The sequence below is a fragment of the Streptomyces sp. NPDC024017 genome (genome assembly GCF_040638895.1).
Taxonomy (GTDB): Bacteria; Actinomycetota; Actinomycetes; order Streptomycetales; family Streptomycetaceae; genus Streptomyces.
Genome location: NZ_JBEZYZ010000013.1, coordinates 225,726 through 315,209, shown reverse-complemented (window position 1 = coordinate 315,209; position 89,484 = coordinate 225,726). Strand labels below are relative to the sequence as shown.

At 71.6% G+C, this 89,484-nt stretch carries 88 protein-coding genes, 1 rRNA gene and 2 riboswitches; of the genes, 56 read left to right on the top strand and 33 right to left on the bottom strand.

Annotated features, from left to right (window positions below; translation table 11 throughout):
* The 11 genes from rrf to AB0G20_RS32175 form a co-directional block, all read left to right on the top strand.
* A 5S ribosomal RNA gene (gene rrf, locus AB0G20_RS32225) occupies positions 1 to 95 on the top strand; the annotation flags it as partial.
* 109 nt (positions 96 to 204) lie between these two features.
* Complete coding sequence (locus AB0G20_RS32220) at positions 205 to 813, top strand: CDP-alcohol phosphatidyltransferase family protein (protein WP_361308504.1); 609 nt, start codon at positions 205 to 207, stop codon at positions 811 to 813.
* A gap of 112 nt (positions 814 to 925) precedes the next feature.
* The gene (locus AB0G20_RS32215; RefSeq protein ID WP_361308502.1) at positions 926 to 3,421 is read left to right on the top strand and encodes a mannose-1-phosphate guanyltransferase; all 2,496 of its coding nucleotides are present in this window, start codon (positions 926 to 928) and stop codon (positions 3,419 to 3,421) included.
* Between the two features lie 98 nt (positions 3,422 to 3,519).
* On the top strand, positions 3,520 to 4,434 hold the full coding sequence (locus AB0G20_RS32210; protein ID WP_361308500.1) for a DUF881 domain-containing protein: 915 nt from the start codon (positions 3,520 to 3,522) through the stop codon (positions 4,432 to 4,434).
* Positions 4,431 to 4,763: a small basic family protein gene (locus AB0G20_RS32205; protein WP_003988855.1), complete on the top strand. Its 333-nt coding sequence runs from the start codon at positions 4,431 to 4,433 to the stop codon at positions 4,761 to 4,763. The genes AB0G20_RS32210 and AB0G20_RS32205 overlap by 4 nt, the downstream gene beginning before the upstream one ends.
* Before the next feature lie 101 nt (positions 4,764 to 4,864).
* Positions 4,865 to 5,677: a DUF881 domain-containing protein gene (locus AB0G20_RS32200; protein ID WP_361308536.1), complete on the top strand. Its 813-nt coding sequence runs from the start codon at positions 4,865 to 4,867 to the stop codon at positions 5,675 to 5,677.
* A gap of 61 nt (positions 5,678 to 5,738) precedes the next feature.
* Complete coding sequence (locus AB0G20_RS32195) at positions 5,739 to 6,692, top strand: FHA domain-containing protein (protein WP_361308498.1); 954 nt, start codon at positions 5,739 to 5,741, stop codon at positions 6,690 to 6,692.
* Between the two features lie 52 nt (positions 6,693 to 6,744).
* Positions 6,745 to 7,482: a MerR family transcriptional regulator gene (locus tag AB0G20_RS32190; RefSeq protein ID WP_361308496.1), complete on the top strand. Its 738-nt coding sequence runs from the start codon at positions 6,745 to 6,747 to the stop codon at positions 7,480 to 7,482.
* Positions 7,483 to 7,567: 85 nt separating this feature from the next.
* Entirely contained in the window at positions 7,568 to 8,041 is a 474-nt protein-coding gene (locus tag AB0G20_RS32185; protein ID WP_026253112.1) for a bifunctional nuclease family protein, read from the top strand.
* A 295-nt stretch (positions 8,042 to 8,336) separates the two neighbouring features.
* A complete protein-coding gene (locus AB0G20_RS32180) occupies positions 8,337 to 9,020 on the top strand; it encodes a MerR family transcriptional regulator (protein ID WP_361308494.1) in 684 nt (227 codons plus the stop codon).
* Between the two features lie 134 nt (positions 9,021 to 9,154).
* Entirely contained in the window at positions 9,155 to 10,609 is a 1,455-nt protein-coding gene (locus tag AB0G20_RS32175) for a DNA polymerase IV (protein WP_361308492.1), read from the top strand.
* Here the strand turns inward: AB0G20_RS32175 and AB0G20_RS32170 are convergent.
* Positions 10,528 to 10,902, bottom strand: a complete 375-nt coding sequence (locus tag AB0G20_RS32170; RefSeq protein ID WP_361308490.1) for a PRC-barrel domain-containing protein — start codon at positions 10,900 to 10,902, stop codon at positions 10,528 to 10,530. The genes AB0G20_RS32175 and AB0G20_RS32170 overlap by 82 nt on opposite strands.
* Before the next feature lie 112 nt (positions 10,903 to 11,014).
* Positions 11,015 to 11,110: riboswitch (glycine riboswitch) on the top strand.
* Positions 11,111 to 11,285: 175 nt separating this feature from the next.
* On the opposite strand from AB0G20_RS32170, the gene gcvP reads away from it, so the two are divergent.
* Complete coding sequence (gcvP, locus tag AB0G20_RS32165; protein ID WP_361308488.1) at positions 11,286 to 14,171, top strand: aminomethyl-transferring glycine dehydrogenase; 2,886 nt, start codon at positions 11,286 to 11,288, stop codon at positions 14,169 to 14,171.
* A gap of 48 nt (positions 14,172 to 14,219) precedes the next feature.
* Here the strand turns inward: gcvP and AB0G20_RS32160 are convergent, their stop codons facing one another.
* Entirely contained in the window at positions 14,220 to 14,639 is a 420-nt protein-coding gene (locus tag AB0G20_RS32160; RefSeq protein ID WP_361308486.1) for a TOBE domain-containing protein, read from the bottom strand.
* 76 nt (positions 14,640 to 14,715) lie between these two features.
* On the bottom strand, positions 14,716 to 15,111 hold the full coding sequence (locus AB0G20_RS32155; RefSeq protein WP_031143201.1) for a helix-turn-helix transcriptional regulator: 396 nt from the start codon (positions 15,109 to 15,111) through the stop codon (positions 14,716 to 14,718).
* A gap of 126 nt (positions 15,112 to 15,237) precedes the next feature.
* Here AB0G20_RS32155 and AB0G20_RS32150 point away from each other — a divergent pair, with 126 nt between their 5' ends.
* Entirely contained in the window at positions 15,238 to 15,837 is a 600-nt protein-coding gene (locus AB0G20_RS32150; protein WP_361308484.1) for a DUF1707 domain-containing protein, read from the top strand.
* Between the two features lies 1 nt (position 15,838).
* On the opposite strand, the gene AB0G20_RS32145 is transcribed toward AB0G20_RS32150, so the two are convergent.
* The gene (locus AB0G20_RS32145) at positions 15,839 to 17,818 is read right to left on the bottom strand and encodes an amino acid transporter (protein WP_361308482.1); all 1,980 of its coding nucleotides are present in this window, start codon (positions 17,816 to 17,818) and stop codon (positions 15,839 to 15,841) included.
* A gap of 424 nt (positions 17,819 to 18,242) precedes the next feature.
* On the opposite strand from AB0G20_RS32145, the gene AB0G20_RS32140 reads away from it, so the two are divergent.
* The 4 genes from AB0G20_RS32140 to AB0G20_RS32125 are packed head-to-tail and all read left to right on the top strand — an operon-like array spanning position 18,243 to position 22,483.
* Entirely contained in the window at positions 18,243 to 19,535 is a 1,293-nt protein-coding gene (locus tag AB0G20_RS32140; RefSeq protein WP_361308534.1) for an extracellular solute-binding protein, read from the top strand.
* Positions 19,536 to 19,541: 6 nt separating this feature from the next.
* Positions 19,542 to 20,540, top strand: coding sequence for a sugar ABC transporter permease (locus AB0G20_RS32135; RefSeq protein WP_361308480.1), 999 nt, complete (start codon positions 19,542 to 19,544; stop codon positions 20,538 to 20,540).
* Positions 20,537 to 21,379 (top strand): carbohydrate ABC transporter permease, encoded by an 843-nt coding sequence (locus tag AB0G20_RS32130; protein ID WP_361308478.1) that lies wholly within the window; start codon positions 20,537 to 20,539, stop codon positions 21,377 to 21,379. Before AB0G20_RS32135 ends, AB0G20_RS32130 begins: the two co-directional genes overlap by 4 nt.
* 54 nt (positions 21,380 to 21,433) lie before the next feature.
* The gene (locus AB0G20_RS32125) at positions 21,434 to 22,483 is read left to right on the top strand and encodes an endo-1,4-beta-xylanase (RefSeq protein ID WP_361308476.1); all 1,050 of its coding nucleotides are present in this window, start codon (positions 21,434 to 21,436) and stop codon (positions 22,481 to 22,483) included.
* Between the two features lie 61 nt (positions 22,484 to 22,544).
* On the opposite strand, the gene AB0G20_RS32120 is transcribed toward AB0G20_RS32125, so the two are convergent.
* The 3 genes from AB0G20_RS32120 to AB0G20_RS32110 form a co-directional block, all read right to left on the bottom strand.
* Positions 22,545 to 23,570 carry a LacI family DNA-binding transcriptional regulator gene (locus tag AB0G20_RS32120; RefSeq protein WP_361308474.1) on the bottom strand — a complete coding sequence of 342 codons (1,026 nt, stop codon included), beginning with the start codon at positions 23,568 to 23,570 and terminating at the stop codon, positions 22,545 to 22,547.
* A gap of 211 nt (positions 23,571 to 23,781) precedes the next feature.
* Entirely contained in the window at positions 23,782 to 23,985 is a 204-nt protein-coding gene (locus AB0G20_RS32115) for a DUF5999 family protein (RefSeq protein WP_361308472.1), read from the bottom strand.
* 423 nt (positions 23,986 to 24,408) lie between these two features.
* Positions 24,409 to 24,993, bottom strand: coding sequence for a hypothetical protein (locus AB0G20_RS32110; protein ID WP_361308470.1), 585 nt, complete (start codon positions 24,991 to 24,993; stop codon positions 24,409 to 24,411).
* A 544-nt stretch (positions 24,994 to 25,537) separates the two neighbouring features.
* On the opposite strand from AB0G20_RS32110, the gene AB0G20_RS32105 reads away from it, so the two are divergent.
* Together AB0G20_RS32105 and AB0G20_RS32100 are read left to right on the top strand one after the other, a co-directional pair.
* Complete coding sequence (locus tag AB0G20_RS32105) at positions 25,538 to 27,055, top strand: glutamate-cysteine ligase family protein (protein ID WP_361308468.1); 1,518 nt, start codon at positions 25,538 to 25,540, stop codon at positions 27,053 to 27,055.
* Between the two features lie 67 nt (positions 27,056 to 27,122).
* Positions 27,123 to 27,923, top strand: coding sequence for a type II CAAX endopeptidase family protein (locus tag AB0G20_RS32100; protein ID WP_361308532.1), 801 nt, complete (start codon positions 27,123 to 27,125; stop codon positions 27,921 to 27,923).
* 50 nt (positions 27,924 to 27,973) lie between these two features.
* Here AB0G20_RS32100 and AB0G20_RS32095 read toward each other — a convergent pair whose 3' ends face one another.
* On the bottom strand, positions 27,974 to 28,792 hold the full coding sequence (locus tag AB0G20_RS32095) for a PhzF family phenazine biosynthesis protein (protein ID WP_361308466.1): 819 nt from the start codon (positions 28,790 to 28,792) through the stop codon (positions 27,974 to 27,976).
* A 165-nt stretch (positions 28,793 to 28,957) separates the two neighbouring features.
* Between AB0G20_RS32095 and AB0G20_RS32090 the strand changes: the two genes are divergently transcribed.
* A complete protein-coding gene (locus tag AB0G20_RS32090) occupies positions 28,958 to 29,593 on the top strand; it encodes a PadR family transcriptional regulator (protein ID WP_361308464.1) in 636 nt (211 codons plus the stop codon).
* A gap of 60 nt (positions 29,594 to 29,653) precedes the next feature.
* On the opposite strand, the gene AB0G20_RS32085 is transcribed toward AB0G20_RS32090, so the two are convergent.
* Positions 29,654 to 30,082, bottom strand: coding sequence for an SRPBCC family protein (locus AB0G20_RS32085; protein WP_361308462.1), 429 nt, complete (start codon positions 30,080 to 30,082; stop codon positions 29,654 to 29,656).
* A 185-nt stretch (positions 30,083 to 30,267) separates the two neighbouring features.
* On the opposite strand from AB0G20_RS32085, the gene AB0G20_RS32080 reads away from it, so the two are divergent.
* The 3 genes from AB0G20_RS32080 to AB0G20_RS32070 all read left to right on the top strand — a co-directional run bounded on the left by AB0G20_RS32080 (position 30,268) and on the right by AB0G20_RS32070 (position 33,132).
* Positions 30,268 to 30,852 (top strand): Clp protease N-terminal domain-containing protein, encoded by a 585-nt coding sequence (locus tag AB0G20_RS32080; protein WP_361308460.1) that lies wholly within the window; start codon positions 30,268 to 30,270, stop codon positions 30,850 to 30,852.
* 101 nt (positions 30,853 to 30,953) lie between these two features.
* Entirely contained in the window at positions 30,954 to 31,958 is a 1,005-nt protein-coding gene (locus AB0G20_RS32075; RefSeq protein WP_361308530.1) for an EamA family transporter, read from the top strand.
* A gap of 223 nt (positions 31,959 to 32,181) precedes the next feature.
* Positions 32,182 to 33,132, top strand: a complete 951-nt coding sequence (locus tag AB0G20_RS32070) for an EamA family transporter (protein WP_361308458.1) — start codon at positions 32,182 to 32,184, stop codon at positions 33,130 to 33,132.
* 17 nt (positions 33,133 to 33,149) lie between these two features.
* On the opposite strand, the gene AB0G20_RS32065 is transcribed toward AB0G20_RS32070, so the two are convergent.
* A complete protein-coding gene (locus AB0G20_RS32065; protein WP_361308456.1) occupies positions 33,150 to 33,782 on the bottom strand; it encodes an FMN-binding negative transcriptional regulator in 633 nt (210 codons plus the stop codon).
* Positions 33,782 to 34,468 (bottom strand): pyridoxamine 5'-phosphate oxidase family protein, encoded by a 687-nt coding sequence (locus AB0G20_RS32060; protein ID WP_361308454.1) that lies wholly within the window; start codon positions 34,466 to 34,468, stop codon positions 33,782 to 33,784. Before AB0G20_RS32060 ends, AB0G20_RS32065 begins: the two co-directional genes overlap by 1 nt.
* A 35-nt stretch (positions 34,469 to 34,503) precedes the next feature.
* On the opposite strand from AB0G20_RS32060, the gene AB0G20_RS32055 reads away from it, so the two are divergent.
* Positions 34,504 to 35,835: an aminotransferase class I/II-fold pyridoxal phosphate-dependent enzyme gene (locus AB0G20_RS32055; protein WP_361308452.1), complete on the top strand. Its 1,332-nt coding sequence runs from the start codon at positions 34,504 to 34,506 to the stop codon at positions 35,833 to 35,835.
* Positions 35,836 to 36,271: 436 nt separating this feature from the next.
* Here the strand turns inward: AB0G20_RS32055 and AB0G20_RS32050 are convergent, their stop codons facing one another.
* A complete protein-coding gene (locus AB0G20_RS32050; protein WP_361308450.1) occupies positions 36,272 to 37,225 on the bottom strand; it encodes a DMT family transporter in 954 nt (317 codons plus the stop codon).
* A gap of 75 nt (positions 37,226 to 37,300) precedes the next feature.
* Between AB0G20_RS32050 and AB0G20_RS32045 the strand changes: the two genes are divergently transcribed.
* Positions 37,301 to 38,203, top strand: coding sequence for a LysR family transcriptional regulator (locus AB0G20_RS32045; protein WP_361308448.1), 903 nt, complete (start codon positions 37,301 to 37,303; stop codon positions 38,201 to 38,203).
* A 15-nt stretch (positions 38,204 to 38,218) separates the two neighbouring features.
* On the opposite strand, the gene AB0G20_RS32040 is transcribed toward AB0G20_RS32045, so the two are convergent.
* Complete coding sequence (locus AB0G20_RS32040; protein WP_361308446.1) at positions 38,219 to 38,689, bottom strand: pyridoxamine 5'-phosphate oxidase family protein; 471 nt, start codon at positions 38,687 to 38,689, stop codon at positions 38,219 to 38,221.
* A gap of 132 nt (positions 38,690 to 38,821) precedes the next feature.
* On the opposite strand from AB0G20_RS32040, the gene AB0G20_RS32035 reads away from it, so the two are divergent.
* Complete coding sequence (locus AB0G20_RS32035) at positions 38,822 to 39,472, top strand: cysteine hydrolase (protein WP_361308444.1); 651 nt, start codon at positions 38,822 to 38,824, stop codon at positions 39,470 to 39,472.
* Here the strand turns inward: AB0G20_RS32035 and AB0G20_RS32030 are convergent.
* Positions 39,459 to 39,947 carry a Rieske (2Fe-2S) protein gene (locus AB0G20_RS32030; protein ID WP_361308441.1) on the bottom strand — a complete coding sequence of 163 codons (489 nt, stop codon included), beginning with the start codon at positions 39,945 to 39,947 and terminating at the stop codon, positions 39,459 to 39,461. The genes AB0G20_RS32035 and AB0G20_RS32030 overlap by 14 nt on opposite strands.
* A 196-nt stretch (positions 39,948 to 40,143) precedes the next feature.
* Between AB0G20_RS32030 and AB0G20_RS32025 the strand changes: the two genes are divergently transcribed.
* Together AB0G20_RS32025 and AB0G20_RS32020 are read left to right on the top strand one after the other, a co-directional pair.
* Positions 40,144 to 40,899 (top strand): HipA family kinase, encoded by a 756-nt coding sequence (locus AB0G20_RS32025; protein ID WP_361308439.1) that lies wholly within the window; start codon positions 40,144 to 40,146, stop codon positions 40,897 to 40,899.
* Complete coding sequence (locus AB0G20_RS32020; RefSeq protein ID WP_361308437.1) at positions 40,896 to 41,309, top strand: DUF3037 domain-containing protein; 414 nt, start codon at positions 40,896 to 40,898, stop codon at positions 41,307 to 41,309. Before AB0G20_RS32025 ends, AB0G20_RS32020 begins: the two co-directional genes overlap by 4 nt.
* 19 nt (positions 41,310 to 41,328) lie before the next feature.
* On the opposite strand, the gene AB0G20_RS32015 is transcribed toward AB0G20_RS32020, so the two are convergent.
* A complete protein-coding gene (locus AB0G20_RS32015; RefSeq protein WP_361308435.1) occupies positions 41,329 to 41,808 on the bottom strand; it encodes an excalibur calcium-binding protein in 480 nt (159 codons plus the stop codon).
* Between the two features lie 230 nt (positions 41,809 to 42,038).
* Between AB0G20_RS32015 and fabG the strand changes: the two genes are divergently transcribed.
* The 5 genes from fabG (at position 42,039) to AB0G20_RS31990 (ending at position 46,755) form a co-directional block, all read left to right on the top strand.
* Positions 42,039 to 42,800 carry a 3-oxoacyl-ACP reductase FabG gene (gene fabG / locus AB0G20_RS32010; protein ID WP_361308433.1) on the top strand — a complete coding sequence of 254 codons (762 nt, stop codon included), beginning with the start codon at positions 42,039 to 42,041 and terminating at the stop codon, positions 42,798 to 42,800.
* Positions 42,801 to 42,810: 10 nt separating this feature from the next.
* Positions 42,811 to 43,569 (top strand): SDR family oxidoreductase, encoded by a 759-nt coding sequence (locus AB0G20_RS32005; protein ID WP_033307414.1) that lies wholly within the window; start codon positions 42,811 to 42,813, stop codon positions 43,567 to 43,569.
* A 198-nt stretch (positions 43,570 to 43,767) separates the two neighbouring features.
* Positions 43,768 to 45,354, top strand: coding sequence for an ABC transporter substrate-binding protein (locus tag AB0G20_RS32000; RefSeq protein ID WP_361308430.1), 1,587 nt, complete (start codon positions 43,768 to 43,770; stop codon positions 45,352 to 45,354).
* A gap of 93 nt (positions 45,355 to 45,447) precedes the next feature.
* Positions 45,448 to 46,131 (top strand): uracil-DNA glycosylase, encoded by a 684-nt coding sequence (locus tag AB0G20_RS31995; protein ID WP_361308428.1) that lies wholly within the window; start codon positions 45,448 to 45,450, stop codon positions 46,129 to 46,131.
* Between the two features lie 123 nt (positions 46,132 to 46,254).
* Positions 46,255 to 46,755, top strand: a complete 501-nt coding sequence (locus AB0G20_RS31990) for a hypothetical protein (RefSeq protein ID WP_361308426.1) — start codon at positions 46,255 to 46,257, stop codon at positions 46,753 to 46,755.
* A gap of 9 nt (positions 46,756 to 46,764) precedes the next feature.
* Here the strand turns inward: AB0G20_RS31990 and AB0G20_RS31985 are convergent, their stop codons facing one another.
* From AB0G20_RS31985 to AB0G20_RS31975, 3 genes are all read right to left on the bottom strand, one after another.
* Positions 46,765 to 47,283, bottom strand: coding sequence for a hypothetical protein (locus tag AB0G20_RS31985; protein ID WP_361308424.1), 519 nt, complete (start codon positions 47,281 to 47,283; stop codon positions 46,765 to 46,767).
* 112 nt (positions 47,284 to 47,395) lie between these two features.
* Positions 47,396 to 47,908, bottom strand: coding sequence for a DinB family protein (locus AB0G20_RS31980; RefSeq protein WP_361308422.1), 513 nt, complete (start codon positions 47,906 to 47,908; stop codon positions 47,396 to 47,398).
* Between the two features lie 43 nt (positions 47,909 to 47,951).
* Positions 47,952 to 48,542 carry a TetR/AcrR family transcriptional regulator gene (locus AB0G20_RS31975; RefSeq protein WP_361308420.1) on the bottom strand — a complete coding sequence of 197 codons (591 nt, stop codon included), beginning with the start codon at positions 48,540 to 48,542 and terminating at the stop codon, positions 47,952 to 47,954.
* An 82-nt stretch (positions 48,543 to 48,624) separates the two neighbouring features.
* On the opposite strand from AB0G20_RS31975, the gene AB0G20_RS31970 reads away from it, so the two are divergent.
* The gene (locus tag AB0G20_RS31970) at positions 48,625 to 49,809 is read left to right on the top strand and encodes an FAD-dependent monooxygenase (protein ID WP_361308418.1); all 1,185 of its coding nucleotides are present in this window, start codon (positions 48,625 to 48,627) and stop codon (positions 49,807 to 49,809) included.
* Between the two features lie 13 nt (positions 49,810 to 49,822).
* Positions 49,823 to 50,728, top strand: a complete 906-nt coding sequence (locus tag AB0G20_RS31965) for a Gfo/Idh/MocA family oxidoreductase (protein WP_361308416.1) — start codon at positions 49,823 to 49,825, stop codon at positions 50,726 to 50,728.
* On the opposite strand, the gene lnt is transcribed toward AB0G20_RS31965, so the two are convergent.
* Together lnt and AB0G20_RS31955 are read right to left on the bottom strand one after the other, a co-directional pair.
* Positions 50,652 to 52,217, bottom strand: a complete 1,566-nt coding sequence (gene lnt / locus AB0G20_RS31960) for an apolipoprotein N-acyltransferase (protein ID WP_361308414.1) — start codon at positions 52,215 to 52,217, stop codon at positions 50,652 to 50,654. The two genes, AB0G20_RS31965 and lnt, sit on opposite strands and share 77 nt — an antisense overlap.
* 131 nt (positions 52,218 to 52,348) lie before the next feature.
* Positions 52,349 to 52,609, bottom strand: coding sequence for a nuclear transport factor 2 family protein (locus AB0G20_RS31955; RefSeq protein ID WP_361308412.1), 261 nt, complete (start codon positions 52,607 to 52,609; stop codon positions 52,349 to 52,351).
* 78 nt (positions 52,610 to 52,687) lie between these two features.
* Here AB0G20_RS31955 and AB0G20_RS31950 point away from each other — a divergent pair, with 78 nt between their 5' ends.
* Complete coding sequence (locus tag AB0G20_RS31950; protein WP_361308410.1) at positions 52,688 to 53,290, top strand: DUF4291 domain-containing protein; 603 nt, start codon at positions 52,688 to 52,690, stop codon at positions 53,288 to 53,290.
* A 40-nt stretch (positions 53,291 to 53,330) separates the two neighbouring features.
* Here the strand turns inward: AB0G20_RS31950 and AB0G20_RS31945 are convergent, their stop codons facing one another.
* The 3 genes from AB0G20_RS31945 to AB0G20_RS31935 form a co-directional block, all read right to left on the bottom strand.
* Complete coding sequence (locus AB0G20_RS31945) at positions 53,331 to 53,510, bottom strand: hypothetical protein (RefSeq protein ID WP_361308408.1); 180 nt, start codon at positions 53,508 to 53,510, stop codon at positions 53,331 to 53,333.
* A gap of 98 nt (positions 53,511 to 53,608) precedes the next feature.
* On the bottom strand, positions 53,609 to 54,484 hold the full coding sequence (locus AB0G20_RS31940) for an undecaprenyl-diphosphate phosphatase (protein ID WP_361308406.1): 876 nt from the start codon (positions 54,482 to 54,484) through the stop codon (positions 53,609 to 53,611).
* Positions 54,485 to 54,643: 159 nt separating this feature from the next.
* The gene (locus AB0G20_RS31935; protein ID WP_361308404.1) at positions 54,644 to 55,114 is read right to left on the bottom strand and encodes a helix-turn-helix domain-containing protein; all 471 of its coding nucleotides are present in this window, start codon (positions 55,112 to 55,114) and stop codon (positions 54,644 to 54,646) included.
* Between the two features lie 93 nt (positions 55,115 to 55,207).
* Between AB0G20_RS31935 and AB0G20_RS31930 the strand changes: the two genes are divergently transcribed.
* On the top strand, positions 55,208 to 56,377 hold the full coding sequence (locus AB0G20_RS31930; RefSeq protein ID WP_361308402.1) for a thiolase family protein: 1,170 nt from the start codon (positions 55,208 to 55,210) through the stop codon (positions 56,375 to 56,377).
* A gap of 22 nt (positions 56,378 to 56,399) precedes the next feature.
* Here AB0G20_RS31930 and AB0G20_RS31925 read toward each other — a convergent pair whose 3' ends face one another.
* On the bottom strand, positions 56,400 to 57,191 hold the full coding sequence (locus tag AB0G20_RS31925) for a TVP38/TMEM64 family protein (protein WP_361308400.1): 792 nt from the start codon (positions 57,189 to 57,191) through the stop codon (positions 56,400 to 56,402).
* 340 nt (positions 57,192 to 57,531) lie between these two features.
* Between AB0G20_RS31925 and tuf the strand changes: the two genes are divergently transcribed.
* Both tuf and AB0G20_RS31915 read left to right on the top strand, forming a co-directional pair.
* A complete protein-coding gene (gene tuf / locus AB0G20_RS31920; protein WP_361308398.1) occupies positions 57,532 to 58,701 on the top strand; it encodes an elongation factor Tu in 1,170 nt (389 codons plus the stop codon).
* 86 nt (positions 58,702 to 58,787) lie between these two features.
* Complete coding sequence (locus tag AB0G20_RS31915) at positions 58,788 to 59,633, top strand: fused MFS/spermidine synthase (RefSeq protein ID WP_361308396.1); 846 nt, start codon at positions 58,788 to 58,790, stop codon at positions 59,631 to 59,633.
* Here AB0G20_RS31915 and AB0G20_RS31910 read toward each other — a convergent pair.
* Positions 59,595 to 60,899 (bottom strand): MFS transporter, encoded by a 1,305-nt coding sequence (locus AB0G20_RS31910; RefSeq protein ID WP_361308394.1) that lies wholly within the window; start codon positions 60,897 to 60,899, stop codon positions 59,595 to 59,597. The genes AB0G20_RS31915 and AB0G20_RS31910 overlap by 39 nt on opposite strands.
* A 149-nt stretch (positions 60,900 to 61,048) precedes the next feature.
* On the opposite strand from AB0G20_RS31910, the gene AB0G20_RS31905 reads away from it, so the two are divergent.
* On the top strand, positions 61,049 to 61,378 hold the full coding sequence (locus tag AB0G20_RS31905) for a hypothetical protein (protein ID WP_361308392.1): 330 nt from the start codon (positions 61,049 to 61,051) through the stop codon (positions 61,376 to 61,378).
* A 70-nt stretch (positions 61,379 to 61,448) separates the two neighbouring features.
* Here the strand turns inward: AB0G20_RS31905 and AB0G20_RS31900 are convergent, their stop codons facing one another.
* Positions 61,449 to 62,462: a hypothetical protein gene (locus AB0G20_RS31900; protein WP_361308390.1), complete on the bottom strand. Its 1,014-nt coding sequence runs from the start codon at positions 62,460 to 62,462 to the stop codon at positions 61,449 to 61,451.
* 175 nt (positions 62,463 to 62,637) lie between these two features.
* Here AB0G20_RS31900 and AB0G20_RS31895 point away from each other — a divergent pair, with 175 nt between their 5' ends.
* A complete protein-coding gene (locus AB0G20_RS31895) occupies positions 62,638 to 63,075 on the top strand; it encodes a DUF4442 domain-containing protein (protein ID WP_361308528.1) in 438 nt (145 codons plus the stop codon).
* A 51-nt stretch (positions 63,076 to 63,126) separates the two neighbouring features.
* Here AB0G20_RS31895 and galU read toward each other — a convergent pair whose 3' ends face one another.
* Complete coding sequence (gene galU, locus AB0G20_RS31890; RefSeq protein ID WP_361308388.1) at positions 63,127 to 64,074, bottom strand: UTP--glucose-1-phosphate uridylyltransferase GalU; 948 nt, start codon at positions 64,072 to 64,074, stop codon at positions 63,127 to 63,129.
* A gap of 351 nt (positions 64,075 to 64,425) precedes the next feature.
* On the opposite strand from galU, the gene AB0G20_RS31885 reads away from it, so the two are divergent.
* From AB0G20_RS31885 to AB0G20_RS31875, 3 genes are all read left to right on the top strand, one after another.
* A complete protein-coding gene (locus AB0G20_RS31885) occupies positions 64,426 to 66,264 on the top strand; it encodes a ricin-type beta-trefoil lectin domain protein (protein ID WP_361308386.1) in 1,839 nt (612 codons plus the stop codon).
* An 859-nt stretch (positions 66,265 to 67,123) separates the two neighbouring features.
* Entirely contained in the window at positions 67,124 to 69,508 is a 2,385-nt protein-coding gene (locus tag AB0G20_RS31880) for a phosphoketolase family protein (protein WP_361308384.1), read from the top strand.
* A 71-nt stretch (positions 69,509 to 69,579) separates the two neighbouring features.
* Positions 69,580 to 70,203, top strand: a complete 624-nt coding sequence (locus tag AB0G20_RS31875) for a DedA family protein (protein ID WP_361308382.1) — start codon at positions 69,580 to 69,582, stop codon at positions 70,201 to 70,203.
* Between the two features lie 53 nt (positions 70,204 to 70,256).
* On the opposite strand, the gene AB0G20_RS31870 is transcribed toward AB0G20_RS31875, so the two are convergent.
* Complete coding sequence (locus tag AB0G20_RS31870) at positions 70,257 to 70,784, bottom strand: gamma carbonic anhydrase family protein (protein WP_361308380.1); 528 nt, start codon at positions 70,782 to 70,784, stop codon at positions 70,257 to 70,259.
* Positions 70,785 to 70,894: 110 nt separating this feature from the next.
* Between AB0G20_RS31870 and AB0G20_RS31865 the strand changes: the two genes are divergently transcribed.
* Positions 70,895 to 71,695: an acyltransferase gene (locus AB0G20_RS31865; protein ID WP_361308378.1), complete on the top strand. Its 801-nt coding sequence runs from the start codon at positions 70,895 to 70,897 to the stop codon at positions 71,693 to 71,695.
* Between the two features lie 197 nt (positions 71,696 to 71,892).
* Here AB0G20_RS31865 and AB0G20_RS31860 read toward each other — a convergent pair whose 3' ends face one another.
* Positions 71,893 to 72,750 (bottom strand): DMT family transporter, encoded by an 858-nt coding sequence (locus AB0G20_RS31860; protein WP_361308376.1) that lies wholly within the window; start codon positions 72,748 to 72,750, stop codon positions 71,893 to 71,895.
* A gap of 97 nt (positions 72,751 to 72,847) precedes the next feature.
* Between AB0G20_RS31860 and AB0G20_RS31855 the strand changes: the two genes are divergently transcribed.
* The gene (locus tag AB0G20_RS31855; protein ID WP_361308374.1) at positions 72,848 to 73,420 is read left to right on the top strand and encodes an XRE family transcriptional regulator; all 573 of its coding nucleotides are present in this window, start codon (positions 72,848 to 72,850) and stop codon (positions 73,418 to 73,420) included.
* Positions 73,421 to 73,463: 43 nt separating this feature from the next.
* Positions 73,464 to 74,021 (top strand): YbaK/EbsC family protein, encoded by a 558-nt coding sequence (locus AB0G20_RS31850; protein ID WP_361308372.1) that lies wholly within the window; start codon positions 73,464 to 73,466, stop codon positions 74,019 to 74,021.
* A gap of 1 nt (position 74,022) precedes the next feature.
* Here AB0G20_RS31850 and AB0G20_RS31845 read toward each other — a convergent pair whose 3' ends face one another.
* Positions 74,023 to 75,117: a cation diffusion facilitator family transporter gene (locus AB0G20_RS31845; protein WP_361308370.1), complete on the bottom strand. Its 1,095-nt coding sequence runs from the start codon at positions 75,115 to 75,117 to the stop codon at positions 74,023 to 74,025.
* A 63-nt stretch (positions 75,118 to 75,180) separates the two neighbouring features.
* On the opposite strand from AB0G20_RS31845, the gene AB0G20_RS31840 reads away from it, so the two are divergent.
* Positions 75,181 to 75,540 (top strand): metalloregulator ArsR/SmtB family transcription factor, encoded by a 360-nt coding sequence (locus tag AB0G20_RS31840; protein ID WP_361308368.1) that lies wholly within the window; start codon positions 75,181 to 75,183, stop codon positions 75,538 to 75,540.
* A gap of 11 nt (positions 75,541 to 75,551) precedes the next feature.
* Here the strand turns inward: AB0G20_RS31840 and AB0G20_RS31835 are convergent, their stop codons facing one another.
* A complete protein-coding gene (locus AB0G20_RS31835; protein WP_361308366.1) occupies positions 75,552 to 76,775 on the bottom strand; it encodes a 4-hydroxybenzoate 3-monooxygenase in 1,224 nt (407 codons plus the stop codon).
* A 91-nt stretch (positions 76,776 to 76,866) separates the two neighbouring features.
* Between AB0G20_RS31835 and AB0G20_RS31830 the strand changes: the two genes are divergently transcribed.
* Positions 76,867 to 77,397, top strand: coding sequence for a hypothetical protein (locus tag AB0G20_RS31830; RefSeq protein WP_361308364.1), 531 nt, complete (start codon positions 76,867 to 76,869; stop codon positions 77,395 to 77,397).
* Positions 77,394 to 81,737, top strand: a complete 4,344-nt coding sequence (locus AB0G20_RS31825; protein ID WP_361308362.1) for an ATP-binding protein — start codon at positions 77,394 to 77,396, stop codon at positions 81,735 to 81,737. Before AB0G20_RS31830 ends, AB0G20_RS31825 begins: the two co-directional genes overlap by 4 nt.
* A 13-nt stretch (positions 81,738 to 81,750) precedes the next feature.
* On the opposite strand, the gene AB0G20_RS31820 is transcribed toward AB0G20_RS31825, so the two are convergent.
* Positions 81,751 to 83,355, bottom strand: coding sequence for an APC family permease (locus AB0G20_RS31820; protein ID WP_361308360.1), 1,605 nt, complete (start codon positions 83,353 to 83,355; stop codon positions 81,751 to 81,753).
* A gap of 133 nt (positions 83,356 to 83,488) precedes the next feature.
* Positions 83,489 to 83,917, bottom strand: a complete 429-nt coding sequence (locus tag AB0G20_RS31815; RefSeq protein ID WP_361308358.1) for a CoA-binding protein — start codon at positions 83,915 to 83,917, stop codon at positions 83,489 to 83,491.
* Between the two features lie 80 nt (positions 83,918 to 83,997).
* A riboswitch (cobalamin riboswitch) is annotated at positions 83,998 to 84,186 on the top strand.
* 68 nt (positions 84,187 to 84,254) lie between these two features.
* Here AB0G20_RS31815 and AB0G20_RS31810 point away from each other — a divergent pair.
* The 6 genes from AB0G20_RS31810 (at position 84,255) to AB0G20_RS31785 (ending at position 89,244) form a co-directional block, all read left to right on the top strand.
* Positions 84,255 to 85,274 (top strand): ABC transporter substrate-binding protein, encoded by a 1,020-nt coding sequence (locus AB0G20_RS31810; protein WP_361308356.1) that lies wholly within the window; start codon positions 84,255 to 84,257, stop codon positions 85,272 to 85,274.
* A gap of 14 nt (positions 85,275 to 85,288) precedes the next feature.
* Positions 85,289 to 86,323 (top strand): iron chelate uptake ABC transporter family permease subunit, encoded by a 1,035-nt coding sequence (locus tag AB0G20_RS31805; RefSeq protein ID WP_361308526.1) that lies wholly within the window; start codon positions 85,289 to 85,291, stop codon positions 86,321 to 86,323.
* Positions 86,320 to 87,117, top strand: a complete 798-nt coding sequence (locus tag AB0G20_RS31800; protein ID WP_361308354.1) for an ABC transporter ATP-binding protein — start codon at positions 86,320 to 86,322, stop codon at positions 87,115 to 87,117. Before AB0G20_RS31805 ends, AB0G20_RS31800 begins: the two co-directional genes overlap by 4 nt.
* Positions 87,118 to 87,219: 102 nt before the next feature.
* Complete coding sequence (locus AB0G20_RS31795) at positions 87,220 to 87,936, top strand: hypothetical protein (protein ID WP_361308352.1); 717 nt, start codon at positions 87,220 to 87,222, stop codon at positions 87,934 to 87,936.
* Entirely contained in the window at positions 87,933 to 88,475 is a 543-nt protein-coding gene (locus AB0G20_RS31790; protein WP_361308350.1) for a histidine phosphatase family protein, read from the top strand. The genes AB0G20_RS31795 and AB0G20_RS31790 overlap by 4 nt, the downstream gene beginning before the upstream one ends.
* A gap of 142 nt (positions 88,476 to 88,617) precedes the next feature.
* A complete protein-coding gene (locus AB0G20_RS31785; RefSeq protein ID WP_361308348.1) occupies positions 88,618 to 89,244 on the top strand; it encodes a YigZ family protein in 627 nt (208 codons plus the stop codon).
* Positions 89,245 to 89,484: the final 240 nt, after the last annotated feature.

Sequence of the window (89,484 nt, the reverse complement as noted above, 5' to 3'; positions counted from 1 at the left end):
AAACGCCCGGTTACATTCCGAACCCGGAAGCTAAGCCTTACAGCGCCGATGGTACTGCAGGGGGGACCCTGTGGGAGAGTAGGACGCCGCCGAACTCCTTTTACAGCTCTGGCTCTTGGGCACACCGCCCAAGAGCCAGAGCTTTTTTGCGTTGAGGTAGGGTCAGGGAGCATCGTTGGTACTTTTCCCACAGGAGGCCCCCGGGTGGAGGTTCAGGAGACTCGCGTCCAGACGGACCGTGTGCTCACCATCCCGAACATCCTCAGCATGGCTCGCCTCGTCGGCGTGCCCGTCTTCCTGTGGCTGATCCTGCGCCCTGAGTTCGGTGGGCCCAAGAGTGACGGCTGGGCCCTCCTGGTACTGGCCCTGAGCGGCATCAGTGACTATCTGGACGGCAAGCTCGCGCGGCGCTGGAACCAGATCAGCAGCCTCGGCCGGCTCCTCGATCCTGCGGCCGATCGGCTCTACATTCTCTCGACCCTGGTCGGGCTCACCTGGCGTGAGATTCTGCCCCTCTGGTTGACCGCTGCACTTCTGGCGCGAGAGCTGGTTCTGCTGGTGATGGTGGGCATCCTCCGCCGGCACGGCTATCCGCCGCCCCAGGTGAACTTCCTGGGTAAGGCCGCCACCTTCAACCTGATGTACGCCTTCCCCCTGCTTCTACTCAGTGACGGAAGTGGCTGGATCTCGTCACTGGCTGCTATTTTCGGATGGGCGTTCGCCGGATGGGGTACAACGCTGTACTGGTGGGCAGGAGTCCTCTACGTGGTACAAGTCCGCCGCCTGGTCCGTGCGGACGCCATGGCCGATTGAACTCCCGGATTGGTCCGGCCGTAGCGGCGCGATGGCCCGTGGTGGAAAAGTACGGGACAATCCTGGCGGGGGAAGTCGGCTAGACCGTCTCTTCGAGGAGGACGCTTCCGACATGAAGGCCGTCGTGATGGCCGGAGGCGAAGGCACGCGCCTTCGCCCTATGACCTCAAGCATGCCCAAGCCGCTCCTGCCGGTGGCCAACCGGCCGATCATGGAGCATGTTCTTCGGCTGCTCAAAAGGCATGGGCTCAACGAAACAGTCGTTACTGTCCAGTTCCTGGCCTCGCTCGTCAAGAACTACTTCGGTGACGGCGAAGAGCTCGGTATGGAGCTCACCTATGCCAATGAGGAGAAGCCACTCGGTACCGCCGGAAGCGTCAAGAACGCCGAGGAAGCGCTGAAGGACGATGCCTTCCTCGTCATCTCCGGCGATGCTCTGACGGATTTCGACCTCACCGAGCTCATCAATTTCCACAAGGAGAAGGGCGCGCTGGTCACGGTCTGCCTGACGCGTGTGCCCAATCCGCTGGAATTCGGCATCACCATCGTCGACGAGGAAGGCAAGGTGGAGCGCTTCCTCGAGAAGCCCACCTGGGGCCAGGTCTTCTCCGACACCGTGAACACCGGCATCTACGTGATGGAGCCCGAGGTCTTCGACTACGTCGAGCCCGACGTGCCCGTCGACTGGTCCGGCGATGTCTTCCCGCAGCTGATGAAGGAAGGCAAGCCCATCTACGGCTACATCGCCGAGGGCTACTGGGAGGACGTCGGCACCCACGAGAGCTATGTGAAGGCGCAGGCCGATGTCCTGGAGGGCAAGGTCGACGTCGACATCGACGGGTTCGAGATCTCCCCGGGCGTATGGGTCGCCGAGGGCGCCGAGGTCCATCCCGACGCTGTCCTCCGTGGGCCCGTCTACATCGGTGACTACGCCAAGGTCGAGGCCGGCTCCGAAATCCGTGAGCACACCGTCGTGGGCTCCAACGTGGTCGTCAAGAGCGGCGCGTTTCTGCACAAGGCCGTCGTCCACGACAACGTCTACGTGGGCCCCCACAGCAATCTGCGCGGCTGCGTGGTCGGCCGGAACACCGACATCATGCGTGCGGCACGGATCGAGGACGGGGCGGTCATCGGTGATGAGTGCCTGATCGGTGAAGAATCGATCGTCCAGGGCAATGTGCGGGTCTATCCCTTCAAGACCATCGAGGCCGGCGCCTTCGTCAACACCTCGGTGATCTGGGAATCCAGGGGCCAGGCGCATCTCTTCGGTGCCCGTGGTGTGTCCGGCATCCTGAACGTGGAGATCACGCCGGAACTCGCGGTGCGGCTCGCAGGCGCGTACGCGACGACGTTGAAGAAGGGCTCGACCGTCACCACGGCCCGGGACCACTCGCGTGGTGCCCGTGCGCTGAAGCGGGCGGTGATCTCCGCGCTGCAGGCCAGCGCGATCGACGTCCGCGACCTGGAGAACGTGCCGCTGCCCGTGGCCCGGCAGCAGACCGCGCGGGGCAGCGCGGGCGGCATCATGATCCGTACCACGCCCGGGGTGCCGGACTCCGTGGACATCATGTTCTTCGACGGGAACGGTGCCGACCTGTCGCAGGGCAGCCAGCGGAAGCTGGACCGGGTGTTCGCGCGGCAGGAGTACCGCCGGGCTTTCCCTGGGGAGATCGGTGACCTGCACTTCCCGGCCAGTGTCTTCGACTCGTACACGGGATCGTTGCTGCGGAACGTCGACACGACCGGGATCGCGGACTCCGGGCTGAAGGTCGTGGTGGACGCGTCCAACGGAAGTGCCGGACTGGTGCTGCCGAGCCTGCTCGGCAAGCTCGGGGTGGACTCACTGACGATCAACCCCGGCCTCGACGAGTCCAGGCCGACGGAGACGGCCGACATGCGACGGTCGGGCATGGTGCGTCTCGGGGAGATCGTGGCGTCCTCGGGAGCGGCGTTCGGCGTGCGCTTCGACCCCGTCGGTGAGCGGCTGTCGCTCGTCGACGAGAAGGGGCGGATCATCGAGGACGACCGGGCGCTGCTCGTGATGCTGGACCTCGTCGCCGCCGAGCGGCGCAGCGGCCGAGTCGCGCTGCCGGTGACCACGACCCGGATCGCCGAGCAGGTGGCGGCGTACCACGGGACGCAGGTCGAGTGGACGACCACCTCTCCGGACGACCTCACACGCGTCGGCGGTGAGGAAGGGACGATCTTCGGCGGTGACGGCAAGGGCGGTTTCATCGTCCCCGAGTTCAGCAGCGTGTACGACGCCACCGCGGCCTTCGTGCGGCTCATCGGGCTCGTGGGGCGGACGCAGCTCACGCTCAGCCAGATCGACGCGCGGATCCCGCGGGCGCACGTCCTGAAGCGGGATCTGGCGACCCCGTGGGCCGTCAAGGGGCTCGTGATGCGGCGGGTCGTGGAAGCGGCCGGAGATCGCTTCGTGGACACCACGGACGGTGTGCGTGTGGTGGAGACCGACGGCCGCTGGGTGATGGTGCTGCCCGACCCGGCCGAGGCCGTCACCCACCTGTGGGCCGAGGGCCCGGACGACGCCTCCGCGCAGGCCCTGCTGGACGAATGGGCGGCGGTCGTGGACAGCGCAGGCCGGTAGAACGGGCTGCACGCGTGCGTGCCGGACAAGTGTCCCCAACGGGGCCTGTCCGGCACGCCGGTGGGGCCGTTCGGACGTAGTACTCGCGACGTGCGACGATGTGCGGCATGCCGCAGCAACCCCCCATTCGGAGCACACCCACGCGGCCCCGGCGCCCGGATGCGTCCATGTCGTTGCTCACCAACGTCATGGACCACAGCCTCGACGACGGATATGCCGAGGCCACCGCGCGCAAGAAGGCCGCGGGTGAGAGCGGCATGCCGAAGACGCTCAGGGCGAAGCTGGGGCTCGCCGCCGGCCTGGTGCTCGCGGCCCTCGTCGTGACCGTCGGAGCCGCGCAGGCGCGGGTCGCCGCCCCGGTCGTCGCCAAGGAGCGGGAAGAGCTGGTCGACCGCATCGACCGGGAGACCGAGGCCGCGGACAAGCTGGAGGACTCCGTCGACGAGCTGCGCGCGGACGTCAGCGCACGGCAGCGCGAAGCACTGAAGCACAGCGGCGGCAGCGCGGACTCCGACCTGGCGGGCATCCTGTCGGGTGCGGTCGCGGTACACGGCCCCGGTGTGAAGCTCGTGGTGAACGACGCCAAGGCAGCCGCGTCGGGTGGCGACGGTGATCCGCGTGAGACCTCCGGGTTCTCCGACACCGGCCGGGTGCGTGACCGGGACATGCAGCGCGTGGTGAACGGGCTGTGGGAGTCGGGCGCCGAGGCCGTCTCCATCAACGGGCAGCGGCTGACCGCGCTGTCCGCGATCAGGGCCGCGGGGGACGCCATACTGGTCGACAACAAGCCGCTGGTGCCGCCGTACACGGTGCTGGCGGTGGGGGACGGGCAGCGGCTGAGCACACGGTTCCAGAACAGTGCGGACGGGTTGTATCTGAACGCGCTGCAGGAGAGCTACGGCATCAGGACAGGCATCTCCGTGGAGGACGACCTCCGGCTGCCTGCCGCACCGAGTGTGACCGTACGTACAGCACAGCCGAGCATTGAGAAGAGTGAGAAGGGCACATCGTGATCGCCGTACTGGGCCTCGTCGTGGGAGTAGTGGCCGGCCTGTTGGTCCGGCCTGAGGTTCCGGCGGTGGTCGAGCCTTATCTGCCGATCGCTGTCGTCGCGGCGCTCGACGCCGTCTTCGGCGGCCTGCGGGCCATGCTCGACGGCATCTTCGACGACAAGGTCTTCGTGGTGTCGTTCCTGTCGAACGTGGTCGTGGCCGCGTTGATCGTGTTCCTCGGCGACAAGCTGGGCGTGGGTGCCCAGCTGTCCACCGGTGTGGTGGTCGTCCTCGGCATCCGGATCTTCTCCAACGCCGCGGCGATCCGCCGGCACGTCTTCCGGGCGTGAGGCCGATGAGCGATCACGACGAGAAGCCCACCGAGGACCAGGGCGACACGCGCGGCGGCGGCGAGTCCGGCAACAGGCTGCGCAAGGAACTGCCCGAGGAGATGCCCGCGGCGGCGCCGGCCGCCGGGGAGACCCCGAAGGAGCCGGAGCCCGAGCAGGCACCGGAACCGGAGCCGGACGCCGAGCCGCGACTGACCGGGCGGCAGCGGCTGGTGCAGGGGCTGTGGCCGCCCCGTGTCACCCGGGCCCAACTCATCGTCGCGGTGTTGTTGTTCGGCCTCGGCTTCGGGCTGGCCGTGCAGGTGGCGTCGAACAGTGACAGCGACAGTGCCCTGCGTGGCGCACGGCAGGAAGATCTTGTCCGCATCCTCGATGAACTGGATGACCGTACTCAGCGTCTTGAGGACGAGAAGCAGGGACTCGAGAAACAGCGCGACGAGCTGGAGAACAGCTCGGACCAGGCCGAGGAGGCCCGGAAGCAGACGATCGAGAAGGAGAGGCAACTCGGCATCCTGGCGGGCACGGTGGCCGCGCAGGGGCCCGGCATCACCATGACGATCGAGGACACGAAGGGGACGGTCGAGGCGGACATGCTGCTCGACGCGATCCAGGAGCTGCGCGCGGCGGGTGCCGAGGCGATCGAGGTCAATGGCGTTCGGGTCGTCGCGGGCACGTATCTCACGGACTCGGGCAAGGGTGTGGGCGTCGACGGGAACAAGATCAACGCGCCCTATCGTTTCAAGGTCATCGGCAAGTCGCAGGACCTCGAGCCGGCGCTCAACATCCCCGGAGGCGTGGTGCAGACTCTCGAGAAGGAACAGGCCACCGTCACGATCGAGCGGTCGACCGACATCGTCGTGGACGCCTTGCGAGCAGCGAAGCGGCCTGACTACGCTCGGTCGTCCTCGCAGTGAACCGGGGGTGCATGGGCGACGTCCGGCGAGGGCATGAGGTTGCGGGGGGTCGGCGCACCGAATGGGCGGTGCGTGGTGGAAACTGTCTGGTGCAGACGGACGTTGTCAGGATGTCCGGGTCCGCCAGAGTGTTCAGTCAGGGTTCGTCCTGCCCCACGGGCGGGTCTGTTTCGGTCAAGGGGAATCGCCCGTGAAGTTGTTTGCGAAGTTGTTCGGCAAGAGCGCGCGAGAAGGCAGCGACAACGCGACCGCTCGTCATCGCGCACAGCCTGACGCGGAAGGCCAGCGGCCGCTGTTCCGGGACCAGGTCGGCGGCCCGGGCGGCGACGTTTCCGGAGGTCAGGGCGCGCCGTCGGTTGACCCTGCGCAGCCCGGCGGCATAGGTTTCGGGCAACCGTCAACCTCAAGTGCGGGTGGAGGGTTTTCCGACCCGTATGCGTCCAACGCCCCCGGTGGGCAGCCGCGGCAGGAGGATCCGATGTCGGCCCTGGTGTGTACGAGGTGCGGTAACCGCAACGCGGAGAACAGCCGTTTCTGCTCCAACTGCGGCGCGCCGCTGCGGGCGGGGGCGGCGCCGGAGCGCCCGTCCGAGACGACCTCCACGATCTCCATCTCCGGTCTCGAGGCCTACGACAGCGAGACCACCGGCCAGACGCCGATGCCGACCCTGTCCCCGGAGGCGCAGGCCGCCGTCGACGCGCTGCCGCTGGGTTCCGCGCTCCTGGTCGTGCGCCGCGGGCCGAACTCGGGCAGCCGCTTCCTGCTGGACGGCGATCTGACCACGGCCGGCCGGCATCCGCAGAGCGACATCTTCCTGGACGACGTGACGGTCTCCCGTCGGCACGTGGAGTTCCGCCGCGGTCAGGACGGTTCGTTCACGGTCGCCGACGTGGGCAGCCTGAACGGCACGTATGTGAACCGGGAGCGGATCGACCAGGTCGCGCTGAACAACGGCGACGAGGTGCAGATCGGCAAGTACCGGCTGGTCTTCTACGCCAGCCAGCGGGGCTACTGACCGGGCTCCGTCCGGACAGACCCAGCGAAGGTCCATCCGTCAGGGAAGGTCCATGCTGCATACACCGAGCGGCGGTGCCGGGCACGGCACCGCCGCCACGGACAGTGGGCTGATGAGCATCGGCACCGTGCTGAACGTGCTGCGCGACGAGTTTCCCGAAGTGACCATCTCCAAGATCCGCTTCCTGGAGTCGGAAGGGCTCATCGAGCCGCAGCGGACCCCGTCGGGGTACCGCAAATTCAGCTCCCATGACGTCGAGCGCCTCGGTCACGTCCTGAGGATGCAGCGGGACCACTATCTGCCCCTGAAGGTGATCCGGGAGCACCTGGAGGCCATGGAGCGCGGTGAGGCCGTGCAGCTGCCGGTCGTGGGCCGTCAGCGCGACGGTGAATCCGCGTCCGGGCCTCCCGAGGGGCCCACAGCGGCCAGGATCGGGCGTGCGGAGCTGCTCGCCGCCGTCGGCGTCGAGGAGCAGGTGCTCAAGGAGTGGGAGTCCTACGGTCTCCTCACCCCACTGGAGGACGGGGCCTACGACGCCGAGGCGGTCACCGTCGCCCTGCTCGTCGTCGAGCTCGGGCGGTTCGGGATCGAGCCGCGGCACCTGCGGGCGATGAAGGCCGCCGCCGACCGTGAGGCCGGGCTCGTCGACCAGGTGGTGGCCCCGCTGAGGCGGCACCGGAACCCGCAGACCAGGGCTCACGCCGAGGCCCGTACCAAGGAGCTGGCGGGGCTCACGATGAAGCTGCACGCCGCACTCGTGCAGACGGCGCTCGGGGTGCGGCTGCACTGAGGCGGCCGGGCGCTCGGGGGCCGGATCAGGCGCCCGATACCTGCCCGACTACCCAAACGTCCCGAGCACGGCCTAGGGTTGCTGTGTGAACGAGCTCGATGTCGTAGGTGTCCGGGTCGAAATGCCCTCCAACCAACCGATCGTGCTGCTGCGTGAAGTGGGAGGCGACCGTTACCTCCCCATCTGGATCGGACCGGGGGAGGCGACGGCGATCGCCTTCGCCCAGCAGGGCATGGCTCCCGCGCGGCCGCTGACACACGACCTGTTCAAGGACGTGCTGGAAGCCGTCGGCCAGGAGCTCACGGAAGTGCGCATCACGGACCTGCGTGAGGGCGTCTTCTACGCGGAGCTGGTCTTCGCCAGCGGCGTCGAGGTGAGCGCCCGCCCGTCCGACGCCATAGCGCTGGCGCTGCGCACCGGGACGCCGATCTACGGCAGTGACACGGTGCTCGACGATGCCGGCATCGCGATTCCGGACGAGCAGGAGGACGAGGTGGAGAAGTTCCGCGAGTTCCTCGACCAGATCTCTCCGGAGGATTTCGGCACCAGCAGTCAGTGAGCTCCTCGGGGAGCGGCAGCGGTCTGAGAGTGTGTGGGCGGCCCGGCGGACGATGTGGTCCGTGACAGGGCCGCCCGCCGTATGTGTGAGGGGTGTGAAATGCCCGCATGTGCCGGTGGCGTGTGAGTGCGTCATGCGGCCCGTGCCGAGCACATTCGGCTAGCCTTTCCCCGCGGTGGGGCACGGGAAACCACTCTCAGGGTGATTATCACTCGGCGTGGCGAGTGTGGCGATCGTTGACGCACCCCTGGTGACTGCCTACCGTCGAGAAGGCAGGTCAAGGACGGAGGTCGGCGTGAGAAGCAGCGGCGACGGTACGGCTGGGGGCGGCCCCGAGCGCAGTCTCAGGGCGAGCGGTCCGTACCCTCCCCCCGGCTCACGGCCCCTCCCGGGCGGGGGATACCCCCAGCCCGATGGTGCGGCCGACCACGCTCCGCAGCGACCGACGGCGGTGCCGAGCAGCGGAGGGACGACGTCCATGGCGTCCGAGCAGATCGGCTATCGCGGCCCCACGGCCTGTGCGGCCGCCGGTATCACCTACCGGCAGTTGGACTACTGGGCTCGCACCGGGCTGGTCGAGCCGAGCGTGCGCCCCGCCTACGGGTCCGGGACGCAGCGGCTGTACAGCTTCCGGGACGTGGTCGTCCTGAAGATCGTCAAGCGGTTCCTCGACACCGGGGTGTCGCTGCAGAACATCCGCACCGCCGTCCAGCACCTCAGGGAACGCGGTTTCAGCGACCTCGAGCGCATGACGCTGATGAGCGACGGCGCGACGGTCTACGAGTGCACCTCGCCCGATGAGGTCCATGCCTTGCTCCAGGGTGGCCAGGGTGTGTTCGGGATCGCTGTGGGCGTGGTGTGGCGGGACGTCGAGAGCGCGCTGTCCCAACTGCACGGAGAGCGGATCGACACCGGCGAGACCCTGGTCGGGCCCAACCCTGCGGACGAGCTGGCGCGTCGGCGGAACCGGGCCGTCTGAGCCGTCCGGGAGCGCGGGGCGTTGGCGGTCGCAGGAGGCGGGACGTTCCTGCGCCGGGCCGTAAGCGATTTCTCGCGGGGCGTTCAGGGCGGCCGCGCGGGGCGTTGTCAGTGGCGTAGGGCAGCATCGGAGTTGTGAGAACCGCGCCCACGATCCTGCATCTCGACATGGATGCCTTCTACGCCTCGGTGGAGCAGGCGTCGAAGCCGAGTCTGCGCGGGAAGGCCGTGGTCGTGGGTGGGCTCGGGCCGCGAGGTGTGGTGGCGACCGCATCGTACGAGGCGCGGGTCTTCGGGGTGCATTCGGCGATGCCCATGGGGCAGGCCCGCCGGCTCGCGCCCAACGCCGCGTATCTCGTACCGCGCTTCAACTTCTACCGCTCGATCAGCGAGCGGGTGATGGAGCTGCTGCGTGCGCTGTCGCCGCTGGTGGAGCCGCTGAGCCTGGACGAGGCGTTCGTGGATCTGGAGGCCGGGGGAGTGGCCTGGGACGAGCGGTCGGCGCGGCTGGCCGGGGCGAAGCTGCGCGAGGACATCCGGGCCGTCACGGGGCTCACGGGGTCGGTGGGGCTCGCCGCCTCCAAAATGCTCGCGAAGATCGCCTCGGAGGAGGCCAAGCCCGACGGGCTGGTGGTGATCGAGCCGGGGACCGAGCGGGCGATGCTCGGGCCGATGTCGGTGCGGATTCTGCCGGGGGTGGGGCCGACGACGGGTGACCATCTGAGGCGGGCCGGTATCACCACGGTCGAGGAGATCGTCGAGGCGGGCGAGGACGAACTGGTCCGGCTGCTGGGGAAGGCGCACGGGCACGGTCTCTACGCCATGGCTCTCGCACGGGACGACCGGCCCGTGGTGGCGGAGCGCGAGGCGAAGTCGGTGTCGGTGGAGGACACCTACGACGTGGACATCCACGACCGGACCCGGGTCGGGCTGGAGGTGCAGCGGCTCGCCGAGCGGTGCGTGCGCCGGCTGCGGGGGGCGGGGCTGTCCGGGCGGACCATCGTGCTGAAGGTGCGGCGGTACGACTTCTCGACGCTCACCCGCTCGGAGACGCTGCGCGGCCCCACGGACGATCCGGCGGTGATCCGTGAGGCGGCGGCCAGGCTGCTGGACTCGGTCGACACGACCGGCGGGGTGCGGCTCCTCGGGGTGGGGGTTAGCGGGCTGGCCGACTACACGCAGGAGGATCTGTTCGCGCAGGCGGGGGAGCGGACGGTCGCGGAGGGACCGGTCGAGGAGCATGCGGTGGCGCAGGCCGAGGAGCAGCCGTCGCTGGCCGAGCGGCGGTGGCCCGCCGGGCACGACGTGCGGCACGTCGAGTTCGGGCACGGTTGGGTGCAGGGCAGCGGCCTGGGGCGGGTCACCGTTCGGTTCGAGACGCCCGCGTCGGAGGAGCCCGGGCGCGTGCGGACCTTCCGGGTCGACGACCCGGATCTGGAGGCGGCGGATCCGTTGCCCTTGGTGTTATTCGGGCCCGAGGAGGGAGTCGGAGCGTCCGGGGCGGGGTCTCAGGCCGTCTCGTCGGTGCCCGCCAGCTTGCCGAAGTCGTGGTCCGGGAGCGGGGGCGGAGCGGCCAGGTCGAGACCGTAGTGGTGGTAGAGCTGCAGTTCCTGCTCGGGGGAGAGGTGGCGGCCCACGCCGAAGTCGGGGGCGTCCTTGATCAGGGCGCGGTCGAAGGGGACGTGGAGGGCACCCTCGATCAGTTCGCTGGGCTCCAGGGGGACGAATGCGTCCCTGCTGAACAGGCCGGTCCGTATGGCCGCCCACTCCGGCACGCCGGTGGCGTCGTCGAGGTAGACCTCGTCGATCGTGCCGATCCTGGTCCCGGTGCGGTCGAACGCCTTGCGGCCGATCAGGTTGCGAGGATCGATATCGGTTCGCACGGGCCCTCCACGTGGTCGCAACTATCCGTAAAGACTACAAAACGGTACAAGTGGGGATGCGGCCACTCGAAGGTTCGTGCGTTGACCTCGCTGGTACGCTGGCAGCGGCTGTTGACCCCGTGCGGGAGAGTCCTCCAGACACCATCGGAGGCGCCGAAGGAGCAAATCCTCCCCGGAATCTCTCAGGCTCACGTACCGCACGGACGAGGTCACTCTGGAAAGCAGGGCGGGTGTCGACGGCTTCCGCTCTCACCGACGGTGAAAGCCGGACGCCTTCGGGCGATCCGGTGAAGCTCTCAGGTTGAGATGACAGAGGGGGAGGCCGTCCGGGTACCCGTGCAGTGGTGCCCCTCGAAGGTCGTGTCGACCAGGAGGCCTCCGTAATGACCGCCCACCGCATTCCGCTCTCCGAGCTCGAAGAGGCAGTCCCCTTCGAGCAGCGCCACATCGGCCCCGACCACGAGGCCTGCGCCAAGATGCTCGCCCAGGTCGGCTACGGCTCGCTGGACGAGCTCACGGCCGCCGCGGTCCCGGCCGTGATCAAGAGCGCCGAGGCGCTGGACCTCCCCGGTGCCCGCAGCGAGGCCGAGGTGATCGCCGAGCTGCGCTCGCTCGCCGACCGCAACCAGGTCCTCGGCTCCATGATCGGCCTCGGTTACTACGGCACGTTCACGCCGCCGGTCATCATGCGCAACGTCATGGAGAACCCGTCCTGGTACACGGCGTACACGCCGTACCAGCCGGAGATCTCGCAGGGCCGGCTCGAGGCGCTGCTCAACTTCCAGACGATGGTCGCCGACCTGACCGGACTGCCGACCTCCGGCGCCTCCCTGCTCGACGAGGGCACCGCGGCCGCCGAGGCCATGGCGCTGTCGCGGCGTCTGGGCAAGAACAAGAAGGGCCTGTTCCTGGTCGACGCGGACACGCTGCCGCAGACCATCGCAGTGATCCAGACCCGCGCCGAACCGACCGGCGTCGAGGTCGTCGTCGCCGACCTCGGCCAGGGCATCCCCGCCGAGATCGCCGAGCGCGAGATCAACGGCGTGCTGATCCAGTACCCGGGTGCCTCCGGCGCCGTGCGGGACATCAAGCCCGTCATCGACCAGGCGCACGAGCTCGGGGCGCTCGTCACCGTCGCCGCCGATCTGCTGGCGCTGACGCTGCTGAAGTCGCCCGGTGAGCTCGGGGCGGACATCGCCGTCGGGACGACGCAGCGCTTCGGCGTGCCCATGGGCTTCGGCGGACCGCACGCCGGCTACATGGCGGTCCAGGACAAGATGGCGCGCAGCCTGCCCGGGCGGCTCGTCGGCGTGTCCGTGGACGCCGACGGGAACAAGGCCTACCGGCTGGCGCTGCAGACGCGTGAGCAGCACATCCGCCGTGAGAAGGCCACCAGCAACATCTGCACCGCGCAGGTGCTGCTCGCCGTCATGGCCGGCATGTACGCCGTCTACCACGGCCCGGAGGGCCTGAAGGGCATCGCGCGGCGTACCCACCGGTACGCCACGGTCCTGGCCGCCGGGCTCGCGAGCGGTGGTGTCGAGGTCGTGCACGGGGCGTACTTCGACACCCTGACCGTGCGGGTCGAGGGCCGGGCCGCCGAGGTCGTGGCCGCCGCGCGGGACAACGGGGTCAACCTGCGTCTCGTCGACACCGACCACGTCTCGATCGCCTGCGACGAGACCACGACGCGCGCCCAGCTGCGTGCCGTATGGGCCGCCTTCGGTGTCGACGGCGTCGTCGAGGCGCTGGACGCGGCCACCGAGGACGGGCTTCCGGCCGCTCTGCTGCGTACCGACGACTACCTGACGCACCCCGTCTTCCACCAGCACCGCTCCGAGACCGCCATGCTGCGCTACCTGCGCAAGCTGGCCGACCGGGACTACGCGCTCGACCGCGGCATGATCCCGCTGGGCTCCTGCACCATGAAGCTCAACGCGACCACCGAGATGGAGCCGGTCACCTGGCCCGAGTTCGGGCAGCTGCACCCCTTCGCGCCCGCCGAGCAGGCCGGGGGCTACCTCACCCTCATCCACGAGCTGGAGGACCGTCTCGCCGAGGTCACCGGCTACGACAAGGTGTCCCTCCAGCCGAACGCCGGGTCGCAGGGCGAGCTGGCCGGCCTGCTCGCCGTCCGCGGGTACCACCGGGCCAACGGGGACGAGCAGCGCACCGTGTGCCTGATCCCGTCGTCCGCGCACGGCACCAACGCCGCCAGCGCGGTCATGGCGGGCATGAAGGTCGTCGTCGTGAGGACCGCCGAGGACGGCGAGATCGACGTCGAGGACCTGCGGGCGAAGATCGAGCAGTACCGCGACGAACTGTCCGTGCTGATGATCACGTACCCGTCCACGCACGGGGTGTTCGAGGAGCACGTCGCCGACATCTGCGCGCAGGTGCACGAGGCGGGCGGGCAGGTCTACGTCGACGGGGCCAACCTCAACGCGCTCGTCGGGCTCGCCAAGCCGGGGCACTTCGGCGGCGACGTCTCGCACCTGAACCTGCACAAGACCTTCTGCATCCCGCACGGCGGCGGCGGTCCCGGCGTCGGGCCGGTCGCGGTGCGCGAGCACCTCGCGCCGTACCTGCCGAACCACCCGCTGCAGCCCGAGGCCGGCCCGGAGACGGGTGTCGGGCCCATCTCCGCGGCGCCGTGGGGCTCTGCCGGCATCCTGCCCATCTCGTGGGCGTACGTGCGGCTCATGGGCGGCGAGGGGCTGAAGCGGGCCACGCAGGTGGCCGTGCTCAGCGCCAACTACATCGCCAAGCGGCTGGAGCCGCACTACCCGGTGCTCTACACCGGTCCCGGCGGGCTCGTCGCCCACGAGTGCATCATCGACCTGCGGCCCCTGACGAAGGCGACCGGCGTGAGCGTCGACGACGTCGCCAAGCGGCTGATCGACTACGGCTTCCACGCGCCGACCATGTCGTTCCCGGTGGCCGGGACGCTGATGATCGAGCCGACCGAGTCGGAGGACCTGGCCGAGCTGGACCGGTTCTGCGAGGCGATGATCGCCATCCGCGCGGAGATCGAGAAGGTCGGCTCCGGCGAGTGGCCCGCGGACGACAACCCGCTGCGCGGCGCCCCGCACACCGCCGGCGCGCTCGCCGGCCAGTGGGAGCACGCCTACAGCCGTGCGGAGGCCGTCTTCCCGGCCGGGGTGTCGACCGCTGACAAGTACTGGCCGCCGGTGCGCCGCATCGACCAGGCCTTCGGCGACCGGAACCTGGTGTGCTCCTGCCCGCCGCTGGACGCGTACGAGGACTGATCGGCCGACCGGTCACAGAGGGGCTCCGCTCGTGCGGGGCCCCTCTCGTCATGCGGTGGCGAGTGACACCTCGGTCGCCTTGATCAGGGCGACGACGGGAATCCCGGGCGACAGGGCCAGGTCCTGCGCCGCGTCGCTGGTGATCGCGGCGGTCAGTTCGCCGCCCTCGACCGTGACGCGGACCGACGCCATCGCCTCACCGGCCGCGATGTCCGTGACCGTACCGGGGAGCTGGTTGCGGATCGACAGGCCCTCGACGGGCGCGGTGGCCAGGGAGACCTCCGTCGACTTCATCAGGGCGCGCACGGCGGTGCCCGGAGCGAGACGGAGGTCGTCCGCGGCCTCGCGGGTGATCGCCGCGGTGAGGTCCTGGCCGCCGGTGAGGCGGACCCTGACCGTCGCCATGGCCTCGCCCGGGGTGACGGCGGTGACGGTGCCGGGGAGCTGGTTGCGGATGCTCAGGCTCATGGGTGCACGGTAGCCCGGTGGGGGCGTCGGGCCGGGGATGTGTGCTTTTGGGTCGACGCCGCTGTCGCCCCCGGGCTCAGACGCGGTCGATATGGACGTTCGTCGACTTCACGCGGGCCGTCGCCTCCATGCCGACCTCCAGGCCCAGTTCCTCCACCGCCTCGCGGGTGAGCAGGGAGACGAGCCGGTGCGGGCCGGCCTGGATCTCCACCTGGGCGGCGACGTCGCCGAGTTTGATCGCTGTGACGATGCCGGGGAAGGCGTTGCGGGCCGAGGTGTACGGGGCGTCCTCCTCGGCGGCGCCGGACCGGGCGAGTTCGACCGAGAAGGCGGCCAGGTCCCGCCCGTCGATGAGCCGTCGCCCGGCCTCGTCGCGGTGGGTCGTGATGCGGCCCGCGTCCGCCCAGCGGCGGGCGGTGTCCGGGCTCACGCCGAGCAGCCGTGCTGCCTGGCCGATCGTGTAGGACTGCATGCCGGTCACGATAGGGGCGGGGGAAGGGAACGGCGGATGCGGGGTTGGCCGTTGGGTATAACGCGATATAGCGTTAGTCTTCGGCTGGTTGACCGGGTGCCGTGCCCGGGGGATCGGGGTCGAGTGATGGCGGCGGAGTTGGCGCGGACCGGCGGATCGCCGCCCGAGGTGAGGGCGTCGCACGCGGACCGGGACCGGACCGTGGATGTGCTGCGCGTCGCCGCGGGCGACGGACGGCTCACCCTGGAGGAGCTCGAGGAGCGGCTGGAGATCGCGCTGTCCGCCCGTACGGTGGGCGAGCTCGCCGTGGTGACGGCGGATCTGCCCGCGATGGCCGGTGGGATACCCGTCGGTGCCGAAGACGTCGTCCGGATCCAGCAGGAGGGGGCATCGACGCGACGGGACGACGCCTGGGTGGTGCCGCGGCGGCTGGAGATCCGTTCGGCGTGGGGTGAGGTGACGCTCGACTTCACCGACGCGGTGATCACACACGACACCCTGGACATCGACCTGGACCTGCGTGCCGGAGCCCTGAAGCTGCTGACCCGGCCGGGCGTCGTGGTCGACACCGGCGGCCTGGTCATGAACTACTCCGAGATCAAGGCGCGTCGGCCGGTCGAGGCCCCTGTCCTGCTGCGGGTACGGATCACGGGTGAGATCCACTACGGGCAGGTCGTGGTGCGCCCGCCGCGCAAGGTCTTCGGCAGGAGGAGCGCGACGGCCTGACTCAGCCCACGTGCACCCTCGGCCGCCGCTTCCGGTCCGGCTCCGCCTCGCGCAGCACCTCACGGGTCACCGGGGCGACCTCGCCCTGGCCGAACAGGAAGAAGCGCAGGAAGTTGGCGAAGGGCCCGCCCTCGGTCCACTCGAAGTAGATGTGCGGGGTGCAGCCGGTCGAGTCGCGGACCTGCAGCAGAAGCGCGGCCAGGGCGTTGGGGACGGAGGACGACTCCAGCGTCAGGACGCGGTAGCGGCCGTGCAGCACCTCCCCGCGTACGGTCAGGCCCGCCTCGAACTCGGACGGGTCGGTCACCGTCACCTCGACGAAGACGAAGTCCTCCTGGCCGGGCACGTCGTTGTCGTGCCGGATCTGCTCGATCTTGTCGCGGTACTCGGCCATGTCGCGCCGGTCGGGCTCGTTGGCGATGAACCGTATCCGGCGGCTGGCCATGTCCCGGACGAACCGCTCCGCCATGTCGTCCAGCGTCACACCGGTCACGCGCAGCTCGAACGCCCGGGCCAGCCGTGACAGCAGGGAGACCAGGATGATGCCGGCGATGAAGCAGGCGCCGATCTTCACACCGTCCGGGCGCTCGATGACGTTGAGCACGGTCGTGTAGAGGAACACCGCGGAGATCACCGCGAAGGCGATGGTCCAGTTCCGCTGCCTCGCCTTGCGGGCGGCGATGGTCACCGCGATCGCCGCGGAGCTGATGAGGACCAGCACACCGGTCGCGTAGGCACCGCCCTGGGCGTTGACGTCGGCGTCGAAGATCCAGGTGACCAGGAAGGCGATCAGCGTGAAGACGATGACCATGGGCCGCACGGCGCGAGCCCAGTGCGGGGCCATGCCGTAGCGGGGCAGATAGCGCGGCATCAGGTTGAGCAGGCCGGCCATCGCGGAGGCGCCGGCGAACCAGAGGATGGCGATCGTCGAGACGTCGTAGACGGTGCCGAAAGTGTTGCCGAGGTAGTCGTGCGCCAGGTACGCGAGCGCGCGGCCGTTGGCCTGGCCGCCCGCCTCGAACTCCTTCTCCGGAATGAGGAGGGTGGTGATGAAGCTGGTGGTGATCAGGAAGACGCTCATGATCAGCGCGGCCGTGGTGAGCAGCTTCTTCGTGTCACGGATGCGACCGGTCGGCCGTGCCTCCGTGTCGTCCGGGTCCCCCTTGACGTGCGGCATCACGGCGACGCCCGTCTCGAACCCGGAGAGGCCGAGCGCCAGTTTCGGAAAGACGAGCAGGGCGACGCCGATCATGGCGAGGATGTTGCTGTGCTGGGTGGTGAGGGCGCTCGACCAGTCGGTGACCACATGGCCCGCGGTGGCGACGTGGTAGAGGCCGACGACCACCACGACCAGGTTCAGCGCGAGATAGGCCCCGACGAGGGCGACCGCGACGCCGATCGCCTCCAGGAAGCCCTTGAGGAACACCGCGCCGAGCAGGGCCACCAGGATCAGGGTGATCAGCATCTGCTTGTCGTGCAGGGCACCCGTCAGATGCGGGTTCTCCACGAGGTGGGTGGAGGCGTCGGCGGCCGACAGGGTGATGGTGATGAGGAAGTCGGTGGCGGCGAAGCCCAGCAGGGTCAGCACGAACAACTTGCCCTGCCAGAAGGAGAGCAGCCGCTCCAGCATCGCGATCGAGCCCTCGCCGTGGGGGCTCTCCTCGGCGACGCGGCGGTAGACGGGCAGGGCGCCCGCCAGCGTGACGACGACCAGGACGATCGTCGCGATCGGCGACAGCAGTCCGGCGGCGAGGGCCGCGATGCCCGGCTGGTAGCCGAGGGTCGAGAAGTAGTCGACGCCGGTCAGGCACATCACCCGCCACCAGCGCTGGCCCCGGTGCGGGGGCTCCAGCTCGGCGTGGGGCCCGGTGTGGCCGCCGCCCTTGCCCATGTCGGACAGGCCCTCCAGCATCCAGGCGCGCAGACGGTTGGGTGGAGTGGGCTCCGGACGGCTCGGTGCCGGGTGCTCGGTGGTGGCCATCGACGTGCTCCCGATGTGCGGCTCAGCGTGGTTCCGGCCATCACTGGACGGCCCGATCAGCGTATGCGGAGCGTGATGCGGTGGCCCATGAATGAGGGGGCTGTGCGCGTCAAGCTTCCGTTAAGACTGGCGGCCTGGGCGGCCGCAGGTGTGAAAACGCGAGCTGAGAGCGCATGGGACGGCTCTGCCCGCGGGGGAGAGCGGTGCCGGTGCACAGTTCGTGGGTGGACACCCTGCGTGATCGCGACCGGGTTCACTTCGTAACGTTCGTCTGAGAACCCGAATGTTTCGTCATCGCCCCGGGTTCTCGTCCTGATAAAAGATTCACTGTGTACAAGGGGTTGCCACCGTTTAGCCGCTGTCTCTAGGGTTCGGCAGCAGCGAAGCTTTCTGGATCACGTTCGAAACTTTCGAGGAGCGCATGATGGGCGACCCGGCACTGTCCCGCCGCGGCTTCATGGCGGCCTCCGCCGCGGCCGGTCTGGGGATGACGACACTGACCGCATGCGGCGGGGACTCGAACGGAGGGTCGTCGGGGACGACCACGATCGAGTGGTGGAACATCTCCACCACCGAGCCGTCCAAGACCGTATGGGCCGCCCTCGCCCGGAAGTTCGAGGCGCAGAACCCCAAGGTCAAGATAAAGATCGTCCAGATGGAGAACGACGCCTACAAGTCGAAGATGACGGCCCTGACCGCCTCCGGGAAGCTGCCCGACATCTTCCACACCTGGGGCGGCGGCGTACTGAAGCAGCAGGTCGACGCCGGGCTCGTCGAGAACCTCACCGACAGGACCAAACCGTGGGGCGACGCCCTGCTCCCGGTCGCCAAGGAGCCCTATCTGCTCGACGACCAGGTCTACGGCATTCCGTTCGACATCGGCATGATCGGCTTCTGGTACAACAAGGCGCTCTTCAAGAAGGCCGGCATCGCCGAGCCCCCGACCACCTGGAACGGCTTCCTGGACGCCGTACGCAAGCTGCAGGCCGCCGACGTCACGCCGCTGGCACTGGCCGGCAAGGAGAAGTGGCCCGGCATGTACTACTGGGCGTACCTGGCGATGCGCACCGCGGGCGCCGGAGCGCTGCAGAAGGCCTACGAGGACAAGGACTTCACCGGCGCCCCCTTCGTGACCGCGGGCGAGCACCTGGAGGAGCTCGTCGCGCTGAAGCCGTTCCAGAAGGGCTTCCTGGGCGCCGCCTACTCCACGCCCACCGGGCAGGCCGCCGCCGTCGGCAACGGCAAGGCGGCCATGGAGCTCATGGGCCAGTGGGCCCCCACGGTGCAGGCCGACGCGGGCAAGGGCCTCGGCAAGGACCTGGGCTTCTTCCCCTTCCCCGCGGTCGAGGGCGGCGAGGGCACCATCACCGAGGTGTTCGGCGGCGGCGGCGGACACGCCCTGCGCCGGGGCGCCCCGCAGGAGGCCGTCGACTTCCTCAAGTTCTTCGCGTCCGAGGCCACCGACCTGGAGCTGGTCAAGAAGACCGGCGTCCTGCCCGTCGTCCCCGCGGCCGAGAGCGCCATCGCCGACCCCAACATCAAGGCGGTACAGGCCCAGTTGAAGGCAGCCACCGGCTTCCAGCTCTACCTCGACCAGGCGTACGCGCCCGCCGTCGGCCAGGAGGTCAACGACAGCGTCGCCGCGCTCATCGCCGGGTCCAAGTCGCCCGGGCAGGTCGCCCAGTCGATCACGAAGACCGCGAAGGAAGAGCAGTAGTCGGCGATGACCTCCACGTTCCTGCCGGACAAACGGACCGGCCCCGGCGTCGGTGCCCCGCCCCCGGCCGCGGACCGGCCCACGGGGCGGGGCCGGCGACGCGCACTGCACTGGCTCACCGCGGTCGGATTCCAACTGCCCGCCCTGGTGCTGTTCATGGGGCTCGTGCTGCTGCCGATGCTGTTCGCCCTGTACGCCGCGTTCTTCCGCTGGGGCGGCTTCGGCATGCCCTCCGACTACATCGGCGGCGAGAACTTCAGCCGGCTCTTCCAGGACGACGTCTTCCTCGGCGACCTCTGGCGCTGCCTGCTCCTGGTGGTGCTGTCGCTCGCCATCCAGCTGCCGTTCGCGCTCGCCATGGCTGTCCTGCTCAACCAGCGGATGCGCGGCCGGGCGGTCTACCGGATGCTGTTCTTCGCCCCGTACGTCCTGTCCGAGGCCATCACCGGAATCCTCTTCGGCATGATCTTCGCCCCGGACGACGGCTTCGCCGACCAGGTCCTCGGGAGGATCGGGCTGGAGGGGCTGGGCGGGGAGTGGTTCGCGGATCCGTCCACCGTCATGGCGACCGTCTTCCTGGTCATGACCTGGAAGTACTTCGGCTTCCACATGATGCTGTACCTGGCCGGACTCCAGGCCGTCCCCCGGGAACTGACCGAGGCGGCGCTCATCGACGGCGCCAGTGCCTGGCAGCGGTTCCGCAACGTCACCCTGCCGCTGCTCGCGCCCACCCTGCGCATCAGCGTGTTCCTGGCGGTCATCGGGTCGATCCAGCTCTTCGACCTGGTGTGGGTGACCACCGCGGGCGGCCCCGACCACCACTCCGAGACCATGGCCGTGACCATGTTCCAGTACGGCTTCAAGCGCTACCAGGTCGGCTACGCCAGCGCGATCAGCGTGGTCATGTTCGGCATCAGCCTCGTCTTCGCCCTCGCCTACCAGCGGTTCGTCCTCCGGCGCGACCTGGAAGGGGCCACCACGACCATGCGGGGTGACGGTAAGTGACAACCAGTCGGAAAACCCGCGGGGGCAGGAAGACCTGGAGCCTGCACCTCGTCCTGGCCGTCGTCGGCGCGGTCATGGCCGTCCCCCTGCTCTACGCCGCGCTCTCCGGCTTCAAGACCACCGACGAGCTCTCCCGCAACCCGGTCGGTCTGCCCGAGTCGTGGGTGACCTCCAACTACACCCAGATCCTCGGCTCGGGTGACTTCTGGCGGCTGATCGGCAACAGCACGCTGATCGCGGTGGGCACGACCGTCCTGATCGTCGCGGTCTCCGCCCTGTCGGCCTTCTCCTTCGCGCGGTTCGCCTTCCGGGGCCGGGAGGCGCTGTTCACGCTGTTCACCATGGGACTGATGTTCCCGTTCGCGGTGGCGGCCCTGCCGCTGTTCCTGCTGCTGCGCTCCCTGGGCCTGCTGGACAACCCCCTCGGCGTGATCCTTCCGCAGGCCGCCTTCGGACTGCCCATGACGATCATCATCCTGCGGGGCTTCTTCCGGCAGATCCCCGGTGAGCTGGAGGAGGCCGCCACGCTCGACGGGTGCAGCTCGTTCGGCTTCTTCTGGCGGGTGCTGCTGCCCATGGCCCGGCCCGCGCTCGGCACCGTCTCCGTGCTGGCCGTCGTCACCAGCTGGAACAACTTCTTCCTGCCGCTGCTGGTGTTCACCGACGCGCAGTGGTGGACGCTGCCGATCGGCGTCCAGCAGTTCCAGGGGCAGTACTCCGCGGAGTACGCCAAGGTCTTCGCCTACCTGGTGCTGGCCATGGTCCCCGCCCTCGCCTTCTACTCGGTCGCCGAGCGTCAGCTCGTCGGCGGCCTCACCGCCGGCGCCACCAAGGGCTGACGCACGCCGCGAACGTACGGCTCTACCCACCCCCCTGTCGTGAGGAGTCGCACCATGCGCACCACCCGTCTGAGACTCGCCGGCGCCGTCGCCGCGCTCCTGGTCGCCGCCGGCATCGGCGCCGGCACACCCGCCCAGGCGAGTCACCAGCAGCCCACCCTCGCCGACCTCGCCCAGCGGCACGGCCGCTACTTCGGCAGCGCCACCGACAACCCCGAGTTGGTGGACGGGCCGTACACGGCCCTGCTCGGCAGCGAGTTCGACCAGATCACGCCCGGCAACGGCATGAAGTGGTACGCGACCGAACCCCAGCAGGGCGTGTTCGACTTCTCCCAGGGCGACGAGATCGTGAACCTGGCCCGGGCCAACCGGCAGAAGGTACGCGGCCACACCCTGGTCTGGCACAGCCAGCTGCCCGAGTGGCTCACGAGCAGGGAGTGGACGGCCCCGGAGCTGAGGGCCGTACTGAAGAAGCACATCCAGGCGGAGGTACGGCACTACCGGGGCAAGGTGTTCGCCTGGGACGTCGTCAACGAGGCGTTCAACGAGGACGGTACGTACCGGGAGTCGGTCTTCTACAAGACGCTCGGGCCCGGCTACATCGCCGACGCGCTGCGCTGGGCGCACCAGGCGGATCCGCGGGTCAAGCTGTACCTCAACGACTACAACATCGAGGGGATCGGCCCGAAGAGCGACGCTTATTACCGGCTGGCCAAGGAGCTGAAGGCCGCGGGTGTCCCGCTGCACGGCATCGGCCTGCAGGCCCATCTGGCTCTGCAGTACGGCTATCCGACCACCCTGGAGGACAACCTCCGCCGCTTCTCCCGGCTCGGCCTCGACACCGCGCTCACCGAGGTCGACATACGGATGCAACTGCCCGCGACCGAGGAGAAGCTGGCGCAGCAGGCCGAGTGGTACGCCGACGTGACCGAGGCGTGCCTGGCGGTGCGCCGGTGCGTCGGCATCACGCTGTGGGACTACACCGACAAGTACTCGTGGATTCCGGCGTTCTTCCCGGGCGAGGGCGCGGCCCTGCCGTGGGACGAGGAACTGCGGCGGAAGCCGGCGTACTTCGCGCTGCGCGAGGCGCTCGGGGGGAGGTAGCGAGGGCGGGCGGCGCCCTGCCGGACAGGGGGTGGTGGGGCGCCGTTCCTCGCGGTGGAGGTCACGCCGGGGGTGCGGTGCTCGCCCTTACCACCAAGTCGGTGCCCAGCTCCACCCGTGGTGAGTCCGGCTGCTCGTCGCGGGTCAGGCGGAGCACCGTGCGCACGGCCAGCTTGCCCATCTCGGCCAGGGGCTGGCGGATCGTCGTCAGGGGCGGGGCCGACCAGCGGACCTCCGGCAGGTCGTCGAAGCCGACCACGCTCATGTCCTGCGGCACCCGCAGCCCGCGCCGGCGCAGTGCCTCGATGGCGCCGAGTGCCATCTGGTCGCTGGCAGCGAACACGGCGGTCGGCGGCTCGGGCAGGTCGAGCAGGGTGGTGCAGGCGGTGAACCCGGACTCGGGGCGGAAGTCACCGGGGACGACGAGGGACGGGTCCATCGTGATGCCGGCGCCCTCCAGGGCCGCGCGGTAGCCGTCCAGGCGGGCCCGGGAGCACAGCAGGCGGGGCGGGCCGGCGATCAGTCCGATCCGGCGGTGGCCGAGGGACAGCAGGTGCTCGGTGGCCGCCATGCCGCCCGACCAGTTCGCGGCGCCGATCGTGGGGGCGTCCAGGGCGGGGGAGCCCGCCGGGTCGACGACCACCAGGGGCACGCCGAGGATCCGCAGCTCCGCGTGCAGTGTCGGATCCAGGGCCGACGTCACGAGGATGACGCCGTCGGAGGCGCGGGCCCTCAGGTTGCGCATCCACTCGCGGGCGTCGCCGGAACGCCCGTGGATGGCCGACACCACCGTGCCGACCCCGGCGGCGTGCGCCTCCTCCTCGACCCCGCGGATGATCTCCACGGCCCAGGGGCTGTCGAGGTCGTTGAAGACCAGGTCGAGCAGGGCGGCACGGGCGCCCGGGGCCGCGGGACGCTTGCGGTAGCCGTGCCGGCGCAGCAGGTCCTCGACCCGGGCCCGGGTCTGCGGCGACACGTCGGACCGGCCGTTCACCACCCGGGACACGGTCGGTACGGACACGCCGGCCTGCCGGGCGATCTCCGTGATCGTGACCTTGCCCTCGGCGTCGGCCCCACGTGCTCCCACTTGCCCCACCTCCGTCGACGGGTGACCGCGAAACTTCCAGGAGTCTTCCGGAAAACGGGCATCCGTGGGAAGGCGTGCGAGCCGGGAACGGGACGTCGCAGGAGGTGACGGTGAGTGACGCCGCCCGGACATGCGTCGGGGCCGGTTCGCAGGGTGTCCCGCGGCCGGCCCCTCCTGTCTGCCGGCGGAGGCCTCACCCCGCCGGGCGGCCTCAGGCGGCCGTCATCACCTGGTCGGCCAGCGGACGGTGCGGGGCGATGGCCCGGCCGTCCGGCAGCAGCTCGCCGGTGTCCTCGAAGAGCACCACGCCGTTGCACAGCAGGCTCCATCCCTGCTCCGGGTGGTGCGCCACGAGGCGGGCGGATTCCCGGTCGGCGGAGTCGGCTGAGGGGCACTGGGTCTGGTGCTGGCACATGGGTGGGATCTTTCGCTGGGTCGAGATGGACGATGAGACTGAGCTGGCTGAGTCGGCTGTCGTGTCTGTTCCGCGGCTAGAAGTGTCGTTCATGGCCGCCCCCCGTTGTGATAAGTCGTCGGAACCCAGTGTTGCCCCACGGGCGTCGATCCGCAGGGATTTCGCGGCACCGCTTCTCACAGGTTCATGACGCATCACCCGCGCGGACGGTTCATCCCAACTGGGCTGTCCCTTCGGGTGGTTCGCAGTGGCCGAATGGGGCTAGTCCGCTCGGGTCGGCGACATTTCCGGCTCGTACGAGCTATTGCATGCTCGTACGAGCGATCGTGTGAGCGATAAAGCGATCGTGCGAGCGGCATGGTGGTGAATGAGCGACCCCGCCGCCGGAATTCGGCGACGGGGTGCGGGGAACTGGGCGGCGCTTCAGGCGGGTGAGCCGAGCAGTCTGGTGGGAGCCGCCCGGTGGGTCAGTACCGGGAGAAGTTCGGCGACGCGGTGCGGGCGGTGGGCCGCGATGCCGGGAGGCGCCGGCGCCAGCGGGACGAGCAGGTCGGTGGCGGCGGGGTGGCCGGTGGCGCCGTCCGCGGTGCAGTCCTCGTGCAGCCAGAGCGTCAGCATGTACAGGCTGGGCACCGACAGCAGGCGGGGCTGGTACGGCTGCGGCATCGCCTCGGCCTGGCGCAGGGCGCGCTCGGTGGAGGTGATGTACGGGCCCTCGAAGAAGTGCGAGAAGGCCCAGCCGTCGGGAGTCAGCATGGTCTCCGCCGCGGCCACGGCGCGGTCGCCGCAGCGGATCAGGAAGCGCCACCCGGCCAGCCGGGTCGCGGACACGCCCTCGGCCGTGACGTGGTCGAGGACGTGCACGGGCAGCGGGAGCTCGGGGGTGGCGGGTCCCTGGGTGCCGAGCAGGGAGGGAGTTCGTGCTTCGCGGACCGCGGTGGGAGAGGAGAGCGCAGTGAGGACGGAACGGAGTGCGGGCGCGGGAGCCGGAGGGACATGCAGCGGCATGGTGGGTCGCCTCTCATTCAAAGGCACGGTGGCGCGAGGGCGGGGGCGGACGGCGCTGTCAGCTCACGAGGGTCAGAGAGGCAGGGGCCGGGTCATGAGAACGAGAGGGGGGTGGGGTCCGCGTCGCCTCGACGGCAGGACCCATCGACCGTGGGCGCCAACCTTCTGCCTTGTTCGCAAAGTTTATACGACACGGGTTCAGACTGTGTTTCGTCTAGCCGTTTCCGGTGAGTAGAACAAGGGTACATTCGGTCGGCGATACGCGATAATTATCCCGATTCCGGACTGGGGTGCGCGTCGATGACCTCGGCGAATGCCCGCGGACCGGTCGGCCCATTCTCGTCGGCGTTTTTCACGAGTTGCCGGGGCCCGAAACAGTCCTGTGCGTCATGCCGAGTGAATGTGCCACCGGTCACACATGGCCAGCGTAGCGGCCGACGGGTCCGCCCGGGACGTTATCGATCGCTTTCACTGGGCATCCTCCACCTGACCGGGACCCCGGCGGCCGGATCCCGGCCTGCACCATCCGAGGAAGGACGCTTCAATGGGGGAGAAGGTCGTGGCAGGCCGGTTCGACCTGTCCGATCGCCAGCGCTACCGCGACAAGCTGCGTCAGTGTCTGACGGGCTTGGAGCGACTCCTGGCGGAGAAGCGGTTCGATCGCCCCAAGAACCTCATGGGGCTGGAGATCGAATTGAATCTCGCGGGCGCCGACGGCATGCCGAAAATGTTGAACGGGCAAGTCCTCGAACGCATCGCGAGTCGCGACTTCCAAACAGAACTCGCCATGTTCAACCTGGAAGTCAACATCCCTCCACATCGTCTGGGGGGCCGGGTATTCGACCGTCTCGCGGAGGAACTCCGTACGTCACTGGCATATGCCGACCGAAAAGCAGGCGAGGTCGACGCCGGTATTGTGATGATCGGTATTCTGCCGACTCTCGACCGTGACGACCTGGTGTCGTCGAACCTCTCCGACGTCGACCGGTACACCCTCCTCAACGATCAGATCGTGGCCGCCCGCGGCGAGGAGTTCACCCTCGACATCGACGGCGTGGAGCACCTGAGCTGCACCTCGAAGTCCATCGCGCCCGAGGCCGCCTGCACCTCCGTGCAACTGCACCTCCAGGTCACCCCGGCCCGCTTCGCCGACGTGTGGAACGCGGCCCAGGCGGTCGCCGCCGCGCAGATCGCCGTCGGCGCGAACTCGCCCTTCCTCTTCGGCCGCGAGCTGTGGCGCGAGTCGCGGCCCCCGCTGTTCCAGCAGTCCACCGACACCCGCCCGCCCGAGCTCCAGGCCCAGGGCGTCCGGCCGCGCACCTGGTTCGGAGAGCGCTGGGTCACCTCGGCGTACGACCTCTTCGAGGAGAACCTGCGCTACTACCCGGCCCTGCTGCCGATCTGTGACGACGAGGACCCGCTGAGGGTGCTCGACCAGGGTGGCACGCCGTCGCTCGCCGAACTCGTCCTGCACAACGGCACGATCTACCGCTGGAACCGCCCGGTCTACGGCATCGCCGACGGCGTCCCCCACCTGCGTGTGGAGAACCGCGTCCTGCCCGCCGGGCCCACGGTCATCGACGTCATCGCCAACGCGGCCTTCTTCTACGGGGTCGTCCGGGCCCTCGCCGAGGAGTCCCGGCCGGTGTGGACCCGGCTGCCGTTCGAGGCGGCCGCCGCCAACTTCGACGCCGCGTGCAAGGACGGCATCGACGCCCGCCTCGCCTGGCCCCGGCGCGGCCGGTACAGCGGCACCACCGAGGTCGACGCGGTGAACCTGATCCGCGACGAACTGCTGCCGCTCGCCGAGGCCGGCCTGGACGCCTGGGGTGTCGAGCCGGCCGACCGTGATCTGTACCTGGGCGTGATCGAGGAGCGGTGCCGGCGCAGGGTGAACGGGGCGAGCTGGCAGGCCGCCACCTTCCACACGGCACTGGACACGGGCCTCTCCCGGGACGAGGCGCTGGCCGCCACGACCCGGCGTTACCGCGAGCTGATGCACAAGGGGGACCCGGTGCACAGCTGGCCGGTGGGACTGCCGGAGCCGGTGTCGCTGGGCTGACGCCGCCGCGGGGTGACATCCTGCTGCCGCCATACTGATCCGACAGGTCGGTGAAGTGGAGGCAGGTGTGCAGGCGGAGGCGAGCCCGGTGGTCGATTCCATTCCCCAGCAGGGGCTCTCACGGAGGATGCTCCGCAACGAGACACTGCTGGTCCTCGCGCTGTCGCTGGGCGCGAGCGGGGTGTCCGCACTGATCAGCTTCATCGGGTCGGTCACCAAGCCGGGCGGGCTCAAGGACCAGGCCGCCACGATGAACGCCTCGGCCGCGCCCGGCCGGCCCTGGCTCGACCTCGCCTGGCAGCTCTTCGGGATCACCACGGCGCTGGTACCCGTCGCGCTCGTCGCGCACTTCCTGCTGCGCGAGGGGGCGGGCCTGCGCACGATCGGCTTCGACCGCACCCGCCCCTGGCCCGACCTCGGCCGCGGCGCGGCGATCGCGGCGGTCATCGGCAGCACCGGCATCGCCTTCTACCTGGCGGCCCGCGGCCTCGGCTTCAACCTCACCGTGGTGCCCGAGGCGCTGCCGGCGGTGTGGTGGAAGTACCCCGTGCTGATCCTCTCGGCGATCCAGAACGCCGTGCTGGAGGAAGTGATCGTCGTCGGCTACCTGCTGCGCCGCATGGGCCAGCTGGGCTGGACCCCGGCGGCCGCCATGGCCGGCAGCTCCGTACTGCGCGGGTCGTACCACCTCTACCAGGGCATCGGCGGTTTCATCGGGAACATGGTCATGGGCGTCGTCTTCGTCTGTCTCTACCGCCGCTGGGGGCGCGTCGGGCCGCTCGTGGTGGCCCACTCGCTGCTCGACATCGGGGCGTTCGTCGGGTACGCGCTGCTGGCGGGCAAGGTGGGCTGGCTGCCGACGGCGTGACGTGATGAGGTCAGGGGCGTACGACGGTGTCGTACGCCCCTTCGCTGTTCTCAGGCCAGCAACTCGCCCTCGATGACGGTGACAGCCCTGCCGGTCAGCAGGGTGCGGTCGCCGCGCAGCTCCGTGCGGACGCGGCCGGAGCGGGGTGAGGCCTGGAGGCCGGTGAGGTCGGGGCGGCCCAGGCGCTCGGACCAGAACGGGGCGAGCGCCGTGTGAGCGCTGCCGGTCACCGGGTCCTCGTCGATGCCGACGTTCGGGAAGAAGCAGCGGGAGACGAAGTCGTAGCCGAGGCCCGGGTCCTGCGCGCGGGCCGTGGCGATGACGCCGCGTTCGGAATGGGCGGCGAGGGCCCTCAGGTCGGGGCTGAGGCCGAGCACCGTCTTCTCGTCCGCGACCTCGACCAGCAGGTCGCCCACGTTCGGGCCGGTGTCGAGGACCGTGAGCGGCTCGGCGCCCAGATCCTCGGCGAGGCCGCCGGGCGGATCGACCGGGGTGAGCGGGGCCGTCGGGAAGTCCAGCGTGACGGAGCCGTCCCCCGCGGGTGTGGCGACGAGGACGCCGCTGCGGGTGGCGAACCGCACCGGGCCCTCGTGGGCGCCGGTCGTGTGCAGGACGTGGGCGGTGGCGAGGGTGGCGTGGCCGCACATCGCGACCTCGGTGGCCGGCGTGAACCAGCGCAGCGCCCAGTCGGCCTCGGCGCCCTCGGGGAGCGGGTGGGCGAAGGCCGTCTCGGCGTGGTTGACCTCCAGGGCGACGTTCTGCAGCCAGGTGTCGTCCGGAAAGGCGTCCGCGCCGGTCAGGAGCAGGACCCCGGCCGGGTTGCCGGAGAAGGGGCGATCGGTGAAGGCGTCGACGATTCGGATCCGCATGCCGCGACGCTAGGGCTCCCGCGAAGCCGCAGGCCAAGGCCAATTCGAGAGCGCTGGCCCGATTCTGCCGGGCGGGCCCCGCGAGCCGGGTCTTGTCAGGCGAGTGTTACCGATATATCGTTGAAGCATCGCGACAGATCAACGATGGAATGGAGAGTGGTTGCGATGCGTACCCACGGATTCGAGCGTGGACATGGACACAGCGGCCCGCACCACGGTCGGGGCGGCTTCGAAGGGCTGCGTGCGGCCTTCGGTCCGTTCGGGCCGGGCGGCCACGGTGGCCCCGGCTGGGGCGGGCCCGGTGGACCGGGCTTCGGCCCGGGCCCCTGGGGTGGACGAGGGCGCGGGGGGCCAAGGGGGAGGGCACGGCGCGGTGACGTGCGCGCCTCGATCCTGGCCCTGCTGAAGGACCGGCCGATGCACGGCTACGAGATGATCCAGGAGATCGCCGAGCGCAGCGGCGGGGCCTGGAAGCCCAGCCCCGGCTCGGTGTACCCCACCCTCCAACTGCTGGAGGACGAGGGGCTGATCGTCAGTGCGTCCGAGGGCGGCAAGAAGCTGTTCTCGCTCACCGACGCGGGCCGCGAGGCTGCCGGGGAAGGGCCCGAGGCGCCCTGGGAGGAGGCTTCCCGCGGGGTCGACTGGGAGGCCCTCGGTGAGATCCGCCAGGCCGGCTTCGGTCTGATGGAGGCCTTCGGCCAGGTCTGGAAGACCGGCAGCAAGGAGCAGCGGGAGAAGGCGCTCGGCGTCATCAACGAGGCCCGCAAGAAGCTGTATCTGATCCTCGCCGACGAGGACTGAACCTCGCAGGAGGAGAAGCGCCCCCGGAGCGGTCCGGGGGCGCTTCGGCGTTTCGGGGTGTCAGGTCACCAGCCCGGTCAGTCTGCGCAGCGACTCGTGCAGGGCCGCCGTGGCCGAGTCCTTGAGCTTGCCCGCCATCAGGGACACCGTCGCGCCCGTGAACTCACCGTCGATGCGGACCGTCGTGGCGTCGCCGTCGGGGGTGAGGGTGTAGCGCGTCGCGACGGTCACCGCCATCGGGCCCCTGCCGCGGATGGCGAGCACACGCGCCGGTTCCAGTTCCTCGACGGTCCAGGCCACCTCGGCCGGGAAATTCATGAGCCGCATGTTCTCCTGGAACGTCGCGCCCACTGCCAGGGGCTCCGGGCCGCCTGCCGGGAAACTCGTGTGGGTCGCGTTCCACTCGCCGTACGCGGACCAGTCCGTGAGCCTCGCCCACACCTTCTCGGCCGGCGCCCCGATGCGTGCCTCCGCGCTGACTTCGGCCATGCGACCACCTCTTCGTGTCGGCTGGGTGTCGCGGAACGTAGCCGTGACGGCCGCAATGTTCAATACTGACGAACTGTCAGCCACGTCGAGGTCTTCGTGCGAATCTGCCTGATCTCCTCCGCAAGGAGGAGATTGCGGTCGGGGAGTCCACTTTCTGTGGGACGCGAGAATGCTTCCCTCCGGGGATGACCCGGGCCGGCGGGGCTGATGGGGTAGGGGATGTGCAACCCCCTTTCCCCCGGCAGTCGGCCCATGAGCTCGGCATTCAGCGCGTGGACAACGATGCCAGGCTCAGTGACGAGCTGGCGTCGGTGGTCGGCGGCGCCCGGCGCCGGGCCGTCCGGGACGGGGACCGGCAGATCGACACCGCCCATCTGCTCCACTCGCTGCTGGAGTCCGACCCCGAGGCGCGTGCCGTCTTCGGCGAGGGGCCGCAGATCTCCCGGCTGCTCGGCTATCTCGTTCAGCGCAGCATCGGATACGGCCTGCGCTGGCAGAGCGGTGTCGAGGACTCCGTCTCCGTCCCCGTGGTGACGGAGACGGCGGGCTTCTCCCCGCTCGCCGCCGCGTCCATGGAGTACGCCTGCGAACGCGCCGCCGAGCGCGGCGGACCGGCCCGTGGCACCGACCTCCTCGCGGCGATCGTCGTCGACCCGCAGGCGCGCGCGGTCGAGGTGCTCGAACGGGCCGGCATCGACCCGCGTGAGGTGCTCGCCCGGCTCGCCGGCTGGTCCGGCATCACCCGGGAGTGCGGCGAAACCACCCACTGAGCGGGAGCGCCCCGAGCCGGACCCGGGGGGTCGAATCGCCCCGTCCAGGCTGTGAGACAGGTGCCATAGGGGATGACGCTCCTGTCATGGCCTGTCATCATGTGCCGGTGCGTACCTCTGACAGCAGCGTGAGCGGGCGCGGCAGGGGCGTGGGGCTCGGCCTCGCGCTCGTGTCCGCGGTGGCCTTCGGCGGATCCGGAGTCGCGGCGAAGCCGCTGATCGAGGCGGGCCTGGACCCGCTGCACGTGGTGTGGCTGCGGGTGGCCGGGGCGGCCCTGGTGATGCTGCCGCTCGCCGTGCGCCATCGTGCGCTGCTGCGCCGGCGACCCGGGCTGCTCGCCGGGTTCGGGCTGCTGGCCGTCGCCGGCGTCCAGGCCTGCTACTTCGCGGCGCTCTCCCGGATCCCCGTCGGGGTGGCGCTGCTCATCGAGTACCTGGCGCCCGCGCTGGTGCTGGGCTGGGTGCGCTTCGTGCAGCGACGGCCCGTGACGCGTGCCGCCGCGGTCGGTGTCGTGCTCGCGGTCGGCGGACTCGCCTGTGTCGTCGAGGTGTGGTCGGGCCTGCGCTTCGACGCCCTGGGGCTGCTGCTCGCGCTCGGTGCGGCCTGTTGCCAGGTCGGCTACTTCGTCCTGTCCGACCAGGGCAGCGACGCCGGGGACGAGGCGCCCGATCCGCTCGGTGTCATCGCCTACGGCCTGCTCGTCGGGGCGGCCGTACTGACCGTCGTCGCCCGGCCCTGGAGCATGGACTGGTCGGTCCTCACGGGCACCGCCCGCATGGACGGCACGCCCGTCGCGGCCGTCGTGCTGCTGGCGTGGATCGTCCTCGTCGCCACCGTCGTCGCGTACGTCACCGGTGTGGTCGCCGTGCGGCGGCTCTCCCCGCAGGTCGCCGGTGTCGTGGCCTGCCTCGAAGCGGTCATCGCCACCGTGCTGGCCTGGGTCCTGCTCGGTGAGCACCTGTCGGCACCCCAGATCGCCGGTGGCGTCATCGTGCTGGCCGGCGCGTTCATCGCTCAGTCCTCCACGCCCGTGAAGGGCTCCGACCGGCCGGTCGCCGGGGGTGGCCCGGAAAGGGAATTGTCCAGCCCCGGGACGACCGCATAGGCTGCCGATCATGCCTTCGAACGCACTCGTTCTTCCGCCTCCGGCCGCCTGAGGCGGGCCCTCCGGAAACCGCGCCCGGCGATTCGCCGCCGCGCAGAACGGTGCTGCCCGCAGACGAAGTCCGTGGACCCCTGATCCCGACTGATCCGGGGTTCTTGCCGAACTTCCGCGCACCGGCCGCCACTCGCGTGCGGCGCGTCGTGCGCGTCTGCGGAGAGAACACGTGTCGAACACCGCATCCGGCCTGCCCATCGGGCGAGGCCTCCTCTATCTGATCGTCGCCGGTGCCGCCTGGGGCACCGCGGGCGCGGCCGCCTCCCTGGTCTACCGGGCCAGTGACATGGGACCTGTCGCCCTCTCCTTCTGGCGCTGCGCCGCCGGTCTCGTGCTGCTGCTCGCCGTGCGCCTGCTGCGGCCGGGCGCCGCAACCCCCGTGTGGGAGCCGCTCGGGCGCCGGGCGCTGCGGGCCGGGGTCACCGGAATCGGCCTCGCCGTCTTCCAGACCGCGTACTTCGCGGCCGTCTCCGCCACCGGCCTCGCCGTGGCCACCGTCGTCACCCTGGGCGCGGGGCCCGTCCTCATCGCGCTCGGCGCCCGGCTGACCCTGGCCGAGCGCCTGGGCCGGGGTGGCACCGTCGCCGTCGTGGGTGCCCTCGCCGGGCTCGCGGTTCTCGTCCTCGGAGGCGGGGGCGCGACCGTCCGCCCCGTGGGTGTGCTGCTCGCGCTGCTGTCCGCGGCCGGGTACAGCGTGATGACGCTGCTCACCCGCCGGTGGGGCCGCGACGGCGAGGTCGACGCCGCTCGCTCGACGGTCGGCGCCTTCGCCGTCACGAGCCTGTGCCTGTTGCCGTTCGCCCTGGCGGAGGGACTGCTGCCGCACACCGAGCAGCCCGGCCGGCTTCTGCTCCTGCTGGTCTACGTCGCCGCCGTCCCCACGGCGCTCGCCTACGGCCTCTACTTCGCGGGCGCGGCCGTCGTACGGTCCGCCACCGTCTCGGTGATCATGCTGCTCGAACCGGTGAGCGCGGCGGTGCTCGCCGTCGTCCTGCTCGGCGAGCACCTCACGGCGGCGACGCTGGCCGGGACCCTGCTGATGCTGGGCTCGGTGGCGGGCCTCGCGGTGGAGGAGACGCGGGCCGCGCGGACGGGCGAGGAGCCGGTGATGGCCGTGTAGGGCGGGGGCCTCGCGGCCTACGCCTGCTGTCTGCGCAGGAGGTGGTCGCGTGCCCTCGCGTCGCCCGGACCGCCGCGGGCCGCGAGCTCTGCGGCGATCCGGCCCCGGACCTCGGCCGGCCTGTGATTGGCGTACTTGAACTTGGCTCGTACGTCCGTCACTTCGAGGCGCAGGCCCCGGATGCCGGCGAGCATCCTGCCGTACGGGGCCTCGCCCGCCGCTGCCCGTGCGGAGCCGCCCCGCGGCTGGAAGTGGTCGACCTGGCGGTTCAGAAGCGCGGCCTTCTCCGCCGGGTCGTCCACGACGCGGGCGCGGCAGCGGAGCTGGACGGCCGCGTAGAAGCTGGTCGGGGTGCCGTGCTCGGGCGGCACGTCCGGGGCGGCCTGCCAGGGGCCGGGCACGAACACGTAGTCGTCGACCACGCTCAGCAGGACGTCCGGGTGGGCCTCCAGCGCGTGCCAGAGCGGGTTCGGACGGGCGAGGTGGGTGACGATCTCGCCGCGCCCGGGTTCGTACGCGAAGTGCAGGGGCTGGACGTGGGGCGGTTCGCCCGGCAGGCCGTTGACGGCGAGCTGGCCGAAGTCGCGGCCGGCCAGCCACTGTTGCCATTCGCTGTCGTCGCGAGGTGCGTCCCAGGGGTGGATCAGCATCACAGGGCCGTGAGGTAGCCGGGCAGTTCGGTGCCAGGGGCCAGGCCCGGGTCGGGGAGCGGCGTGCCGTAGGCGCGCTGCACCGGGACGACGCCGGCCCAGTGGGGGAGGGCGAGGTCCTCCGGTTCGTCGTTCACGCCCCCGGTGCGCAGCTTCGCGGAGACCTCGTCCAGATCCAGACGGATCACGGCGGTGGCGGCCAGCTCCTTCTTGTTGGCCGGGCGCGAGTCCTTGGAGCGGCCGGGCACGACGTGGTCGACCAGCGCGTCCAGGGCCTGCCGCTTCTCCTCGGGGTCCGTCACGTCGTGGGCGACGCCGTGCACCACCACGGAGCGGTAGTTGATCGAGTGGTGGAAGGCCGAACGGGCCAGGACCAGACCGTCGACGTGCGTGACCGTCAGGCAGACCGGAAGGCCCGGGTCGGCCTGACCGGCCGCCCGCAGCGGACGCGAGCCCGTCGAGCCGTGCACGTACAGCCGCTCTCCGACCCGGGCGTACAGCGTGGGCAGCACGACCGGCGCTCCGTCGCGGACGAACCCGAGATGGCAGACGTAGGCCTCGTCGAGAATCGCGTGCACCAGTTCCTTGTCGTACGAGGCCCGGTCCGGGGAACGGGTGGGGACGGTGCGATCGGTCGGGGTGTAGGCGGTGTCGGGCTGCGGCGGCGTCTGCGCGGTCCCCTGCATGGCGCTCTCCATTGCACTAGTGCATAATTGGCTTTGTGCTAGGAGAGTATCCGATCAGTGGGCGTCGCGCAGCGGACATTTCCGCGAGCATCGAGCGAGCGGTGGGGGCCGGTGAGCTGAGACCCGGTCAACTGCTGCCTCCCATGAGGGAGTTGGCGGAGCGGCTGGGGGTGAACCCCAATACGGTCGCGGCCGCGTACCGGACCCTGCGCGAGCGCGGAGTCATCGAGACCGCGGGCCGGCGCGGCAGCCGGGTGCGGCCCGCCCCGGCGACGACTGGGCGGGACCACTTCAGGGTGGACATCCCCGAGGGCGTGCGGGACGTCGCGCAGGGCAATCCGGACCCGGCGCTGCTGCCGCCGCTCGCGGCCGCGTTCGGGGCGGCCGCCGCCGAGGGCGACCGGGCGCCCGTGCTCTACGGGGACACCCCCGTGGAACCGGAGTTGGCCCGGCTCGCGCGGGCCGGATTCGACGCCGACGGGGTGCCGGACGGGCCGCTCGCCGTGGTCTCCGGTGCCCTCGACGGCGTCGAACGCGTACTGGCGGCCCACCTCAAGCCCGGCGACACCGTCGCCGTCGAGGACCCCGGCTGGGGCCGCACCCTCGACCTCGTGCCCGCGCTCGGGCTGCGGACCGTTCCCGTCGGCGTCGACGACGAGGGGCCCCGCGCGGAGGATGTGCGCCGGGCCCTGGAGACCGGGGCGCGGGCCCTGATCGTCACGGACCGGGCGCAGAACCCGACCGGCGCCGCGGTGAGCGCCCCCCGCGCGCGTGCCCTGCGAGCCGTGCTCGGTGAGTACCCGGAGGTCCTGCTGATCGAGGACGACCACGGCCATGGCATCGTCGACCTGCCCCTGCACCCCCTGGCCGGGGTCACCCGGCACTGGGCGTTCGTACGCTCGGCCGCCAAGGCCTACGGCCCCGATCTGCGTCTCGCCGTGCTCACCGGGGACGCCGTCACCGTCGACCGGGTCCGCGGGCGGCACCGGCTCGGACCCGGCTGGGTCAGCCGGCTGATGCAGCGGGCCCTGGTGCGGCTGTGGGCCGACGGCGCGGTGGACACGGCCGAGGTGGCGGCTTCGTACGGGCGGCGGCGGGACGCGCTGATCGGGGCGCTGGAGCGGCGCGGGGTCGCGGCGCACGGGCGCAGCGGCATGAACGTGTGGGTGCCCGTGCCGGACGAGACGGGCGCCGTCGCCCGGCTGCTGCACGCCGGTTGGGCCGTGGCCCCCGGAGCCCGCTTCCGGCTGAACGCGCCGCCCGGCGTCCGGGTCACCGTCTCGACGCTCGACGGGGGCGAGATCGACACGCTGGCCGACGCGATCGCCTCGGCCCTCGGGCCCGCCCCGGCACGCAGCTATGACTGAGGCGCCAGTCGCGGTCTTCGGGTCGCGATGCAGCTGTGGCGAAGGGGCCATCGCGGTCTTCGGGCTCGGCGTAGCTACGGCTGAGTCACCGGGCTCGGCCTTTGGGCTGCGGCGTAGCTGTGGCGGAGGTGCCGGTCGGGGTCTTCGGGCCTGGGCACGGCTAGATGCCGGCCTCGGCCTTCGGGGCCCGTGTGGCTACGGCTGAGTCACCGGCTCGGCCTTCGGGTCGCGGTGTAGCTGTGGCGGAGGTGCCGGTCGGGGTCTTCGGGCCCGGGCACGGCTAGATGCCGGCCTCGGCCTTCGGGTCCCGCGTAGAACCGGGCTCGGCCTTCGGGGCGCGGCGCGGCTACGGCTGAGGCGCCGCACCGGCCTCGGCCTTCGGCCCCCGGCGCCGCTAAGGCGCATGCGCCGACCTCGGTCCTCAAGCCCCCCGCGGCTAAGGCTGAGGCACCGGTCGCCGCTTCGGCCGTACCTGGGTGAGTGCCGCCCCCGTCAGCACGATCGCCGCGCCGACCGGTGTCGACCAGGTGAGCGCCTCGCCGAGGAGCGCGATGCCCGCGGCCGTGGCGATGACCGGGACGATGTAGGTGACCATCTGCGCGGTCGTCGGGCCGACCTCGGCGACCAGGCCGTACTGGAGGAGCACCGCGAGGCCCGTGCCCAGCGCGCCCAGGGCGGCGATCGCCAGCAGCGGCACGACGGACACGCGGGTGGGCAGGGTCGTGAACAGCGGGGTGACGACCGCCAGCTGGGCCGTCGCGAGCAGCAGCTGCGCGCCGGTCATCGACAGGTGCGAGTGGCCGGTGCCGGCCAGGGTGCGGCGGACGTAGATCCAGCCGATCGGGTAGCTGAGGGAGGCGAGCAGGGCCAGTGCCGTCCCGGTGGCGTCCAGGCCGTGGAAGCCCTGCCAGGCGCCCAGCACCGTGAGCACCCCGAGGAAGCCGAGCCCGAGCCCCGCGACCCGCACCCGGGTCGGGCGGTCCTCCGACAGGGCGACCAGCGACAGTGCCATGCCCCACAGCGGCGAGGTCGCGTTGCAGATGCCCGCCAGCGTGGACGGGATGGTCAGCTCGGCGTACGCGAACAGGGAGAACGGCAGGGCGTTGAGCAGGAACGCGGCCACCGCCAGATGCCCCCAGGTGCGTGCCCCGCGCGGCAGCCGCTCGCGGCGCACCGCCATCGCGGCGGCCAGCACCGCCGTGCCGAACAGCAGCCGGCCGAGCGTCACCTGGAACGGCGCGTATCCCCCGGTGCCCACCTTGATGAGGAGAAAGCTGAAACCCCAGATCAGGGACAGGGCGGCGAACCGGAGACGCCAGTCGAGGCGGCGGCTGGGCGGTGCGGGCGGCTGGGCGGTGACCCGGCCGGGCGAGGTGGTGACGGTGCTCATGGCAGTCACGATGCGGCAGCAGAACCTCGTAGCACAATCGAGATTTTGCACCCGGTACTGCGTAGCATTGCTTACATGTTGAACCTGGAGCGCCTGCGCACCCTCGATGCCCTCGCCCGGCACGGCTCGGTCAGCGGGGCGGCCGAGGGGCTGCACATCACGACCTCCGCCGTCTCGCAGCAGCTGGCCAAGCTGGAGCGGGAGGCCGGCCAGCAGCTCCTCGCCAAGAACGGCCGGGGCGTGCGGCTCACCGACGCGGGCCGGCTCCTCGCCGAGCACGCCGCGCGCATCCTGTCGCAGGTGGAACTCGCCCAGGCCGACCTGGAGGCGCAGCGCGGGCAGGTCGTCGGCGAGCTCAGACTGTCGGCGTTCCCGACGGCCGCACGGGGGCTGTTCCCCCACGCGCTGGCCGCACTGCGCGAGCAGCACCCCGCGCTCCGGCTGCGCTCCTGCGAGCTCGAACCGGAGCAGGGCATCGCCGGAGTCGTGCGCGGCGACCTCGACCTCGCCGTGGTGCTCGACTGGTACAACAAGCCGATGGCGCTGCCCGACGGCCTGGTCAAAGCGTCGATCCTGGACGACCCGGCCGAGGTCGCCATGCCGGTGGACCACCGGCTCGCGGAGCGCGCGGAGGTGGATCTCGCCGAGTTCGCCGACGACGAGTGGATCACCTGGGGTGAGGGCGAGTTCTGCCACGAGTGGCTGATGTTCACGCTGCGCTCCATGGGCGTCGAGCCGATCGTCGGCCACCGCGCCGCCGAGAACCACACGCAGCTCGCGCTGGTCGCCGCGGGCCTCGGGGTGTGCATCGCCCCGGTGCTCGGCCGCCACCCCGTGCCCGCCGGCGTCGTGACCGTCCCCCTCCGGCAGCGGGTGCGGCGTCACGTGTACGTCGTCTGGCGCGCGGACGCGGACCGCCGCCCGTCGATCCGGGCGGCGGTCAAGGCCCTGCGGGCGGCGGGGGAGAGCGTCGGCTGACCTGCCGGGAGAGAGCTACTGCCCGGCCAGCTTGCGGAAGTCCCAGGAGACCACCTTCTGCGGCGTCAGACGGATCCAGGCGTGCCTGCCGTCGTGCGGCATCTCCTCCAAACCGAAGTTCTTCCGCGCGAACAGCGTCTCCGGGACGTCGAGTTCGGCACGCAGCTCACCGGTGCGCGGGATCTCGCCCACGAACTCGACCGTGCCCGACAGCTCGGCCCCGCGCAGCTCGTCGTACTCCTCGCCGGTGTCGACCACGATCGCCACCCGCGGGTCGCGCCGCAGGTCGGTCCACCGCTTGCTGCGCACGACCGAGTACAGCCACATGGAGGTGCCGTCCCAGGCGAACCACAGCGTGCTCACGTGCGGCGCGCCCTCGGCCGACACCGTGGCGACCCGGCAGGTGCGCTGGGTGGTCAGGAACTCGTCCAGCTCACCCGGCGTCATCATGATCTTCCGGCCTCTGCGCTGCTGCGTGACGGTCATGCGCCCCCTCTTTCTCCCACGTCGTGCCAGAGGAGATCCTCTGACATCACGTCAGAAAAGGATGAGTGCTCTTCCGTCCGTGCGCAATGGTCGCTACGCTCGCCCGCCCGGCCGCCGGTGACAGGGGGAGACGTGCCCTCGTACGAAGCGCTCTGCGAACTCCTCGAACCACGTACCACCGTGCTGCTCACCGTCGAGTGCCAGGAGGGTGTCGTCGGGCCGGACAGCGCACTGCCCGAACTCGCCGAGGCGGCACGCGCCGGCGGTGCCCTGGCCAACGTCGCCCGTCTGGTGGCAGCCGCCCACGACAGCGACGTCCAGGTCGTCCACGCCGTCGCCGAGCGCCGCCCCGACGGCCGCGGCGCCAACCGCAACGCCCGTCTGTTCCACGCCGCCGCACGGCTGCCCGTCCAGCAGTTGACCGGCACACCGGCGGTGCGGGTGGCCGCACCGATCGAGGTCGCCGAGGAGGACCTCGTCGTACGGCGTCTGCACGGGCTGTCGCCCCTGCAGGGCACCGACGTCGATCCGCTGCTGCGCAACCTCGGCTGCCGCACGCTGATCGTCACCGGGGTCTCGGCCAACGTGGCCGTCCCCAACGCCGTGTTCGACGCCGTGAACCGCGGCTACGGCGTCGTCGTCCCGGCGGACGCCATCGCGGGAGTGCCCGCCGACTACACCCCCGCGATGATCCGCCACACCCTCGCGTTGGTCGCCACGGTCGCGACCACGGACGAGGTGCTGGCGTGCCTGGAGCGTCCGCGTGAGGTCAGGCGAGCGTGATGGAGTCGCCGTTCACGCTGATCTCCTTCGCCTCCAGCGGCTTCACCGCCGGCCCCTTCTTCACGCTGCCGTCGAGCACGGAGAACTGACTGCCGTGGCAGGTGCAGGAGATGACGTCGTCCTTGAGGTCCACCATCGGACAGTTCTGGTGGGTGCAGATCGTCGAGAAGGCCTTGTAGTCGCCCGCGGCCGGCTGCGAGACCACCACCTTCTCGTCCTTGAAGATCTTGCCGCTGCCCTCGGGGATGTCGGCGGTCTTCGCGAGCGCCGCACCACCGGCTCCCGCTCCGGCGGACGAGCCGCCCCCTTCGTTCGTCGCGCCGCCGTCGGCGGCGCCCTGTTCGGTGGACGGGTCGGACGCCTTGTCCTCCGACCCGCACGCCGTCAGCGCCACGGTGAGCCCCGCCGCGCCAACCGCCGCCACGACGGTGCGGCGGCTCGGTCCCGACATCGGCTGAACTGATTCGCTGGTCATGCTGACGTTCCTTCCGGGGATTCGTGATCTGCCGAGAGGTACGGCCCTTGCGGACCGGCTGTTCAGACCATGTCGAAATCCTGACCCGTTCGCGGAAGGACACGGGTAAAGCGGAGCTGTCGGTTCGCTGTCGGGTTCCGGCCCGCCGCCGCGAGGCCGTGGCCGGGGCCGCCGCGTACGTCAGTAACCTGGGGCGATGCTCAAGGAAGTGATCGCGACCCGTTTCATCGCGCCCCTGCGCGAGGGCGGTTCGCTGCCGGGCCTGGTCGAGGCCGACGACCTCGGCACCTACGTCCTGAAGTTCACCGGCGCGGGACAGGGCCGCAAGACGCTCGTCGCAGAAGTGGTCTGCGGGGAACTCGCCCGCCGGCTGGGGCTGCGGATGCCGCGCCTGGTCACCGTCGAGCTCGACCCGGATCTGGGGCTGGGCGAACCGGACGAGCAGGTGCAGAGCCTGCTCCGGTCCAGCGGCGGCACCAACCTCGGCATGGACTTCCTCTCCGGCGCGCTCGGCTTCGACCCGCTCGCGTTCCCGGTGAGCCCCGAGGAGGCCGGCCGGGTGATCTGGTTCGACGCGCTGATCAACAACGTCGACCGGTCCTGGCGCAACCCCAACCTGCTGAGGTGGCGAGGCGAGCTGTGGCTCGTCGACCACGGCGCGACGATGATCTGGCACCACAACTGGCCCGGAGTGGAGGCCTCCGCCGCTCGCCCGTACGACGCCTCCGACCACGCGCTGGCGTCCTTCGCACCCGATGTCGCCTCCGCCGCCGCCGAGTTGGCGCCCCTGGTCACCGAGGAACTCCTCGCCGAGGCCACCGCGCAGATCCCGGACGCCTGGCTCCTGGACGAGCCCGGATTCGCCACGCCGGACGACCTGAGGCAGGCCTACGCGCGCCCGTTGCTCGCACGGGCCGCCGTCATCCACGACCGCATCCAGGGGCTCAAGTGAACGACCGGCACATCATCAGGGGCGGGCCCCGGGACCGCCACGTCTACGAGTACGCCGTCCTGCGCGTCGTCCCGCGCGTCGAACGCGGCGAGTGCATCAACGCCGGGGTCCTCGTCTACTGCCGCGCCGAGTCCTACGTCGGTGCCCGCACCCACCTCGACGACAGCCGCCTGCTGGCCCTCGACCCCCGGGCCGACGTGGCCGGGGTCCGAGCCGCCCTGCGGGCCGTGGAGGGGCTGTGCGCGGGCGGTCCCGCGGCCGGTCAGGCGGGGTCGGACGACCCGGGCCGCCGCTTTCGCTGGCTCGTCGCCCCCCGCTCCACGATCGTCCAGCCCGGCCCGGTGCACACCGGCCTGACCACGGACCCGGCGGCGGAGACCGAGCGGTTGCTGAACCTGCTGGTGAGGTGACGGCCGCCTTGCCCGGCCGTCAGCGCCGGCGACGCCTCACCGCGTAACCGGCCGCGAGGGCGGCACCCGCCGCGAAGGCCAGGCCGATGGCGACGTCCCAGTCGCTCGGTCCCGAGGCCACCGCGCCCCCGAGCCCGCCTCGCACACCCTGGCTCGGAGCGCCGGTGGGAGTGGCGGTCACGGGAGCGGAGGGACTGACCGAGGGGCTGACCGAGGGACTCACGGACGGACTGGCGGAGGGGCTGGACGAGGTGGGTGACGTCGTGGGGTCGATGATCCCGCGGCGGGCCAGGGCCTCACACGCGATGCCGTCGTCCGGGCCCTGATCCTCGTCCAGTCTGTTGGGATCGCTCGGATTCGCGTCGAAGACGGCCTGCGCGTCCTCCTGGAAGGAGAAGTCGCGGCAGTCCAGGTCCTGCCGGGCGTGAGCGGGGTCGGCCAGCGGCACGATCGCGGCGATCGCGAACAGCGTGCCTATGGCACCGATGCGACGGCGCATGGAGCGCCTCCCTTCCAGTCACGGGTGGCTCGCGCTCCAACGCTAGGCGCCGAGGCATGCCGCGGCGCGTGGCCGTACGCCGATCGGGTGTCCTGGGGGACGCTGCCGGGCAGGGTGGGGCCGGGTAATGGATCACATGCCGACCCCGGCCGTTGACACCGCGTGCCAGGGCTTCTAGCGTCACACCCACTGAAGGTACTAAGCGGTCGCTCACCTGAGGAGTAGCAGTCATGTCCACCACTGAGCAGCGGGTTGCCGTCGTGACGGGTGCCGCGCGCGGCATCGGTGCCGCCACCGCCGTACGACTGGCCGCCGAGGGCCGCGCGGTCGCCGTGCTCGACCTCGACGAGGCGGCCTGCAAGGACACCGTCGAGAAGATCACCGCCGCGGGCGGCAAGGCCCTCGCGATCGGGTGCGACGTCTCGGACGAGGCGCAGGTCGAGGCGGCCGTCGCCCGGATCGCCGAGGAGCTCGGCGCCCCGACGATCCTGGTCAACAACGCGGGCGTGCTGCGCGACAACCTGCTGTTCAAGATGAGCGTCTCCGACTGGGACACCGTCATGAACGTGCACCTGCGCGGCGCCTTCCTGATGTCCAAGGCCTGCCAGAAGCACATGGTGGACGCGGGCTTCGGCCGGATCGTCAACCTGTCGTCGTCGTCCGCGCTCGGCAACCGCGGTCAGGTGAACTACTCGGCCGCCAAGGCGGGCCTGCAGGGCTTCACCAAGACTCTCGCCAAGGAGCTCGGCAAGTTCGGCGTCACCGCCAACTCCGTCGCCCCCGGCTTCATCGCCACCGAGATGACCAAGGCCACCGCCGACCGTGTCGGCATGGGCTTCGAGGACTTCAAGGCCGCCGCCGCCACCCAGATCCCGGTGGCCCGGGTCGGCGAGCCGGAGGACATCGCCAACGCCATCGCCTTCTTCACCGGCGAGGCGGCCGGATTCGTCTCCGGCCAGGTGCTGTACGTGGCCGGCGGACCGCTCGACTAGAGGACAAGACATGACTTCCGTGGAACTCTCCGGCAAGGTCGCCCTCGTCACGGGCGCCAGCCGCGGCATCGGCTACGGCGTCGCCGAGGCCCTGGTCGCGCGCGGCGACCGCGTGTGCATCACCGGCCGCAACGAGGACGCCCTCAAGGAGGCCGTCGAGCAGCTCGGCGCCGACCGGGCGGTCTACGTGGCGGGCAAGGCGCACGACGAGGCCCACCAGGCCGTCGCCGTCGAGCGCACGATGGAGGCCTTCGGCCGCGTCGACTACCTGGTCAACAACGCGGGCACGAACCCGGTGTTCGGGCCGATCGCCGACCTCGACCTGAACGTCGCGCGCAAGGTCTTCGAGACCAATGTCGTCTCGGCGCTCGGCTTCGCCCAGCGGACCTGGCACGCCTGGCAGAAGGACAACGGCGGCGCGATCGTCAACATCGCCTCCGTCGCGGGCCTGTCGCCCTCGCCGTTCATCGGCGCGTACGGCGTCAGCAAGGCCGCGATGATCAACCTGACCGTGCAGCTCGCGCACGAGTTCGCGCCCAAGGTGCGGGTCAACGCGATCGCCCCGGCCGTGGTGAAGACCAAGTTCGCCCAGGCCCTGTACGAGGGCCGGGAGGAGGAAGCCGCCGCGGCCTACCCGCTGGGCCGGCTCGGCGTGCCCTCCGACATCGGGGGCGCGGCCGCCTTCCTCACCTCCGAGCAGTCCGACTGGGTCACCGGCCAGACGCTCGTCGTGGACGGTGGCATCTTCCTCAACGCCGGAACCGGCTGACAGGGACCTCGCACGCGGATCGGCACGGGCGCCATGCGACACGAACGGCGCCCGTGCCGCCGTAAAGGGACCGCAAAGGGCGATGACAACGTCGTCAAAGGTTTATCGATCAAGAGGTCATGTACCGGGAGGGGCAGCGGGCGCGGCACTGCGGTATGGTCTGCCGACTCTTGGTATGGCAGCTCGAGGAGCGTGCGCGTGTTCAACCGGAATCGATGCCTGCGGCGGGTGGCGGCCATCGCGTCCATATCGTCCCTGCTCGCCGGGTGCGGCGTGCTGTCGTCCGACACCCCGGAGGACGAAGGACCGATCGTCCTGGGCACCACCAGTGCGCCCAGCACGCTCGACCCTGCCGCGTCGTGGGACAGCTCCTGGGAGCTGTTCCGCAACATCTACCAGACGCTCCTGAGCTATCCGACCGGCGCGAGCGAGCCCCAGCCGGACGCCGCCGAGAGTTGCGGCTTCAGCGACTCCTCGAACCAGGTGTACCGCTGCGAGCTGCGCGAGGGCCTGAAGTTCTCCAACGGCGACGCGCTCGACGCCCAGGCCGTGAAGTACTCGTTCGACCGGATCCGCAAGATCAACGTCAACGGTGGCCCCGCCGGTCTGCTGGGCAGCCTCGAGCGGGTCCAGGCGCCGAACGACCGTGAGGTGATCTTCCACCTCAACAAGCCCGACTCCACGTTCCCCTTCGTGCTGGCCACCCCCGCCATGTCGATCGTGTCCCCGGACGCCTACCCGGAGAACAGCCTGCGCAAGGACGGCGGCGTGGTCGGGTCCGGGCCGTACACCCTTGACTCGTACTCCGACGGCAAGGAGGCCGTCCTCGTCCGCAACGCGGGCTACAAGGGCTACGCGGAGCGCCGGAACGACGCCGTGACCGTCCGGTACTTCCAGGACTCCGGCGCCATGGTGAAGGCCCTGCGGGACGAGGAGATCGACGTGACCTACCGCGGTCTGGCCGCCGGTGACGTCGTGGAGCTCCAGAGCAAGACCTCCAAGGACGAGGAGATCCAGCTCGTCGAGGGCACCGGCACCGACATCAACTACCTGGTGTTCAACCCGAAGGACTCCTGGGCGAACAAGAAGGCCGTGCGCCAGGCCATCGCCCAGGTCGTCGACCGGGCGGCGATCGCCCACAAGGTCTACAAGGACACCGTCGACCCGCTGTACTCCATGGTCCCCAAGGGCCTCACGGGCCACACCACGGGCTTCTTCGACGACTACGGCGACCCCGACGTCGCCAAGGCCCGCAAGATCCTCACCGAGGCCGGCATCAACCAGCGCGTGCCGCTCACCTTCTGGTACACGAGCGACCGCTACGGCTCCGAGACCGCCGGGGAGTTCAAGGAGCTGGAACGCCAGCTCGAGGCCTCCGGCCTGTTCACGATCAGCCTGAAGAGCCGCCCCTGGAAGACGTACGTCGAGGGCTACCAGAAGGGCGAGTACCCGGTGTTCGGGCGCGGCTGGTTCCCCGACTTCCCCGACGCTGAGAACTTCATCGCGCCGTTCGTCGGCGAGCAGAACGCCCTCGGCACGCCCTACTCGGCGCCCAAGATCACCGGTGAACTGCTGCCCCGCTCGCGCCGGGAGAGCGACCGCGCGAACGTGGAGAAGGAGTTCGAGGAGGCCCAGCGGATCCTCGTGGACGACGCGCGTCTGCTGCCGCTGTGGCAGGGCCGGCAGTACGTGGCGGCCAGCCGGGACATCTCGGGCGCGGAGCGGGCCCTGGACCCGTCGACGATCATGATGCTGTGGGAGCTGCACCGCAAGACCGCCTGGTAGGCGGGCCGGCACCGGGCTTTCCCGGGCACGCTGTCAGTGGTCGCCTGTAGGTTCTGTGGCCTGGAAGTGACCGCACATCGTGAGGACGTTGACGTGACCGACATCGCCATGCTGCCCGAGTCCTGGCGCGGGGTTCTGGGCGACGAGCTGCAGCAGCCCTGGTTCAAGGAGCTGACGGAGTTCGTCGAGGAGGAGCGGGCGAAGGGTCCCGTCCATCCGCCGCGCGAGGAGGTCTTCGCGGCGCTGGACGCCACGCCGTACGAGAAGGTCAAGGTCCTGATCCTCGGCCAGGACCCGTACCACGGCGAGGGCCAGGGGCACGGGCTGTGCTTCTCGGTCCGGCCGGGGGTGCGGGTCCCGCCGTCCCTGCGCAACATCTACAAGGAGATGCACCAGGAGCTGGGCACCCCGATCCCGGACAACGGCTATCTGATGCCGTGGGCCGAGCAGGGCGTGCTGCTGCTCAACGCGGTGCTCACGGTCCGTGGCGGCGAGGCCAACTCGCACAAGGGCCGGGGCTGGGAGAAGTTCACCGACGCCGTGATCCGGGCCGTGGCCGGGCGTCCCGACCCGGCGGTCTTCGTCCTGTGGGGCAACTACGCGCAGAAGAAGCTCCCGCTGATCGACGAGTCCCGGCACGTCGTGGTCAAGGGCGCGCACCCCTCCCCCCTGTCGGCGAAGAAGTTCTTCGGCTCGCGCCCCTTCACGCAGATCAACGAGGCGGTGGCGGCGCAGGGGCACACGCCGATCGACTGGACGATTCCGAACCTGGGCTGAGGCGCGCCGGCCCGTACGGCTGTGCAGTGACGGGCCCGGTGGTGTCCGGAGCCGCCTGAGCCGGATCGCCCCCGCCTGCGGTTAGCGTCGGCGGGAACAGCCGGCGAGTGCGCGGAGGGCGTCGTGGCGGAGCGACAGGAGCAGGCGGCGCCGGATGCCGTGCTGACGCGGATCGGGCAGGTCGTCATGCTGCACCACGCGGGGGACCGGGAGGAGGCCCGGCACCGGTTCCTCGGCCTGTGGGCGGAGATCGGCGAGCACGGCGACCCGCTGCACCGCTGCACCCTCGCCCACTACCTGGCCGACACCCAGGACGACCCGGCGGACGAACTGGCCTGGGACCTTCGTGCGTTGACGGCGGCCGAGGAAGCCAGGGAGGAGGTCCTCGCGGTGACCGCGGTGATCGCGATCTACCCCTCCCTGCACCTGAACCTGGCGGACGACTACATCGGACTCGGTCGCCGCGATGACGCGCTCACGCACCTGCGGTGGGCCCGGGAAGCCGCCACCGCCCTCGCCGACGACAGCTACGGCGACGGCGTGTGGGCGGCCATCGGACGGCTGGAGTCCCGGCTGGGAGAGGGCGGCTCGGGGACGTGGGCGCCGCCGCGGCAGCGGCCCTGACGCGGCGGGTCAACGCCCGTACGTATCGCGGCAGATCGTCGCCTCCGGGCTGTCCGCCCGCCATCCCCCGTAGCGCCTGCCCAGCGCGCACACGTCCGAGCTGTTCGGGACGCTCTGCCGGACGTCCTGCCGTACCGACTCCGAGACGTCCGGACGGTCGGCGTGCGACCGCCGGGGGTTGCGCGGAGCGGGCTCGGGGTGTTCCGGACGGGCGGGACGCGGGCGGACGTCGCGCCGGCCGGGCTGCGGCGTCCCGCGTTCCGGCGAGGCCGCCGGGGGCGTGGCCGGGCGGGACGCCGACGCGGCCGGCTTCGGACGCTGGGACGCCTCTTCGATGAGTTGCAGGGCCTCACGGGCCGGTGCCTGCACGATCTGTGTCTCCGCCTCGCCCTCCGGCCGCGGTGCCGACGGTCGGGACGGTGCCGCCGAGGGCCCCGGCGCGGGGGGATGCGGGACCGTCGTACAGCCGGAGAGGGCCGAGACCGCCACGGTCACCAGGAGCGTCGCTGTGGTCGTCGTTCGATGCACCCGCGCAACTCTGGTGCGTCCGGCCCACGGTGGGGCGGCGGACAGGCGGAGGATGCCCCGCACGGGTGATCTCGCGCCCCGTACGGAGGGCGCCGGCGCGACGGGGGTGACGTCAGTCGCCGGTCGCGCCGTCGATCCGCTCACGGATCAGGTCGGCGTGGCCGTTGTGCCGCGCGTACTCCTCGATCATGTGCGTGTAGATCCAGCGCAGGTTGAAGCGCTCGCCGGTGCGCCGGTGTTTGCCCTCGGAGATGTCGTCGAGGCCGAAGCGGGCGGCGTTGCGCCGGGCGGTCTCGATCTCGGACTGCCAGGTGGCGTACGCCTCCTCCCACGTGTCGGACTCGGAGAGATGGAACTCGCCGTCGGGATCCTCCTCGGTGTAGTAGACCGGGCCGGCGTCCTCGGCCGCGAGTACCTTGCGGAACCAGCCCCGCTCCACCTCCGCCATGTGCCGCACCAGTCCCATCAGGCTCATCTCGGACGGTTCCACCGAGGCGGTGCGGAGCTGGGCGTCGGTCAGGCCCTCGCACTTCCAGGCGAGGGTCCGGCGGTGGTAGTCCAGCCAGCCCTCCAGCATGGTGCGCTCGTCGGCGGTGGTGGCGGGCTCTTGGCGTTCGTTCGTCATGCACGCATCCTTTCCGAGCCGCCCCCGCCGCACCACAAGATTTTCAGCCCCCGAGCATCCCCTCCAGCAGTTCCCGCAGCCCGGCCCGCACCTCCTCCAGGCTCGGCGTGGCGGCGCCGAACGACCCCGCCACGCAGCTGAACATCAGACCGTCCGCCCAGGCGATCAGCGACAGGGTGTGGCGGGCCGGGTCCGTCGAGCCCATGCCCGTGACCAGGGCGGTGAGCTGGTCCCGGAAGCGGGCGCCCGTGGCGTCGAAGTAGGCCCGCAGCTCCGGGCGGCGCGTCGCCTCCAGGGCCAGTTCGTAGCGGGCGAGTGTGAGCGCGCGGTTGCTCGTCAGGGCCCGGTGGGCCGCCAGGGCCAGCGCGTCCACCAGGGGTCCGGCTCCGGCCGCGGGGTCCGGCATCTCGTGCAGCGCCAGCACCCGGGCCTCGCGGTCGGCCAGGCGCCGCACCGCCAGCTCCAGCAGGGCCTGCCGGGTTCGCGCGAGGTTCGACGTGGAGCCCTGGGAGAGTGCGGCCGCCTCGTCGACCGCCCGGTGTGTGAGACCGCGCATCCCGCGCTCGGCGAGCAGGGCGAGGGCGGTGTCGGCGACCAGGTCGGAGCGGGAGGGGCCGGCGGTGCGTTCGGACATGGGGCTCACGCTACCCCTCCGACTACAGGTGTAGTAACGTCGACGGCGTCACTACAGGTGTAGTCACAAGCGAGGAGGAGCCATGGCACAGTCCGGGCATGCCGTCGTGATCGGCGGCGGAATCGGAGGCCTGACCGCGGCGGTCGCCCTGCACCGGCGCGGCCTGCGGGTCACCGTGCTGGAGCGGGCCCGCTCGCTGGAGCCGGTCGGCGCGGCGATCTCCCTCGCGCCCAACTCACTGCGGGCGCTGGACGTCATCGGCCTCGGCGACGAAATCCGCGATCTGGCCGCCTGGAGCGGGGGCGGCGGGCTGCGGACCCCGTCCGGGCGGTGGCTCTCGCGGACCTCCGCCGATGCCGCCGCCGAGCGCTTCGGCGGCCCGCTCGTGCTCCTGCACCGCGCCACCCTCATCGCGAGCCTGGCCTCTCGGCTCCCGCCGGGCACCATCCGCACGGACGCCGACGCGACCCTCGCCCACCGGGGTGACACCGACCGGCCCGCCCGCGTCAGGACGGCCGACGGAGCGCTGGAGGCCGACCTGGTGGTGGGGGCGGACGGTATCCGGTCCGGCGTACGCCACGCGCTCTTCCCCGACCACCCTGGGGCCGTGTACTCCGGGTTCACCACCTGGCGGGTCGTGATCCCCGTGCCCGGGGCCGAGTTCGCCTCGCACGAGACCTGGGGCAGGGGCCGCATCTGGGGCACGCACCGGCTCAAGGACGGCCGCGTCTACGCCTACGGCGCCGCAGTCACGCCCGCCGGCGGCCACGCGCCCGACGAGAGGGCCGAACGGCTGAGCCGCTTCGGCGACTGGCACGACCCGATCCCCGCCGTGCTCGCCGCCGCCCGGCCCGAGGACGTCCTGCGCCACGACGTCCACCACATCACCGAACCCCTGCCCGCCTACCACCACGGCCGGGTCGCCCTGCTCGGCGACGCCGCGCACGCCATGCCCCCGACCCTCGGCCAGGGCGGCAACCAGGCCATCGAGGACGCGATCGTCCTCGCGCACCACTGCGACGACCTGCCCGCCTACACCGCCGCCCGGCTTCCCCGCACGACCGCCGTCGCACGCCGGGCCGTGCGGGTCGCCCGCCTCAACCTCATCAGCAGCCGCGCCGGGATCGCCGTACGCAACACCGCCATGGCCACGCTGTCGAAGGCCGGGCCTGCCCTGTTCCTGCGCGGCTTCGACGGCATCGCCGACTGGCGGCCGCCGCAGGTGGACGCCGTATGCTCCGAGCAGACCCCGGCAGGCAACCGTTAGAGGAGATCACCCCGTGAAGGTCGGCTGCATCGGACTCGGCGACATCGCGCAGAAGGCCTACCTTCCGGTCCTCGCCTTCCAGCCCGGGGTCGAACTGCACCTGCAGACCCGTACGCCCGCGACGCTCGACCGGGTCGGCGAGGGCCTCCACATCCCGCCGGAGCGGCGGCACACCACCCTCGACTCCCTGCTCGCGGCGGACCTCGACGCGGCCTTCGTACACGCGCCCACGCTCGTGCACCCGGAGATCGTGACACGGCTGCTGGAGGCAGGCGTGGCGACGTACGTCGACAAGCCGCTCGCCTACGAACTCGAGGACTCCGCGCGGCTGGTGGCGCTCGCCGAGGAGCGGGACGTGAGTCTCGCCGTCGGCTTCAACCGGCGCTACGCCCCCGGCTACACGCAGTGCGCGGACCATCCGCGCGAGCTGATCCTGATGCAGAAGAACCGCATCGGGCTGCCGGAGGAGCCCCGCTCGATGATCCTCGACGACTTCATCCACGTCGTCGACACCCTGCGGTTCCTGGTGCCCGGCGAGGTCGACGACGTGACCGTGCGCGCCCGTGTCCAGAACGGGCTGCTGCACCACCTGGTGCTCCAGCTCGCCGGGGACGGCTTCACCGCGCTCGGCCTGATGAACCGGCTCAGTGGTTCCGCCGAGGAGATCCTGGAGGTGTCCGGACAGGACACCAAACGGCAGGTCGTCAATCTCGCCGAGGTCGTCGACCACAAGGGGCAGCCGACCGTGCGGCGGCGCGGGGACTGGGTGCCGGTGGCCCGGCAGCGCGGGATCGAGCAGGCGGTGCTCGCGTTCCTCGACGCGGTCCGGGCGGGCAGGGTGCTCAGCGCCCGGGACGCGCTGGAGACCCATGAACTGTGCGAGCGGGTGGTACGCGCGGTTCAGGATCGGACCGCCTGAGCCGCAGGGTCCGTGCGCCCTCGCCCGCGGCCCACAGGGCGAGGATCAGCATCGCCGCGTGCACCGTCCAGTCGCCGTGGCGGACGTAGGGCGTGGTGCCGTGGGCGAGGGGGATCTCGTGGATCTGCGTGGCGGAGGTGTCCGTACCGAGCCACGATCCGATGCGCTGTCCGCCCGGGCCGTAGACGGCGGAGACGCCCGTGAGGGTCGCGTGCACCATGGGGCGACCGGTCTCGGCGGCGCGCAGCGCGGCGAGTGAGGCGTGCTGCGCGGGCGCCCAGCTGTGCTGGAACGAGGAGGTCGACGACTGGCCGATCAGCAGGTCCACGCCCTCCCGGGTGAGGTGGCGGGTCATGTCGGGGAAGGCGGTCTCGAAGCACACCAGCGGACCGACGCGCAGATCGTCCCCGATGTTCATCACGATCGGCTGCGAGCCGCGCCTGCGGTCCTCGCCCGCGGCCTTGCCGACGGAGGTGGCCCAGCCGAGCAGGGAGCGGGCCGGGATGTACTCGCCGAACGGCACGAGCCGCATCTTGTCGTAGCGCTCGCCGGTCAGGCCCTCGGGCCCGACCAGGACCGAGCTCTTGTAGATGCCGGGCTGGTCGGAGCGCCGGGCGTCCACGTTGACCAGAATGTCGGCGCCCGTGGCGCGGGAGAGGTCCGCGAGCCGCCGGGAGAGGTCGGGGCGGTCCCCGAGGTCGAAGCCGATGCTGCTCTCGCCCCAGACGATCAGGTCGACGTCCTGGCCGGCGAGCCGGCGGGTGAGCTGTTCCTCGCGGTCGAACCGGCTGTTCGGGCCGTCGATGACGCCCGGCTGCACGACGGCGACCCTGACCTGGCCGTCGACGGCGGGGCGGGGCGAGTACGCCCAGGCGGCTGAGGTGGCGGCGGCCGTGGCGACCAGACCGGCCACGGCGGGCACCCGGGCCCGGCGGACCGCGACGAGGACGGCGACCGCGACGTTGACGGCCACGAGCAGATAGCTGAGCAGCCACACCCCGCCGACCGAGGCGAGCCGCAGCGCGGGTTCCACCTGCCACTGGCTGCTGCCGAGCATGCCCCAGGGGCCGCCGAGCCCCTGCCAGGAGCGGACCAGCTCGATGGCCAGCCAGCCCGACGGCAGCACCAGGAGCGCCACCGCGACCTGCCCGCGGGAGGCGAGACCGCCGAGGAGACGGCGCACCAGCCAGCCCCACGGGGCCCACAGGGCGCCGATGAGCGCGGCGAGGAGGAACATGAACACGTGCAGGCTCGGCATCAGCCAGTGGTGCATGGCCAGCATGAGGCCGAAGCCGCCCCACCAGCCGTCGTACGCGGCCCGCTTCCCGGTCGGCGCGGTGCGCAGCAGCAGGAGCCAGGGGACCAGGGCGACGTAGGCGCACCACCACAGGGACGGCGCGGGGAAGGCGAGGACGGGGAGGGCGCCCGCGACCACCGCGGCTGCCGAGCGGCGCCAGGGGGAGGTGAGCCAGTGGCCGAGCGTCTTCATAGGCGCCTCCTACCCCGCGGTGCCTCCAGTGTGCGCCCTGCGGACGATCCAGGCCGTGCCCGCAAGGTCCCGCCCGCCCCTCCGGGCGGACGACGGGGCTGTGCGGACACGGCCTGGGACAGGGCGCCGGGTCAGTTGATCACAGGTGCCGTCCGCGGCTCGGGAAGGCGCCGCCACTTCTCCCGTACGACCACCTCGCTCAGCCGCCAGCCGTCGTCCGTGCGCAGCAGCGCGAAGGCGTACCGGCCGCCGCACACGAAGTCGGGAGCGGGCCCGGCGGTGGCCATGGGATTGACGTAGTCGGCCTGGACCTCGGCCGTGTCGCCGGTGTCCTGCTCCCAGATCCCGAAGCGCACCCGCCGGTTGACGATCAGGTGCTCAGTGTTGGGCATGGCGGGGGCCGGGCCAAGAGCCGTGCGTGAGTGATATTCGGTGGCCGAGGCGGGGCGCCGGGGCCCAGCCTGTCCCTCGTGAAGGATCAAAACGAACCGAAATACCAGGTGCGCGCCCGCCACAGCGGGTCCACGATCACCGTCTATCAGGCCTACCGCCCGGAGATCGGCGGCCCCGCCGCCCGCCACGGCCGCTTCCCGGCCACCTGGAAGCGGGAGCGCATGACATGGATCAAGCCGTCGTTCCTGTGGATGATGTACCGCTGCGGCTGGGGCACCAAGGAGGGTCAGGAGACGGTCCTGGCGATCGAGATCGACCGTGAGGGCTTTCTGTGGGTGCTGCGCAACGCCTGCCTGTCCCACCACGTCCCCGCCCTGCACGGCGACCAGGCCGCCTGGAAGCGGCAGTTGAGGCAGGCGCCCGCGCGGGTGCAGTGGGATCCGGAACGGGACCTGCATCTCAACCCGCTGCCGCACCGGTCGCTTCAGCTGGGGCTCGCGGGGGAGGCCGCAGCGCGGTACGCGGACGAGTGGATCGTGGGGATCGAGGACGTCACGCCGCTCGCCGCGGAGATCCACGGGCTGGTGCGGGCGGGGCAACTGGAGGCGGCCGCGGGGCTGTTGCCCGAGGAGCGGCCCTTCGAACTCGACGACGAGGTGCTGGCGCGGCTGCGCGCCTGAAGGGGGTGGTTACGGGTCGGAAGGGGACTGCGGGGGCCGCTCAGGCCGCCTTGACGACGCCGCCTCGGATCGCGGCCGCCCATTCGACGACGAGAAGCTCGTACTCCGCGCGCTCCTCGGCCGACAGGGTGCCGCCCGTGCGCTGCCACAGCGCACGGATCTCCTCGTTGACCGCGGCAGCGGACCGCACGGAACCAGGGGTCACGAAATCGGGGGACATGCGGACAAGCCTAGGTGCAGCCACTGACAGCCCGCTACCGGACGGCTACCCGATCGCTATGCGGTTGGTCACGAGACCCGGGTCACACGGCCCCGGATTCAGCCCGCCGACTCGGCCGCGTGGGGGCTCAGGGCACCCATGCTGACCAGGACGATGATGAGGATGCCGAGCGCGATGCGGTAGTAGACGAACGGCATGAAGCTCTTAGTCGAGATGAACTTCATGAACCATGCGATCACCGCGTATCCGACCCCGAAGGCGATGATCGTCGCGAAGATCGTCGGACCCCACGAGACATGGCCGCCCTCCGTGGCGTCCTTCAGCTCGAACAGGCCCGAGGCGAGTACCGCGGGGATGGCGAGCAGGAAGGAGTAGCGGGCCGCGGCCTCGCGCTTGTAGCCCATGAACAGGCCGCCGCTGATGGTGGCGCCGGAGCGGGAGACGCCCGGGACGAGCGCCATGGCCTGGCAGACGCCGTAGATCAGGCCGTCCCGGACGCCGAGGTCCTCAAGGGCCTTGCGCTGCTTGGGTGCGCGGTGCTTGCCGCCGCTCTCGTCGCGGGCCGCGAGCCGGTCGGCGATGCCCAGGACGATGCCCATGCCGATCAGCATCGTCGCGGTGATCCGCAGATCGCGGAACGGTCCCTCGATCTGGTCCTTCAGCGTCACGCCGAGCACACCGATCGGGATCGAGCCGACGATGACCAGCCAGCCCATCCGGGCGTCGGGGTCGCTGCGCAGCGCCTTGTTCGTGAGCGAGCGCGTCCACGCCGAGATGATCCGCCCGATGTCCTTGCGGAAGTAGATCAGCACGGCTGCTTCGGTGCCGATCTGCGTGATCGCCGTGAAGGCCGCACCCGGGTCCTCCCAGCCCGAGAAGGCCGCCGTCAGCCGCAGGTGGGCGCTGGAGGAGACGGGGAGGAACTCGGTCAGCCCCTGGACGAGTCCGAGGATGAGTGATTCGAACCAAGACATGAGGTAGCGGAGTCCAAGTGCCGATCGTGGAACGGACGACGGGCGCACCGGGCCGCCGTCGCGATGAACGGGGGATCGTGTGTGCCGAGGGGGAAGCGTAGCGCCCCCGGAAGGCCGCCCGGACACAGGGGTTTGGTAGCCGCCGCCGACCAGCGGCGATCAGGCCGCGGTGGGTCCGGTCACCGTCCAGCCGGGCGACTGGGGGCGGGCCGTGAGGTCCTCGTGGCGCACCTCGTCGCCGCAGGCGCGGCAGGTGACGGCCGGGGCGAGGGCCCGGCCGCAGGAGTGCTCCAGGATCATCGGGCGGTCGCCGTCCGCCTGGAGATGGCGGTCGCCCCACGCCATGAGGGTCAGCAGCACCGGCTCCAGCTCCAGTCCCGCCTGGGTCGGCCGGTACTCGAAGCGCTGGGGGCGCTCGCTGTAGAGGTGCTTGGCCAGGATCCCGGCGTCGACGAGCCGGCGCAGCCGGGTGGCCAGGATGTCGCGCGGGGCGCCGATGTTGCGCACCAGCTGGTCGAACCGGCCGTTGCCCAGGCACACCTCCCGCAGCACGAGCAGGGAGTACTTCTCGCCGACGAGCGCGAGGGTCTCGGCGATGGAGCAGGGGCGCGGGTCTTTGCGGGCGGCCATGGGTCTCAGTCTAGAAGAGGGTTGGATTTTCCAACCCGTCGGGCTACCGTGAGTTCGGATTTCCTACTCACTAGTAGTCGTGGAGGCCCGCACATGCGTGACGCAGTCATCGTCGAAGCCGTACGCACCCCGATCGGCAAGGGCAGACCGAACGGCGCCCTGGCGCACGTCCACCCGGTGGAGCTCCTCGCCCACACCCTGCGCACCCTCGTCGAGCGGTCCGGGATCGACCCGGCGCTGATCGACGACGTCATCGGCGGCACCGTCGACCAGGTCGGCGAGCAGGCCATGAACACCACCCGCTACGCGCTGCTGTCCGCCGGCTTCCCGGAGTCGGTGCCCGCGACCACCGTGGACCGCCAGTGCGGCTCCTCCCAGCAGGCCGTGCACTTCGCGGCGCAGGGCGTGCTCTCGGGCGCATACGACCTGGTCGTGGCCTGCGGGGTCGAGTCGATGAGCCGGGTGCCGATGTGGTCGAACGTGCCCGAGGGCAAGGATCCCTTCGGTCCCGGAGTCGCCGAACGCTACCCGGAGGGGCTCGTTCCGCAAGGGATCAGTGCCGAGCTGATCGCCGCGAAGTGGTCGATCGGCCGCGAGCAGATGGACGCCTTCGCCGTCTCCTCCCACCGCAAGGCCGCCGCGGCCTGGGAGGGCGGGCTCTTCGACGCCGAGGTCGCGCCGCTGGAGGGCCTCGCGCGCGACGAGTGCGTGCGGCCCTCCAGCACCCCCGAGATCCTCGCGGGGCTCAAGCCCGCCTATCACGACCCGGGCTTCGCCGAGCGCTTCCCGCAGATCGAGTGGAACGTCACGGCGGGCAACGCCAGCCCCGTCAACGACGGCGCCTCCGCCGTCCTCATCACCTCCGGCGAGACGGCGGCCCGGCTCGGGCTGCGCCCGCTCGCCCGGCTGCACAGCTTCGCCGTCACCGGCTCCGACCCGCTGCTGATGCTCACGGGCGTGATCCCGGCGACCGAGAAGGTGCTGCGCAGGGCCTCGCTGACCCTCGACGACATCGACCTGTTCGAGGTCAACGAGGCGTTCTCCAGTGTCGTACTGGCCTGGCAGCAGGAGACCGGCGCCGACCTCGCCCGGGTCAACGTGCACGGCGGGGCCATCGCGCTCGGGCATCCCCTCGGCGCGAGCGGCACCCGGCTGACGACGACGCTGGTGCACGCGATGCGGGAACGAGGCGCCCGGTACGCGCTCCAGACCATGTGCGAGGCGGGCGGACTCGCCAACGCCATGGTGCTGGAACGGGTCTGAGCCGGGCAGGTGTGACGGCGCGTCAGAGGCGGCGCAGCTGGTGCCGCTTGCGCCAGGCCACCACCACGCCCGCCAGCGCGGGCAGGGCGATGCACGCCAGGGCGATCAGAAACGCGGGAGAGGTCGGGGCGGAGGCGCGGGCGCCCGCGACGACGTAGGCGGCGGTGTTCGGGATCGAACCGAGGCCCGTGGCCAGCAGGAACGGCAGCAGGCCCATGCGGGAGACGGAGGCGCAGTAGTTCGCGGCCCAGAACGGCACACCCGGGAACAGCCGCACCGCCAGCATCGAACGGAAGCCGTGCCGGCTGAGCTGTCCGTCCGCGGCCTTCAGCCAGCGCCCCCGCAGCAGCGGGCGCAGGGCGTCCTGGCCCAGCGCCCGGCCCAGGCAGAAGGCGATTCCGGCGCCGAGCACCGTGCCGGCCAGAGCCACGCCGATACCGAGCTGCGATCCGAACAGGGCGCCCGCCGCGAGGTTCAGCAGCGGCCTCGGCACGAACGCCACGGTGCACACGCCGTACGCCACCGCGAACACCGCGGCTGCCGCGGCTCCGCCGAGCTGCGGCGGCCAGCCCTCCGTCAGCAGCCGCTGCGGCTCGAACAGCAGCACCCCGCTCGCGCCCGCGGCGAGCAGCACGACGAGCAGGGACAGCCGCGACCACGGGGACAGCAGAACTCTCGTGCAGCGGGCGGCGAAACGGGTCGGTACGGCGGGTGAGACGGTCGTTGCCGGGGGTACGGCGACGGCGAGCTCCGCGGCGGTGGCCCGGGGAGAGGCCGTGGCGGTGCCCCCAGAGCGGGTGGTGGCATCGAGCATCCGGTGACACTAACCGACAAATGTGTGTGATCGCCGTATGGTTCGTCTCACGAGCGTCACAGGTCGCCGTGCGCAACCCCCCGCGCAGGCAACCGAAAACCATTCGACGTGCGGTAAAGCGTCGGCAATGATCGACGACATGTTCCGGCACGCCTTCGCCCTCGCAGCATCCGTGGTCACGGATGCCTCGAAGGCTGCCGTCGCCGATCTCCCGGCCGTGACAGACGGCGCCCGAAGCTGACCCTCTCCGGTTCGTCCGGCGGACCCCGCAAGGGGAGGGTCGGGCAGGTCCTCGGGGTCCCTTTCCTTCTTCGCTGATCCGACGCTTCGAGGTACAGCCATGTCCAAAACGGCTTATGTCCGCACGAAACCGCATCTCAACATCGGCACGATGGGTCATGTCGACCACGGCAAGACCACACTGACGGCCGCCATCACCAAGGTCCTCGCCGACCGCGGCAGCGGCGCCTACGTGCCGTTCGACCGGATCGACCGGGCGCCCGAGGAGGCGGCGCGCGGCATCACCATCAACATCGCGCACGTCGAGTACGAGACCGACACCCGGCACTACGCGCACGTGGACATGCCGGGCCACGCCGACTACGTCAAGAACATGGTCACCGGCGCCGCCCAGCTCGACGGGGCGATCCTCGTCGTCTCCGCGCTCGACGGGATCATGCCGCAGACCGCCGAACACGTCCTGCTCGCCCGGCAGGTGGGCGTCGACCACATCGTGGTCGCCCTCAACAAGGCCGACGCGGGGGACGAGGAGCTGACCGACCTGGTCGAGCTGGAGGTCCGCGACCTGCTCACCGCGCACGGCTACGGCGGTGACTCCGTACCCGTCGTGCGCGTCTCCGGCCTGAAGGCGCTGGAGGGGGACCCGCGCTGGACGGCGTCCGTCGAGGCGCTGCTCGACGCGGTGGACACGTACGTGCCGATGCCGGAGCGGTATGTCGACGCGCCGTTCCTGTTGTCCGTCGAGAACGTGCTGACCATCACCGGGCGGGGGACCGTGGTGACCGGAGCGGTCGAACGGGGTGTGGTGCGGGTCGGTGACCGGGTCGAGGTGCTCGGGGCCTCCGTCGAGACGGTGGTCACGGGGCTGGAGACCTTCGGGAAGCCGATGGAGGAGGCGCAGGCCGGGGACAACGTGGCGTTGCTGTTGCGAGGGGTGCCGCGGGATGCCGTGCGGCGGGGCCATGTGGTCGCGGCGCCGGGGAGTGTGAAGCCGCGGCGGCGTTTCTCGGCGCAGGTGTACGTCCTGTCGGCCCGTGAGGGCGGGCGGACGACGCCCGTCTCCTCCGGGTACCGGCCGCAGTTCTACATTCGGACCGCGGATGTGGTGGGGGTGGTCGACCTGGACGAGGTGGCGGTGGCCCGGCCCGGCGACACCGTTGCCATGACCGTGGAACTGGGGCGGGACGTGCCGTTGGAGGCGGGGCTCGGGTTCGCCATCCGTGAGGGTGGGCGGACCGTCGGGGCGGGGACCGTGACCGTGGTGGGCTGAGGTCGTGGGGGACTGCGGGACCGTTGTGGCTGGTCGCGCAGTTCCCCGCGCCCCTGAAGGGCGATCGCCCCCTGCACAATGGCGGGGTGAAGGATCCCATTCCCGTGGCCAGGATCACCGATCACGGCACCGCCAAGCTGATGCCCGACATCGATCGGGAACGGGCCTGGTTGCTGACCGTGGACGGGGCGCCGCAGTCCTACGTCGATCTCGACGACCCCGCGCATCTGGAGTTCGAGTACACAAGGCGGCTCGGGCATGTGCTGGACGTCGTGGCCGAGCCGGGGCGGGCGCTGGACGTGGTGCATCTCGGGGGTGGGGCGTTCACCTTGCCGCGGTACGTGGCCGTGACCCGGCCGGGGTCGCGGCAGGACGTCGTCGAGGCCGACCGGGGGCTGCTGGAGCTGGTGTCCGGGCATCTGCCGTTGCCCCAGGGCGCGGACATCGCCCTGCACGCGGCGGACGCGCGCCGCTGGCTGGAGAACGCTCCCGCGGCCTCGGCGGACGTTCTCCTCGCGGACGTCTTCAGCGGGTCGCGGGTGCCGGCCCACCTCACATCGGTCACCTACGTCCGTGAGGCCGCCCGGGTGCTGCGGGGGAGCGGGGTCTATCTCGCCAATCTCCCCGACGCAGCTCCCTTCGGCTTCCTGCGGTCGCAACTCGCCACGCTGGCCACCGTCTTCGAGGAGCTGGTGCTGATCGCCGAGCCGGGGGTGCTGCGCGGGCGGCGGTTCGGGAACGCCGTGCTCGTCGCCGGTCATCAGCCGGTCGATGTCGTCGCCCTGGCCCGGCTCACCGCCGCCGACGCCTTCCCCGCACGGGTCGAACACGGCGTCGCCCTGCGGGAGTTCATCGGCGGTGCGCGGGCGGTGCGGGACGAGGACGCCGTGCCGTCACCCGAGCCCCCCGACGGGGCGTTCGGCATCGGCTGACGCGTGCGCGATGCCGCCCTTGGCCACCGGTGTGGTCCGGCGGCGCAGATTGCGTACGTCCGGTACGCACAGCACGGCCGCCGTGACCAGGACGACCAGGCCGGCGCAACCCCACAGGGCCGCCGTGCGGCCGAAGGCCTCCTCGGCCGGGCCGGCCGAGGCCGTGGCGAGGGGGACCAGCGCGACGGAGCCGAACCAGTCGTACGCCGAGACGCGGGAGAGCTTGTGCTCGGGGATCTCCTGGTGCAGTGCCGTCATCCAGGACACGCCGAACACCTCCACCGTCGCCCCGGCGACGAACATCACCCCGAACAGGACGCCGATCGGCACCGGGACGGCGAGGGCGGCCGAGGGCAGGGCCAGGGGGAACACGCAGAGGGTGCCGGCGAGGAGCAGCCGACGGGGTTTCCAGCGGGTCATCAGCAGGGCGCCGGCGACGGTGCCCGCGCCGAACGCGCCCAGGGCGAGTCCCCAGGGGCCCGCACCACCGAGGTGGTCGCGGGCGACGAGCGGGCCGTAGACCGCGTCCGCGGCGGCGACGACCGCGTTGGCGATGGAGAACTGGACGACGATGCCCCACAGCCAGGGTCGGCCCGCGAACTCGCGCCAGCCGTCCCGCAGGTCGGCGAGCAGGCCGCCGCCCGGGGCGCGGGGCGGGATGTGGCCGACGTCCAGGAAGGCCCGCAGCGCCCCGGCGAGCGCGAAGGCCGCCGCGTCCGCCGCGAGCACCCAGCCGGGCCCGATCGCAGCGACCATGGCGCCGCCGAGCGCGGCACCGCCGAGGACGGCGCCCTGCATCGCCATCCGGAACACGGCGAACGCGCGGCCCGCGTGCTCGCCCTCGACCGAGGACATCAGCATGCCCTCGGCGGCCGGTCCGAAGAAGGCCTGGCCGGTACCGCCGAGCGCGGCGAGCAGCATCATGTGCCACAGCCGGGGCTCCCCGGCCAGCACCAACGCGGCGAAGGCGGCCTGGGAGAGGCAGTTCAGGACGTTGGCCGCGACCATCACATGGTGCCGGGGCAGCCGGTCCGCGACCGCGCCGCCGATCAGCAGGAACAGCACCAGAGGCAGCGTCCGCGCCGCCGCCACCAGGCCGACGTCGCCGCCGTCGCCGCCTGCTTCGAGGACCGCGAACGCCGCCGCGACCAGGGCGCCGTGGCTGCCCAGACCGGTGACGACCGCGGCGGCGGTCAGCAGGGAGTAGTTGCGGCCCGCCCAGGAGGGTCGGCGGGGGCTCGGAGAGGAGGCGGTCGGGGACGTCACCGGGCGACTATCCCCGCCCGGGGCCCCTGTCGCCAAACGGTTTGCGCGCCGTTGTGACGCACCGATAAATTGATCTTGCTCTTGTCGTGTCATGTCCGCGACTTGTTCGCCACCCCCAGGACCGACACGGTTCCCAAGGAAGGAAATCAATGCGGAAGCGTTCTGCGACGCTGCTGGCCACGGCGGTACTCATCGGTGCCGCGCTGCCCCTCATGGGTGCGGGCTCCGCCTCGGCGGCCGGTTTCAAGTGCCAGCCGACATCCCACGACTACGTGGTCGTCAAGGAGAAGGCGGCGGTCCACTCCAGCTTCTCGGCGAACGCCAGGGTGGTCGACTACGTCTACAAGAACAACGAGGTGCACGCCTACTGGGACTGCACCAACTCCTCGGGGAACCCCTGGGTCTGCATCGGCAGCTGCCGTGTCGGCGAGGACTCCATCTCGGGGCGCTGGGTCTACCGCGGGTACCTGAAGGGCTGACGCCCGTCACGATGCTCCGGTGAGCCGGGCCCGCCCCTGTCGCAAGGGGCGGGCCCGTTCCGTTTCCGGATCAGCCGCCGGTCGGCTCGCCGTGCAGCCGGACCGTGCTGAGGATCTTCAAGACGGTCTTCTCGGGCACCTCGCCCTTGACACCCTTGGCGCCGAAGAAGCTCCACGCCACGAAGTCGCCGGCGGAGTTCTTGAAGCCGAACGTGACCGCCTTGCCGTCGCTCGCGCACTTGCCCGTGTCGGGCGTGTTCTCCGAGTGCGCCCAGGCGACGCTGCCCTTCACGCCCGAGGCGGTGGTGTAGGGCTTGGCCTTGTCGTCGGTCTTGACGCTCTTCTTGTCCGGCTGCGTGTAGCCGCCGTACACCCACCAGGCCACCTGGTTGACCGCGACCTCGTCGGTGTTCTTGGCACCGTCGGCGCCCTTGGTGCCCGCCCCGGCCAGTGACTCGGTCTCGCTCCTGCCGTCCTTGTTGTCGTCGCTCGTGCACCACTTGGACTTGTAGAACGCCGGTGCCGACATGAGGATCAGCGGCTTGCCGTCGTCGGACTTCTCGTCCTCGAAGAAGACGGACGAGGTCGGGGAGGCCACCTCCCAGTCCGCCGGGACGTCGAAGGCCGTGCCCCACTTGGGGTTGATGACGACCTTCCAGCCCTTGACCGTGGGCTTGGCCTCCTCGCCGCCGCGGGGGTTGTCGCCCGTGGCGGGGACGCTCGGCTCCTCGGCCGACGGGCTCGACGACGTCGTGCCGCCCTTGCCCTTCTTGCCGCCGTCCGCCGTGTCGTCCTTGTCGCCGCCCAGCACCAGGAAGCCGGTGACGCCGGCCGCCACGACCACCGCCGTGGCGGCGATGATCGCGACCAGCTTCGTCCGGTTGCCGCCGCCTCCGCCCTGCGGGGGCTGCGGTGCGCCGGCCGGCGCGGGGGTGCCCCACTGCGGCTGCTGCCCATAGGCGTTGGGCTGCTGCTGGTACCCCGGCTGCTGGTACGGATTCGGCTGCTGGTACCCCGGCTGCTGGTACGGGTTGCTCGCTTGCGGGTTCTGCTCGCCCCCGGGCGGCTGCTGTCCTGGCCACATGGGCAGTCACCCTAGCCGCGCTCCGGACACGATTCGGTCACTGCCCGTGGACGGAGACGTAGCAACCCGGCGACAGGGCGGTGTGGATGTGGTGCGGACCGATGCGGCGGTCGTCACACCGGCCTGGTCAGCCGTCTCTACTCGTGAGTAACATTCGGGCATGAGCGCAGACCAGATGTCCATCGGCGAGATGCTCGCCGCCACGGTGCCCATGGCCCGGACCCTGAACCTCGAGTTCCTCGAGACCTCGCCGGAGCGGGCGGTGGTGTCGCTGCCGGACCAGGGTGAGTACCACAACCACGTGGGCGGCCCGCACGCCGGTGCGATGTTCACGCTGGGCGAGTCCGCGAGCGGGGCGATCGTGCTGGCCGCGTTCGGCGACCAGCTCTCGCGTGCCGTCCCGCTCGCCGTCAGCGCCGAGATCTCCTACAAGAAGCTGGCGATGGGCCCCGTCACCGCGACGGCCACCCTCGGCCGCCCGGCCTCCGAGGTCGTCGCCCAGCTCGACGCCGGTGAGCGCCCCGAGTTCCCGGTGACCATCGCCATCCAGCGGGCCGACGGCGCCGTGACCGGCGAGATGACCGTGGTGTGGACCCTGCGGCCCAACGGCTGATCAGGCTGTCGTGTGTGCGGAACCCCGGCCGGGTGCCGGGGCCTTCGCATGTCAGGCCGCCACGTCCCGGTGCCCGGGGCGCGCGCCGTCCAGCTCCCCGAGGAACCCCCTGAGCCATGTGACGAACTCCGGCCCCAGGTCGGGCCGTTCGCAGGCCAGCCTGACCACCGTGCGCAGATAGTCGGCCTTGTCGCCGGTGTCGTAGCGCAGGCCCTTGAAGACGACTCCGTGCACGGTGCCGCCCGCGGCCAGCTCCTGGAGGGCGTCGGTCAGCTGGATTTCGCCGCCCCGGCCCGGCGGGGTGCGCTCCAGGACGGAGAAGACGGCCGGGTCGAGGACGTAGCGGCCGATGACGGCGTAGCGACTCGGCGCGTGCTGCCGGGCCGGCTTCTCGACCAGGCCCGTGACGCGGACGACGTCCTCCTCGCCGGCCGGCTCCACGGCCGCGCAGCCGTAGAGGTGGATCTGGTCCGGCGGGACCTCCATCAGGGCGACCACGCTGCCGAGCCGGCGGTCGCGGACGTCGAGCATCCGGCTCAGCAGGGTCTCGCGCGGGTCGATCAGGTCGTCGCCGAGGAGGACCGCGAAGGGCTGGTCGCCGACATGGCGGCGGGCGCACAGCACGGCGTGGCCGAGGCCGAGCGGGTCGCCCTGGCGGATGTGGTGGATGCTCGCCAGCCGCGCCGGGTCGCGCACCGCGTCCAGCCGCACGGTGTCGCCCTTGGTCGCGAGGGCCTGCTCCAGTTCGAAGGCGTGGTCGAAGTGGTCCTCGATGGCCCGCTTGTGCCGGCCGGTGACCATCAGGACGTCGTCGAGTCCCGCCGCTGCCGCCTCCTCGACGACGTACTGGATGGCCGGCTTGTCGACGACCGGCAGCATCTCCTTGGGTGTCGCCTTGGTGGCGGGCAGGAAGCGGGTGCCGAGACCGGCGGCCGGGACGACCGCCTTGCGGACGGTGCGGGCGGGGGCGGCAGGGGCGGAAGGGTGGGGGGCGATCATGCGGCCCATGCTGGCGCGCGGAGATGGGAGCGAACCGAGAGTCACATGGGAGCGCGCTGTGGAGTTGGAGATTTCGTGGACCAACCGCCCTTGCGTGCACACAACTTGCGGCCCGCGGCGGCCGGGTTTTCGAAAGCCGGTGCGGATACCGCCGGTAACATAACTGAATTCCCCGCGTTTTGAATCCGGGTCATCCGAACTCCTTGTTACCAGTCAGTCGCATGTGCGAAAGTGAGCCGCCTCACAGCCGAGTCCGCAGCTGACGCGGCATAGGTATGCACCAATCACGCACCTGCTTTCCGACGGACGCGCAATTCGCATGCCGTTCTGCGGCTGGAAGGAAATGGTTCCGTGCAATCCCCCCACCCCCCACGCCCGCCCTACCCGCCACGACCCGGAGCGGGACCCGCGGAGTCCGACCGAAATCTCCTCGCCCGGGTCGGCGACCCCACTGAAGGACCGCGCGCCGTCGCGCTGTTGCTGGCGCGGCACTGGCGGGCCGTCTACGAATACGCCGTGATCTGCCTGGCGTCCTCGGAGGATTCCGCATCGATGGCGGCGGCTGCCGCCTTCCGCAGGGAACTGGCCCGGCCGGGCGGCGGCGCCCTGCGCCCGCGGCTGCTCACGGCCGTCCGCGAGACGGTCGGGGAGTGGGCCGCCGACGACGGCATTTCCGGAGTGCTGCCGGAACTCCGCAAAACCGTCGGTGCGCGCGGCCTGCGCGCCGCCCGGTCCCGTACACCCGAAAGGCGACGCCTCGCGGAGCGCGCTTTCCGGGCCCTTCCGGGGGCTTCCCAATGCCTGCTCTGGCACACGGAGGTCGAGGCCGAGCCCATATCCGTACCGGCCGGTCTGCTGGGGGTGGATGCCGCCACCGCGTCGGCCGCCCTGGAGCAGGCACGCGAGCAATTCCGGTCCGGATGTGTACGGGCGCACCGGGAACTCGCGCCCACACAGGAATGCCGCTACTACAACCGCCTGCTGGACGTTCCCATGCGCCGCGGCGGTGCGCTGCTGCCGGATGTGCAGCGGCATCTCATGGCATGCCGCTACTGCCGGCACGCCGCCGAACAACTCAGCCATTTCGAGGGCGGTCTGGAGGACCTGCTCGTCGAGACGGTGCTCGGCTGGGGCGCCCGTCGCTACCTCGCATCACGGCCGGGCCGCGACGAGGGCCAGGGGGCCCTGCCCGTCGGCGGACGCCATCGCCTCCGGTCCCGCGCCCTGTCGGCGTCCGGCCGGCCGGGGGCGCCGAGAAGGCACGCGAAGGCGCTGGCCGCCGCGGTCGGGGTGACCTCCCTCGTGCTGCTCGCGACCCTGCTCGCCGCCCGGGGCTGGACGGACGAGGGCGGCACCACCGATCCGCAGGCCACCTGGGGCGTGGTCAGCGGCCACTCCGTCGACCCGGACCGCGCGGGACCCTCGTCCGTGGGACCGGACTCCGCGACATCCTCATCCGGAGGATCCTCTGCGGCCGCCTCCGTCGGCACCCCCGTCGAAGTGGCCCGGGGCCGGCTGCGCAACCTCGACGCCGGCCTGTGCCTCGACGTCCTGGGCGGCCGGATCCGGGCCGACGCCCGCATCGTGCTGGCCGCCTGTTCCGCGGGCGGGTCCCAGCAGTGGTCGTACCAGGACGACGGCGTCCTGCGCAGCGCCGCCGACCCCACCCTGTGCCTCGGCTCCGACACCGCCAAGGGCTCGGTCGCCCTGGCCGGCTGCCTCGTGCACACCGGAGTCGTCCGCTACGACCTGACCGTGCGCGGCGAACTCCTGCCGCGTGGCGGCAAGGGCCTGGCCCTCGCTCCCGGGAAGGGCCGGGACGTGATCGTCACCGGGCGCGACGGATCCGGGGCGCAGCGCTGGGCACTGGAAGCGGTGGCCGCCCCCGGAGGTCAGGGGGAGTCCCGGGAGAAGCGGGCCGAGGACACGCCGCGGGAGAGCCGCAAGGAGCGTGGGCGACAGCCGTACGACGACGCCCCGCCCAGCCCGCCGCGCAGCAAGTCCGAGCCCCCGTCGCAGGAGCGGTACGAGACGCGGTACGCACAGGTGGGGTGCTGCGAGGAAGCCGAGCCCGGGGCCGACGAGACCGTCACACGCCCCGGCCCCGACGCCCTCGGCCCCGCGACCGCCACGGTGACCGACGCCGTGACCGACGCCCTGACGGCGCTCCACTCCGCCGCACTGCCGTAGAACGGGTACGGGGCCGCCCGCGCGGGCGACCCCGTAGGCAGAGGATCGCCCGCCCACCCCGCCCGCCCCGCCCGCGGTGTCCGACGGGGAGTCGAGCGGGGCCTGGCCGTCAGCGGCGGGGGCTGCGCCCACGTCGGGCCCGAGCACGCCGGCGGCCCTCTCGACACCATCCGGTCGCGCGCCGCGCGGGTGACCCACGCACTCGGCGAGGACGCCTTCGGCAAGCCCCTCCCGCCGAGCGCGCTCGACCCCGCCTGCGACACCGAGGCGCAGTACGTCGAAGCAGGCCGCACCCAGCGAGTACTGCTTCACGGGAGGCCTGCTCACCCACGCGGCCGACGGCCTGTCCGTGCGCCGCGGGGCCATGAAGCCGGCATCGGGCGCGCCCACCGGCCGTCGATCACCGCGCACGGCGGGGACACCGGTCAGCTGTTCCGGCTGCGCCGGATCACCGCCGCGATCCGGGCCGAGGACGTCGCGGAGGCCGCCCGTGCCGCCCGTGCCGCCCGTGCCGCCCGGGACGTCGTCCTCTTCGCCTACGAGGACGCCATCGAGGACCAGGACCGCACCGGGGCGGTGCTCCAGACGTACTACCCGGGGCACGAGGGCGCCGCCGCGACCACCGCCGTCCTGTTCGGCGGCCGTCTCACCCGGAGCTGCCCGGCCGGCGACGACCGGCACCCGGTCGCCGGGGACCCGCGCCCCTACCCGGGCGTCGGCGACACCGAGCGGGAGGCGGCACTTGACCGAGAGGCGGCGCTTGACCGAGAGGCGGCACTTGACCGAGAGGCGCCTGGCATCGAGCCGGAACAAACTGGTACTCCTCCTGAGTCCGCCCGCAGAACCCAGGGAGTCACTCATGCCCGAGGCCCCGCGCCAGGACAGCAGGACCGCACTGACCGACGAGGAACTGCGCACCCTGGACGCCCACTGGCGGGCCGCCAACTACCTGGCGGCCGGTCAGATCTACCTGCTGGCGAACGCCCTGCTCACCGAGCCGTTGCAGCCCGAGCACATCAAGCCGCGGCTGCTGGGCCACTGGGGCACCTCACCCGGGCTGAACCTCGTCCACACCCACCTCAACCGGGTGATCAAAGCGCGCGAGCTGGACGCCCTGTGCATCTGGGGCCCGGGCCACGGCGGGCCGTCGGTCCTGGCCAACTCCTGGCTGGAGGGCAGCTACAGCGAGAAGTACCCGGACGCGACCCGGGACGCGCAGGGCATGGAGCTGCTGATGCGGCAGTTCTCCTTCCCCGGCGGTGTGCCCAGCCACGTCGCCCCGGAGGTGCCCGGCTCGATCCACGAGGGCGGCGAACTCGGCTACTCCCTCGCCCACGCCTACGGCGCCGCCCTCGACAACCCGGACCTGCTGGTGGCCTGCGTGATCGGCGACGGAGAGGCGGAGACCGGCCCGCTCGCCGGCTCCTGGCACGCCAACAAGTTCCTCGACCCCGTCCACGACGGTGCCGTGCTGCCGATCCTGCACCTCAACGGCTACAAGATCGCCAACCCGACCGTGCTGTCCCGCCTCCCTCAGGAGGAGCTCGACGCGCTGCTGCGCGGCTACGGCCACGAGCCGGTGCACGTCGCCGGCGACGATCCGGCCACCGTCCACCGCGCGATGGCCGAGGCCATGGACACCGCGCTCGACCGCATCGCCGAAGCACAGCGCGCAGCCCGCGAGGAAGGCGTGACCGAGCGCCCGCACTGGCCGGTGATCGTGCTGCGCACCCCCAAGGGCTGGACCGGTCCGGCCGAGGTCGACGGCACACCGGTCGAGGGCACCTGGCGCGCCCACCAAGTGCCGCTGTCCGGCGTCCGCGACAACCCGGAGCACCTGCGGCAACTGGAGTCCTGGCTGCGCTCGTACCGGCCCGAGGAACTGTTCGACGCCGAGGGCCGCCCGGTCGCGGACGTCCTCGCCTGCGTCCCCGACGGCACCAGGCGCCTCGGCGCCACCCCGCACGCCAACGGCGGACTGCTCGTCCGCGACCTGCCGGTCCCGTCCCTGGACGACTTCGCCGTCCCGGTCGACAAGCCGGGCACGACCACGCACGAGCCGACCCGGGTCCTCGGCGACCTCCTCGCCCGGGTCATGCGCGACACCGCCGACCGCCGGGACTTCCGCCTGGTCGGCCCGGACGAGACCGCCTCCAACCGGCTCCAGGCCGTCTACGACGCCAGCGGCAAGACCTGGCAGGACGAGATCCTGCCCGTGGACGAGCACCTGGACCGGCACGGCCGGGTGATGGAGGTCCTCTCCGAACACCTCTGCCAGGGCTGGCTGGAGGGCTACCTGCTCACCGGCAGGCACGGGCTGTTCTCCTGCTACGAGGCGTTCGTGCACATCGTCGACTCCATGGTCAACCAGCACATCAAGTGGCTGCGCACCTCCCGGCGGCTGCCCTGGCGGGCCCCGATCGCCTCCCTCAACTACCTGCTGACCTCCCATGTGTGGCGGCAGGACCACAACGGCTTCTCCCACCAGGACCCGGGCTTCGTCGACCACGTCCTCAACAAGAGCCCCGAGGTCGTCCGCGTCTACCTCCCGCCGGACGCCAACACCCTGCTGTCCGTGGCGGACCACGCCCTGCGCAGCCGTGATTACGTCAACGTCGTCGTGGCGGGCAAGCAGCCCTGCTTCGACTGGCTGTCGATGGAGGAGGCCCGCGCCCACTGCGCCCGCGGCGCCGGCATCTGGGAGTGGGCGGGCACCGAGGACGGCACCGAGCCCGATGTCGTGCTGGCCTGCGCCGGTGACGTCCCGACCCAGGAGACCCTGGCCGCCGCTCACCTGCTCCGCCGGTACCTGCCCGAGCTGGCCGTGCGGGTCGTGAACGTCGTCGACCTCGCCCGGCTGCTGCCGAGCGAGGAGCATCCGCACGGCATGAGCGGCTTCGAGTACGATGGCCTGTTCACCACCGACAAGCCGGTGATCTTCGCCTACCACGGCTATCCGTGGCTGATCCACCGCCTCGCCTACCGCCGCACCGGCCACCAGCACCTGCACGTGCGCGGCTACAAGGAGGCCGGCACCACGACCACGCCGTTCGACATGGTCGTCCGCAACGACCTCGACCGCTACCGCCTGGTCATGGACGTCATCGACCGCGTCCCGGGCCTCGCGGTCCGCGCCACGGCCGTACGCCAGCGGATGGCCGACGCCCGCACCCGCCACCACGCCTGGATCCGCGAGCACGGCACCGACCTGCCCGAGGTCGCCGAGTGGAGCTGGAACGCCTGAGCTCCGAGGGACGTCCTAGGAGCCGGTAGGCTTCCCGTGCACGCAGGGAAGCTCAGGGAAAGGAACCGGCGTTGCACGTCCAGGAGTGGCTCGAAACCGTACCCGCGGTGGCCGTATACGCACTGGTGGGGCTGGTCATCGGCCTGGAAAGCCTGGGCATCCCGCTGCCGGGCGAGATCATCCTCGTCTCCTCGGCGCTGCTGGCGTCCCAGCACGGCGAGATCGACCCCGTCGTCCTCGGCGCCAGCGCCACGGCCGGCGCGATCATCGGCGACTCGATCGGCTATGCCATCGGCCGCAAGGGCGGGCGGCCCCTGCTGGCGTGGCTGGGCAACAAGTTCCCCAAGCACTTCAGCGAGGGGCACATCGCCACCGCCGAGCGGTCCTTCGAGAAGTGGGGCATGTGGGCCGTCTTCTTCGGCCGCTTCGTCGCCCTCCTGCGCATCTTCGCGGGCCCCCTCGCCGGCGTCCTCCGCATGCCGTACTGGAAGTTCGCCGTCGCCAACGTCCTCGGCGGCATCCTCTGGGCGGGCGGCACGACAGCCGTCATCTACTACGTCGGCATCGTCGCCGAGTCCTGGCTGAAGCGCTTCTCGTGGCTGGGCCTGGTGGCGGCGGTCCTGGTGGGCCTCACGTCCATGCTGGTGATCAAGCGCAAGGCGAAGAAGGCCCAGCCGGTACCCGCCGCGGAGTAGCGCGGAGTAGCGCGGAGTAGCGCGGAGTAGCGCGGAGTGGAACGGCCTTCCTGCTAGGCGTGCACCTCGCGGTGCGCCTTGGCCAGCTCGGCGTACATCGTGCCGTTGAGGGTGACGCCCTGCCGCTCCTCCTCCGACAGCTCCCGCCGCACCTTCGCGGGGACCCCCGCCACCAGTGAGCCGGGCGGCACGACCATGCCCTGGGGCACCAGGGCCTGTGCGGCGACCAGCGACCCGGCTCCGATCACGGCGCCGTTCAGGACCGTCGCGCCCATCCCGATCAGGCAGTCGTCCTCCACGGTCGCCCCGTGCACCACCGCGTTGTGCCCGATGCTCACCCGCTCGCCGACGCTCACGGGAAACCCCGGGTCGGCATGGAGCGTGCAGTTGTCCTGGACGTTGCTGCTCGCCCCGACGGAGATCGCCTCGACGTCGCCGCGCACCACGGCTCCGTACCAGACGCTCGCACCCGCGCTCAGCGTCACGCTCCCGATCACCGACGCCGTCGGCGCCACGAACGCCGACTCGTCGATCTCCGGCTCCCTGCCGCCGATCCCCGTGATCATCGCCCGCTGACCCATGCCCGCCTCCCAGCGCCGTAGACAACGCGCACACCGTACGCCACTCGGTGGGGCGAAGATCACAGGCATCCGACGCCGCGGGGTGAAGGGCCGCTGAGTACGGTGAGCGGGTGCCGAAGCGCAAGAACACGTTCTCATCCTGGCGGCGGGGCCTCACACAGCGCGCCGTCCACGCGGGCTGGGCCTGGCTGCAGCGGACGGCCTCCGTCACCGCCGAGCACCCCGGCCGCTACCGCTTCGGCGCGATGGGAACAGGTACCAGGCTCGCCTTCCCGCTCGGCACGGTCTTCGGCGAGCCCTGGATCCACCTCGGCTCCCACTGCATCATCGGCGAACAGGTCACCCTCACCGCGGGCCTGATGCCCGACCTCGACCTCGGCCCGGACCCGATCCTGCGCCTCGGCGACGGTGTCGTCCTGGGCCGCGGCAGCCACGTCATCGCCGACACGACGGTCACGATCGGCAGCGACTGCTACTTCGGCCCGTACGTCTACGTCACGTCGACGAACCACTCCTACGACGATCCGCACGAGCCGATCGGCAAGCAGTGGCCGCGGATGGAGCCGGTGGAGATCGGGTCCGGCTGCTGGATCGGCACGGGAGCGGTGATCCTGCCGGGCGCCCGGATCGGGCGGAACGTGGTGGTGGCCGCGGGCGCGGTCGTGCGGGGCACGGTGCCCGACCACGCCGTGGTGGCGGGCGCACCGGCCCGCGTCGTACGGCGCTGGACCCCCGCCGATGGCTGGCAGCCACCGCTGCGCACCCCGGCGCCGGTACCGATACCGGAGGGCGTCACCCCCGAGCAGCTCCGCGCGCTGTCGGACCTCGACGAGGAGACGGCGGCGCGGCTGGCCGAACTGGACGAGGAGACAGCGGCCGGACTCGCGGAACTGGAGCCGGGATCGTCCTGACGCCCGCGAGGGATCCCTCAGGGCTCGGACGGGCCTCGGCCGTGAGGACTGCCCGAAGACACCCGGCTGGGCGGCCGCCCGGCTTCCGCACCCTGTGCACGGCTCGGATGCGCCAAGTGGAGGCGGTGCGGCGCCTCGGTGCCTGAAGGCCCGGCGGTCGCCCGTGCCCTGCACCCGCTCCGCGCGGTGAGCCCGGCTCAGCCCGATGCCAGCAGTACCGTCCCCACCAGGGCCAGTCCCGCACCCGCGGCCTGCACCGCCCGCAGCCGTTCGCGGAGGACGCCGCGTGCGGCCACGGCCGTCACCACCGGGTACAGGGAGGCCAGCACGGCGGCGACCGTCACCGGGCCGTGCTGCGCGGCGATCGAGTACGTGCCGTTCGCGGCGACGTCCGCGAGGCCGACGAAGGCGAGGGCGGGCAGGGAGCGCCAGGGGAAGCCGTCCGCCGGGAGCGCCGGCGACCCGCGCCGTACCGAGACGTACAGCGCCAGTCCGCCGGCGGCGACGTTCGTCACCCGCTGCACGAACAGGGCGAGGAACAGCCCCGTGAGCGTCGACGACGCCTCGGCGATCAGGGCCATCACCGCGCCGAAGCCGAACGCCGCGAGCAGGGTCAGGGCGATGGCCTGCCGCTGGACGGGGGCGCCGCGGAACTGGGGGCCGCCGGCGAGGCACACACCGGCGACGGCCACCAGAATGCCGACGAACTGCAGCAGACCTGGACGCTCGCCCAGCACCAGGCCCACCCCGACCGGCACGGCCACACCGATCGACCCCAGCGGCGAGACCACGCCCATCGGGCCGAGCGCGAGGGCCTTGTAGAAGGCGAGCATCGCCACCGGCCCGACCAGTCCGGCCGCCACGGCGAACCACAGCTGCGGCCCCGTCTCGCTCCAGCCGCCGGTCGCCACCACCACCGCGCCGAGCACCACCACCGCGATCGACTGCGAGACCACGACCACCGTGAGCGCGGGCGTGCGCCGGGTCAGCAGGCCGCCGCCGAAGTCGGCCAGCCCCCACAACAGGCTGGTGGCCAGGGCGAAGAGCGCTGTCATGGGACGGATACCTCGCAGTACAGTTCAATGAACGATCAGGTCAACCACACCATAGTGCAGCTCATTGCACTGTGTCATACAGAATATTGGACGGAACGTGTCGGACCTCGACCTGCTGACCCAGTCCCTGGCGCGGAGCGTCAAGCACTGGCGCGCGGTGCGCGGCTTCACCCTGGACGTGCTCGCCGCCCGGGCGGGCGTCAGCCGCGGCATGCTCATCCAGATCGAGCAGGCCCGCACCAACCCCAGCCTCGGTACCGTCGTCAAGATCGGCGACGCGCTCGGCGTCAGCATCACCACCCTGCTCGACTACGAGCAGGGCCCGAACGTCCGCATCATCCCGGCAGGGCAGGCCGTACGGCTGTGGCACACCGACGCCGGCAGCTACAACCGGCTCCTCGCGGGCACCGAGGCGCCGGGCCCGCTGGAGATGTGGGACTGGCGGCTGATGCCCGGCGAGAGCAGCCCGTCGGACCCGCACCCCGCCGGCACGACCGAACTGCTCCACGTCACGGCGGGCGAACTGACCCTCACCGTCGACGGCGTCGAGCACCACGTGCCCGCGGGCGCCAGCGTCCACTTCGAGGCCAACGTCCCGCACACCTACGGCAACACCGGGGACGCGCCCATGGAGATGGTCATGGCCGTCTCGGTGCCGCCCGTGTCCTGAGACGCCCGGTCCGCCGCCGGTCCGCAGTTGTTAGCGTGCCGACATGCGCGCACCCATCGGACACTTCGACAACGCCCGTCCGGCCCCCGCCTGCCTCGACGAACTCACCGGCCCGGTCGCCGACGCCGTACGCCACTGGTCGGGCAGCGTCCCTGCCGACCAGATCGTCTACGTCGACACCGAACCGGAGTGGGCCGACACCGCCACCTTCGTCGAGCACTACGGGCAGGACCTGCTGGAGCGGTCCGCGAACTGCGTGGTCGTCGCGGGCAAGCGGGGCGGCGAGTCCACGCTCGCGGCGTGCGTCGTGCTGTCCACCACCCGGGTCGACGTGAACGGCGTCGTGCGCCGCCAACTCGGCGCCCGCAAGGCCTCCTTCGCCTCGATGGACACGGCGACCGGTGAGACCGGCATGGAGTACGGCGGCATCACCCCGCTCGGCCTGCCGGACGGCTGGCCCGTCCTGGTGGACGCAGCCGTCGTCGACCTGCCGTACGTGCTCGTCGGCAGTGGCCGGCGGCGCGGCAAGCTGCTCGTCCCGGGCAAGGCGTTCGCGGAACTGCCGGGTGCCGTCGTGCTGGAGGGGCTCGGGGTCTCCTGACTCACGCCGCGATGTGATGGGCCAGCGGAAGATGCGGGTCGCTCTCGCCCGGGGCCGGCTCCGGATCCGCATGCACCAGGGCCGCGGTCAGACGCGGTACCGCGTGCAGTAGCGCGTGCTCGGCGTCCACGGCGATGCGGTGGGCCTCGCGCACCGTCACCTCGCCGTCCACCACGACCGCCACCTCGGCGCGCAGCCGGTGGCCGATCCATCGCAGCCGCAGCTCACCCACCCCGCGCACCCCGGGAACCTCGGTCAGGGCCCGCTCGGCCCGGTCCACGAGCGCCGGGTCGACGGCGTCCATCACCCGGCGGAACACCTCCCGGGCCGCGTCCCGCAGCACCAGCACGATGGCCGCGGTGATCGCCAGCCCGACGATCGGGTCCGCCAGCTGCCACCCCAGCGCCGAGCCTCCGGCGCCCAGCAGCACGGCCAGTGAGGTGAAGCCGTCGGTGCGGGCGTGCAGTCCGTCGGCGACCAGCGCGGCCGAGCCGATCGAGCGGCCGACGCGGATGCGGTAGCGGGCCACCCACTCGTTGCCGGCGAAGCCGACGACGGCGGCCACGGCGACCGCCGGGACGTGAGCGACGGGTCGCGGATCCAGCAGCCGGTCCACGGCCGCCCAGCCCGCGAAGGCCGCGGACGCGGCGATCGTCAGCACGATCACCAGGCCCGCCAGGTCCTCGGCCCGCCCGTAGCCGTAGGTGAAGCGGCGCGTGGCCGCGCGCCGGCCCAGCACGAAGGCGATCCCGAGCGGGACGGCGGTCAGCGCGTCCGCGGTGTTGTGCACCGTGTCCCCGAGCAGCGCCACCGACCCGGAGACGGCCACCACAACCGCCTGGGCCAGCGCCGTCACGCCGAGGACGCCGAGCGAGACCCAGAGCGCCCGCATCCCGCGGGCCGAGGACTCCAGGGCGGAGTCGACCTTGTCGGCCGTCTCGTGGGAGTGCGGGGCCAGGAGATGGCCCACCCGGTGGCGCAGACGGTGCCGGTGCCCCTGGCTGTGCCCGTGCCCCTGGCCGTGCCTGTGCCCGTGGTCGTGCCCCTGGTCGTGTCCGTGGTCATGAGGGTGGGAGTGCTCGTGCCGGTCGCTCACGTGGATCCCCTTTCGGTGCGCGCGAGAGTGGACGTACCCGTGCCGTGGCGCCATTATGTGCGTATGAGCGCACGCATGCACCTGTCATCTGCGCATGATGCGCATCCGCGCAGCCCCGGCGAGGAGCAGTTCGCACTCGCCGCCGAGCTGCTCGCCCTGCTGGGGGACCGCACGCGGCTCGCCCTCCTGCACGCGCTGACCGGGGGAGAGGCCGACGTCACCACGCTCACGGAGGCGTGCGGGGCGGCCCGGCCGGCCGTCAGCCAGCACCTGGCGCGACTGCGTCTCGCGGGCCTGGTGACCACGCGAAAGGAGGGCCGCCGGGTGATCTACTCACTGCGCGACGGCCATCTGCGCCGGCTCGTCGACGAGGCACTGAATGTGGCCGACCACCGTCTCAGCGACCGACCCCTGCACGACTGATCACGGCCAGGTCAGTAGCGGGCCGCGGTCCCGAGGTACTGCTCGGCGAAGGCGGCGGCCGCCGCGGGCGAGGTGAACAGGCGGCGCAGCCGCGCGAGCGTGGTGCCCGCGCGGAACGGGTCGCCCGCCGCAGAGCCGTGGTACACCTCGGACAGCCACTGCGAGAACTCCTGGTAGTCCCACACACGCCGCAGACACGCCTCCGCGTAGCCGTCGAGGCCGCTGTCGTCACCGGTGGTCAGCCGGGCGACCAGGGCGTCGCCGAGCAGGAAGGCGTCGTGCAGGGCGAGGTTCATGCCCTTGGCGGCGATGGGGGCGACCAGATGGGCCGCGTCGCCCGCGAGGTAGAGCCGGCCGTGCACCATCGGCTCGACCACGTAGTCGTGCATGTCCAGCACGCGCTTCTCGATCAGCCGCCCCTCGGTCAGCGGCGGCACCCCGGCCGCTCCGAGGCGCTCCTGTAGCTCCGTCCAGACCCGCTCGTGCGGCCAGTTCTCCGGGTCGTCACCCGGCGGGCACTGGAGGTAGTAGCGGGTCACCTGCGGGCTGCGGGGCATCTGGCCGGCGAAGCCGCGCGCGTGGCAGCCGAACAGCACGCAGTCGGCGGACGGCGGTGCCTCGGCGAGCAGGGCCAGCCAGCCGATGCCGTAGTCGTGCCGCGCGATCCGGATCCGCTCGGGCGGGAGCGAGGCCCGGGTCGCCCCGCGCGCCCCGTCACACCCGGCGACGAAGTCGCAGTGCACGACCTGGCGTTGACCCGTCTCGGGGCAGGTGTACGACACCGACGGCCGGTCTTCGTCGAGGTCGTGGACCCGCACGTCCCGGACGCCGAAGCGGATCCGGCCGCCCCGGACGTCGGCGTACTCGCGCACCAGGTCCGTCACGAGCAACGGCTGCGGATAGACGAAGTGGTGGCTGCCCGTCAGCTCGCCGTACGGGAACCGGTAACGCTCTCCGCCGAAACGGAACTCGCACGCGGTGTGCAACTCCGCGCGGTCCAGCAGGTTCCGGGCCAGGCCCCGCTTCTCCAGGCCCCGCACTGCCCATTCCTCGATGACCCCGGCCCGGGGCCGCTGTTCGATGAACTCCCGGGTCTCGGTCTCCAGCACCAGGCAGTCCACGGACGCGGCCCGCAGGACGTTCGCGACGGTCAGACCAGCGGGTCCGGCGCCCACGACGACGACCGGAACGCGGTGCGGGGGCGACGATTCGGTGCGGGGGGCCGGCGAAGTCACCCGCACATTATGTCGACCCGCACCCCGAGCGAGGAGGGGGCCGCAGCGGTAGTGTGGAGGGTCCTGACGACAGCGAGGATCGGTTGCCGCCATGACGGATCTGCTCCCCCTGGCGGCGCTGTCCGCCGCGGCCCTCACCGAGGGCGTCAGATTCCTCTACGACCAGGCGGGCGAGCTGCTCAGAGCCCGCCGTGAACGCCGTGCGGAGCAGTCCGCCGCGGACACCCCGGCCGTCGTCGCCGAACCGGCCGTCCTGCCCGCGGCCGACCCCGCCGCTGTGGAGCGGTTCTCCGGGGAACTGCGCGCTCTGCGCGCCGATCTGCACGAAGTCGCCTCCGGAGTCGACGAGATCGACCCGTCGGACGAGGCGCTGGTCCGGCGCGTCGACGCCCTGCGCCGCGTCCTCGAGGCCGTGTACGGCATCGCCGTGACGTTCGCCGGAGAGACAGGAGCGCAGGACGCGTCGCGCACCCACGGGCGGATCGACGTCGACGCCGTCGCCGGCTACGTCGCGGCGGTCCGGGCCGACCGGCCCTCCGGGTGGATCAGGGGCGACGTCCGGGCCGGGCGGGTCGAGGCGGGCGGCGAGGCGATCGGCGTCGACCTCCGCGACCAGCGGTGACGGCCCCGGCCACGGGCACCGGCGGCAACGGTCCCGGGCTGCTCTTCCAGGACCTGATCACGGACCGCGCCACCTCGTTCGTACCGCGCCCCTGGCTGGCCGGCGACATCGAGCGGTGCCTGTCGGACGCCACCACACGCATCGTGCTCGTCACGGGCGAACCGGGGGCGGGCAAGACCAGCCTGCTCGCCGGCCTGGCCCGCGCTCACCCCGAGTGGCAGCACTACTTCATCCGCAAGGACAGCCGGACCGCGCTCGCCGGCAGCGACCTCCAGTCCTTCCTGCTCACCATCGGTCACCAACTGGCGCTTGCCCGGCCGGAGTTGTTTGAGCCGCAGCGGCTGGAGGTCACCGTCGACCAGCGCATCGGGACGGTGGAGGCGGGAGCCAGGGCGGTCGGCATCCGCATCGACGACCTGCGTGCCTCCCCGTTCCACCGGACCGCGTCCCTGCGCGTCGAGCAGGACATCCTCCGGGTGTCGGGCAGCGCCCTGGGCGTCGAGATCGGGACCGCGACCGTGGAGCCGCGACTGCTCGAAGCGGGGGTCCTCGCCCACCTGGCGCTGATCGGTCCGGCGCAGGTGCTGCTGTCCGACGCGCCGGACGAGCGGATCGTGCTCCTCGTCGACGCCCTCGACGAGGGCGCCCATGAACCCGGCGCGACCCTGCTGGACTGGCTCGCCGCGGGCCCGCAACTCCCGGCGAACGTACGGGTCGTCGTCACCTCGCGCCCGCACGCCGCGCTCGACCGGCTCCGCTCCGCCCGCGGCGGGAGCCTCGCCGAGATCACCATCGACCCGCTGTCACCGCAGGTGCGGGACGACCTGCTCAGCTACGCCGACCAGGAAATGGCCTCGGAGACGGCCGCGAAGGCGCTGCGCGCGAACGGACGCGACCCGGTGGAGTTCGCCCGCGCACTCGTGCGGCAGGCGAGCGGCAACTTCCTGTACGTGGCGATGTATCTGCGGGCCCTGCGCCAGGCGATCGACGAGGACGACGCACCGCTCACCGCCCGCCTGACCAACGCCGACGCCGTTCCTGACGGACTCCACGGCCTCTACGCGTTCTTCGTCGAAACCGCGCGCACGGACCTCGAACGCCTCGGCATGCTCGACATCAGCGACCCTCTGACCCCCACCGACCTGGTCACTCCCGCCTGGGAGGGAGCCGCCCAGCCCCTCCTCGGCGTCCTGACCGTCGCGCGCGAGCCACTGACCCCCGAACAGTTGCGCACGCTGGCCGGGATCCGGGTCTGGCCGCGTGCCGTTCGCTCGGTGCTGGGCCGGATCCGCTGGCTGCTGTCCGTCCGGGACGGCCGGTACGCCTTCTACCACCCGTCCGTCGCCCAGTTCCTGACGGACCCCCAGGTCGCCCGCGAGCACCACGACTGGGGCGTCGCCGAACAGGAGTGGCACGAGCGCATCGTGCGCCACTACCGCGCCGGGGCCCCGTCCTGGGCGGACGTCGACTGGCCGGCGGTGGACCGGTACGGCCTGGCCCACCTCGCCCACCACCTCGTACAGTGCCGGCCCGCGGTCGCCGCCGAGGTGCCGGACCTGGTGTGCCCGGGGCTGCGCCTGGCCGTCCGTGCCGCGTTCGGCTCCGACCGGTACTTCACCAGGGTCGTCGAGACGGCCGCCGACCACCTGCTCGACGGCGCTCCCACACCGTCGGACACCCCGACGGTGCTCTTCCTGGCCACCGTACGGCGCCAGTTGCGGCGGGCGACCTCCATGGCGGCGCCCGCCGTGTACGGCCTGCTGGCCCGGCTCGGCCGGGTCGACGAGGCCATGAAGCGGCTGAGCGCGCTGGCCCCGTCCGGGCAGCAGGTGGCCGCCCTGCTCGAGGTGCACCGCCACACCGCGCATCCGGTGCGCCGGGCGACCGTCCGCGAACTGCTGGGCGAGGCCGCGTCCGTGGCGCCGCTCGACCCCCACGGCTTGGCGCGGGATTTCGTGGAGGAGGCGGCACGCAGGCTCGCTCCCCACGACCTGCGGCTGGCCCTTCACCTCTGGGAGCGGGCCCAGCACGAGGCCTGGAAACCGGCTCCGCCCGACGACGTGCTGCGTGCCGCGGCAGACGAAGCCGACCACGGCGACGCCATCGAACTCGTATCGCGACTGAGCTCCGGGCGTTGTGGCGCCTACCTCGACCTCGCGGACCGGGCCCACGGCGGTGACCGGGACGAACTGCTGGCGTGGACCGGGCGCGCCCTGCGCCACGCCGCTCCCGCGGAACGGCTGACGTCCCTCGTACGCCTCGCCGGCACCCTGCGGGCCACGCGACCCGAGCACGCCGACCGCCTCGCCGAGCAGGCGTTGCGCGAACTTGCCGCAGCCTGGCCCGGGGAGGACGGCGCGCTCGCCCAGGCGGTGGCCGAGGCGGCCGAACACGCCGCGGGACCGTACCCGGCGCTGTCGCGAGAGCTGCTGTGCCGTCTGGACACCGTGGAGGTGACGGGCCTCGTCGACGACGCCTTCTTGAACGCCGCACGCGTCTGGGCGGCCCTCGGCGACCTCCGCGCCGCGCACCGGCTGATCGACCGGGTCCTGCGCTTCAGCAACGGCGTCTGGTACACGAAGAAGGCCGCGAAGGTACTCGCCGCCTTCGACGGCGAGGCGGCGACGGCGATGATCGACGCCGCCTGCGCCCGGGTTCCCCCCGAGCCGTCGTCGCGGGACATGCTCAGCCGGCTGCAACACGACGGGGACCTGGAGACCCTCGCCGAAGCCCTGGCCGGCCGCGCCCCGGGGCGAGCCGTGGCCTACGCCCGCGCGATCGCCGGCACCGAGTGGCAGCCGCCCTTCAAGGACCGCTACTCGGCCCTCGCGCTCGTCGCCCACCGGCTCGCCGATGCAGGCGACATGGCCATGGCCCGCTCGATCCTGGACGAGGCGCTGCACGCCGCCGAGGAGGTACCGCCCGTGGCCGACCCGCCGCTGTGGGGCTTCTACCACCTGGTGGGAGAAGAAGGGGGCGGCGTGTCCCGGGGCAATGCCGTCAGCGACCCCGTGGCCGAGATCCCCATGGTGATCAACCACACCAACGACTGGCAGCGGCTCGTCGAACAGCGCTTCTACAGCGACCCGTCGGACGTCCTGCGCGCCATGACGCCCAGCACCTGGTCGGTCGGCCACCCGTACTCCTGGGCCCGTGCGATCCGCTGCTTCGCCGAGGCCGTCGCCCTACGGGACCCGGACCGCGCCCGCACCCTCGTGCACGCCCTGACCGATCCCGGCGAGCGGGTCGTCGGACTCGCCGGACTCTTCGGGATCGCCGCCGCCGGAGCGGACCGGGCGGCGGCCGACCGGCTGTGGGCCGAGTTCCGACAGGCGTACGCCGTGATACCCCGGTACGAGTGGAACCTGCCGCAGCAGCAGGACGGGCCCCTGGCCTATGTGCGCCCCGACCACCGCAGCAGATTCGAGGCCGCGGTGCGGCTCCTGCCGTGGGAGGCCGACCCGGCCATGGCCTTCCTCGGCGCCGACGGCACCCCGTACCTGCTGTCCATGTTCCACTTCGCCTTCGGCGCCGACGCCTCCCGCCGCTACGCGTTCGCCGTGATGGACGGCCGGCAGCCCTACCCGCCGTTCGCCCACACGCACCGCTCCCTGCTCGGGATGCCTCCGGACGTCCACGGGCCGCTGCTCACCGGCGTGATGCTCGCCCCGGCCATCGTCAACGAGCGCCTCGCGACCGCGTCCGGCGCGCCCCCGGCCGTCGAGTCACCGCCGGTCCTGGAGGACGAGCTGTACGCGGCCTACGTGGACATGGCTCTCCTTGGCCCGGAGGCCGGCGCCGCACGGGTGCGGCCGCTGCTGGACTCGCCGAGGCTTCCGGCCGTGGCGGCGCTGGTGGCCCGCGCGGCCGAGATCCACGGTGCGGGTGATCCGGCCGTGGCCGCGCTGTGCGCCGACGTCGTGGCCGCGGCGGAGCGGTCCGAACCCGCCCAGCACGTGGTGACGTTGCTGCAACTGGCCCGGTCCCCGGCCACGGCCGGGCTGGTCGACGCGGAGGACCTGTTGGAGCGGACGCTCGCCCTCTCCGACGCTCCCTGGGAACGCGTGGAGCGTGACGAGGCGCTGCGCGAGCTGTTCGCCATCCTCCTGGGCAGGTCTCCCGGGACCGCGCTGCGGCTGCTGTACGACCGGACCGCGGACGGCTGGGCCATGGTGACGGCGATGCTGGAGAACGCCGTCACCCCGCTCCTCGATGCCCTGGGACCGGACGCTCCGCTGCTGCTCCACCGGTCCCTGCGGCGTGCCGTGGCCTGCGTATCGGCGCGGGGGCGCACGGACGTGCCGTCGATCGACGGTGTCCGTACGGCCCTCGGCGACTGACCGGGTCAGGCGGTCAGTGTGCGGGCACCTCCGCGACGGTCACCTCCTCGATGCTCCGCTCGATCTCCCCGGACAGGGAGGCCGAGGCCCGGGCCCAGTAGTAGATCGCCAGCGAGAACACCGCGACGACCAGGATGTCCCACCACAGCGCCAGGTGCCCCTGGCCGCCGAAGCCGCCCTGCCAGGAGATGACGCCCATGCCCAGCAGATAGACGGGCAGCCACTGGGCGGCCTTGAAGTCGAGCCGGGGCGCGTCGGGCAGACCCTTGCGCGTGGCGTACCAGGCGTAGCCGCCGAGCAGGACGTAGCCGAGGACGATGGCCACGCCGAGCCGCCACAGGGTGTCCCAGGTGGACCAGTAGATGATGAGGTTGGCCACCACGAACGACAGCGGCGAGAGGACCTTCCCGCCGGGCAGGCGGTAGGGGCGCTCCCGGTGCGGCAGCCGGTCCGCGAAGACGCCGTAGGCCAGCGGGGCGCCCGCGTACATCAGCACGCTCGCCGAGGTGATGAAGCTGACCAGCTGCTGCCAGCTCGGGAACGGCAGGAAGCAGACCACGCCGGTCACGAAGGACACGACCAGCCCGAACCACGGCACGCCGCGGGCGTCGGTGCGGACGAAGAGCTTCGGCGCGTAGCCGTTGCGGGCCAGCCCGTAGGAGACGCGGGACGTGGCCGTCGTGTAGATCAGGCCGGTGCCGCCGGGGGAGACCACCGCGTCCAGGTACAGCACCACGCTCAGCCAGCCGAGGCCCACCAGGGTCGCGAGCCCCGCCCACGGGCCGCTGATGCCGGGGTAGTCGAGCTTGGTCCAGCCGTGCGCGAAGGAGCCCAGCGGCAGGGCGGCGATGAAGACGATCTGGAGCAGGACGTAGATGGCCGCCCCGATGGCGACCGAGCCGATCGTGGCGCGCGGCAGGTCCCGCTGCGGGTCGCGGCTCTCGCCCGCCAGCTGGATTGCCTGCTCGAAGCCCAGCAGGGCGAAGATGATGCCGCTGGAACTGACGGCGCTCAGCACGCCGTGGGCGCCGAACGGGGCGAAGCCGTGCTCGGTGAAGTTGCCCGGGTGGAAGTTGCCGGCGGCGATGATGAAGATCGCGGCCAGCGGCACGGCCACCTTCCACCAGGTGGCGGCGCTGTTGGTGTGCGCCAGGATCCGCACGCCGAGGAAGTTGACGACGACGAACACGGCCATCAGGACGACGGCGACGACGAAGCCGCTCGTCGTCAGCGTCCCGTCCTTCGCGTGCTGGAGGCCCTGGGCCCAGTGCCAGTGCCCGGCGTAGCCGATCATGGCCTCGACCTCGATCGGTGCCACGGTCGCCGCCTGGAGCCAGGAGAACCAGCCGAAGGACATGCCGGCCAGCCCGCCGAACGCGTAGTGCGGATAGCGGGCCGTGCCGCCCGCGACCGGGAACATGCCGCCGAGTTCCGCGTGCACCAGGGCCAGCAGCACGATCGCCACGGCGCCGATGAGCCAGGACAGGATCGCCGCGGGGCCGGCCGTCACGACCGCCTTCTCGGCGCCGTACAGCCAGCCCGAGCCGATGATGGAACCGACCGATGCCCACATGAGCCCGATCAGCCCGACATCCCGGCGCAGGCCGTCTCTTTCCATGAATACAGGGCCTCTCGAAGATGAACTCGGGGAGTTCGGGGAGCAAGAGGCCTCAGGCTAGGAATCGACCGGCCGGCGGCAGAAGACGAGTTGTGCAGCCTTGACCGGATTCGGGTATTTCCTGGGAAACGCTTCAGGGTTTCTGTACGCGGTGATGAGACAGCCGTGGGATCTCGATCGCCGGGCAGCGGTCCATCACCATCTCCAGGCCCGCCGCGCGGGTCCGTTCGTACGCCGCCTCGTCGATGACACCGAGCTGGAACCAGACGGCCTTCGCGCCCCGGGCGACCGCCTCGTCCGCGACCGGACCGGCGAGGTCGCTGTTCACGAACACGTCGACGACGTCCACGTCGAAGGGGATGTCCGCCAGGCTCGCGTACCCCTTCTCCCCGTGCACCGTCTCCGCCTTCGGATGCACCGGCACGACGCGCTTGCCGAAACGCTGGAGGACGGCGGCGACGCCGTACGCCGCCCGCTGCTGGTTCGACGACAGGCCCACCACGGCCCACGTGTCGCCGAGCTCGGTGAGGATCCTGCGGACCGTTGCCTCGTCGCCGTACACCGGCGGCCTCCTCGCGAGTCGTGGACGCATTGCACTCACGACAACGGCACAGAGTGCGCGGTGATTCCCGGAGGCCTCCGTGATAGCTTGCCGAGGCCAGTCGAACCCATGTACGTGGGTCAGGGAATCCGGTGCGAATCCGGAACTGACGCGCAGCGGTGAGGGGGACGGGCGGGGCCTCGGCCACTGGACGACTTCGGTCGTCCGGGAAGGCGTCCCGCACCGGGTGAACCCGAGTCCGAAGACCTGCTGGCGGCCCCCGCGGCCGCATGCGGCGGGGGAGCACCGTACGACCGGGCTCCGCGATCGGGCCCTCGACGACTGAGGACTGGTTCCCGTGCCCCTCGCCCGACCCGCCCGTGCCGCCGTCCTGCTCGCGGCCGGCTCCCTGCTCCTGACCGGCTGCGGCGGCGGCACCGGGTCCACCGATGCCAAGGCCGCCGTCACGCTCACCAACTGCGGGCACGAGGTCCGCGTCCCGGCCGCGCCACGGCATGCCGTCTCCCTCAACCAGGGCACCACCGAGATCCTGCTCTCCCTCGGCCTGGCCGACCGCCTCGCGGGCACGGCCACCTGGACCGACCCCGTGATGAAGGGGCTGGAGAAGGCCGACGCGAAGGTGCCGCGCATCGCCGACAACAATCCGTCCTTCGAACGCGTCCTGGACACCGAGCCCGACTTCGTCGCCGCGTCCTTCGTCTCCACCCTCGGCAAGGGCGGCGTCGCCACCCGCGAGCAGTTCGAGAAGCTCGGCGTCCCCACCTACGTCTCTCCGTCGGACTGCGCCGGCAAGGACAACTCGGGCGGCGGCGACGGCGCACGCGACAAGGCCCTGGGCATCGACACCGTCTACGGTGAAGTCCGCGACCTCGCGACCGTGTTCGGGGTGAAGGAGCGGGGCGACAAGCTCGTGGCCTCCCTCCAGCAGCGCATGAAGAAGGCCACGGCCGGCATCGACGCCTCCGACGTCACCCTCCTCTACTGGTTCGCGAACTCCGAGTCGCCCTACCTGGCCGGCTGTTGCGGAGCGCCCGGCATCATCACCCGGGCCCTCGGCGCGAAGAACGCCTTCGACGACACACACGAGGAGTGGCCGCAGGTCAACTGGGAGACGGTCGCCGACCGCGACCCCGACGTCCTGGTCATCGGCGACCTCACCCGCAAGTCGCAGACGGCCGAGTCGGCCGCGAAGAAGATCGCCTTCCTGGAGTCCAACCCGGTCACCAAGAACATGGACGCCGTCCGGCACAAGCGGTACGTGCTGCTCAGCGGGCAGGCCATGAACCCGACCATCCGCACCGTCGAGGGCGTGGAGCAGGTGGCCGCCGGACTGCGCCGGTTCGGGCTGGTGAAGTGACCGCCCGGGAACTCCTGGGCGTCGGGTTCCGGCCCCGGCGCGGGGCCGGGCTCGCGCTCGGGGCGGCCGGGACCGTCGCGCTCGTCGCCTCCCTCGCCGTGGCCATCACCATCGGTCCCGCCGACATCCGCGTCGGCGACGTGTGGTCCGTCGTGGCCGCCCATCTCGGCCTCGGCAGCTCGGAGCTGACGCCGATCCGGGACGGGATCGTCTGGCAGCTGCGGCTGCCGCGCACCCTTCTCGCGGCCGTGTGCGGAGCCGGACTGGCCGTGTGCGGGGCGGTGATGCAGTCGCTGCTGCGCAACCCGCTCGCCGACCCCTTCGTGCTCGGGGTGTCCTCGGGCGCCTCCACCGGAGCGGTCCTCGTGGTCGTGCTCGGCGCGGGCGGCGGTGCCCTCTCGGTGTCCGCGGGCGCGTTCCTCGGCGCCCTGCTGTCGTTCGCGCTGGTGCTGCTGCTCAGCCACACCCTCGGCGGCACCACCGACCGGGTCGTCCTCGCGGGCGTCGCCGCCATGCAGCTCTTCTCGGCCCTCACCTCGTTCGTCGTGATGACCTCCGCCGACGCCGAGACGACCCGTGGCGTGCTCTTCTGGCTCCTCGGCTCGCTCGGCGGCGCCGGCTGGACCGACGTGTGGCTGTGCCTGGCCGTGCTGGCCCTGGCACTGGTGGTGTGCCTGTCCTACGCCCGTACCCTCGACGCCTTCGCCTTCGGGCAGGACGCGGCGGCCGCGCTCGGGGTCTCGGTCGCCCGCACCCGCCTGGTGCTGCTGTGCGTCACGGCCCTGCTCACGGCCGCGCTGGTCAGCTCGGCCGGGGCGATCGGCTTCGTCGGACTGGTCCTGCCGCACGCCGCCCGGGCCCTGACCGGCCCCGGGCACGCGCGGCTGCTGCCGGTCACCGCCCTGGCGGGCGCGGTGTTCCTCGTGTGGGTGGACACCCTGGCCCGTACGGTCCTGGATCCGCAGGAGGTTCCGGTGGGCGTCGTGACGTCGCTGATCGGGGTGCCGGCGTTCGTGGCGGTGCTGTACCGCACGCGGAGGGCGCGGTGACCGGCCCGGGGGCATCGGTGGAGGCGGGGCTTCGGGCCGACCGGGTCAGCCGCCGTGCCGACGGGCGTCTCATCCTGGACGGCGTCGCCCTCGCACCGGAGACCGGCTCCACCGTCGGTGTCCTCGGCCCCAACGGCTCCGGCAAGTCCACGCTGCTGCGGCTGCTGGCCGGGCTGCTCACGCCGGCCTCCGGAGTCGTCACCCTCGACGGCACACCGCTGGGTGACCTGCCCCGCCGCACCGTCGCCCGGCGTCTCGCCGTCGTCGAGCAACAGTCGGACACCCAGGTCGAGCTGACGGTCGAGGACATCGTGCGGCTGGGCCGCGTCCCGCACCGCCGCGCCTGGACACCCGCCTCCGCGGACGACGAGCGCGCGGTGCGGGCCGCCCTGGAGCGCACGGGCCTCGACGGCCGTTCCGGCCGGCTCTGGCACACCCTGTCGGGCGGCGAACGCCAGCGGGTGCAGATCGCCCGCGCGCTCGCCCAGGAACCCCGCGAACTCCTGCTCGACGAGCCCACCAACCACCTCGACATCCACCACCAGCTCGACCTGCTCACCCTGGTCACGAGCCTGCCGGTCACCACCGTCGTCGCCCTGCACGACCTCAACCTCGCGGCGATGTACTGCGATCGAGTCGTCGTGCTGTGCGCGGGGCGGGTCGTGGCGGGAGGCACTCCGGGCGACGTCCTCACGGCGGAGCTCATCGCCGAGGTGTACGGGGTGCGGGCCGCCGTCAGCCCGGAAGGGCCCGAGGGGCGGCCTCATGTGCGGTTCCTGGGCACGCTGGCCTGAGAGGAGCGGCCGGGCACGCCATTGGTGGGATGATCGCGCCACGGTGGCCGGAAAAGGCCGAACCTGCCTGCGTGTGCCCGCCCACCCGCCTACGCTCGCCTCGTGCTGCGCATCATCGACGCCCGAACCCGTGAGCCGGTCGACGCCGCCCCGGCCCTCCGGGGCCTGACCCGTGTCGAGGTGCACGCGCCCGGCTCCGACACGACGAACCTGCGGGTGCTGCTCGTCGGGGACCTGCTCGTCCGGACCCTGGAGCTCGGCGGCACACCGGTGTGGGCGCTGCTGACCGGCGGCCGTCGGCACGCGGAGCTGCGCGCGGGCGCCGCGACGCTCGGCATCCGCCCGTTCGAGGACAGCCCCGACGTCAGTGCCGGTCTGGGCGAGGCCCAGGTCGTCCACGTCACCGCCGAGGGCGGGGCGGCACCCGACGGGGTGCGGATCGCCGTCGCGCCCGTGGAGCCCGGCCCGCCGGACCAGTCCGACCCCGCCGCCCTGCGCCTCGCCCTGATCGCCCGGCACCACAGCGCCCCCGTCCGGCTGGAGGCGGCCGGACTCGACGACGCCCGCGCCACCCTCGCCCGCTGGCGCACCGCGGTCGCCCGCTGGGCGCGGCAGCCCTCGCGGCCGATTCCCGACGACGTGCGGAGACGGCTGCGCGAGGCCTGGGACGACGACCTGGACGTGCCGCGGGTGCTGGACGTCCTGCGCCAGGTCGAGACCGAGCCGGAACTGGCCGACGGCGCCCGCTTCGAGACGTACGCCTACGCCGACCGGCTCCTCGGTCTCGACCTCACCCGCGACCTGGGAGCCCCGTCGTGATCGACCGTGCCGGAGCGGGCCCGCTGCGCCGCCTGATCGTGCTGCGGCACGCCAAGTCCGCCTGGCCGCTGGACGTGGCCGACCACGAACGCCCCCTCGCCCCGCGCGGCCGCCGGGATGCCCCCGCGGCGGGGCGGGCCCTCGCCGACGCCGACCTCCTGCCGGACCTCGCGCTGTGCTCCACCGCGGTCCGCGCCCGCCGGACCTGGGACCTGGCCGCCGCCGAGTGGGGCACGCCCCCGCCGGTCCGGCACGACCGGCGGCTGTACGCCGCCGGCCCGTCGGGTCTGCTGGCCGTCATTCACGAGGTGCCCGCCGAGGTGGAGACGCTGCTGCTGATCGGGCACAACCCGGAGCTGGAGGAACTGATCCTGGCCCTCGCCGATGACGGCCTCGACGACACCCTGGAGCAGGTCCGCACGAAGTTCCCCACCTCCGCGATCGCCGTCCTGTCCTGGCGCGGCACGACCTGGCGGGCCCTCGCCCCCGGCACCGCGCTCCTCACGTCCGTGACCGTGCCCCGGGGCGCCAAGAAGTAGCCCGGGCCCCTTACCGGCATGGGGCCTTTCAGGTGATGTGCGCCGGGCTCGCGCTGCACGCAAGGGCCGCGGCGGGTACGTCCCGGCCCGGTCCGGGTCCGGCTGACCGGAACGCCCTCGGTCACGCGATTAGGCTGGCCGGATGCAGGACGAATACCGCACGGTCGCCGGCGCCGGCGTGCACGAGACCGAGGTCAACCGCTCCCGCTTCCTGTGCGCCCTCGCCCCGGCGGCCACCGAGCAGGAGGCGCAGGACTTCATCGCCACGGTCCGCAAGGAGCACGCCGACGCGTCCCACAACTGCTGGGCCTACGTCATCGGCGCCGACGCCTCCGTCCAGAAGGCGAGCGACGACGGCGAACCCGGCGGCACCGCCGGCGTCCCCATGCTCCAGATGCTGCTGCGCCGCGACATGCGGTACGTCGTCGCCGTCGTCACCCGCTACTTCGGCGGGGTCAAACTCGGCGCCGGTGGGCTCATCCGGGCGTACGGCGGAGCGGTCGGCGAGGCTCTGGACACCCTCGGCACCCGCACCCGCCGCAGGTTCCGGCTGGCCACGGTCACCGTCGACCACCAGCGGGCCGGAAAGCTCGAGAACGACCTGCGCACCACCGGGCGCGAGGTCCGGGGCGTGCGCTACGGGGAGGCGGTCACGATCGAGATCGCCCTCCCGGACGCCGACGTGGACACCTTCCGGTCCTGGCTCGCCGACGCCACCGCCGGGACGGCCGCCTTCGAGGCGGGCGGGGAGGCGTACGGGGACGCGTGACGACGCCACCGCCTCGCCTGGCTCAGCCGTATGCGGCTGATCACTCCCGCGCTGCTCGCCCCGGCCTTCCGGGCCGCCACCCGCTCACCCGCCTTCGACGTCGTCGACGCCACCGGGCTCGCCGGTCGAACACCCGCAGGGCCACTTCGACACGCAGCTGCGCCGCCTCACAGCACAGTTGCGGACATTTGCCCTGAATCAGTGCTGGATGGGTGTGGCGGTCCGAGGTTCGTGGTGGAC

What these genes read in the sequence shown, in the direction of transcription:
- AB0G20_RS32195 (WP_361308498.1), top strand. Translation starts at nt 5,739, where the DNA reads ATGGGCGGTGCGTGGTGGAAACTGTCTGGTGCAGACGGACGTTGTCAG.
- AB0G20_RS31870 (WP_361308380.1), bottom strand. Translation starts at nt 70,784, where the DNA reads ATGGGTCAGCGGGCGATGATCACGGGGATCGGCGGCAGGGAGCCGGAG.
- AB0G20_RS31945 (WP_361308408.1), bottom strand. Translation starts at nt 53,510, where the DNA reads ATGTCCCCCGATTTCGTGACCCCTGGTTCCGTGCGGTCCGCTGCCGCG.
- AB0G20_RS32060 (WP_361308454.1), bottom strand. Translation starts at nt 34,468, where the DNA reads ATGCAGGGGACCGCGCAGACGCCGCCGCAGCCCGACACCGCCTACACC.
- AB0G20_RS31975 (WP_361308420.1), bottom strand. Translation starts at nt 48,542, where the DNA reads ATGTCCGAACGCACCGCCGGCCCCTCCCGCTCCGACCTGGTCGCCGAC.
- AB0G20_RS32090 (WP_361308464.1), top strand. Translation starts at nt 28,958, where the DNA reads ATGCGTACCCACGGATTCGAGCGTGGACATGGACACAGCGGCCCGCAC.
- AB0G20_RS31905 (WP_361308392.1), top strand. Translation starts at nt 61,049, where the DNA reads ATGCGGAAGCGTTCTGCGACGCTGCTGGCCACGGCGGTACTCATCGGT.
- AB0G20_RS31925 (WP_361308400.1), bottom strand. Translation starts at nt 57,191, where the DNA reads ATGCTCGATGCCACCACCCGCTCTGGGGGCACCGCCACGGCCTCTCCC.
- AB0G20_RS31850 (WP_361308372.1), top strand. Translation starts at nt 73,464, where the DNA reads ATGCGCGCACCCATCGGACACTTCGACAACGCCCGTCCGGCCCCCGCC.
- AB0G20_RS32140 (WP_361308534.1), top strand. Translation starts at nt 18,243, where the DNA reads ATGGGCGACCCGGCACTGTCCCGCCGCGGCTTCATGGCGGCCTCCGCC.
- AB0G20_RS32025 (WP_361308439.1), top strand. Translation starts at nt 40,144, where the DNA reads ATGCTCAAGGAAGTGATCGCGACCCGTTTCATCGCGCCCCTGCGCGAG.
- AB0G20_RS32050 (WP_361308450.1), bottom strand. Translation starts at nt 37,225, where the DNA reads ATGAGCACCGTCACCACCTCGCCCGGCCGGGTCACCGCCCAGCCGCCC.
- tuf (WP_361308398.1), top strand. Translation starts at nt 57,532, where the DNA reads ATGTCCAAAACGGCTTATGTCCGCACGAAACCGCATCTCAACATCGGC.
- AB0G20_RS32215 (WP_361308502.1), top strand. Translation starts at nt 926, where the DNA reads ATGAAGGCCGTCGTGATGGCCGGAGGCGAAGGCACGCGCCTTCGCCCT.
- AB0G20_RS31970 (WP_361308418.1), top strand. Translation starts at nt 48,625, where the DNA reads ATGGCACAGTCCGGGCATGCCGTCGTGATCGGCGGCGGAATCGGAGGC.
- AB0G20_RS31940 (WP_361308406.1), bottom strand. Translation starts at nt 54,484, where the DNA reads ATGTCTTGGTTCGAATCACTCATCCTCGGACTCGTCCAGGGGCTGACC.
- AB0G20_RS31830 (WP_361308364.1), top strand. Translation starts at nt 76,867, where the DNA reads ATGACGGATCTGCTCCCCCTGGCGGCGCTGTCCGCCGCGGCCCTCACC.
- AB0G20_RS31860 (WP_361308376.1), bottom strand. Translation starts at nt 72,750, where the DNA reads ATGACAGCGCTCTTCGCCCTGGCCACCAGCCTGTTGTGGGGGCTGGCC.
- galU (WP_361308388.1), bottom strand. Translation starts at nt 64,074, where the DNA reads ATGATCGCCCCCCACCCTTCCGCCCCTGCCGCCCCCGCCCGCACCGTC.
- AB0G20_RS32160 (WP_361308486.1), bottom strand. Translation starts at nt 14,639, where the DNA reads ATGAGCCTGAGCATCCGCAACCAGCTCCCCGGCACCGTCACCGCCGTC.
- gcvP (WP_361308488.1), top strand. Translation starts at nt 11,286, where the DNA reads ATGACCGCCCACCGCATTCCGCTCTCCGAGCTCGAAGAGGCAGTCCCC.
- AB0G20_RS32200 (WP_361308536.1), top strand. Translation starts at nt 4,865, where the DNA reads ATGCCCGCGGCGGCGCCGGCCGCCGGGGAGACCCCGAAGGAGCCGGAG.
- AB0G20_RS32110 (WP_361308470.1), bottom strand. Translation starts at nt 24,993, where the DNA reads ATGCCGCTGCATGTCCCTCCGGCTCCCGCGCCCGCACTCCGTTCCGTC.
- AB0G20_RS32040 (WP_361308446.1), bottom strand. Translation starts at nt 38,689, where the DNA reads ATGACCGTCACGCAGCAGCGCAGAGGCCGGAAGATCATGATGACGCCG.
- AB0G20_RS32030 (WP_361308441.1), bottom strand. Translation starts at nt 39,947, where the DNA reads ATGACCAGCGAATCAGTTCAGCCGATGTCGGGACCGAGCCGCCGCACC.
- AB0G20_RS31935 (WP_361308404.1), bottom strand. Translation starts at nt 55,114, where the DNA reads ATGGCCGCCCGCAAAGACCCGCGCCCCTGCTCCATCGCCGAGACCCTC.
- AB0G20_RS32115 (WP_361308472.1), bottom strand. Translation starts at nt 23,985, where the DNA reads ATGTGCCAGCACCAGACCCAGTGCCCCTCAGCCGACTCCGCCGACCGG.
- AB0G20_RS31980 (WP_361308422.1), bottom strand. Translation starts at nt 47,908, where the DNA reads ATGACGAACGAACGCCAAGAGCCCGCCACCACCGCCGACGAGCGCACC.
- AB0G20_RS32080 (WP_361308460.1), top strand. Translation starts at nt 30,268, where the DNA reads ATGACCCGGGCCGGCGGGGCTGATGGGGTAGGGGATGTGCAACCCCCT.
- AB0G20_RS31785 (WP_361308348.1), top strand. Translation starts at nt 88,618, where the DNA reads ATGCAGGACGAATACCGCACGGTCGCCGGCGCCGGCGTGCACGAGACC.
- AB0G20_RS32125 (WP_361308476.1), top strand. Translation starts at nt 21,434, where the DNA reads ATGCGCACCACCCGTCTGAGACTCGCCGGCGCCGTCGCCGCGCTCCTG.
- AB0G20_RS31895 (WP_361308528.1), top strand. Translation starts at nt 62,638, where the DNA reads ATGTCCATCGGCGAGATGCTCGCCGCCACGGTGCCCATGGCCCGGACC.
- AB0G20_RS32065 (WP_361308456.1), bottom strand. Translation starts at nt 33,782, where the DNA reads ATGCTGATCCACCCCTGGGACGCACCTCGCGACGACAGCGAATGGCAA.
- AB0G20_RS32085 (WP_361308462.1), bottom strand. Translation starts at nt 30,082, where the DNA reads ATGGCCGAAGTCAGCGCGGAGGCACGCATCGGGGCGCCGGCCGAGAAG.
- AB0G20_RS32190 (WP_361308496.1), top strand. Translation starts at nt 6,745, where the DNA reads ATGCTGCATACACCGAGCGGCGGTGCCGGGCACGGCACCGCCGCCACG.
- AB0G20_RS32155 (WP_031143201.1), bottom strand. Translation starts at nt 15,111, where the DNA reads ATGCAGTCCTACACGATCGGCCAGGCAGCACGGCTGCTCGGCGTGAGC.
- AB0G20_RS32095 (WP_361308466.1), bottom strand. Translation starts at nt 28,792, where the DNA reads ATGCGGATCCGAATCGTCGACGCCTTCACCGATCGCCCCTTCTCCGGC.
- AB0G20_RS32135 (WP_361308480.1), top strand. Translation starts at nt 19,542, where the DNA reads ATGACCTCCACGTTCCTGCCGGACAAACGGACCGGCCCCGGCGTCGGT.
- AB0G20_RS32210 (WP_361308500.1), top strand. Translation starts at nt 3,520, where the DNA reads ATGTGCGGCATGCCGCAGCAACCCCCCATTCGGAGCACACCCACGCGG.
- AB0G20_RS32005 (WP_033307414.1), top strand. Translation starts at nt 42,811, where the DNA reads ATGACTTCCGTGGAACTCTCCGGCAAGGTCGCCCTCGTCACGGGCGCC.
- lnt (WP_361308414.1), bottom strand. Translation starts at nt 52,217, where the DNA reads ATGAAGACGCTCGGCCACTGGCTCACCTCCCCCTGGCGCCGCTCGGCA.
- AB0G20_RS32045 (WP_361308448.1), top strand. Translation starts at nt 37,301, where the DNA reads ATGTTGAACCTGGAGCGCCTGCGCACCCTCGATGCCCTCGCCCGGCAC.
- AB0G20_RS32145 (WP_361308482.1), bottom strand. Translation starts at nt 17,818, where the DNA reads ATGGCCACCACCGAGCACCCGGCACCGAGCCGTCCGGAGCCCACTCCA.
- AB0G20_RS31820 (WP_361308360.1), bottom strand. Translation starts at nt 83,355, where the DNA reads ATGGAAAGAGACGGCCTGCGCCGGGATGTCGGGCTGATCGGGCTCATG.
- fabG (WP_361308433.1), top strand. Translation starts at nt 42,039, where the DNA reads ATGTCCACCACTGAGCAGCGGGTTGCCGTCGTGACGGGTGCCGCGCGC.
- AB0G20_RS32015 (WP_361308435.1), bottom strand. Translation starts at nt 41,808, where the DNA reads ATGCGCCGTCGCATCGGTGCCATAGGCACGCTGTTCGCGATCGCCGCG.
- AB0G20_RS31840 (WP_361308368.1), top strand. Translation starts at nt 75,181, where the DNA reads ATGAGCGCACGCATGCACCTGTCATCTGCGCATGATGCGCATCCGCGC.
- AB0G20_RS31955 (WP_361308412.1), bottom strand. Translation starts at nt 52,609, where the DNA reads ATGCCCAACACTGAGCACCTGATCGTCAACCGGCGGGTGCGCTTCGGG.
- AB0G20_RS32105 (WP_361308468.1), top strand. Translation starts at nt 25,538, where the DNA reads ATGGGGGAGAAGGTCGTGGCAGGCCGGTTCGACCTGTCCGATCGCCAG.
- AB0G20_RS31900 (WP_361308390.1), bottom strand. Translation starts at nt 62,462, where the DNA reads ATGTGGCCAGGACAGCAGCCGCCCGGGGGCGAGCAGAACCCGCAAGCG.
- AB0G20_RS31880 (WP_361308384.1), top strand. Translation starts at nt 67,124, where the DNA reads ATGCCCGAGGCCCCGCGCCAGGACAGCAGGACCGCACTGACCGACGAG.
- AB0G20_RS31930 (WP_361308402.1), top strand. Translation starts at nt 55,208, where the DNA reads ATGCGTGACGCAGTCATCGTCGAAGCCGTACGCACCCCGATCGGCAAG.
- AB0G20_RS32150 (WP_361308484.1), top strand. Translation starts at nt 15,238, where the DNA reads ATGGCGGCGGAGTTGGCGCGGACCGGCGGATCGCCGCCCGAGGTGAGG.